This is a genomic window from Cohnella phaseoli (genome assembly GCF_003386235.1).
GTDB lineage: Bacteria > Bacillota > Bacilli > Paenibacillales > Paenibacillaceae > Cohnella > Cohnella phaseoli.
Window position 1 is genome coordinate 1 of record NZ_QRDZ01000037.1, and the last position, 94,956, is coordinate 94,956.

At 55.2% G+C, this 94,956-nt stretch carries 80 protein-coding genes; 49 read left to right on the top strand and 31 right to left on the bottom strand.

The annotated features are described in order from the left end of the window. Positions 1-523 precede the first annotated feature (523 nt). Positions 524-1,636 (top strand): VanZ family protein, encoded by a 1,113-nt coding sequence (locus tag DFP98_RS32175; protein WP_116064735.1) that lies wholly within the window; start codon positions 524-526, stop codon positions 1,634-1,636. Between the two features lie 25 nt (positions 1,637-1,661). Here DFP98_RS32175 and DFP98_RS32180 read toward each other — a convergent pair whose 3' ends face one another. The 4 genes from DFP98_RS32180 to DFP98_RS32195 all read right to left on the bottom strand — a co-directional run bounded on the left by DFP98_RS32180 (position 1,662) and on the right by DFP98_RS32195 (position 6,640). Beyond that, a complete protein-coding gene (locus tag DFP98_RS32180) occupies positions 1,662-2,537 on the bottom strand; it encodes a carbohydrate ABC transporter permease (protein WP_116064736.1) in 876 nt (291 codons plus the stop codon). An 18-nt stretch (positions 2,538-2,555) separates the two neighbouring features. Then, positions 2,556-3,452: an ABC transporter permease gene (locus DFP98_RS32185; RefSeq protein WP_116064737.1), complete on the bottom strand. Its 897-nt coding sequence runs from the start codon at positions 3,450-3,452 to the stop codon at positions 2,556-2,558. Between the two features lie 67 nt (positions 3,453-3,519). Then, complete coding sequence (locus DFP98_RS32190) at positions 3,520-5,205, bottom strand: extracellular solute-binding protein (protein ID WP_116064738.1); 1,686 nt, start codon at positions 5,203-5,205, stop codon at positions 3,520-3,522. 151 nt (positions 5,206-5,356) lie between these two features. Beyond that, complete coding sequence (locus tag DFP98_RS32195) at positions 5,357-6,640, bottom strand: ABC transporter substrate-binding protein (RefSeq protein ID WP_116064739.1); 1,284 nt, start codon at positions 6,638-6,640, stop codon at positions 5,357-5,359. A gap of 69 nt (positions 6,641-6,709) precedes the next feature. Between DFP98_RS32195 and DFP98_RS32200 the strand changes: the two genes are divergently transcribed. Both DFP98_RS32200 and DFP98_RS32205 read left to right on the top strand, forming a co-directional pair. Beyond that, a complete protein-coding gene (locus DFP98_RS32200; protein ID WP_181918073.1) occupies positions 6,710-8,551 on the top strand; it encodes a cache domain-containing sensor histidine kinase in 1,842 nt (613 codons plus the stop codon). 2 nt (positions 8,552-8,553) lie between these two features. Beyond that, a complete protein-coding gene (locus tag DFP98_RS32205; RefSeq protein WP_116064741.1) occupies positions 8,554-10,074 on the top strand; it encodes a response regulator transcription factor in 1,521 nt (506 codons plus the stop codon). A 231-nt stretch (positions 10,075-10,305) separates the two neighbouring features. On the opposite strand, the gene DFP98_RS32210 is transcribed toward DFP98_RS32205, so the two are convergent. The 5 genes from DFP98_RS32210 to DFP98_RS32230 form a co-directional block, all read right to left on the bottom strand. Beyond that, positions 10,306-11,253, bottom strand: coding sequence for a nucleoside hydrolase (locus DFP98_RS32210; RefSeq protein WP_116064742.1), 948 nt, complete (start codon positions 11,251-11,253; stop codon positions 10,306-10,308). Then, a complete protein-coding gene (rbsK, locus tag DFP98_RS32215; protein WP_116064743.1) occupies positions 11,250-12,185 on the bottom strand; it encodes a ribokinase in 936 nt (311 codons plus the stop codon). The genes DFP98_RS32210 and rbsK overlap by 4 nt, the downstream gene beginning before the upstream one ends. Positions 12,186-12,338: 153 nt before the next feature. After that, positions 12,339-13,349, bottom strand: coding sequence for a FecCD family ABC transporter permease (locus DFP98_RS32220; RefSeq protein WP_116064744.1), 1,011 nt, complete (start codon positions 13,347-13,349; stop codon positions 12,339-12,341). Beyond that, a complete protein-coding gene (locus tag DFP98_RS32225; RefSeq protein WP_116064745.1) occupies positions 13,346-14,350 on the bottom strand; it encodes a FecCD family ABC transporter permease in 1,005 nt (334 codons plus the stop codon). The genes DFP98_RS32220 and DFP98_RS32225 overlap by 4 nt, the downstream gene beginning before the upstream one ends. 18 nt (positions 14,351-14,368) lie before the next feature. Beyond that, positions 14,369-15,349: an iron-hydroxamate ABC transporter substrate-binding protein gene (locus DFP98_RS32230; RefSeq protein ID WP_116064746.1), complete on the bottom strand. Its 981-nt coding sequence runs from the start codon at positions 15,347-15,349 to the stop codon at positions 14,369-14,371. A gap of 566 nt (positions 15,350-15,915) precedes the next feature. Between DFP98_RS32230 and DFP98_RS32240 the strand changes: the two genes are divergently transcribed. The 6 genes from DFP98_RS32240 (at position 15,916) to DFP98_RS32265 (ending at position 25,045) form a co-directional block, all read left to right on the top strand. Beyond that, positions 15,916-18,246, top strand: a complete 2,331-nt coding sequence (locus DFP98_RS32240; protein WP_181918074.1) for an AraC family transcriptional regulator — start codon at positions 15,916-15,918, stop codon at positions 18,244-18,246. Between the two features lie 132 nt (positions 18,247-18,378). Beyond that, the gene (locus DFP98_RS32245; protein WP_246016944.1) at positions 18,379-19,323 is read left to right on the top strand and encodes an ABC transporter permease; all 945 of its coding nucleotides are present in this window, start codon (positions 18,379-18,381) and stop codon (positions 19,321-19,323) included. Between the two features lie 18 nt (positions 19,324-19,341). Continuing rightward, positions 19,342-20,232 carry a carbohydrate ABC transporter permease gene (locus tag DFP98_RS32250; protein ID WP_220377203.1) on the top strand — a complete coding sequence of 297 codons (891 nt, stop codon included), beginning with the start codon at positions 19,342-19,344 and terminating at the stop codon, positions 20,230-20,232. Positions 20,233-20,267: 35 nt separating this feature from the next. Beyond that, the gene (locus DFP98_RS32255) at positions 20,268-21,920 is read left to right on the top strand and encodes a type 2 periplasmic-binding domain-containing protein (RefSeq protein WP_116064749.1); all 1,653 of its coding nucleotides are present in this window, start codon (positions 20,268-20,270) and stop codon (positions 21,918-21,920) included. 25 nt (positions 21,921-21,945) lie between these two features. Continuing rightward, positions 21,946-23,277: an ADP-ribosylglycohydrolase family protein gene (locus tag DFP98_RS32260; protein ID WP_181918075.1), complete on the top strand. Its 1,332-nt coding sequence runs from the start codon at positions 21,946-21,948 to the stop codon at positions 23,275-23,277. A 19-nt stretch (positions 23,278-23,296) separates the two neighbouring features. Beyond that, positions 23,297-25,045: a DUF4434 domain-containing protein gene (locus DFP98_RS32265; RefSeq protein WP_116064751.1), complete on the top strand. Its 1,749-nt coding sequence runs from the start codon at positions 23,297-23,299 to the stop codon at positions 25,043-25,045. Positions 25,046-25,510: 465 nt separating this feature from the next. Here the strand turns inward: DFP98_RS32265 and DFP98_RS32270 are convergent, their stop codons facing one another. The 6 genes from DFP98_RS32270 to DFP98_RS32295 form a co-directional block, all read right to left on the bottom strand. Beyond that, positions 25,511-27,421 carry a ubiquitin-like protein gene (locus tag DFP98_RS32270; RefSeq protein WP_116064752.1) on the bottom strand — a complete coding sequence of 637 codons (1,911 nt, stop codon included), beginning with the start codon at positions 27,419-27,421 and terminating at the stop codon, positions 25,511-25,513. 331 nt (positions 27,422-27,752) lie between these two features. After that, positions 27,753-30,536, bottom strand: a complete 2,784-nt coding sequence (locus DFP98_RS32275) for a GH32 C-terminal domain-containing protein (protein WP_116064753.1) — start codon at positions 30,534-30,536, stop codon at positions 27,753-27,755. 23 nt (positions 30,537-30,559) lie between these two features. Next, entirely contained in the window at positions 30,560-32,926 is a 2,367-nt protein-coding gene (locus DFP98_RS32280; RefSeq protein WP_116064754.1) for a glycoside hydrolase family protein, read from the bottom strand. A 4-nt stretch (positions 32,927-32,930) separates the two neighbouring features. Then, on the bottom strand, positions 32,931-33,761 hold the full coding sequence (locus tag DFP98_RS32285; protein WP_116064755.1) for a carbohydrate ABC transporter permease: 831 nt from the start codon (positions 33,759-33,761) through the stop codon (positions 32,931-32,933). Further along, positions 33,754-34,671 (bottom strand): carbohydrate ABC transporter permease, encoded by a 918-nt coding sequence (locus DFP98_RS32290; RefSeq protein ID WP_116064756.1) that lies wholly within the window; start codon positions 34,669-34,671, stop codon positions 33,754-33,756. Before DFP98_RS32290 ends, DFP98_RS32285 begins: the two co-directional genes overlap by 8 nt. A gap of 80 nt (positions 34,672-34,751) precedes the next feature. Continuing rightward, positions 34,752-36,179, bottom strand: coding sequence for an ABC transporter substrate-binding protein (locus DFP98_RS32295; protein WP_116064757.1), 1,428 nt, complete (start codon positions 36,177-36,179; stop codon positions 34,752-34,754). A gap of 261 nt (positions 36,180-36,440) precedes the next feature. Here DFP98_RS32295 and DFP98_RS32300 point away from each other — a divergent pair, with 261 nt between their 5' ends. The 4 genes from DFP98_RS32300 (at position 36,441) to DFP98_RS32315 (ending at position 41,123) form a co-directional block, all read left to right on the top strand. Further along, positions 36,441-37,880: a family 43 glycosylhydrolase gene (locus DFP98_RS32300; RefSeq protein WP_181918076.1), complete on the top strand. Its 1,440-nt coding sequence runs from the start codon at positions 36,441-36,443 to the stop codon at positions 37,878-37,880. Between the two features lie 17 nt (positions 37,881-37,897). Further along, entirely contained in the window at positions 37,898-38,893 is a 996-nt protein-coding gene (locus tag DFP98_RS32305; protein WP_116064759.1) for a LacI family DNA-binding transcriptional regulator, read from the top strand. 154 nt (positions 38,894-39,047) lie between these two features. Next, entirely contained in the window at positions 39,048-40,118 is a 1,071-nt protein-coding gene (rlmN, locus tag DFP98_RS32310; protein WP_116064760.1) for a dual-specificity RNA methyltransferase RlmN, read from the top strand. A gap of 30 nt (positions 40,119-40,148) precedes the next feature. Continuing rightward, positions 40,149-41,123 carry an aldo/keto reductase gene (locus DFP98_RS32315; protein WP_116064761.1) on the top strand — a complete coding sequence of 325 codons (975 nt, stop codon included), beginning with the start codon at positions 40,149-40,151 and terminating at the stop codon, positions 41,121-41,123. Here DFP98_RS32315 and DFP98_RS32320 read toward each other — a convergent pair. Continuing rightward, the gene (locus DFP98_RS32320; RefSeq protein ID WP_342772527.1) at positions 41,120-41,800 is read right to left on the bottom strand and encodes a lysoplasmalogenase; all 681 of its coding nucleotides are present in this window, start codon (positions 41,798-41,800) and stop codon (positions 41,120-41,122) included. The two genes, DFP98_RS32315 and DFP98_RS32320, sit on opposite strands and share 4 nt — an antisense overlap. Before the next feature lie 95 nt (positions 41,801-41,895). Between DFP98_RS32320 and csaA the strand changes: the two genes are divergently transcribed. The 4 genes from csaA to DFP98_RS32340 all read left to right on the top strand — a co-directional run bounded on the left by csaA (position 41,896) and on the right by DFP98_RS32340 (position 45,677). Continuing rightward, entirely contained in the window at positions 41,896-42,225 is a 330-nt protein-coding gene (gene csaA, locus DFP98_RS32325) for a chaperone CsaA (RefSeq protein ID WP_116064763.1), read from the top strand. Positions 42,226-42,243: 18 nt separating this feature from the next. Next, a complete protein-coding gene (locus DFP98_RS32330) occupies positions 42,244-43,095 on the top strand; it encodes a TlpA family protein disulfide reductase (protein ID WP_116064764.1) in 852 nt (283 codons plus the stop codon). A gap of 63 nt (positions 43,096-43,158) precedes the next feature. Next, a complete protein-coding gene (locus DFP98_RS32335) occupies positions 43,159-43,644 on the top strand; it encodes a GyrI-like domain-containing protein (protein WP_116064765.1) in 486 nt (161 codons plus the stop codon). A gap of 137 nt (positions 43,645-43,781) precedes the next feature. Further along, positions 43,782-45,677 (top strand): methyl-accepting chemotaxis protein, encoded by a 1,896-nt coding sequence (locus tag DFP98_RS32340; RefSeq protein ID WP_116064766.1) that lies wholly within the window; start codon positions 43,782-43,784, stop codon positions 45,675-45,677. Positions 45,678-46,145: 468 nt separating this feature from the next. Here the strand turns inward: DFP98_RS32340 and DFP98_RS32345 are convergent, their stop codons facing one another. After that, positions 46,146-46,694, bottom strand: coding sequence for a pyridoxamine 5'-phosphate oxidase family protein (locus DFP98_RS32345; RefSeq protein WP_116064767.1), 549 nt, complete (start codon positions 46,692-46,694; stop codon positions 46,146-46,148). Between the two features lie 99 nt (positions 46,695-46,793). Between DFP98_RS32345 and DFP98_RS32350 the strand changes: the two genes are divergently transcribed. The 4 genes from DFP98_RS32350 to greA all read left to right on the top strand — a co-directional run bounded on the left by DFP98_RS32350 (position 46,794) and on the right by greA (position 49,409). Continuing rightward, positions 46,794-47,243 (top strand): GntR family transcriptional regulator, encoded by a 450-nt coding sequence (locus tag DFP98_RS32350; protein ID WP_181918077.1) that lies wholly within the window; start codon positions 46,794-46,796, stop codon positions 47,241-47,243. A gap of 18 nt (positions 47,244-47,261) precedes the next feature. After that, positions 47,262-48,257, top strand: coding sequence for a MocR-like pyridoxine biosynthesis transcription factor PdxR (gene pdxR / locus DFP98_RS32355; RefSeq protein WP_116064769.1), 996 nt, complete (start codon positions 47,262-47,264; stop codon positions 48,255-48,257). Positions 48,258-48,261: 4 nt separating this feature from the next. Continuing rightward, positions 48,262-48,825: a pyridoxamine 5'-phosphate oxidase family protein gene (locus tag DFP98_RS32360; protein ID WP_116064770.1), complete on the top strand. Its 564-nt coding sequence runs from the start codon at positions 48,262-48,264 to the stop codon at positions 48,823-48,825. 104 nt (positions 48,826-48,929) lie between these two features. Further along, positions 48,930-49,409, top strand: coding sequence for a transcription elongation factor GreA (greA, locus tag DFP98_RS32365; RefSeq protein ID WP_116064771.1), 480 nt, complete (start codon positions 48,930-48,932; stop codon positions 49,407-49,409). A 376-nt stretch (positions 49,410-49,785) separates the two neighbouring features. On the opposite strand, the gene DFP98_RS32370 is transcribed toward greA, so the two are convergent. Beyond that, entirely contained in the window at positions 49,786-50,667 is an 882-nt protein-coding gene (locus tag DFP98_RS32370; RefSeq protein WP_116064772.1) for a pirin family protein, read from the bottom strand. 286 nt (positions 50,668-50,953) lie between these two features. On the opposite strand from DFP98_RS32370, the gene hmpA reads away from it, so the two are divergent. Then, complete coding sequence (hmpA, locus tag DFP98_RS32375; protein WP_116064773.1) at positions 50,954-52,177, top strand: NO-inducible flavohemoprotein; 1,224 nt, start codon at positions 50,954-50,956, stop codon at positions 52,175-52,177. On the opposite strand, the gene DFP98_RS32380 is transcribed toward hmpA, so the two are convergent. Next, positions 52,135-52,665: a Crp/Fnr family transcriptional regulator gene (locus DFP98_RS32380; RefSeq protein ID WP_116064774.1), complete on the bottom strand. Its 531-nt coding sequence runs from the start codon at positions 52,663-52,665 to the stop codon at positions 52,135-52,137. The genes hmpA and DFP98_RS32380 overlap by 43 nt on opposite strands. Before the next feature lie 134 nt (positions 52,666-52,799). Between DFP98_RS32380 and DFP98_RS32385 the strand changes: the two genes are divergently transcribed. The 4 genes from DFP98_RS32385 to DFP98_RS32400 all read left to right on the top strand — a co-directional run bounded on the left by DFP98_RS32385 (position 52,800) and on the right by DFP98_RS32400 (position 56,096). Beyond that, positions 52,800-53,462 carry a hypothetical protein gene (locus DFP98_RS32385; protein ID WP_116064775.1) on the top strand — a complete coding sequence of 221 codons (663 nt, stop codon included), beginning with the start codon at positions 52,800-52,802 and terminating at the stop codon, positions 53,460-53,462. Between the two features lie 68 nt (positions 53,463-53,530). Further along, a complete protein-coding gene (gene rpiA / locus DFP98_RS32390) occupies positions 53,531-54,229 on the top strand; it encodes a ribose 5-phosphate isomerase A (RefSeq protein WP_116064776.1) in 699 nt (232 codons plus the stop codon). Between the two features lie 49 nt (positions 54,230-54,278). Further along, on the top strand, positions 54,279-55,310 hold the full coding sequence (locus tag DFP98_RS32395; protein WP_116064777.1) for a DUF2804 domain-containing protein: 1,032 nt from the start codon (positions 54,279-54,281) through the stop codon (positions 55,308-55,310). Positions 55,311-55,409: 99 nt separating this feature from the next. Next, positions 55,410-56,096, top strand: coding sequence for a hypothetical protein (locus tag DFP98_RS32400; protein WP_116064778.1), 687 nt, complete (start codon positions 55,410-55,412; stop codon positions 56,094-56,096). Between the two features lie 79 nt (positions 56,097-56,175). On the opposite strand, the gene DFP98_RS32405 is transcribed toward DFP98_RS32400, so the two are convergent. Further along, positions 56,176-56,526 carry a hypothetical protein gene (locus tag DFP98_RS32405; protein ID WP_220377204.1) on the bottom strand — a complete coding sequence of 117 codons (351 nt, stop codon included), beginning with the start codon at positions 56,524-56,526 and terminating at the stop codon, positions 56,176-56,178. Between the two features lie 30 nt (positions 56,527-56,556). Here DFP98_RS32405 and DFP98_RS32410 point away from each other — a divergent pair, with 30 nt between their 5' ends. From DFP98_RS32410 to DFP98_RS32420, 3 genes are read left to right on the top strand one after another with little or no spacing between them, the layout of a single operon-like run. After that, a complete protein-coding gene (locus DFP98_RS32410; RefSeq protein WP_116064780.1) occupies positions 56,557-57,309 on the top strand; it encodes an SDR family NAD(P)-dependent oxidoreductase in 753 nt (250 codons plus the stop codon). 31 nt (positions 57,310-57,340) lie between these two features. Further along, positions 57,341-58,984, top strand: a complete 1,644-nt coding sequence (locus DFP98_RS32415) for an FAD-binding protein (RefSeq protein ID WP_181918078.1) — start codon at positions 57,341-57,343, stop codon at positions 58,982-58,984. Between the two features lie 30 nt (positions 58,985-59,014). Then, the gene (locus DFP98_RS32420; protein ID WP_116064782.1) at positions 59,015-59,470 is read left to right on the top strand and encodes an SRPBCC family protein; all 456 of its coding nucleotides are present in this window, start codon (positions 59,015-59,017) and stop codon (positions 59,468-59,470) included. Positions 59,471-59,544: 74 nt separating this feature from the next. Here DFP98_RS32420 and DFP98_RS32425 read toward each other — a convergent pair whose 3' ends face one another. From DFP98_RS32425 to DFP98_RS32445, 5 genes are read right to left on the bottom strand one after another with little or no spacing between them, the layout of a single operon-like run. Then, entirely contained in the window at positions 59,545-60,258 is a 714-nt protein-coding gene (locus tag DFP98_RS32425; RefSeq protein ID WP_116064783.1) for a GntR family transcriptional regulator, read from the bottom strand. A gap of 15 nt (positions 60,259-60,273) precedes the next feature. After that, positions 60,274-61,290, bottom strand: coding sequence for a sugar kinase (locus tag DFP98_RS32430; protein ID WP_116064784.1), 1,017 nt, complete (start codon positions 61,288-61,290; stop codon positions 60,274-60,276). Continuing rightward, positions 61,283-62,041, bottom strand: a complete 759-nt coding sequence (dagF, locus tag DFP98_RS32435; protein WP_116064785.1) for a 2-dehydro-3-deoxy-phosphogluconate aldolase — start codon at positions 62,039-62,041, stop codon at positions 61,283-61,285. Before dagF ends, DFP98_RS32430 begins: the two co-directional genes overlap by 8 nt. A gap of 1 nt (position 62,042) precedes the next feature. Continuing rightward, positions 62,043-63,146 (bottom strand): DgaE family pyridoxal phosphate-dependent ammonia lyase, encoded by a 1,104-nt coding sequence (locus tag DFP98_RS32440; protein ID WP_116064786.1) that lies wholly within the window; start codon positions 63,144-63,146, stop codon positions 62,043-62,045. Further along, positions 63,112-64,239 (bottom strand): amidohydrolase/deacetylase family metallohydrolase, encoded by a 1,128-nt coding sequence (locus DFP98_RS32445; RefSeq protein WP_116064787.1) that lies wholly within the window; start codon positions 64,237-64,239, stop codon positions 63,112-63,114. The genes DFP98_RS32440 and DFP98_RS32445 overlap by 35 nt, the downstream gene beginning before the upstream one ends. A gap of 149 nt (positions 64,240-64,388) precedes the next feature. Here DFP98_RS32445 and DFP98_RS32450 point away from each other — a divergent pair, with 149 nt between their 5' ends. The 8 genes from DFP98_RS32450 (at position 64,389) to DFP98_RS32485 (ending at position 75,543) form a co-directional block, all read left to right on the top strand. Further along, on the top strand, positions 64,389-65,207 hold the full coding sequence (locus DFP98_RS32450) for a CAP domain-containing protein (RefSeq protein WP_181918079.1): 819 nt from the start codon (positions 64,389-64,391) through the stop codon (positions 65,205-65,207). A gap of 172 nt (positions 65,208-65,379) precedes the next feature. Continuing rightward, entirely contained in the window at positions 65,380-67,209 is a 1,830-nt protein-coding gene (locus DFP98_RS32455; protein WP_181918080.1) for a cache domain-containing sensor histidine kinase, read from the top strand. Beyond that, positions 67,187-68,221, top strand: coding sequence for a response regulator transcription factor (locus tag DFP98_RS32460; RefSeq protein ID WP_116064790.1), 1,035 nt, complete (start codon positions 67,187-67,189; stop codon positions 68,219-68,221). The genes DFP98_RS32455 and DFP98_RS32460 overlap by 23 nt, the downstream gene beginning before the upstream one ends. A gap of 149 nt (positions 68,222-68,370) precedes the next feature. Further along, on the top strand, positions 68,371-69,768 hold the full coding sequence (locus tag DFP98_RS32465; RefSeq protein WP_116064791.1) for an extracellular solute-binding protein: 1,398 nt from the start codon (positions 68,371-68,373) through the stop codon (positions 69,766-69,768). Between the two features lie 67 nt (positions 69,769-69,835). Continuing rightward, the gene (locus DFP98_RS32470) at positions 69,836-70,735 is read left to right on the top strand and encodes a carbohydrate ABC transporter permease (protein WP_181918081.1); all 900 of its coding nucleotides are present in this window, start codon (positions 69,836-69,838) and stop codon (positions 70,733-70,735) included. Positions 70,736-70,737: 2 nt separating this feature from the next. Continuing rightward, entirely contained in the window at positions 70,738-71,607 is an 870-nt protein-coding gene (locus tag DFP98_RS32475; RefSeq protein WP_116064793.1) for a carbohydrate ABC transporter permease, read from the top strand. Between the two features lie 13 nt (positions 71,608-71,620). Continuing rightward, on the top strand, positions 71,621-74,629 hold the full coding sequence (locus tag DFP98_RS32480) for a FlgD immunoglobulin-like domain containing protein (protein WP_116064794.1): 3,009 nt from the start codon (positions 71,621-71,623) through the stop codon (positions 74,627-74,629). 38 nt (positions 74,630-74,667) lie between these two features. Then, entirely contained in the window at positions 74,668-75,543 is an 876-nt protein-coding gene (locus tag DFP98_RS32485) for a sugar phosphate isomerase/epimerase family protein (protein WP_181918082.1), read from the top strand. 243 nt (positions 75,544-75,786) lie between these two features. On the opposite strand, the gene DFP98_RS32490 is transcribed toward DFP98_RS32485, so the two are convergent. Next, positions 75,787-76,680 (bottom strand): LysR family transcriptional regulator, encoded by an 894-nt coding sequence (locus tag DFP98_RS32490; protein WP_116064796.1) that lies wholly within the window; start codon positions 76,678-76,680, stop codon positions 75,787-75,789. Positions 76,681-76,801: 121 nt separating this feature from the next. On the opposite strand from DFP98_RS32490, the gene DFP98_RS32495 reads away from it, so the two are divergent. Then, positions 76,802-77,872 (top strand): branched-chain amino acid aminotransferase, encoded by a 1,071-nt coding sequence (locus DFP98_RS32495; RefSeq protein ID WP_116064797.1) that lies wholly within the window; start codon positions 76,802-76,804, stop codon positions 77,870-77,872. A gap of 340 nt (positions 77,873-78,212) precedes the next feature. Here the strand turns inward: DFP98_RS32495 and DFP98_RS32500 are convergent, their stop codons facing one another. Further along, positions 78,213-78,899, bottom strand: a complete 687-nt coding sequence (locus tag DFP98_RS32500; RefSeq protein ID WP_116064798.1) for a class I SAM-dependent methyltransferase — start codon at positions 78,897-78,899, stop codon at positions 78,213-78,215. Continuing rightward, entirely contained in the window at positions 78,886-79,896 is a 1,011-nt protein-coding gene (locus DFP98_RS32505) for a MerR family transcriptional regulator (protein ID WP_116064799.1), read from the bottom strand. Before DFP98_RS32505 ends, DFP98_RS32500 begins: the two co-directional genes overlap by 14 nt. A 211-nt stretch (positions 79,897-80,107) precedes the next feature. Here DFP98_RS32505 and DFP98_RS32510 point away from each other — a divergent pair, with 211 nt between their 5' ends. Then, a complete protein-coding gene (locus tag DFP98_RS32510; RefSeq protein ID WP_116064800.1) occupies positions 80,108-80,689 on the top strand; it encodes a class I SAM-dependent methyltransferase in 582 nt (193 codons plus the stop codon). 60 nt (positions 80,690-80,749) lie between these two features. Here the strand turns inward: DFP98_RS32510 and DFP98_RS32515 are convergent, their stop codons facing one another. Both DFP98_RS32515 and DFP98_RS32520 read right to left on the bottom strand, forming a co-directional pair. After that, entirely contained in the window at positions 80,750-81,679 is a 930-nt protein-coding gene (locus tag DFP98_RS32515; RefSeq protein WP_116064801.1) for a polysaccharide deacetylase family protein, read from the bottom strand. A 216-nt stretch (positions 81,680-81,895) separates the two neighbouring features. Then, positions 81,896-82,444, bottom strand: a complete 549-nt coding sequence (locus DFP98_RS32520) for a MerR family transcriptional regulator (protein ID WP_116064802.1) — start codon at positions 82,442-82,444, stop codon at positions 81,896-81,898. A gap of 186 nt (positions 82,445-82,630) precedes the next feature. Between DFP98_RS32520 and DFP98_RS32525 the strand changes: the two genes are divergently transcribed. From DFP98_RS32525 to DFP98_RS32540, 4 genes are all read left to right on the top strand, one after another. Beyond that, the gene (locus tag DFP98_RS32525; RefSeq protein WP_116064803.1) at positions 82,631-83,560 is read left to right on the top strand and encodes a nitrilase-related carbon-nitrogen hydrolase; all 930 of its coding nucleotides are present in this window, start codon (positions 82,631-82,633) and stop codon (positions 83,558-83,560) included. Between the two features lie 165 nt (positions 83,561-83,725). Continuing rightward, positions 83,726-84,106, top strand: coding sequence for a GntR family transcriptional regulator (locus DFP98_RS32530; protein ID WP_425455570.1), 381 nt, complete (start codon positions 83,726-83,728; stop codon positions 84,104-84,106). 2 nt (positions 84,107-84,108) lie between these two features. Further along, positions 84,109-84,963 (top strand): ABC transporter ATP-binding protein, encoded by an 855-nt coding sequence (locus DFP98_RS32535; protein WP_116064804.1) that lies wholly within the window; start codon positions 84,109-84,111, stop codon positions 84,961-84,963. Then, positions 84,960-85,634: an ABC-2 transporter permease gene (locus DFP98_RS32540; RefSeq protein ID WP_116064805.1), complete on the top strand. Its 675-nt coding sequence runs from the start codon at positions 84,960-84,962 to the stop codon at positions 85,632-85,634. Before DFP98_RS32535 ends, DFP98_RS32540 begins: the two co-directional genes overlap by 4 nt. Positions 85,635-85,770: 136 nt before the next feature. On the opposite strand, the gene DFP98_RS32545 is transcribed toward DFP98_RS32540, so the two are convergent. Continuing rightward, complete coding sequence (locus tag DFP98_RS32545; RefSeq protein WP_116064806.1) at positions 85,771-87,561, bottom strand: ABC transporter substrate-binding protein; 1,791 nt, start codon at positions 87,559-87,561, stop codon at positions 85,771-85,773. Positions 87,562-87,707: 146 nt separating this feature from the next. On the opposite strand from DFP98_RS32545, the gene DFP98_RS32550 reads away from it, so the two are divergent. The 6 genes from DFP98_RS32550 (at position 87,708) to DFP98_RS32575 (ending at position 94,613) form a co-directional block, all read left to right on the top strand. Beyond that, the gene (locus tag DFP98_RS32550) at positions 87,708-89,195 is read left to right on the top strand and encodes a DUF4153 domain-containing protein (protein WP_116064807.1); all 1,488 of its coding nucleotides are present in this window, start codon (positions 87,708-87,710) and stop codon (positions 89,193-89,195) included. Positions 89,196-89,225: 30 nt separating this feature from the next. Then, positions 89,226-89,696: an NUDIX hydrolase gene (locus tag DFP98_RS32555; RefSeq protein WP_116064808.1), complete on the top strand. Its 471-nt coding sequence runs from the start codon at positions 89,226-89,228 to the stop codon at positions 89,694-89,696. A gap of 5 nt (positions 89,697-89,701) precedes the next feature. Beyond that, complete coding sequence (locus DFP98_RS32560; RefSeq protein WP_342772526.1) at positions 89,702-90,058, top strand: DUF6509 family protein; 357 nt, start codon at positions 89,702-89,704, stop codon at positions 90,056-90,058. A 158-nt stretch (positions 90,059-90,216) separates the two neighbouring features. After that, positions 90,217-91,959: an ABC transporter ATP-binding protein gene (locus tag DFP98_RS32565; protein WP_116064815.1), complete on the top strand. Its 1,743-nt coding sequence runs from the start codon at positions 90,217-90,219 to the stop codon at positions 91,957-91,959. A 28-nt stretch (positions 91,960-91,987) separates the two neighbouring features. Continuing rightward, the gene (locus tag DFP98_RS32570; RefSeq protein ID WP_116064809.1) at positions 91,988-93,745 is read left to right on the top strand and encodes an ABC transporter ATP-binding protein; all 1,758 of its coding nucleotides are present in this window, start codon (positions 91,988-91,990) and stop codon (positions 93,743-93,745) included. Between the two features lie 250 nt (positions 93,746-93,995). After that, complete coding sequence (locus tag DFP98_RS32575) at positions 93,996-94,613, top strand: hypothetical protein (RefSeq protein WP_116064810.1); 618 nt, start codon at positions 93,996-93,998, stop codon at positions 94,611-94,613. Positions 94,614-94,956 lie beyond the last annotated feature (343 nt).

Sequence of the window (94,956 nt, forward strand, 5' to 3'; positions counted from 1 at the left end):
CGAGGAGAATCAGCGCGTCATACTACGTTAGGCAAAGATAAATGAATATCCAATTTTGTGGAAAATCGCGTCTCCTGTTCCTGCTCTGATTTTTTGCCTTACTGGGAAGAAAATCAAATGGAAAAATATGAAATCAAATCACAATATTGGATTAAGCCTCACCCTTCGACTATTATGTCAGGTTTGATGCATGACTAGTGACATTTTTGGCCTCCGCTCGCCGGCCCCGTGCCGGCCAAGGCACATTTTTGGTCTCCGCTCACCGGCGCCGTGCCGGCCAAGGCACATTTTTGGTCTCCACTCACCGGCCCCGTGCCCGCCGAGGCACATTTTTGGCCCCCCCACACCCCAGGAGAACATGCGCTTTTTCTTGAGCGATCATCTTATACGACCCTACTTATGAGATGGCCTCTTGTTTTTTTGCGCTCAAATCCATTTGCAATAGTTGCATAGCTTCCTCATAATTTGGTAAAGGTAGATTAGTAGAAAGATTCCCTATTCCTTATGGCAGGAGCTTGTGTCGATGCTGGATTTTTACTTGTTTCCGATTTCCTATGCGTTCTATACGTTTCCGATCGCGGCGGCGCTGTTCACGCTGCCTTTTCTGATCGTGCAATACCGGCGACACGGGTACATCCATAAATACAGAGCGTTGATTCTGTATTTGTTTTTGCTGTATCTGATGAACGCCTTTTACCTGATTATTCTGCCCCTTCCCGAATCGATCCACAACTCCCCGCCGAAGGCGGAATCGTACGCGCAGTGGATTCCGTTCCATTTTGTCACGGATATTGTCAGGGAAACCGCGGTGAGGCTGGCCAGTCCCAGCACCTATATTCATCTGCTGAAGGAGAGAGCCTTCCTACAGGTCGTATTCAACGTGCTGCTGACGGTTCCGTTCGGGATGTTCATGAGGCATTATTTTCGCACGCGCTGGGCGGTCTGTCTGCTGTGTACGTTAGGGCTGTCGCTGTTTTTCGAAATTACTCAGGTTACCGGAATTTACGGGATCTACGATTATCCGTATCGGTTGTTCGACGTGGACGACTTAATGATGAACGCGCTGGGGGGAATGATCGGCTTCGTGTTTGCCGAGTGGCTCGGCAGGTGGCTGCCTCGGATCGACAAGCTGGACGAGCATACGAACCTGTCCCAGAAACGGGTCTCCTACACACAGAGGGGGATCGCCTTCCTGTTCGATTGGGCCATTCTGCTTCCGCCCTTTGCCGTGCTGTCCGTTGTGCACGTGCCCTATTCCTACGTTCTAATTGTCGTCGCGTACTTTATTGTGCTTCCTTATATGACCAACGGGTTGACGGCGGGCAAGTGGCTGGTGAGGATTCGGCTGAAGGGTCAAGGGGAACGGATCTCCTTGCGGGAGCTGACAGCGAGGTACGGACTCCTCTACTTATTGGCGGGAGGGGCCAACGTCGCGTTTATTCGGTCGGGCGTACATGCGATATCGCCGATCCTCATGATGCTGTTCGCGCTAGTTCTGTTCATTTTCAACCTGGCGATTGCCATTCACTTCTTGCGCTGCCTCTTCAATCGGAACCGCCGATTGATATATGAGGAGAAGAGCGGCACATACCATATCATAACGGCCAAAAGCGAGCAGGCCCGGACAACCCCCTAATGAGGCGTCCGAGCCGCGGAAGGTTTTATTCCTTCACCGAGCCCATCACGATTCCATGGATAAAAAAGCGCTGGAGGAACGGGTAGACGATCAAAATCGGCAGCGATGCCAAGATGATCTGCGCCGAGATCGCGGACCGGTTCGTCAGCGAAGCCATGACCGAATTCTGGTCGGCGTTCACCAGATTGCGGGAAGCAAGCACGACGTGCAAATAAGTTTGCAGCGGATAGTTCGACGTCTGATTCATGTAGATCAGCCCGTCGAACCAGGAGTTCCAGTGGCCGACCACGCTGAACAGAGTAACGGTCGCGATGACAGGCAGCGACAGCGGCACGTAGATCCGCGTCATGATCGCCCATTGCGACGCTCCGTCGACGAGACAGGCTTCCTCAAGCTCTTTGGGCAGCTGCCGCATGAAGTTGATCATCAGAATGACGTTGAACACGGGAACGGCCCCGGGAAGAACAAGCGCCCAGATCGTATCGATAAGATGCAGCTCGTTGATTACCATGTACGCCGGAATGAGTCCGCCGCTGAACAGCATCGTGAAGACAAGCGCCCAGATGTAGATGCTGCGGCTTCGGAAGTAGCTGCTTTCCTTGGATAGCGGGTAAGCCATCATAACGGTCAGCAGAAAATTGATCAAGCCGCCCAGCAGCACCCGCGTCGTCGACACGCCGAATGCGTCCCAAAATTTATCCAACCGCAAAATGCTGACATACGAGTTGAAGTTGAATTCGATCGGGAGCAGTCCGACGATGTATTGATTGGCCGGCCCCTCCCCGCTCAAGGAGACCATGGCGATGTGCCAGATCGGAACGAGACAGAGCAGAGACACGGCGGCCAGCAAGACGTAATTCAAGAGGTCGAAAGCCTGGAAGCGGTGCAGGCGTATTCTCATATAGCGTCGCTCCGTCCTTTAGAAAATGCGGTAATTCGCATAGCGATAAGCCAGCCGATACGAGGTGACGATCAGCGCGAACCCGATTATCGATTTCATCAGTCCGATAGCCGTGGCCAGCCCGTATTGCGCCTGAATGAGGCCCATGCGATAAATATAAGTGTCGATAATGTCCGCAGTGCCGATGACCATCGGATTGTACAGGTTGAAAATCTGGTCGAAACCGGCATTGAGCACGTTGCCGAGGCTTAAGGTAGACATCAGTACGACGACGGGCAGGATGCCGGGCAGCGTAATGTAGACAACCCGCTGCCAGCGGCTCGCTCCATCGATTGAGGCCGCCTCGTACAGCGCGGGATTAATTCCCGTCAAAGCCGCCAAATAAACAATTGTCGAGAAGCCGAATTCCTTCCAGACGTCGGTAACGATCAGCATGACTCTGAACCATGTTTCATCTCCGAAGAAGAAGATCGGGTCGAGGCCAAGCGAGGCCGCGATCTGATTAAATACACCTCCGTTAATGGAGAGGACGTCGATCAGAATGCCGCCGAGAATGACCCAGGATAGAAAATGGGGCAAATAGACGAGGCTTTGCACCGTGCGTTTGAACCACACGATGCGGGCCTCGTTAAGCAGCAGCGCGAATGAGATCGGGACGACCAGTCCGGCTACGATTTTCATCAGAGAAATTTCAACCGTATTGCGTACGGTTTGCATCGTATCCGGAAGCTCGAACAGGAAGCGTACATGCTCCAGTCCGACCCATTCCGATTTGAAGAAGCCTTGCATCGGATTAAATTCCTGGAAAGCGATAACGATGCCGATCATCGGCAGATAGGCGAACAAGAGCAGAATCAGCATGCCCGGCGCCAGCAGCAGATGGAAGAATGTCCGGTCTTTCCTCGTAATTTTCATGTTTCCGTACCTCCGCCAGAGAGGCGCGGAGCTTGCCTGTCAGACGAAGCTCCGCGCTTTGACCCTGTTACTTGGATGCCGCCCAGGCGTTGACTTCCTCCGTGATGTTCTCACCGCCAAGCTGGTTCCACTGCTTGACGAACTTATCGAATTCGTCGACACCCGCATTGCCCATAATAATCTTCGTGAACGTCTCCGACTCGATCTTGTTCAGGTTGGCTAGCCGCTTGACCATCGTGTCCGTCGGCGCTCCGAGGAACGCTTGATGGACGTAATTTTCTCCGTATTGCTCCAGCACCGATTCGGATTCGGACAAGTACTTCATGAACGCCCAGCCGTTCGGCTCGTTGTTCTTATAAGCTTCCCACTTCCATTGTCCGTCCGGATGAGTAACGAGCGAGCCATCGTCCTTTTCCATGGCCGCTTTGAACTGTTTGCCGATGACCATGTTTTTGCCAGGATCGTCGAAGAAGTAAGGCTTGGCGTATTGGTGAATTTCCTTGCCTTTGTATTTCTCGCTGCCTTGAATTTCTTTGTAGAACAGATCGTTATACTTGCCGCCTTCAATCCACATTTCCGCCCATAAATTCATCGATTTAACGAGTGCTTCCGGGTGTTCCATATCCTTGCGGGCGACCATCCAGTTGTAGACGTTTGTCGCTCGCTTCGGCACGACGGTGCCGTCCGCTCCGACAGGAATCGGGTAAGCCTTCCAATCGGAATCCGGCGTATGAGTCATCGTCGTAGATAGCGGATACAGCGGCTGCCAGAAAGCTCCGAAGTAGATGCCGCCCTTGCCCGCGCCGATATCGTCGGCCGTCTTGCCCCAATCCTTGGCTCCGAATTCGGGATCGATCGCTTTCGTCTTATACAGCTCCTGCAGCTTGGCTAGAGCGTCCTTCATCTCCGGCTGAACGCTGCCATAGGCCAGCTTGCCGGAGCTATCCTTGATCCAGAGACCCTTGTATGCCTTGAAGGCGGCCGATATGCCGTCGAAGCCCATGCCCAGCGCATTATCCAGCGCAATGCCGTACGTGTCCGGTTTGCCGTTGCCATCGGGATCCTGCTGAGCGAAGGCGGTAGCGACATTCACCAGCTCGTCGATCGTCTTCGGCGCCTGAAGCTTCAGCTTATCCAGCCAGTCTTGACGAATGTACATGATCGCTACGTTCTCGTAATAGTCGACCGGGACGGGCATTCCGAAGATTTTGCCGTTCAGGCTCGCAGCCTCGAAGCCTTCACCTCCGCCGTATTCCATCGCTTTGCGCAGCAGAGGGGAAGCGTACTTCTCGTAAACCTCGGTCAGGTCGGCCAATTGATCCTGCTTGATCATGCGGTGCAGCTGGTTCAGATCGACCTTGGAGATGTCGGGAAGATTGTTGGTGTTGATGGACAGGTTCATCTTCTCGACGGTCTGGGAAGCGTCGGACACCCACTTGTTCACGAACTGAATGCCGAGGATATCTTTGTAGGTGCGAGTCATGATGTTGTCGTTGATGCTCTCGCCGTCCGCGAACAGCACGTTCGTGCCCGTCGAGCTGACGACCGACACCTCGATCGGAGGATCGTATTTGCCGAACGGATCCTCATTCGTTTGTTGCGATTGCTCCGCGCTTGGGGAAGCGCTTCCGGTTTGCGCCGCCGCGGACGGCTCTGTGGACGCACCGTTCTCCTTCTGCGAGCATGCGGTCGAGAATACGAGCAGGAATGCCAGAGATGCCGTTGCCATGCCGCGAATCTTTTGTCCTTTCATACCGTTACCTCCATTGTGTTTTGTGGAATGGTTGTGACCCCGTCTAACGGAAAGATGACCGTAAACACGTCGATGTGTTTATGGTCATCATTATAGAAGGCGGGGAGTCTATTCTTTTAAGGAGTTGAAGTATACTTTCCAAAGGTCGTTCTCAGCGTGCTCTGAGCAACGCCCGGTCCATCGCCGCAAGAATTGCGTCGGCGTCTCCCTTGCCCGCAAGCCAGTCCTGAAGTCCGGTACACAGCGCTTCCGCGACGCCCACCGGCCAAGCCTGGTTGCTGAACGGAACGGACCGTCCGTTGCGCATGAGCGACGTATATTCGGCGAACTCGGCTATGCCTAATTCTTCTCCCGCAAACATCGGAAACACGCGGTATTGCCGCTTGAACTCCTCGTACAGGGGAGTAGAAGGATCAAACTGGTAAGCCAGCGCGTCCAGCGTCTCCGGCAGATTGCGGGTATTTTTGCTGATGACCGTTCCTCCGGCGGGCCCTACGGATAGGAACAAAGGCTCTCCCGGAGCGTTGCCCGGTAAGGGCATGAAGTCTCGTTCGAATGAGGAGCGGTCCGATACGGTTAAGCTGTCGTAATCCCAATTGCCTCCAAAGACGATGGCCGCGCGCCCGTCGTTAAACCAAGCAGCCGCTTGCGCCGCCCCGGTCTCCAAGGAATCGGGAGCGATATAGCCTTGGTCGTACAGCAGCTTGTACATGTGCAGTACGTCGCGCCATTTCGATCCGGCGAATGTTGCTGTACCTTCCAGAAGACGTTTGTCGAAGTCGGGATCCTCGGGATAGACCACCGACGCCGCCAGCGGGTACAGTCCGAATTGCAGGAACCACCAGTCTTTACCCGGCATGACGATCGGCGTTACTCCTTCGCGTTTCAGTGTTTCGCACAGCTCAAGAAATCCGTTCCAGTCCTGCGGCCATTCTCGGTAGCCATGCTGTTCTAGCATGTCCTTGTTGTACCAGGCTCCCATCATGCTGAAGCCTTTGGGGAGACCGTATACCCGGCCGTTCACGGTAAACCCTTCGAGAGCTTCGGGAGAGAAGGAATCTAGAATATCCATGCCGGTAAGGTCCTGCAAGTACCCGGCTCTGACAAGCTCCTCCAGCTGCCGCATCGGCCACCATTCGAAGAAATCGGGACCTTCGCCGGCGGAAAGCTGCATGAGCATGGATTTGGTATAGGCGTCTTCGGGCAGCATTTCCGTCTTGATGCGAATGTCCGGATAGCGTTCTTCAACCAAATTTGGAAACGCTTGCATGACATAGCGGTTATGATCCCTGCCGTCGGAAGCTACACCCATATGCATATATTTCAAAGTTACGGCGTCCGGCGTCGGTTGTACCGCGGCGAGGGGCCTTGCACAGCCCGAAACGACGATCAGCGCCAGAAGCAAAGGGGGACCCATCCGTCTTATTCGCTTCATCGTGTCACCTCGGCCCAGTTGAAGTATGCTACTATTATAAATAAAAACGCGATCTCGGAGAAGATGCGAATGAAGTTTGCTTGGGGACTCAAAAATCGTTTGCTCGTCGCGCTCTTGCTGTTGTCTCTGATTCCGATCGCGATCGTCGTTGTCGTGACGAACCGGAATTACGGCGCCCTCGTAGAGAATCAGGTGCGGGAAGTGTCCATGAACCTGCTGGACCGTTCCTCTTTGAGGATGACGAACCGTTTGGAGGAGATCGGCCGCGTATCCGCTTATTTGGCATACCAGCAAATGTCCGATACCGATACGATTTTGTCGTTTCTCGGCCAACATGCGGAGAACGGGAGCGTCGACACCTACGACCGGCTGAGTCATACTCGCGAGTTCAAAAAGGCGACGGAAAGCTTGCTGTTGAATCACGACTATATTGAAGGATTGTACGTTTTCGCGGAAGACGGCACGGTGTTCGCCAATACGAAGGGCTCCGAGCTAAAGCCCGACTATGTTCCCCTTTCCTCGGCGTGGTATCGGGACACGATTCGCACTCAGGGCAAGATGATCGTCGGAGAGGTTCAACAGCAGGATTTCCTGCTGTCCGGCAATCCGTCTATCGCCTTCTCGCGGGCGCTGTACGAGCCGTCGACGAACCGGAGAATCGGCGTGCTGCTTATCAATTGCAGTCTGAGCCTGTTCGACGAATTGAGCGAGGGGATGCTGGCGGAGCAGCGGATCTACTTGCTCAACGGCATCGGCAATCGGTTGTACGGCGAAGGCGAGCTGGACGAGGAATGGGCGGCGTCGGCCGTCGGCATCGGCAGCCGGGTAGATTCCAGGACCAATATGCTTGTTCTTCATAATACATTTTCGGAATACGACTGGCACATGGTCATCGCGGTTTCGCTCGATGCGGTCACCGGAGAGATTCGCGACACCTCGCGCTTTGCCTTGTGGCTGGGGATCATCTGGGCGGTTCTAGCCGTCGGTTTGTCGCTATGGATCGCGAACGCCTTCTCCAAGCCGGTGAACCGGATGGCACAGATGATGAAGCGTTATCCGACAGGTCATCTGCCCCCGAGGCAGGAGCGGTACGAACGAAGAACGGACGAAGTCGGCATTTTGTATAATCGTTATTTTACGATGCTGCAGGAGATCGATACATTAATCCGGGAAAAATATCACAATCAATTTATCGCCATGTCCTCCAAAATGAAGGCGCTTGAGGCCCAGATCAACTCGCACTTCCTGTTCAACACGCTGGCCACGATGAACAGTATCGCCGTGCTGGAGGAAGTGCACAGCCTCTCTGTCATGTCCAAGGCGCTCGGCGACATGTTCCGCTACAGCATCAAAATCAACCGCGATCTGGTTGCGCTGAGCGAGGAGCTTGGCCACGTTCACAACTATATGACGATCCAATCGTTCCGCTACGGCGATAAAATACGTCTGGAGACGGACATCCCTAAGGAACTTGAAGAGTGTAAAGTACTGAAGCTGATTCTTCAGCCGATCGTAGAGAATGCGGTGTACCACGGGATCGAGAAGAAGAAAGGTTACGGCACGGTAAGTATCCGGGCCTGGGAGCAGGAGGACGGCATTCGCGTGGAGGTGCGGGACGACGGGGTCGGCATTCCGGCGGACAGGCTGGAGGAGGTGCGGGCCATGCTTGGCCGTACGGCCGAGTTCGAGGAGCTGAATCCTGGGACGAACGACGTTCGATCCATCGGGCTGTACAATGTTCATGCGCGAATCGCGCTGTACTACGGGCCCGACTACGGGATAGAGGTAGACAGCGAGGAGCACCGGGGAACGGCCGTGCTGATCCGGCTGCCCGGGCCGGAGTCTGACGTCGGCGGGCTCCCCGCAGAGCGAAGTGGCTCATCCGATCACTTTCCGAAAGGGGCATCATAGCTATGTACAGATATGTGGTCATCGACGATGAGATGCTTATTCGCAAAGCGATCATTAAAAAAATTTCCTCCCTCGAGCTGCCGCTGGCCTGGGTCGGAGAAGCCGAGGACGGGGAGGAGGGGCTGATGCTGGTCGAGCGGGAGAAACCCGACATCGTCCTGACCGATATGCGCATGCCGGTGATGGACGGCGTTCAGTTTCTTCAAGCCGTTACCGAGAGACGCTCGGAAGCGCAGCTTATCGTCATTAGCGGCTATTCGGATTTCGAATATACCAGAGAGGCAATCGTCTCCAGCGCGGCGGGTTACATTCTGAAGCCTTTTGACGACAGCGAGCTGCGTCAGGCGTTGACGAAGGCGATCGAACGGATCGAGCAGACCCGTCTGAGCCGAAGAAACGCGACGGGCATCGAATTGGAGCTTGATCTTGTACGCTTCGCAACCTGGCTGTGCCGGAATTCCGACGACGAGACGTCTTTGCGTATAGAAGCCTATTCGTCCGAGCCCATGCGGCGTCTGCTATCGGCAGGCTCTTTCGCAGCTGCCGTCGCGCTTGGCTCTGTCACGGCTGCCGTTCGGCTGCCGGAAGGCTGTGTTCGGTTTCTCCACCCGGACATGCCTGGCACGACTGTTCTCGTCTGCTCGGACATTTCTGTCGGAAGGCAAGCGGCCTCCTCCAAGCTGTATGCCTGCTTAGCGGGTGAAGAGGGCGTCGTTGCCGCCATTAGCAGCGAGTGCTCGTCCGTCCAAGCTCTGCCCAGAGCCTATCGCGAGGCGGTGTCACTGCTGGAAAGCTTGCCTTTTGGAAGAACGGCAGGCATCCAACGAGCGGAGGCGGGTCGGGGAGATGGCGGGAAGGAAGCGGATGGGGGAGCGGAGTGGCGCTGGTCCCGTGTCGAAGATTTCCTCTATGAACTGGAGGAGGGCAACGAAGCACAGGCGCTTCGTCTTGCAGGGGAGCTGTTCGCCGAATTCCGCAGCATGGAGGTTTTTACGATGCGGCGGGTCAGGAAGATCTGCCGGACGCTATACCATCGCATCGTCGAGCACTTGGGCGAGGTTCATCGGATCACTCCGGATTCCGGTCTGGAGACGCTGTCTCAGCTGAGCTACGAGCCGGATGCCCAGGCATTGGAGAAGCACTTCCTGCAGCTCGTGCGCGACACGGTCGCCCAAGTGCCGAGCCGAACGGCCAAAGGGGCGGAGCTGGCGCAGCAGATCAAGCACTATATCGACCGCCATTCCGCCCAACAGCTGACGCTGGAGGAGGTGGCGGACCGCTTTTTTCTTCATCCGGTCTACTTGAGCGTCATGTTCAAGGAGAAGACGGGAGAGACGTTTCAGGACTACTTGCGCCGAATTCGCATGGAGCGGGCTAAGCATCTGTTGCTTACAACCAAATATCGGGTCGACCGCATTTCGGTCATGATCGGATACGAGAATACGAAGTATTTTTATAAAGTGTTTAAGAAGGAGACGGGCTTCACTCCGGCGGATTTTCGCCAGCGTCAGGTTGAGGGGTGAAGGAGGATGGTAGATAACGAAGACAACAAGAAAAAGACGTGTCCGGTATGAGTAAGGAGAGACCGCATTCCAGCGAGCGCACGATCCAGGATCTCAAAGAGGAACTCGCCATTCTAAAAAAGGCTATCGAGTGGAGAAGATGTGTGAATTATTGGATGTAACACGGTGGGTAAGCTGATGCACGAGAGCGAGCTGCGCTCGCGCCCGGCCAAAGCCCCCCCACCGTAAGCCTCAATAGCGAACGAGAAGCTCGTCCAGAAGCTCGGTCAGCTTCTCGGGGTCCATTTTGCGCGAGAGGTAGGCGTGGCGTCCGTCCGTATCCGGGAGCCAGCAGTTGGCGCCGCTCTCGGCGTCCACCTCAATCGTGCCGCGGACGATGTCCCAGTAGTCGGAGGCTCCTTCCGCAGCGTACAGCACAGCCGTCAGATCCCAGCTCTCGCGAATGCCGCCTTCGCCGCCGTACCAGGCATTGTAGCTTCTTCTCACCGGATGGTCGGCAGGGGCATCGATGTGAAGCCGGCGTCCGGTGCGGATTTCCGCTCCGATCTCGTAGCCGGTGAACGTGATCTCGGTCGGCCAGTGCTTTGTCACGTAGGCGGCTGCTTGAGGGTGCATCTCAAAATTCCACTCTTTGCCCTCGGGGAACAACCCTCCCATAATGACCAGATGCTTGGCCTTGCGCGCGACCAGCTCTCTTCCATTCAAGTCCGAATGCCGGTCGGGCTCGGATTGCAGCAAATGCATAAAGTTGACCAGCGGTCCGATCGCCACGAACACGATCGAGCCGTCTTCCGCCGCAGCGAGAAGCTCGCGCGTCAGCTCCGTCGCATCGGGGGCCATCTCCCCATGCTCGTAGCGGTTCGGATACTGCTGCGCGACGAGCTTGTTGTACTTGCCGAACACGTCGTCATCGTCGAGAAAGCCGGGCAAGCGCCGCAAAGTGCCGACCGGAATGTCTCCGCGCCCGTAATAAACATTAAGCGCATCGAGACAGCCTGCGCCCCAACGGCTGGCCGTGCAATGCGTCATGCCGACGATGCGGGCTCGACCCGACTTTTCCAACGCATGCAGTACGGCAACGGCTCCGGCATCGTCGCAATCGGGACCGATGTCGGTGTCCAGCAGAATCGGCACGGGCGTGTCCGAAGGCTGGTAAATCAGCTTTTCACTCCTGCTCATAGCGTAATCCCCCTTTGATGAGTTTCCAGAAATCTTTCCAATTCCTCGCGCGTAGGCATGGCCGACTGGGCCCCCACCTGCCGCACCGACAGCGCCCCTACGGCGTTGCCGATGCGCACCGCATCCTCGACATCCAGCCCCGAAGCCAACGCGTAGGCGAACCCGGCGTTAAAGGAATCCCCGGCTCCCGTCGTATCGACCGCCTGCACAGGGAAAGCCTCGATATGCGTCATCTCCGCTTCGCGGATCCAATAAGCGCCTTCTTCTCCGGCTTTGGCGACGATCGTCCCGACTCCTTTGCGCAGCAGGGAACCGGCGGCTTCCTTCAACTGGTAAACGTAGCGCTCCTGTCTGCCGGCATAGTAGCGGATTTCCGTTTCGTTAGGCGTCATATAATCGATATAGCGAAAAATAGCGTCCGGCAATAACGAAGCGGGAGCCGGATCGAGCACGATCGTTTTTCCGGCCTGCTTCAAGCGTTTGACTGCATAAGCGACCGTACCGATAGGAATCTCCAACTGGAACAGAAAAATATCCGAATGGACGAGCTCCTCCCACATGGCATCGATATCGGAGGGCTGCAGGAGACCGTTGGCTCCCGCCGAGACGACGATCTGATTTTCTCCCTGCCGGTCGACCCAGATCATGGCCGTTCCCGTCGCGGCTCCTTTTTCAACGCTGATTCCGCTGACGTCGACCCCGTTCATGCGCAGATGACGGATGTAATCGTGCCCATGAATGTCGTCCCCGACTTTGCCCGCCATTTTCACCCTGGCGCCCAGCCGGCCCAGAGCGATCGCTTGATTGCCTCCTTTGCCGCCGAAGAAAACGGAATAACCGTCTGCGGTCAGCGTTTCGCCAGGCTGCGGGAACCGTTCGACGGCCGCGACTATGTCCAAGTTCAAGCTTCCGATCACGCATATGGATTTCATGAGTACTGTCACGCTCTTTCTCTGTAAAATGGGCCTCTTGGCGTTCATAGCCTCATTATAGAAGAGAGCGGGTCTACTATTTTAAGGATTTCCGGTACACTTTTTGTGTCGCGCATGAAAAAAAGGAGCCTCTCGGCTCCTTGCGATTCTTCCTCATTTTCTAAGCAGCAGATAAGCGAAGTACGGCACTCCGATCAGCGACACGATGATGCCTGCGGGCAAGCCGGCAGGATCGACAAGATTGCGTCCGATCGTATCCGCTAACAACAGCAGCCACCCGCCCAGCAGGACGGCCACGGGGATAAAAAACTGGTTGCGCGGACCGACCAGCGCCTTGGCAATGTGCGGAGCCATCAAACCAATGAACGCGATGCCGCCGGTGACCGACACGGCCGCTGCGGCGGAAGCGACGGCTGCCAGCAGAAGCACGATGCGCTCTCGCTCCAGCCGCAGCCCCACGCCGATGGCCGACGAGTCGCTTAGTCCGAGCAGGTTCAGCCGAACCGACTTGAACAAAGTGAACGGGATGAGCAGCACGAGCCACGGAAGCAGCGCCCATACGAACGGCCAGTCCGTGCCCCAGATGTTGCCGGCAAGCCACTTGGCGATGAAGTCGACCTTCTGCCGGTCCGTGGAGGAGATCAGCACGATCATCATCCCGGACAGGGCCAAGGAGAAGCCGACGCCGACAAGCACGAGCCGGATCGGATCAAGACCTCGCGAGCGACTGTAGGAGAATGCGTAAATAAGAATCGCGGTAATGACCGCGGATAAGAAGGCTACCAGCGGCAGCATATAGACGAACGAACCGACGTCGATCGGGGAGTACAGGAAGAAGAGGGCGACGCCGATGCCTGCTCCCGAGTTGATCCCGATCACTCCCGGATCGGCCAGCTCGTTGCGGGTAACGCTCTGCAGAATAGAACCGGACAGCGCCAGCGCCATTCCGGCTAGCAGGGTGATCGCGACGCGCGGCATTCGAAGAGAAAATACGACGAAATGCTCCTTAAACGTTCCTTGTCCGAACAGAGTGGGGAGCAATCGGTCGAAGGATACGGATGAACGTCCGATCCCCATGCCGATAGCGGCTGTAACGGCGATGAGCGCCGCTCCGATCAGCAGAATGCGAATCAGCCTGCGGACGGGATGCGTAGAAGCGGTCATGAGAGAGCTTTGCCTCCTTTGCGTACGACGAACAAGAAGAAGGGCAAGCCCAACATCGCAACGACGGCGACCACGGGTGTCTCGTACGGGGAATTAAGCGTGCGGCCGATCGTATCGGCAAGCAGCATGAACGAAGCTCCCGCGAATACAGAAAAGGGAAGAATGTAGCGGTAGTCCGTGCCTACGAATCTGCGAACGATATGCGGGATCATAAGCCCGACGAACGCCATATTGCCGACGAGCGCGACAGAGGCGCCGGTTAGCAGGACGATCAGGACGAACATGATCGCTTTGATCTGCACGAGCTTCTGCCCGAGGCCGGTGGCGACTTCGTCGCTTAGGCTGAGCAGCGTCACTTGGTTGGACATAAACAAGGTCACGATGAGAGCGACGAGAATAACCGGAGCAATTGCCTGAAGCTGCCCCCACGTCGTGCCGACTAAACCTCCCGCCGTCCACATGGAAACGTCCTTGGATATTTTGAATAGAAGTCCAAGACCGTCCGCAATAGCGTACAAGAAGGCAGAGACCGCCGCTCCGGCCAGCACGAGGCGAATCGGGGACAGGCTGCCCCGCCGCATAGAGCCGAGCGTGATAACGAGAGCGGCCCCGAAGGCGGCTCCGATAAAACAGGCTGTCATAATTCCGAAGTAGTTCAAGCCGGGGATGAACGCAATGCCGACCGCCAGCGCGAGATAGGCGCCTGACGACAGTCCGAGCAGACCGGGATCGGCCAACGGATTGCGAGTAACTCCCTGCATAACGGCGCCGGACACGGCGAAGGCCGAGCCGACGAGAATCGCGCCGACCTCTCGGGGAATGCGGATTTCACGCAGCATGAGCGCTTTATCTCCCATATCGCGGCCGGCGATCGCATGCCACAAATCGGGATAGGTCGTATCCGCAGCGCCGAATAGCAATGAAACCGCGAAGCACAGGACAAAAAAGACGATGCTGCCCCCAAGCTTGTAGGCGAATGCGGACGTATGCGTTTTGGTCATCGGTCTCTCATCCTTTGTTTATCCCAAGAAACTCTTGATAAAGAAATCTAGCTGGAAGTCCAGCGTCAGCGGATCGTTGAAGTAAAACTCCTCGGCGTTGACCTCGAATACTCGGTTGTTCTTAACCGCCGGAATGTTCTTGTATGTCTCCGTTTCCGTGAACGACAAGTCCGAACCTGGGAACTTGCTGAAAATGATATAGTCGCCCGCGAATTCGGGCACGACCTCGGACGAGAGCGCATAATAGCCTTCTTTCAGCGCTGTGTCTTTGACCTTCTGCGGCATGGCGAGCTTCATCTCCTGGAAGAGAATTTCGGTTCCCCGTCCCCAGTTGTCGCCGTATACGTAAATTTGCTTATCGAATGCTTCGATGACCGATACTGTCGCCTCCGCTCCGATCTTCGCCTTAATGTCCTCGCCGGCTTTGGCCGCGCGGACTTTGAAGTCGTCCACCCATGCTTTGGCTTCGGCTTCTTTGTTCAGCAGCTTTCCAATTTCGAGCTGCTGCGTCAAATAGTCGACCTTGCCGTAGGTGTAAGTGACGGTAGGGGCGATTTCCTTCAGCTTGTCGACGTTCTTGATGTCCGAGAGACCGATGATCAGATCGGGCTCCAGCTCGATGATCTTCTCCAGATCCTCGTCGGTAACGGCTTCGACGTTGTTAAGCGTGGCGTCGAAGCGGGGGTTTTTCTTGGACCATTCGTCTACGCCGACAAGCGTCACGCCAAGCGACATAACGTTGCCCGCGAACGAGGACAGCACGATGACGCGCTGCGGGTTAGCGGGAACATCGATGGGGCCGTTTTCGGATTGGTAAGTAATCGTTCCCGCTTCGACAGGAGCCGAGTCGGAAGGAGAAGCGGATGCGGACTCCGACGGGGCGACGGAGGACGGCTGAGCGGAAGGGCTGGATGAACTTCCCGACTCGGCTGCTTTGCCTCCGCATGCGCTAATAACAAGCATCAAGGCTACTGCCAACGGAACGAACATTTTTTTCATCGAATGGATCTCTCCCTTTTCTATGACAAACTTCTTCGGAACATAAGGGGTATGAGCTACAACCTATTCCTGGTATAGCTCAGTCTTAAATTGAGAATGATTCTCATAATCACAAAAGACATTGTAAGACGCAGGTTATCCGATGTCAATAGGGGGGATATGGAAAATAGGCATACGGGGCTGCAGACGACGGTCATACAAAAGGCGCAGTTGGTCTGTTTTTGCAGCTTTCGAAGCATACTTCCCGTCGTCCAAGCATTCATGTTTGCCCTGCCCTGTATCATCGTTTGCATCGATGTTTCCTCCTATGACGGATCGGGCCATAAATTTTGAAACTTCTCATTAACCCTTTCGGTCGATAAGCTTGTTGTGACGCGGGTACGCAGGATCGAGTAGTGTCGGTCAGCTTGTCGGCTTGCGCCTGCGCCGCTGGAAACATTCGGATTGGACCGAAAAAAGCAGGATAGCTACAATAGAGCATGTAACGTGAGGGCAAAGCTGTGCGGACAATTTTGCAATCGTTTCCAACCCAAGCGAAAAATAGAGAAATGGAAGGGGGGCTTCGGGTGTTCGGGAAGCTTCGTTTCTTCCGCAGCATGAGCTATCAAACCAAGCTGCTGACCGTCACTTTGTTTCTCAGTCTGTTTCCGGTCTTGCTTCTGGGCTATGCATCCTCTTATTTGTCAGTCCGGAGCGTTCAGGAGGAAGTGGACAACAACCACCGGATCATTCTCGAGCAAATCGAGTATCAGTTGAACGCTTTTCTCTCCGATCTGAAGGTGTCCACCTTGCAAATATCCGAGGATTTGATTGTGCGCGATTCTTTTCTGGCCGGCATCTCCCATAGCGCCTTCCGTCCGACGATGAGCATGATCGATACGCTGAAAAAATATCGGAGCGTGACCCGAATTCCGTTCGGCGTCACGCTTCTGTATCCGAACCATCGCCAGGCCTATTCTACGCAAACCGGATTGTCGGGAATCGATGCCCGGTACTACAGCTCGATTATGAAAGTGATCGACCCCGGCTACATGGGAATTACGATCATTTCGCCCTATACGTACGAGAATCAAAAAGACCTGCTGATCCTCAAGCCGGTATCGATCGAGAACGCGATTGACGGCGTCGTGGTCCTGCATGTGGATATTACCAAGTTTTATGAATATCTTCGCCGGATCGACATCGGCAGCACGGTCGTACTGGTCGTGGACGGACAAGGACGTATCGTACTCAGCCCGCACGCGGAAGAGATTGGAGCGCGGCTATCGAGCACTTCAAGTCTATATGCGTACTGGACCAGTCCGGAAGCGACCTCCGGAATTTCCGAGCTTCGGGGAGAAAAGTACAGCGTAACGTCGTTTAAGTCCGACCAGAACGCATGGACGTACGTGGCCATGACGCCGAGCCGGGAGTTGAACGCCAAAGCCTGGAAAATGGAGCGTTTGACCTGGACGATGGTGGCGGTAATCGTCGCCGTATGGGGATGCATCGCGTTCGTGGGCTACCTCCGGATGTATTCGCCGATACGACGAATCTCCATGAAGCTGACGCCTGTGGCGGGGACCAAGAAAGACAGCGTCCGCATTATCGATTCGTACGTCAGCGACATGCTGGAGACGAACCAGCGGCTCAGCGGCCAACTGCTGGAGCAGCTGCCGCTGATGCAGGAAAGCGTAATTCTCCAATTGCTTCACGACAATCTGTCCGAGTCCGAATTGCTGGAACGAATGAAGCAATTGGATATGGCTTTTCAAGGAGAATGGTTTTTCACAGGCATTGTCGAGATCGATTCGCTGCACGAATTCATGCAAATGTACAAGCAGAAAGACCGAACCTCAATGCTGAACGAGCTGCAGGCGATGCTTCGCGGAGTATTCGAAGCGAACTATACATGCATTACAGTCAATCCTCAGCCGGGCCGGATCGCTTTTATCGTATTGACGGGAAGGACGGATGCGGCTACGGAGGAGGAGATTGGAGCCATCGGCTCGGAAATCCGCCGAAAGACGCGCGAGCAGTTCAAGTTTACCGTCACGGCTGCGATCGCGCCGCCTGTCCGTTATTTGCACGAAATCGGCAGGAGCTACCAATTGGCGCAGGAATACTTGGGCTTTCGGCATCTGCTCGGCAGCGACGTGACGATTACCCGCAAGGATGTCGTGCAGTCGGACCGGATACAGCCGGCCGACCGGATTACGGCGAAATGGTACAAGCGGATTCTGACCAGCATGTCGGAGGGAGACATCGCGCTGGCCGAGAAGCAGTTCAACCAGATGTTCGCCGCGCTGCCCGGGCATCTGCCCGACTTCAGGATGATCAAGGGAATTCTGACTTACTTCCTGGAGGAGATCGATCAGCTGGTGTGCGATGTGCAAGGGCTGACGCTTCAGGATCTGCTCGGCTGGAACCCGTACACGGAGCTGTATCAGCAGAATTCCCTGGGCAGCGCGCATAAGTGGTTCGCCAATCGCTTCTTTCCATCGATCAAACAGCATATTGACCGGATGACGAAGGACAAAAGCCGCCGGATTGCCGACGAAACCTTGAAGTATATCCATGAGCATTACGATCAGGATTTTTCTCTGCAGCAGCTTGCGGGAGAGTTCGGAGTGTCTTCCTCGCAGCTCAGTCGTTTCTTCAAGCAGGCGATGAACGTCAATTTCGTCGACTACGTCGTCCATTACCGGATTTCGAAAGCGAAGGAATGGCTGGTGTATACGGAGATGTCGATCAAGGAAATTTCCGACAAGCTCAGATATACGACCAGCCAGAACTTCACCCGCGTGTTCAAGCAGATTACGGGCGTCCCTCCGGGCAAATACAGAAACGATTACAGACTGCATGGCGGACAGCCAGTCAAGCAAGAAGAAGAGGAAGAGGATAAGGACCTGCAATGAAGTGCAGCCTTATCCTTTTTTGTACCGATGTTTCGTGTTTTGCGCGCCGTGGTCGGCAAATTTAGAGACTTTCGCGTTGCAATTGGGGGGCGCTATAGTCGGCCTATACGAGATAGAAGGGAGGGTAACGGGTTGAAAAGAGCGGGACGGGCGCTGGCCGCCCCAGGTTCGATGAAATCGCTTGGCCGGGAAATCGCGAGGAACAAGTATATCTATTTGATATTGCTTCCCGGCCTGCTGTACTACGCGGTGTTCAACTATGCGCCGATGTACGGCATCCAGCTCGCGTTCAAGGATTTTCGGGCAAGCGCGGGCATTTGGGGAAGCCCTTTCGTGGGGCTGAAGCATTACGAGTATATTTTTCAGGATCAGGATTTTTGGCGGGCGTTCAAAAATACGATCATCATCAGCTTCAGCCGGATTTTGTTTCAATTCCCGGTGCCGATCGTACTGGCGCTGCTGCTGAACGAGTTAAGGGAAGGAAAATACAAAAAAACGCTGCAAACCATTTTTACGTTCCCGAACTTTCTTTCCTGGGTTATCGTTTCAGGCATGGTGCTGAACGTTTTCGGATCTGAAGGCGCTGTCAATCATTTTCTGTCCTTGTTCGGCGTGTCTGAGCAGATGTTTATGGCCAACCAGGATTTGTTTCGTCCGCTGATTTACATTTCGGATATCTGGAAAAGCGCGGGCTGGACGGCGATCATCTACCTGGCTACGATCGCCTCGATCAGTCCGGAGCTGTACGAGGCCTCTTATATGGACGGGGCCAACCGTTTCCAGCGGATGTTGTATATCACCTGGCCGGGCATCCGCTCCGCCGTTGTATTGATGCTGCTGCTGTCCGTCGGCAATACGATGAACGCGGGCTTCGATCAGATTTTCAATATGTACAATCCCGCCGTTTTGCCGGTAAGCGACATTCTGGACACGTATATTTACAGAATTACCTTCCAGACGTCCGGGGACTTCGGATTCAGCACCGCTGTCGGATTGTTCAAATCGCTTATTAACTTCGTGCTGCTGATTGTGTTCGATCGTCTGGCCAAGGGGGTCGGCGAACGAGGCATTTTCTGACGAAAAGGAGGTACGAAAGTGAACGATACGCCATTGTCCGGCGGGCAGGTCAGAAAAATCAACTGGTTCTACATCCTGAACATCGTGGTATTAAGCCTGTGGGCGTTGACCATTCTATATCCGTTCTACAATGCGATTCTTATTTCGCTGGTGTCGCAGAAGGAATATATGATGACGCCGTTTATGCTGTTTCCCAAAAATATAACGTTCGACGCGTATACCTATATTTTCAACAGCTCGCGCATCTATCACGGGTATCGGAATACGCTGCTCATTTTGCTGATCGGCGTTCCCTTCAATATGCTGACAACCGCCTTCACTGCTTATGCGCTGTCGCGGGACCGCTTTCCGGGAAAGAAAGCCATTACGGCGCTTGTCGTGTTCACGATGTACTTCAGCGGAGGACTGATCCCGCTGTACTTGTTGGTCAGGGATCTCGGCCTGATGAACAGCCCGGCTTCCGTAATCCTTGTATACGGAGCCAATACGTTCTATCTGCTGCTTATGCGCAGCTACTTCCTGGAAATCCCCGCAGCGCTGGAGGAATCGGCCAAAATCGACGGGGCCAACGATCTGGTCATTCTGCTGCGGATTATGTTGCCGCTGGCTTTGCCGATCGTCGCGACGGTTACCCTGTTCTTCTCGGTCGACCGCTGGAACGAATGGTTCAACGCGATGCTGTTCCTTCGAGAAGGAGAGAAATGGCCGCTGCAGCTGGTGCTTAGAAGCATCGTCATGTCCACGATCGACGATATCGGAAGCCGCAACGTTTCCATTCGCAAGACGGTGTTCGAGGACGGCGTGAAGATGGCGGCCGTGTTTATTACGATGGCACCCATCATGTTCACGTATCCTTTCTTACAGAAGTACTTCATAAAGGGAATTTTGATCGGGTCGGTCAAATCGTGAGTCCGAGAGACAAAAAACACTAGGAGGCAACATCGATGAAGAGTAACAGGAAATGGGCTATGATGTGCTGCGCGGTGATCGCATTTGCCGCGATCTTGTCAGCGTGTTCGTCCGACAAACCGAACGCGTCGTCATCCCCTTCGGCGACGGGAACGCCGACGTCTTCCGGCAGTTCGGGCAACGGGAACGCCGCGGGCAAATTCGAGAAAAGGATTACGTTCTCCGCGACGTCCGTCGATCTGAGCGACGACGGAAACTATATGAACGACGAAATTTACAAGGCTTTCGACGCCAAGTTCAATTTCGAGTACAAGCTCATTCCGCTAAGCTGGGATAATTGGGTCGAACGCGACCGGATCTGGATCAACTCCGGGGATATGCCCGACATGATGTTCTGGAACTTCGATTTTAAGGACTATGTCAATTTCTCCAAACAAGGACTGATCAAACCTCTGCCGGCCGATTACGAGCAGAAATATCCGAATCTGGCTAGTGCCATGGCCAAGACGGGTCTTTCGGATTACCTGAAGACGCTTGACCCGGAAGGCAGGGTCTATATGGTTCCGAACGTCATCTACAATACGCCGGTGACGGAGACGACCGACCTCGTGCTGGATGCCAAGGTGCTGTATTATCGCAAGGATTGGGCGCAGCAAGCGGGCATTCAGCTCGGCGACACCGTCACGGCGGAGCAAATCGCCGAGCTAGGCAATGCATTCGTCCAGCAAGATTCGGGCGGCAACGGAGCGGGACGCACGATCGGGCTCTCGTCTCAACCGTACCAGCTTTACAGCGCTTTCGTTCAGACGCACAACTCCTTTTACAACCAGTTTCACAAAGTCGACAGCGGTCAATATGTATGGGGAAGCGCGGAAGATTCCACGTTCGAAGGAATCAAGAGCTTCGCCCAATATTTCAAACAGGGATTCATCGATAAGGATTACTACACGTTCAAGAGCAAAGAGCATTACGACAAATTCGATACCGGCATCAGCGGCATGTTCATCGATGGAGCTTCTGCGGCGAATGTCAACGAAAGATACCAAGCGTTCGCGAAGGCCAATCCCGGCGCGAATCCGGAGGAAGCGATCGGACTCGCGACCATTGTCGGGCCCGACGGCAAATTCCACGGTCAGCAAAATATTCTGAACTACTGGGCGGGAGAAGTGTTTAATCCGAAAATTGACGACGAGACGTTCGACCGGATCTTGTCGATTCTCGACTACATCGCGACGGATGAAGGACAGCGCCTGATCTTTGCCGGCGTAGAAGGCAAGGACTACAAGATGGAAGGAGATAAGCTGGTCATTACCCGGGAGAAGGACGAGCAGGGCAACTTCAAGTATATGGGCGACTTGTACCCTTCCTATTACTTCTTCTACACGAAGATCGTGCTGCCCGACGACTGGTCGGCCCGCGACCCTTCCTTGGCGGACGGCGTAAGGGACACGGCGGTCAAGATGTTCCGGGTAAAAGAGAAGATTACGGACTTGATTCCACCGGATTACGACGTCATGTTCTTGTCCGCTCCGAACAAGGACAAATTTAATATTTCGATCGACGACGCGATCACGCAGATCATTCTGGAGAAAAAAGATATCGATACGCAATGGGCGGATTGGAAAAAATCCGTACAACCCAAAGTCGATGCCGTGCTTAAGGAAATCAACGGCGCGCTTGCGAAATAAACCGAGAAAGGTTGAGGATGACTCTATGCTTCCGTCTTACCCCATACTGCGAGGCCAACTACAGGGCGTTATCTCGAACAAGCAGCAGCAAGGCCACCAAGTCGAAGGACTGCTGGGCCGTCTGGAGGCATTGCCGGACAGCTACGACGCATTGGCGGAATTCGCCGCGCAGCTCGTCAAGCTCCCTCTTCGCGAGGATTGGCCCTACTCGGAGCCGAGCGATCTGGACGAGATCCGGGCCGAATCGGATCCGTCGCGCCCCATGGAAATCGGTTCATTGACGGAGACCGAGCGAGCGGCTCGCGCGGAGACGGCATTTCTATCGTCTTTGTGCGGCTGCATGCTGGGCAAGCCGATCGAAGAATATCCGTTCGCCACGCTGGACGATGTCCGCCAAGCGCTGGAGGAGATCGGCGAATGGCCGCTGAACGATTATATTTCCGAACGCATGCTGGACGTCTATGGCCGCCGCAACATCTCGTGGACGGAGACCGTCCGCGAGCGAATTGCCTTCGTCGCGCCGGACGACGACATTACGTATACGATCATGGGCATGCTATTGCTGGAAAAACACGGAACCGGTTTCTCCAAGGATGACATCCGTAAGCTGTGGCTCGACTATTTGCCGATCCAGCAAACCTGGGGACCGGAGCGGGGCATGCTGCTGAAGGCGGGGCTTGAATCCTTGCAGCCTCAGCCGGAGCTGAACATTGAAGATTGGCCCGATTTCCTGAACCCCGGCGAAGAGTTATGCGGTGCGCTTATTAGGGCCGACGCCTACGGCTATGCCTGCTTGGGCAAGCCGGAGCTGGCCGCCGAATTGGCCTGGCGGGACGCCAGCTGGACGCACCGGCGCACGGGCATCTACGGGACGATGTTCGTCGCGGCGGCGATCGCGGCAGCGCCGGTCGTATCCGATCGTCTCGGTATTTTCGAGACGGCCCTCAAGTTCGTGCCGCAGCGGAGCCGGTTCTACAAAATCGCCGCGGATTCGCTGGAGGAAATCGGCCGGGCGACCGACTGGATAGACGGTTATTACCGAGTTCATAACAAATACAAGGAATATTCGGCCTGCTGCGTTTATCAGGAAATCGGGACGCTGATTAATACGCTGCGCTTTGCAGAGAGCATCGGGGACGGCATCTGCAAGCAGGTTAGCCAGGGCAACGATACGGATAGCTTCGGCGCGACGGCCGGATCGATTCTGGGCGCTTATTTCGGGCCCGACGGGCTGGATCAACGCTGGCTGGCGCCTTTTGGCGACAAAATTATCACGAGCATGGGCACGTTCACGGAAGGATCGATCGCACGGCTAGCGAAGCGCATGGCGGCTTTACCAAAACTTATTCAAGGATAAGAGATGGGGGAGAAGGTCCGTGAAAAAAGCAATCTTGGCGATGTTGACATTGATTCTGCTTTCGCTGTCTTTTTTCGATGCTTCATACGCGAGCGCCGGAAGCAAGAAAGGCAGGCCGATCGCGCAAGGCACGTTCATTCAGAAAGAGCTGGTCAGAACGTGGGATGACGCCCGATGGCAAAGCGAGTTCAAGTATCTGAAGGAAGCGGGAATGCGCTATATCATTTTGGCGCCTACCGGCTACAGCTCAGGCGGCGGACCGACGCAGACGATCTATCCGTCCGATCGGTTCGAAATGGAGCCGGGGTATCCCGATCTGGTCGACAATATTTTGCGGAACGCGGAGAAAGCGGGCTTCAAGGTTTTCCTTGGGCTGAACTTCGACGGGGACTGGTGGAGCAAATCGGCGCGGGACCCTCAATGGCTGAACGCCAAAATGGAAGAGGGCAATCTGATTGCCGACGAGCTGTACAAAAAATATTACCGTAAATACCGGAAGGCGTTCTACGGCTGGTACTGGGTGTGGGAAGTCGACAATTTGAATTTCCCGACGAGCGCGGATCAGCGAGCGCTGGCGGATGCGATCAACCTCAATCTGCGTCATGTGAATCAGTTGAACGCTCGTCTGCCCTTTATGCTGTGCCCCTTCATGAACGCCGCTATCGGGGAACCGGAAGCCTACAAGCAGATGTGGATCAACATGTTCAAGATGACGGATTTTCGCAAGGGCGACATTTTCGCTCCGCAGGACAGCGTTGGGGCCGGCGGATTAAACATGGACAATTTTACGGAGTGGTTCAAAGCGCTGCGTCAAGCCGTTAATACGAAGAAAGGACTGAAGTTCTGGTCCGACGCGGAGACATTCGATCATCGCGACTGGTCAAGCGCGCCGATCTCCCGTTTCGTGGACCAACTGAAGGGGGTGCAGCCCTATGTCGACGGCATTATCACTTTCGCTTACAGCCATTATTACAGTCCTAATGTCGGCAAGGCTGCCTACCATCGGGCATACGTCAATTACGTTCGGACCGGCTTTGTGGAATCCGAAGCGCCTCCCGCCCCTGCAGACCTGTCGGCGGTAACGGACAACTCGGCGACCGTAAGGCTAGAATGGTCTCCGGTTCAAGATCCGGGGGTAGTCGGCTATCGAATATACCGTAACGATGTCCTGCTTAACGCATCCTTGAACCAGACGACCTTCTTTGCCGACAGATCGGCGGAGCCGCTGACCGAATACACGTATCAAGTGAGCTCCGTCGATGCGGCAGGCAACGAATCGGAACGCTCTGCCGGCTTTATCGTAACGACGCCGCAGCGTCTGGAGAATCTGGCGGCGAATCGGCCTTATACGGCAAGCGAGCCGGCTCATGCCAACTATCCGGACACGGACGCCAAGGAGTTGACTGACGGCATTCGCGCCGACAGCACTTACGCTCATGCCGCATGGCAGGGAAGATACTTGGCCGAGCCGTATTCCGTCACCGTGGATTTGGGAAGCCTCAGGAGCTTGACGGAGGTGAGCGTCGGGTTTCTGCAGGATCTTCCGGTAGGGATCATTCTACCGCAATCGGTCGCTTACTTCGTCTCGGACGATAACGCCAGCTTCACGAAAATCGGAGAGGTCGCGAAGCCGGACAACGCCTCTACGGATTCGCAGACTTACGAATACAAGCTGCAAGGTATGTCCAACACTGCCGGCCGTTACGTCAGGATAGAAGTCGACAGCGCTGGCGCCTGGAGCTTTATGGACGAAATAGAGGTCAGGTAAAGGGCTGTCTCATAGGCACTTTAAGTTGCTCTGCGAGATAATCGATAATAAACCTCCCTCTGATGCTATACGCTCCTGAAATTTGAATGGGTAAACCCGTTACAATGTGATTTCAGGAGCGTATGAGGCAGTCTGCGGGCTAATCATGATCCCTAACACTTTCAGATAATTACCGGTAGTGATCCGTATAATCATCGACGACGCTTAAGCGACATACAACCCTTGAATTTGGTCAACTTTGTACCGTTTTCCCTACAAACCTCCACAATTTGAGTCCGATTCAAGCTACTTTGTACGATTTTCCGAACAAACATTCCCGTTTTGAGTCTGATTCAAGTTACTTTGTACGATTTTCCGGCTAATTTCCCTGCGTAAACTTTTGTGTGCAAATAGATAGATCCGCAGTAAAAGTTCCCTATGAGACAGCCCCTTTTCCTTCAGAGTAAAGTTCTGAATTGTGAGTAGTTATTCGCTCGCTTTTTCCGTTAGCCGATTCAACAGATTCAACAGCATAACCACGGCTTCGGCCCGGGTTGCATTCCCGTCAGGGTCGAATGTAGTCCCGTTTCGTTCGATTCGGATGCCTTCGCGGAGGACGGCCAGTACGGCATCGCGGGCCCAATCCGGAATTCGAGTCGTCTCTGCGAATCCGGCATCGGAGGCGGAGCTTACCGGGAACCGGAAAGCTCTGGCGACTACGGCGGCGATTTCGGTCTGGGTCATCTCGCGCCGAGGCCGGAAATTACCGCTAGGATAGCCTTCGATCAGCCGGACAAGGTAGGCGCGGTCGATAGCCGTGAGCGCCCAGGTGCCGAACAGCTGCCGGTCTTTGAACGCCGCCGAGTCGCGGCTCGGCTCGGGAAGCTCTGCAGCGAGGGCGTTGATTAGCATGACAATGAATTCGGCCCGCGAGATCAGACGATCCGGGCGGAAAGAGCCGTCCGGATAGCCCCGGACAATGCCCATTGCCGCAGCGAGCTTAATTTCGACTTCTGCCCAATGTCCGGCAATATCCGAAAATGTTTTCGCGGAAGAGCCGGGATCGCCAGGTTGTTCGGACGTGCCGGGTTCACTTGGCTTCTCGGGCTTGGAAGTCGAGGGTTGTTCCGTTTCTGTCGGTTGTTCGCTTCCCGGCGACGGAGAGGTCCCGCCGTCGGAAGGAGATGACGAGGAACTGCTGCTGGTGCGGACAGTGCCTCTAAGCTCGGCGCTATCGTTGCCGTAACTATCGTAGGCGACAACGGCAAAGGCATATTCGGTACTCTCGGTAAGTCCCGTGGCATTATAGCGATATACGCTGCCGGTTACGGACGTTTCGAGCGACTCGCCCTTGTAAATCCGATAGCCGGCAATCGGAGAAGAATCGGCAGCTTCCGGCCAACTTAAAGAAACCCCGTTCTTCGATATATCGGAGAAGCTGAGCACAGAGCCGACCGGCCAGACGGGTGCATCGCAGTTTTTGCGAACCTTGATGTGATATTGGCTTGTCTTGACCCCGTTCGCGGCCGTGACGACGATAGGGATATCGACAGACTCGCTCGTCAAGGCGATAGATACTCCGTCCCCGCTGTCCGACAAACTTCCGTTGATCGTCAAGGTGGCGCCAGTATCGGCCGTTGCGGCTGTCAGTATCAAAGAGTTCGTTGCGCATGCAACTGTCGCTTCGTAATCCTCGATAGAGGGTGAAAATGCAGGAACGAGTTCGCCGGACGACAGCGTTAAGCTCTCCAGATCCGCATTGGAGCTTGGTTGAGGGGGGAGCGTACGAACGGTGAACGTCACCGGCGCTTCCTCGGCCGAACCGTCTCCGCCGAACCATTCGAAAGTCGCGGTGCCGCTTGTATCGGCAGCCGGACGATAGATCAGCCCGTCCAGCTCCGAAACGGTAATTATTTGGTTAAGTTGAACGGCTACGCTGTCTAAATACAGTGTTCCGTATACCGAGTCGGTTACCGTAGCGAACCGGACTCGATCCATAGCGGGCGTGAGTGATGAAGCGTAGTGAGCCGTAAAATCGGATGCCAGGAAGACGAAATCCGTGTTCCTCTCCGTCTCAAATTCCGTATTCGCGACGCTAGGCCGGAGTACCAGATGAAGCGTCGATTCCTTCTGGATATTATAGTCGGCCAGAGTACGGCCGTCTTCAAGCTCCTTGCCTGCGAAGATCAACCGTTGCCGTTCGGGCGGGATGCCTTCCTTGTCCTGAATCTTTTGTTTCACTTGCTGAATGGAGTCGCTCGACTCAGTATCGACGGTTATCGTTTTTCCCGTCAGCGTCTTGACGAACACTTGCATGGCAAAGGCCGAAGTCGGAAAAGCGAGCGTAAACAGTAAAATGAGCGCCATCGTCAGCGCATAAGGACTTCGTTTTCTCATTTAACGATTTTCCCCCTGTCGAGATAGAATAGACTGTATTTGCGCGTCACTGGTTTATTTTACTATAGCCAAGCTGCTCTCGGAGAAAAATTTGTCGATTTTTCTAGGGCGTGTATGCATACTCCGAGGATAGTAGATTTGGCCGAATTTTCGTTCCATGCAAGGAACTTTTGTGAAGGCGTACCGGAGGTACGTCAAGCAAAAGTGACGAAGCAGGGGAGGTGAAAGATGCCCCTGAGCGGGTTTGCATACACGCCCTAGACGAAAAAAGCTGCCTCGAAGCGAAAGCGATCGCTTCAAAGACAGCTTTTTTTATATGCGAGACTCGTGTTTACTCATTCAGCTCATAGACTTTGACATTGCCGAACGTCGCTCCCCCGCCGGAAGAGAACAGCCGGATATCGGAGCTGTCGAGCGATTTGGAGATGCGGGCCGCCAGCGCGTACTTGTCGTTCACGAACACTTCCAGAATGTCGCCTTCGGAGATCAGGCGCAGCGTATTCGTGCCGTCCAAGTCTCCGGCTGCGACCGGGATCTGGCTGAAGTTCGTCCAATTGCCCGTTCCGGTCGTATCGCGTCGTACCCTGATCAGGTTGTTGGCCCTATCCAGGGAGATTTCAAAGCCGTAAGGCGACGTCGCGCCTTTGTCGATCAGAAGGCCGGCGCGGTCGGCGCTGCCCGACATGGACACCGTCATGTCTGCGTCGAAGCGGTTGTAATCCCCCGGAAGCTTGGCGATGGAAAACCCGGCTCCGGAGGAGGAGAACGTACCGGAGCCGAACGTCCAGCTTCCCGTTTCCGCAGAAGGGCTGCTTACGCCTCCGTACAGCGCTCCTCCGCGGATCGCGGAAGAGAAGGTCGTTTCCAGCTTGACGCCCAGCATGCCTCCCGGCAGAGCGTACAGCTCCCTCGGAAAGCCGATATGTCCGCCCCAAGCGTTGCCGGTCGCCTGCTGCGGAATCCAGCCGAGCATAATCCATTTCGCGCCGTCGTAGAACACCTGCGCCGCCGCCAAGTCTTCGCCTTCTAGGGAATGGGCGGTTTTGGACGCCCAGTTGTCTGCGTCGATGGAGGTATTCAGATCGCCGATCCAGTACGTCGGGCCGCCGACCCAATGCGCGGTCTGACGGGCGATGCTGGCCATCAAGTACCAGCGGTTGTCCAGCTTGAACATCTGCGCGACCTCGGGCTCCTGAGCCGAGCCGACAGGGACGCCGGAATTCGGGAACCGGATCAGATCGGTCTGGGTTCCCCAGCTCGTGAGCGAGCTGCCGACGGAGCTGGTCAGCCCAATGGACACGTCCATGCCCGAGCCGATGCCCCAGTCCTGATTGGAGCGATACGCCGAGCTGACCATCCGGTATACGCCGGCGTCGGGGTCCCAGAACACGTAAGGATCGCGAGCCCCGGCCGTATACGGCGTCATGGAGTTGGCTATATCGTACGATGAGGAAGCATTGCTCCACTCCGTCAGATCCAAGCTTTCGCTTCCCTTCATTTCGGTACCGTTGCCGTAATAGCTGCGATAGACGCTGCCGTCCTTGAACACGCCAAGCGCATAGTAGTTCTGGTAGGGAGCCGAACCCGAACGGGTCAAGGCAACCGGCTGCCAGCTTTTATAGTCGGTCGTCGTCACCAGCGCAGGCTCGAAGGTGCCGGGCTTCAAATAATAGAGATACAGCGTTCCGTTTTCCCAGTAGGGATGAACGTCTCCGATATAGTGGGAGGGATGTTTGTAATGCAGCTTGATTCCCGGCCCTCCCGATTGATAATCGATCTGGGGGTCCCAATACGTCGAATCATTGTCGATCGTCGATTTGCGGTTCAGTACGAAGCGGATTTCGTCTCCGGGCTTCACATAGGTCAATACGCCAGGATTGACCCCGACGCTATCTTTGTAGGAGATGCTCTGCCAGCCGGAGGCCGGCCAAATCTGCGTGTCGTTCTTCAGAATCCGGGCTTGAACGCCGTCTCCTCCGCTCAGGTCGCGTTTGCGTATGACTCCCGCGATGTTTACGGTTCCTTCCATCGGGCTGACGAATGCGCGAACCGTATCGGTGGATATTCCAGGGTGAACGGTGTCCGCGCCATTCCAGCCGATCAGGGCGTAGGAACTGCGGCCGAGCCAGGCATGGAAGCTCGACGAATCATAGGTCATCGGCGCGTAGGCAGAACCGTCCCAATCGCGGTAAAACCAATGGTCGCTTCCTTGCATTGAGGACGAATATCCTTCGGAAGCGATGAATCGGCTTTTCAGCCCTGTGCCGATGCTGAAGCGGATTTTGGACGAGGACGAGAACACGTTCCCCGATACCGTTCGTTCGGCGACGATCTCCAGCACATATCTTCCGGACGCCGTAATCGAAGAGCCGCTGGTGAAGGCGGCGGGAGCGCCGCCATCCTTGGCCAACGTAGCGTACGAAGTCGTTCCGGTCGGATCGGTCCAGGAAGGGGCCGCAGAAGGATATGCGCCGCCGTCAGCCACACCGGTTACTGCGGGACGATCCGGAGCGTCGGAGGACGAATAGGCTACGTTAGGGTCCCAATAGGTGCTGTCATTATTGATGTTGCCGTTGCGATTCAGCACGAAGCGCAGCCGATCTCCGCGGGTCACCTGGACGCTAAGCGAATGGTTGACGCCGACGTCGTCGTTATAGGCGATGCTCTGCCAGCCCGAAGTCGGCCAGATCTGCGTCCCGTTCTTCAAGATTCGCGCTTGCACGCCATCCCCGCCGTTCAGGTCGCGCTTGCGCACGTTGCCTGTGACCGACACCTGGCCGTCGGCGGGCGCTTCGAAGGTCAGCGCCGTATCGGTGGCCGTGCCGGGATGCAGCGTGTCCGGGCTGTTCCACCCGATCAGGCTGTAGCCGCTTCGTCCCTGCCAGGCGCGAAAGCTGGCGTCCTCGTAAGCCATCGGCGCGTAGTTGCTGCCATTCCAATCCTCGTAGATCCATCCGTCAACGCCCTGCACTCCGGTTGTTCTGAACGCATCCGAAGCCGTAAAGCTTTGACCCGTCCATCCGCTTGCCGATACGCGCTCGGGCGCGAAGGGAACGAGGGAGAAACCAAGACCTGCAACAAGAAGAAGCTTGATCGCTTTCCGGTAACCGAACATATTCGTTCCTCCGAATCTTCGATTTATTGGGCCAACTCTTGCCGGCCGAGCAATCTGTAAAGCTTGGCGGCGCTAAAAACGGACCCGGAAGGCGAGACGGCCGCATCTCCGGAATCGAAAAGAGAGAGCGTGGCTTGGCGAACAGGCTCCATCAACCGGGCGGCCAAAGCGTAGCGTTCGTTGACGAACAGCTCCGCGATGTCGTTTTCCACGATGAGCCGCGCCCGTACTGCTTCAGTTGAACCAAGTTCAACCTGCAGCTCGCTGTGCACGACGTCGTCGCTGCGGATGCGCAGCTTTCCGTCGGCCGGGTCCAATTCGACCGTGACCGGCCGCTCGGAGCCGTCGCTCACAATACGCACGCCTCCAACGGCATCTGAGTCCGATGGCTGCCACTCAAACGTGAGGTCGAAGCGGTCGTAACGCCCCGGAATAGCGGCCTCCAGATTTCCAACGGCCGAGGGAGACGTATCTAGCGTTGCAGGAAGCGGCAAGCGTCCGCCGCGAATGGCTTGGCCGACGGAATCGGGGAGCCTGACGTCGAACAAACCGTCCGGACGTCGCACGAGCTCTCGGGGAAGGGCAATGTCGCCGCCCCAATGCTGGTAGCCGATCGTTTCGACGTCCCGCAGCGGAATCCAGCCGAACAGCAGCGGATGGCCGCCCTTCGGAAACGCGATCTGGGCGGCGGCCAAATCCTCTCCGTCCAGCAGCTGCTTGTCCGCCTCCAGCCAAGGACCGTGAGGCGAATCGGCGACAAGGCTGGTCGTCGGACCGACTCGGTGATCGTATACGCTGAAGATCAAATACCACTTTCCTTCGTGCTTGAACATCTGCGGCACTTCCGGGTCTCCGATATTTCCCGGAGCGTACAGATCGCCCATCCCGGTCCAGCTCTTCAGATCGGGAGACACCGCATAGCAGACGGAGCCTTCGGGTCCGTTCTGATCGCCGCCTTTGCGGCAGGTCATGACGGCCCAGTATTGGCCGTCGTCTTCGTTGCGGAACACGAACGGGTCGCGTTGAACCGCGTATCCCGGCTGAGGAGGAATGTCGTACTCCGAGCCGGCGGCGTACCAGGTTTGCAGATCCGTGCTGTAGGCGCTGCGCATCACATTGCCGTCCGTGCCGGAGTAGCTGCGGTAGACGCCCGCCTGCTCGTCGTAGAAGACGCCAAGCACGAACCACGGCTTGACCGGAGAGACAGCAGCGTCTCTTTTTAGCGTCAGCGAAGCCTCCTCATAACGCAGCATGTCGCGCGAGGTGAGCAGCGCCGCTTCGTAGCCGCCCCCGGGCTGGAGATAGTACATGTTTAGCGTACCGTCCTCGGCGAAGTAGGGATGGACGTCTCCGATCTCATGCTCGGAATGCCTGAAATGGAGCGGAACGGTTGGCAGCTCTCCGTAAGAAAGAGAGGGAGTCCATGAGATGCTCTTCCCTGGGGAATCGCCCTCGATCCGGAACGTGACGCGATCTCCGGCCTCGACCGGCAGTCGGAACCAGACCGCGTAAGCCTCGGGCTCCGACTGTTCGTCGCGCCATGCGGCCTCCATCCCCGCTAAAGGCCATGCGACCTGATCGTTTAACAGTACGCTGATCTTAATGAAAGAACCTGCGCTCCCCTGCGTCAGCAGGGCGGCATCTCCGGCAATGTCGAGCTCCCCGGACGAAGGAGCCGTGAAAGAACGATCGTAGAAGTCGCCGGACCGGGATACGCTCCAGAGCTTTCCGTCGGCTTCCTCTCCAGGCTGCGGAGCGGTATAGAACGGAACGATCGGCGAAACCTCGGTCGGGCCGAATTCGGCTTCGGACATCAATGTGAGCACCCCCGCTTTCCCTTGTGTAATGGCTGCGTCTCTCGTTTCGATGAGAGGTTGCTCCCCGTCGCCCGCATACACGCGAATGCGATCGCCGGACGCTTCGATGCGGAGGGGCAGCGCTGCTCTATCAGGTACGCTTAGCTCGGCAAAACCGATGGACGCTGCGATGCCTTGAACCTTGCGAAACAGCTCCAACGTGGGAGACGGATAGACGAAAGATTCGCTGCGGACGATCAAATAGTAGTAATCCTCAGGCGAAGCGTAGCGAAACAGAACCCCGGCCTGAAACTCGCCGCCGGTCAGCGCGACGGAGGAGCGAAGCTCGTAGTCCGCCCATATCTCCTCCCCGGCAACCGCGATCGCCGTCCCGGACGAGTCGGACTGAACGAACGAGCCGTCTTGCCGCTCTGTCCAGCTTCCTCCGAGCCGTTCCCACTTCCAGGAGGGAGAGCCCAAGAGGAAGGGCGTTTTGTCTCCCGCATCTCCATCCTTGCCATCGTTGCTGCAGGCCGACAGCAGGAAGACGAATAGCGCCAAGGCGACGCCGCAAGCGCCAAAACGCGCGTTCATGCCGTCACCCCTTCACCGAGCCTGACATCACGCCTTGAACGAAATATTTGGTTCCGAATACGAACAGCAGCAAGATCGGGATGGCCGAAATGACGTTTCCAGCCATCAGATAGCCGACTTTGGTTTGATACTGGGTCGTAAAATATTGCAGCCCGATCGCCACCGTGCGCAAGCCGTCCTCGCTGATCGTAATCAGCGGCCAGACGTAGTCGTTCCATACACCGACAGCGGTCAAGATTGCAACCGTCACGGCCATGGAGCGGGTGAGTGGCAGGATGATCGACCAGAACACTTGAAGCTCGGATGCTCCGTCAATGCGCGCCGATTCGAAAATCTCCCGAGGCATGCCCTCGATATAGTTGCGCATAATGAAGATGCCGATGATCTGTCCTCCGGTGATATACGGGATCAGAAGCACGAGCCAGTTGTTAAGCAGCCCGAGCGATTTGTAGAGCACGAAGGAAGGGGCCAGCGTCAAAATATCGGGAATCAGCATCAGCAGGAACAGGAGAACGAACAGAACCTCCTTGCCCCAGAAATACATTTTCGCGAAGGCGTATCCGGTCAGCGTGGACAGGATGACGACTCCGACGACCGACAGCAGCGTGATCAGAACGGAATTGACCATGTATTTGTCGATCACGTCCCAGGCATGGCTGTAATTGCTCCAGTAATATTCTCCGGGAAAAACGGACCACCAGCTGCTGAAAATTTGCACGTCGGACTTATACGAGGAAACGAACAGAAATACGAAAGGATATACGCTGAGCAGACAGATGATCCACAGCGTCAGGTGGTTGGCGCCGAGCAGCAGTCGCTTGGTCAGATTAGTCATGGAGATCCCCCCTTTTCGTCAGCCGGATCATGAGCCAGGACAGCAGAGCGGATACGAGCAGCAGCACGACGCCGATGGCGGAGGCGTAGCCGAACCGCAGGAAGACAAACGAGTTTTGGTAGATCCATACCCCGGGAGACAAAGTGGCGTAAGCGGGACCGCCGTTCGTCAGGAAGATCAGAAACCCGTAGCTCTTCAGCGAGTCGAGTACGGTCAGCACGAGCAGGATGCGCGTCTGCGTCTGGACAAGCGGCAGCTCGATCGAGAGAAAACGCCGCCAGAACCCCGCGCCGTCCAATCTGGCCGATTCAAGCAGGGACGAGTCGATACCCTGAAAGCCGGCCAGATAGATCAGGAAGGCGATTCCGCCCGCCCAGGGAAAGCCGATAAACAGCACCGAGCCGAGCGCCATCGACGGATCGCCCAGCCAGTTGTGCGCCCACGATTCCAGTCCGAGCTGGGCGAACAGCGTGTTGAATACGCCTTTCGGCGCGTACATGTTTTTCCATACGTAGCCCATCACGATCCAAGGAACCGTCATCGGCAGCAGCAGCATGATCCGGTAGGTTCGGGTCGCCCAGCCCGAAGTCAGCGCAAACATCAGTCTGGCGACGAGCAGAGGAAGTGTTACGATCTTCAGAATCGATACGACGGTGATGACGATTTGATTGCGCGCCGCTTTGCCGAGCTCGGCGTCGCCGGTAAACATGCGCTTGTAGTTGTCCAGCCCCGCGAAGCTTGTAGACTGGCCGTCCCAATGGAAGAACGACTTGTGCAGCGCCTGCAGGAACGGATAATAGGAAAAAACGAGAATCAGAGCGAACGTAGGCAGAATAAGCAAATAACCTTTGCCGCTCTTCGCCAGCTTGCGCAGCAGGCCGTCGGCCGAGAAGCCGCGAGTGCCTTGCATGGGACCACCCCTTTATCGATGCTTATGCACAGGCTCCCTGACGGACGAGGAGCCTGTGCACATTCTAAGCCGCTATTGCTTTACCATTGAGTCGTATCCCATTTGTTTTGCGTGATGAGCCGTTCCGCCGCTTCCTGATAGATGGAGGCGTATTTGTCGACGAATCCGTCCAGATCCCCGCCGGTCAGGAAGGCTTGGGAATAGCTCAGGAATTTGGAGGCCAGCTCATTGTCCAGAGAGATCGCCTGAATTTTGGAGACGTTGAACTTGGCGTCCTGCGCCCAGGCATTCATGACGGGATCGCTCAACTCGACTCCCTGAACGACGGGCAGCATGCCCTGCGCCTCGACGGCGCGCTTATGCACGTCCGGCTGGGAAAGGAAGCGCATGAAGTCGATGAAGATCGCTTTCTGCTCGGGCGTCGCCGCTTTGTTCAGCCCCCAGGCTCCGCCGAGATTGGCCATGTCGATCGGGTCCGACGGGTTGCCGGGGTTCGGAAGCGAGAAATGACCGAATTCGAAATCCTTGATGTTCTGAACGAAGCCCGGAGTGTCCCAGCTTCCGCCCAGGAAGAAGGCGGCCTTACCGGAGACGAACGCGTCGTACCAGCCCCAGTCGGAGCTGAAGTTTTCAGGCCAGCCGGCTTCGACCCACTTTTTCCATTCCGCGAACATCGCTTTGACCTTCTCGCTCTTCAAGTCGATCTCGCCCTTCTTGATGCCGCGCACGACTTCCATCTGCGAAACTCGTCCGTCCGGAACAAGCGTGTCCAGCTTCATCCAGTCGTCGAGGTTAAAGCCGTAGTTCAACTGCCAATTGTACCAATCGCCCTTAAAGTTCGCGACGAGCTGCTCGCTCCAGGCGATCTGTCCGCTGTCCTTGATCGTTTTCTGTGCGGCCATAAGCTCTTCCCATGTCGTCGGAACGGCTACTCCGGCTTCGTCGAGCATCTTTTTGTTATACCAGACGCCCGTGTTGACTGCGCCGGCTACGCCGACCATCCAGACGTCGTTCGTGCCGCTCTTGCCGATCTCGAACGCGTTGGGGACGTAATCCTGCTTCCACGGCTGCTTCGTGTACGGATTTTCTTCCTCAAAGTACGGAGTCAGAGGTTCAAGGTACTTGGCGAGCATCTGGGTCGTCTCCGGGCTGACGCCGATGCCGACGGGAGCGCCGCCGCCGATCAGCTGGGTCTGGATCGTTGTGTAATACTGGTCGAACGCGGAGAAAATGATCTCGATGTCGACCTCGGGATGAAGCTTCTTGTAGTTTTCGATCTCCGCGTTGACCGCGTCGATCGTCGGCTGGTGCCACATGACCAGATTGATCTTGCCTTTGAGCGGGGCGGCGGACGGAGCTGCGCTTCCGGTCTCGCTTGCGCTCGGAGTCGATGGGGAGGCCGAAGGCGAGGCGGAACCCGCCTCGTTGCCGTTGCTGCTGCAAGCGCTCACAACAAGCATTGCCGTAAGCAGTAGACCGGCGGACCCGCTTTTCCATACTTTGTTCATACGTGAAACCCTCCGTTTGTTTTTCTGATTGGTTTGTGACTACGTTGTCACATTTCCTGAGGCGATTATAAGCCCGCTCGCGAATCCGTGTCAACGACGAAAACGTTATATTTATCATGAAATATTTAGCTACATCTAATGCGAAAATAAAACTCGATGCCTCTTTACACTGCAACGATCACTCGGTATAATTCGGATTATAGTGACAACGTTGTCACATTGGAATCGCTCAGCCGAGAGAAACGAGGAGGTAGCCCGCACATGGCGCTGCGCTATATGCCCGAACCGGGTCGCATGGTAGCGGATTTGATTCCGTTCTACGATGAAGAATATTATCACGCTTATTACTTGAAAGGATTCCAGGAGGGTACGGGCTGGGCCCGGCATCATACGCCTTGGGCGCATTTGCGCAGCAAGGATCTTATGGCGTGGGAGGAGCTGCCGAACGCGCTGGAAACCGGAACGCAGGCCGAGCCGGACGGAGGAGCTTGCTTTACCGGCTCGGTCTATCGCGAAGGCGAGACGGTTCATATTTTTTATACCGGCTTCAGTCCCGGCCATCCGGACGGGCGCGAGCAGATCATGCACGCTACGTCCTCCGACGGGATCGCTTTCGCGAAAAATCCGGCGAATCCGATTCTGCGGGTCGGCTCGGAGCATTACGGCTACGATGAGGACTTCCGCGATCCGTTCGTGTTTCGCAACGAGGAGGAAGGACGGTATTGGATGCTGTTCACCGCGGGCTGCCGCCATCCGGTCAACGGCAATCGACGCGGGGTAATCGGTCTGGCCGTCTCGGACGATCTGCGCAATTGGCGGTTCGAAGCGCCGATCTATGCTCCGGACGCCTATCCGTCGCTTGAATGCCCGGATCTGTTCCGGATGGGCGATACATGGTATCTGTTGTTTTCCCAATTCGGACGCACGGAATACAGGATGGCGAATTCCCCTTACGGGCCGTGGACAAGACCGGCCAATCCGTACTTCGATGCGGGAGATTATTTCTTCTATGCGGCCAAATCTTGCTTTGACGGCGCCGATCGCTATTTGTTCGGCTGGTGCGGGGATTTGGCGGAGGGCAAAGACGCTCCGCGCGCGATGTGGGGAGGCACTTTCGTCACGCCGAGAAAGATCGTTCGCGCGGAGAACGGGGAGCTGAGGCTGGCTTGTCCGGACATCTATGCGTCCTCCGTTACAAAATCCCATCATTTGGATTATAATGAATGCATCGCTTTATGCGGAGAATGGAACGAAGAACCGAACGGATCGATTGCGTCGCTTAGGGCGACGGGCTTCGCCGCCCTTCTGCAGAAGGAGGCGAAGGAGCATATTTCCCTGCGTCTGACCGTGAGCAAGGAAGAGAGAACGGGGACCGCGGGCATCGTGCTCCGCGCCTCCGACCGTCTGGACAACGCGTATTTGCTCGGCCTCGATTACGGGGCGGGGACGCTCCGGCTTGAGCGGTATCGCGCAGTTCGGGCGTTTCACGGCTCCGCGCTCGACGGGGAGCGGATTTTGTGCGAGAGACCGGTTCCGGGCCTTGCTGCCGGGGACACCGACCTCCTTGTATTTTTGCAGGACGATATTCTGGAGGTATTCGTGAGCGGCGTGACGATGACCGTTCCCCTGCGGGATATACGCGGCGGCGGACTGGGCTTGTACACCTCCGACGGTTCGGCATTATTTACTCTGAAGTCATAGCAAAGGAAGATGAACTCATGGCGACAAGTCGCGAAGTAGCGGAGCTGGCCGGCGTCTCCGTATCCAGCGTGTCCAGGGCGTTCCGGGACGACGTATACATCAGCCGCGAAGTCCGGGAGCGCATTCTGGCCGCCGCGGAGAAGCTCGGCTACACGCCCAATCTCATGGCGCGCAGTCTCAAGAGCCAGAAGAGCCGGATTATCGGGCTCGTCATCTCCGATATCGACAATCCTTTCTATTCGATCATTACGAGAATCATCGAGTCGGAGTTGAAGCGGCTCGGCTACCGACTGCTGCTGTCCTACAGCAACGAGAACGCCGAGCAGGAGCTGGAGGATTTGAGCCTGCTCGCCTCGTCGCGGGTGGACGGCATTATTTTCACCCCGACGACGTCTAAGCACGCTTCGTTTATTCGCAACCTCAAGAAGCAGAATATCGCGCTCGTCCAGATGTACCGCACGGGTTACGCCGACATCGATTCCGTCGTTATGGACGACGAGATGGGCGCTTATCTGGCGACCAAGCATTTGCTGCAGAACGGACATTCGGACATCCTGCTGCTGAGCGTCGAAAGCCCGATCTCCCCGAGCCGCGCGAACGGCTATCGCCGGGCGATGGCGGAGGCGGATAAGCCGGTTAACGAAGAGTACGTGCTGCACCTGCCTTTTCAGACCGATCTCAAGAGCATCATCAAGAACAAAATCGTACAGCTCAAGCCGACCGCCGTCGTTGCGGGCACGAATACGATCGGCATGGACGTCATCAAGACGTGTAAGGAAATGAAGCTGAGCATTCCGGGCGATCTGAGCCTGGTCATGTTCGACGACGTCGCCTGGGCGTCGCTGCTGGAGATTACGACCGTATCGCAGCCGACGGAAAATCTGGGATTATGCGCTTGCCGCACAATCATGGACCGGATCGCCAAGCAGTATACGACGGAGCAGATGACGACGGTGCTGGAGCCGTTCCTTATCGCCCGGCAATCGGTGCGAAATTTGTATGCGTCGCGTTAGGCTATCAGGATCGTCCTTCGACCTCTCGGTCCGAGGACGATTTTTTTTGCGTAGATAGCTCCCCAAGGCCTCCCGGCTTGTGAATCCGAGGCTTTTCTGGGAAAATAGGAGGTAGTCGCAAGGTCCGGCTATTTATGCGAAAAGAGGTTGCGAGATGATAACAACATCCGTTCACGATATGACTTTCGAAGGGTTGACGGAATGGCTCGCCGAGCGCGGGCACAAGAAATCGAGGGCGACGCTCGTATGGGAACGGCTGTACCGCGAGCGGGCGACCGATTTTGCCGCGATGGAAGGCGTGCATCCGGAATGCGTGAAGGCGCTGGCGGAGCATTTCCATATCGAGTCGATGGGCGAGCATTCGCGGCAGGAGTCGAAGGATGGAACGGTCAAATTCCTGTTCCGGTTGAAGGACGGCAATCTGATCGAGACGGTGCTGATGCGCCACAAGTTCGGCCTGTCCGTCTGCGTCACGACGCAGGTCGGCTGCAACATCGGCTGCAGCTTCTGCGCGAGCGGCCTGCTCCGCAAGAGTCGGGATCTGTCCAGCGGCGAGATCGTCGAGCAGGTGATGAAGGCGCAGCGTTTTCTGGACGGCAGAGGCTTGGAGGAAGCGGTCAGCCACCTCGTCGTGATGGGCATCGGCGAGCCGTTCGACAACTACGACAACCTGGTGAAGTTCCTCGATGTGATCAAGCATCAGAAGGGGCTGGCTATCGCCGGACGCCATATCACCGTCTCGACGAGCGGGCTGGCCGATAAGATCTACACATTCACGGACGACGATCTGAAGGTGAATCTGGCCATCTCCCTGCATGCTCCGAACGACGAGCTCCGCACGAGAATCATGAAGATCAACAAAGCGATTCCGATCGAGAAGCTGTTTAAGGCGATGGACTACTATTTGGAGAAAACAAGGCGGAGAGTGACGCTCGAATACATTCTGCTGAAGGACGTGAACGATCAGCGGGAGCACGCGCTAGAGCTGGCGGAGCTGATCGGGGAGCGCAGGTCGCTCGTTAACGTCAACCTGATCCCTTACAATCCGGTCGACGAGCATAGCCAATATCAGCGGACGGAGCGGCATGTCGTGAGCGAGTTTTTCGATGTGCTAAAGAAGCAAGGAGTCAGCGTCAGCGTGCGGCTGGAGCATGGAACGGATATCGACGCCGCATGCGGACAACTGCGCAGCAAGCAGATTAAGAAGGAAGCGGTCGCGAATTAACGGCAGCGGTGCAAAAAGGGGGAAACGCGAATGAAATATCGTCGTTTGGGCAGCAGCGGAGTGGAAGTGTCGGCGCTTGGACTGGGCACGAATGCGTTCGGCAAGCGGGCCGACAGCGATATGTCCATCCGAATCGTACACGAGGCGCTGGATCGCGGAATCAACTTTATCGATACGGCCAACATCTATGCGGGCACGGAGTCGGAACGCATCATCGGGCAGGCGTTGACAGGAAGAAGACCGGAGGCCGTGCTGGCGACGAAAGCCGGTCTGGTCAAGGATCAGGGGCCGAACGGACGCGGCTCCTCGCGCTACCATCTGCAGCGGGAGCTGGAAGCGAGCCTGAAACGGCTAAACACCGATTACGTCGATCTGTACCAGATCCATACGTTCGACCCCAATACGCCGCTGGAGGAGACGCTTCGCACGCTGGACGACTTCGTCAGCTCCGGCAAAGTGCGCTACATTGGAGCTTCTAACTACGCGGCATGGGAGCTGATGAAAGCGCTCGGGATCAGCGGGCAGAGAGGCTACGAGCGTTTCGTATCCACGCAGCATTGCTACTCGCTGGCCGATCGCACGCCGGAGAATGAGCTGGTTCCGCTATGCCTGGATCAGGGCGTCGGGATTATTCCGTATTTTCCGCTTGCGGGAGGCATCCTGAGCGGCAAGTACAGCTTGGCCGACAAAGCGCCTGCGGGATCGCGGGCGCAGACGGACCCGAGCTTCACGCGCTTTATGGCGGACCGCAACCTGGAGCTTGCGGATCGGGTCGGTCAGCTGGCAGCGGAGTTGGGCTGCTCGCCAAGCGCGCTGTCGCTGGCCTGGCTGATGGCTCGGCCGGCAGTCGCAACCGTCATCGTCGGCGCCACGCGCGTGGATCAGCTTGAGGACAATCTGCGCAGCGTAGAGCTGCAACTGGACGCCGAGACGGTTGAGAAGCTGGACGAGATCAGCGCCTCGTTCCGATACGGCGAGCCGTTTGCGCTCTATCGATTGCCTTAAACGGGCGGCGCTGTTGCTGTAATCGAAGCCCCGGCTGCCGCCGAGGGCTTTTCCCGCAAGCTGCTTGCGATCAGAAATTGAGCCGAATAATAGGTTAGCATAATTAGCGGACCGGAGTAGGCGATATCGGAGACGAACATGTTCCAGGACAAAATCGAATCCGAGACCATGAACAGCAGGCTGCCGGCGATAGCCGTTCGACTTCCCGTCATGATCGCGGTCCAGCCCATCGTACAGATGACGGCTACATAAGCAACCACAGGGGCGATCAAGCTGGATTTGCCGTCGGCGCTCAGAGCTTGAACAAGCTCGTTGCCCATGAGGACGGCAAAAGCGGCGATCGGAAGTAGGGCTGCGAATCTGAGTTTGGAGAAGCGCCATCTCCCTATGAAGGCAGTCAAATAGAACAGATGCCCGACGAGGAAGGCGGATAGGCCGACGACAAACCAGCGCAGCGTTCCGTCGCCGATGGTACAGAAGAACAATCCCGCCATAATGAGCCAGTGATAACGCTTACGGGAATCGGCGGACAAACGGTAGGCGTACGCAATAATCAAAGCCATCGGAATGACCTTGAACAACAGCTTAACGGCTTCGGGCTCCGACGGTATGACGAAAATATACAGCAGTCCGGTCAGCGCAATCAGTGCGGGCAGTGCGGATTTGGCCAGGGGAATCTCTCCATTCGTGACAACGTTTGGGGACGGTCTTTACAATAAATTTATTATACATGCGCGCTGCGCATTCCGGATAGGCTAGGAGGCATTCAATTATGGCAACGATAGAGGATTTTACTGCATTGGATATTCGGATCGGCACGATTTTGACAGCGGAGCCTTTTCCCGAAGCTCGCAAACCGGCAATTAAACTTTCCATCGACTTAGGGGAACTAGGAATTAAGTTTTCTTCGGCGCAGATTACGCTGCGTTATTCTCCCGAGGAGCTTGTAGGCCGGCAAGTTGCGGCAATCGTCAACTTCCCTCCGAGACGGATCGCGGGCTTCAAGTCCGAGGTGCTTGTGCTGGGGGCGGTTCCCGAAGAGGGCGACGTTGTGCTGCTGCAGCCCGACCGCGAGGTGGACAACGGCACTCCGATTGCTTAAGAACGGGGAGGCGGAACGATGACATTGCCGAATTTGCAGCTGGGCTCAACCGTTCTGAATATCGAGCTGCTCGTCTATCTGCTCGCGGGAATCGTCGGCGTGTACGCCGTCCGCTACCGTCAGAGAAGGCATCCCGAACGGGAGCGCCAGACGGGCGACGCTTGGAATGCCGTGTTTCTGTGGCTGCTTGTATGGAAGGGCAGCTTATTTCTGTTCGATCCCGCAGGCGTTATTGCGCAGCCGATGTCGCTCCTGTTCTTCAGCGGGGGGACGTGGGGAATCGGACTAGCCTCGGTAGTTGCGCTGGCATATCTTTTTCTGCGCAATTACCGCCGCGTTGGGAACCGTGAAGCCGTTAAGCTTGCGGCTAGCTGGGGGGCCGTCATGCTTGTGGCGACGATGGTCGGATATACGGCGCTTAGTCCGATTCAGAGCAAGGGCGGCGTCCGCATCGATCAGGCTGCCCCCGACTTCGAGCTGACGGATTTGAACGGAGAGGCCGTTCGACTGTCGGATTTCCAGGGTCGGACGGTCGTTCTAAACTTCTGGGCGACCTGGTGCCGGGTGTGCATGGCCGAGATGCCGCATGTGGAGAAGTTTTACCAAGAGCATAAGGACAGCGACGTCGTTGTGCTGTCCGTCAACGCGACGACTCAGGAGAGCAACCCGGGACTCGTCAAAGAGTATGCGGACAAGCGGGAGCTGAGCTTCCCGATTGTGATGGACGATCGGGGCGAGGCTCTTGGCAGCTACGGCGTGACGGCATATCCGACCACCTACGTGATCAATCCTTCCGGCATCGTGAAGGGCCGCTATCTAGGAGCGTTCAGCTACGAGAATATGAAAAGAGCCGTAAAGAACGCCGATTAATCCCCTCATGAGCTTCGATTTCGTTGTATCGCTTGTAATCATTCGATATAGGAGGAATCAGAAGTGGAACAGACCAACGACACGGTTATCGTAGTGAAAGCGGGATACAGAGCCATCGGATTAAAATGGGAAGGGACGTTCGCGGAAGCCGGGGCCGGAGGAATCAGGCGCGTACACGAGCAGCTGCAAGGGCGTTTGCCAGAAATTCCGGAGCCTGCGTCGCTTACGCATTTTTACGGCTTATCGTACCACGCATATCCCGGCAGCGAACGCTTCATTCATTATGCGGTCGTCGAGAGCGGCGATAGCACCGGATACGTTCCGGAGGGCATGGCAGCCGTGGAGGTGCCGACGATGAGCTATGCGAAATGCGAGCATACCCAGGGCCAGAACATCGACAGGTCTTATCATAATGTCTACGATTGGATCGCTCGGCAGGGGTATTCGGCATTCCGAGGGGAGATGACCCATTCCGAGATCTATTCTATGGACCGCGATCCATACGACCCCGATCCCGAGTTTACGATTATGATTCCAATTGAAAAGTAACAACATTTTCTGTCGATTATCTTTTTTATTAGTGAAGTATGAGTGAAATTAACGGGTTCTTAAAGCTTATCGGATAAGGCTGCTAATATTTATTTTCTAGAATAGGACTCAAATGATTTCAGAAGGAGACTTTCTAGATGTCCAAGCCGACGCCGCCAAAGCAAAACCCGTTTAAAAGATGGAGGATTCGAAAACTTTCTACCCGGCTTTCCCTGTCGACGCTGGTGATCGCGTTAGTCATTATCGCGGCGATGTCGCTGGCACTGTTCATTCCCAACTCCGAATTATTCAAGAAACAGATCGACAAGGAGCTTGAACTCCAAACGAACGAGATTGCCTTGCGCATGGATGCGGATCTTCAGGACAAGCTGAGCCGGTTGGAGACGCTTGCGGGCATCGGCAGCCACCTGGAACAAGATCAAGCCAAACATATGGAGCTGGCGAACGACTTTTTACAGGATAACCCCGTATTCGAGGGCTTTGCTTTCTCATTCGATTTCAGCGGGAAGAACGGAATTTCCAACACGGGGAACAAAGTCGATCTGTCCAGTCGCCCTTACGTGAAAATTACCGAACAAGGGAAGTCGGCGATCTCCGATCCCGTGTACTCCGCGCTCGACCCGGAGAGTCTGGTCGTCGCTGTCGCCGTTCCGCTCATGAAGGAAGGCAAGCCGTTCGGCTTCTACGCCGCCAGCTACCCGATCAAGGAGGCCACACGCATCGTGAGCGCCGCCAAGATCGGAGACACGGGCTACGCGATCCTGCTCGATACGGCGGGGAATGTGGCCAGCCATCCGAATCCGGATCTGGTCATGAAGAAAACCGTCTATGACATGAACTTGCCCGATGTTGTGGAAGCTTTCGAAAATTCCAGGAAAGGCGTTAGCGACAGCTACTCCTACGAGTATACGGGAATTAAGAAGATCGGCTTTTCCAGCTTGATGAAATCCGGTTATGTCGTGCAGCTGTCGGTGCCGGAGAAGGAGCTGTTCGCGCCGGTTACGCAGATGATGCAGACCACGATCGGAGTCGCCGTGATCGTTACGCTGCTGACGCTCGTCGTAACTTATCTATCCGCGAGAAATGTCGTGAAGCCGATCATATACATCACCGACGTCGTTCGGCAGCTTGCCCAAGGCGATCTCAGACCGCGTCTAAAGGTGAACACCGAGGACGAGCTCGGCGTATTGGCCGATAATATGAACGGGATGCTGGATTCCTTGTCCGCCTTGATCGGACAGGTCAACGAAGCCACGGGAAGCGTGGCCTCGTCCGCGGAAGAGATTTCGGCAAGCACCGACGAAGTCGCCAAGGGCAGCGTCGATCAGGCGGATCGCGCGAGAACGATGGCGGACTTGTTCGAGAGTTTGGAAGGCTCCATTCAGACGGTGGCCGCTAACGCGAATCTGGCCAAGGAGTATTCCGAAGAGGCCGTTGACATCGCCGAGGAAGGCACCGAAATCATTACCCGTTCTATCGGCAAGATGGAGCAGGTGAACGAGCAAATGAAGCATCTGGAGCAGGATTCCCGGCAGATCGGCGACATTATCGAAGTGATCGACGGCATCGCGGAGCAGACGAACCTGCTTGCGCTGAATGCCGCGATCGAAGCGGCCCGGGCGGGCGATCAAGGGCGCGGTTTCGCGGTCGTTGCCGACGAAGTCCGCAAGCTGGCAGAACGCAGCGGAGACGCGACGAAGCAGATAACGGCCATTATTAGCGGCATGCAGAGCAGTACGACGAAATGCGTGGACGCGGTCAGCGAGGGCGTGGAGCATTTCGCTCGCACTCGCAAATCGTTCGAAGGCATCGTATCCAAGGTAAACGAAACTTCGCAGAAGGTTGGACATATCGCCGAAGCCAGCATTATTCAGACGACGAGCGCCTCCAATGTGCTGATAACGATTGAATCCGTAGCATCGATCAGCGAACAGGCTGCCGCAGCCGCGGAGGAGACGGCTGCAGCTTCGCAGGAGTTGGCAACGCTGGCCGAGAAGCTGTACGATTCGGTCGAGACTTTCAAATATAAGTAGGTCTCAGCTGTTTTTTAGAATTTTCTCGGCTAGCCCAATGCCTGAAGCGCCTCCGTGATCAGTATAGTAGGGTCTGGTCTGATAACCGCATAGCTGCAGCTCCCCTTTCGGTTTACTTCAATGTAAACGGGTAAGGGGAGTTTTTCATTAACCTAGGTTAACTTTTTTCGGATTCGGCTTAGGGCGTGTATGTAAACCCGCTCAGAGGTATCTTTCACCGCCTGCTGCGTCACTTTTGCTTGACGTACCTCCGGTACGCCTTCACAAAAGTTCCTTGCATGGAACGAAAATTCGGCCAAATCTACTATCCTCGGAGTATGCATGCACGCCCTAGAGCGACGGGAGTGATGCCTAAATAAGAGGCGATGTAATATTGAGGAATAGCCGTTTCAAGGTGTCCGTGTAAGTTGACCGCCTAGCTGTATTCGTCGCCTCGGAAGGAGATTTCTCCACAAAGTTCGCCGCTCACTAAGGTTCGTCCCGAAGCGTTTTACCGGGATAGAACATGCGGCTCCCCTCGGGAGAATCGTTCCTCTTCGCAGTGATGCGGTCGGGTGTAAGCTTGAACACGGCCGTGCGGCTGCCGAGCGAGGAGACGTATTTCTCGACATGAGCACGGGACAGCGGTTGATCATAATAGCCGGGTACATATTTGTCGAGCAAGGCTTGCATGGCGGCGGTCGCTTCCTCAAGGTCCGGGATGGGAGAAACGAGGCCGAAAAGCATGACGCTCATGTACGCGGTGTCCGTATGAGCCGGCACCGGAGCCGTAATCGTGCCCAGATCTTCGCAGACGGTGAAGCAGGCCTGGGCGTTGCGGCGCAGCATGTCGATCTTGCGTCCTTCGGCGGCTCCGTGGAAGTAGACGGAGCCGTTCGCCCAAACGTAGTTCAGGGGAACGACATAGGGCTCGTTGTCGGCGGACAAGCCGAGAAATCCGGTTCTCGCCAGGGACAGAAAGCGGTCGATCCTGTCGGTATCGGTGCATTCCAGCTTAAACATTCGCATCGGAATCATAGACTGTCGCTCCTCTCGTTCGTTGTGATAAACTCATTGTACGGATTCGCTGACTAGACTGAAAGTGACAGAATTCAATAGTTTATAGGGGACAGATGGGTGAAGAGTATAGTCGGATTATCGCCTTTGCTGGATAGGGAAAGCGAGGTTCCTATCTACAAGCAGCTTTATCAGTACATACGCCGACAGATCGAATCGGGCCGGTTAAAGGAGAACGACAGGCTCCCGCCGATCCGTCAACTGTCCGCTCACTTGTTGATCGGCAAAAATACGGTAGAAACCGCGTACCAGCAGTTGCTCGCTGAAGGCTACGTGCAGAGCAAGCCGAGAAGCGGGCTGCTCGTGCTTCCGGTTCCGGTCCGACCGATGGCGGGAAGAGAGGAAGCGGCAGGCATTCCGCTTCGGTCGGGGGAAATTGCTGAAGGGGGTGCAGAAGCAAGCTCGACGGCGATCGTCGATTTTCAGTATGGAGATATCGCCTTGGAGAGATTTCCGCTCGCCGCCTGGAAGAGATGCCTGACGGAAGCGCTGACCGGAGATCGCCGCTAAACGCTCGGATACGGGGAACTGCAGGGAGACGGGGAGCTTCGTCGAGAGATTGCCCGTTACCTGTACGGCGCCCGCGGAATCGTATGTTCATCGGAGCAGATTTTTCTGGCCGGAGGGACTCAGCATGCGATCAGTCTTCTGTGCCAGCTTTTGTTGTCCGCCGAGGAGCCGTTTGGCATGGAAGACCCGGGGTATGACGGAGTAAGAACGGTACTGTCCAATCATCGGATACCGCTCGTTCCGATTCCGTACGACGGAGAGGGTCTTGACTTGGCGGCCTTGAAGCGAAGCGGAGCGAAAGCGGTCTATGTCACTCCTGCGCACCAATTCCCGCTGGGAAGCGTCATGCCTGTCGGCCAGAGGAGCCGGCTGCTGAAGTGGGCGGACGAGACGGACGGGATCGTCCTTGAGGATGATTACAACAGCGAGTTCCGTTATCAGGGCCAGCCTATTCCTCCGTTAAAGGCGATGGACGCCGAGGATAGAGTCGTCTATCTGGGGACGTTCTCCAAGTCCTTTATGCCGGCGCTGAGATTAAGCTATATGGTATTGCCGTTGCGGTTGGTCGATAACTTCCGCGATCGTCTGGAAGCTTACAGCCAAGCCGTATCCCCGCTGCTCCAGCAGGCTATGCTGCTGTTTATGAAGGAAGGGCATTACGCCCGGCACGTTCGTAAAACGAGGAAGCTGTACCAGGCCAGAAGCAGGACGCTGCTGCAAACCGTACAGAGGGAGATGGGGGAGCGCGCCGAGATTATCGGTCAGAAGGCGGGGCTGCATGTTCTGCTGGACGTTAAAGGCCGGGAATTCAAGGAATTGACGGAGCTTGCGGCCGGGTGCGGAATTCGGATATATTCCCCGAGCCGTCATTGGATGAATCGGGAAAGCTGTCCCCGGTCATACGTTATGCTCGGTTTCGGGGGAATCGAAGAGGACCGAATTCACGAGGCTGTTCGTCGGCTGAAACGGATCTGGTTCGAGGATGGGGCGAGTAAGCCGAAAGAGGAGGAATAGGGAGATGGGAAAGCAATTCGATGCTCTCTTGCCGGAGCATGAGGCTTTTATTGCGAAGCAGCACATTTTTTTCGTGGGTTCGGCGCCGTTGTCCCCGGAAGGGCATGTCAATCTGTCGCCTAAAGGCTACGATTCGCTGCGCGTACTGACTCCGAATCGCGTCATTTACCTGGATTTGACGGGAAGCGGCAACGAGACGAGCTCACACATCCGGGAGAACGGAAGAGTTACGGTTATGTTTTGCGCCTTCGAAGGTCCACCGAATATTTTGAGGCTGTACGGTCAGGGAACGGTTATCTTGCCCGGGTCGGCCGAATGGGAGCGGCTGTATCCGTTATTTCCGCCGATTCCGGGCGCGCGGCAGATCATTGCGGTGGATTTCGATAAAGTCCAGACGTCGTGCGGATTTGCGGTTCCCTTCATGTCCTTCGAGCGGGAGCGGGACACCCTGAAGAAATGGGCTTCGCACCAAGGGGAAGACGGACTGATCGAATACCGAAGGCTGAAAAATGCCCGAAGCATCGACGGTCTTCCGACTCCCCTTGGAGAAGCAGACGCGGGGGAGTAGCCTCGCCATCGCCGGGATTACGGGATCGGAACGAGGGGCTAAAGTGCAACAAGGCCGGAGATACGATAGAATGGACATAAGAATGCAGAATGGAGCTGTGAGCGATGCCGGACGATGAAGTGATACTGACCAGAGAAGGATTGGATAAATTACAGGCCGAGCTTGACGACCTGAAATACGTGAAGCGCAAGGAATTGGCCGCTCGCATCAAGCTGGCGATCAGCTATGGCGATCTCAAGGAAAATAGCGAGTATCACTCGGCCAAGGACGATCAGGCTTTCATGGAGACGAGAATTCTCGTGCTGGAGAAAATGCTGCGCAACGTGCGGGTCGTCAACGAGAACGATTTGGATCAATCCCGCGTAAATGTCGGCTCGACTGTTGTGCTGAACGACATCGAATTCGCGGAAACCATCGAGTATCGGATCGTGGGCCCCGCCGAGGCGGACGTTACGGACAACAAAATCTCTTACGAGAGCCCGTTGGGCAAAGAACTGATCGGCAAGCGGGTAGGCGACGTCGTCAGCGTGGAGGCCCCGGTCGGTATCGTCAAGTACGAGCTGTTGGAGATCAAAGCGGGATAATACGCGGCAGGAAAATTTAGGCGAGAAATCCGCGTTAATTTCGAGGAAACGGAGAAAAACGCCGATTTAAAGCGGAAAATCTTCTTTGTTTTCTCGAAACGGGCCAATTTTCCGAATTAAAGCGGAAAGTCAGCTCTATTCGGACCGAAAAAGGGGTGGCCGCACATTTAAGGCGGGTATTCCGCTTTAGGCTAAACAAGTCGTCTACTCCTCTGATCATGACCGAGCTGAGGTTTCGATACGGATCCAATCGGCCGACGTCCGGCCCCACCACATGTAGAGTTTGCGCTCGCTTGTGTTGAGGCCGAACGCTCGGCTATTTTCGTTCGTACGTTCTTCGTTCGTACGTCCCGGGTGGTTTCTCCCGTTCGATCGGTTAGAAGTTAGCGCGGCCCATTTTACCGGCCTGGAAGTCCTTGAAGGCTTCGATCAATTCCTCGCGGCTGTTCATGACGAACGGTCCGTGCATAAACACGGGTTCGTCGATCGGCTCGCCGCTCAGGAAAATAACCAACGCATCTTCGCTTATCCCTTCGACGGAGATGTCGCCAGCCTCGTTCCGGAACAGAACGAAGTCGCCTTCCCCCGCCGTCGTCTCATCGTTTACTTTTACCGTCCCGCGCAGTATCAATGCACCCGTATTAAAGGCTGGAGGAAGCTCGAAGCTCGCTTTGCCGCCTTTTTTCAGAGACATATCAAACAGATGGATCGGCGTGAACGTGCTTGCCGGACCCTGCGTTCCGTTATATTCGCCTGCAATGATGCGCACGGTTCCTCCGTTGTCGGGAAGGTCGACGTAGCCCATTTTATCTTTGGTCAGCTCTTGATATTTCGGCGGGTGCATTTTGTGCTCGCGCGGCAGGTTGACCCACAGCTGGATCATGTGGAACAGACCTCCGCGTTTGGAGAATTCCTTCTCGTGATACTCTTTGTGCAGCAGGCCCGAGCCCGCGGTCATCCATTGCACGTCGCCCGGGCCGATAACGCCGTGGCTGCCGTGATTGTCATGATGCTCGATATAGCCTTCATATGCGATCGTCACCGTTTCAAAACCGCGGTGCGGATGAGCGCCGACGCCTTTGACCGAATCCGAGGACGGAAATTCATAAGGAGCGTTATAGTCCATCAAGAGAAAAGGGCTGAACCTCGCTCCGAAATCCTCGCCGGATGGGAAATAATTGGACACCCGGAAGCCGTCTCCGACCATATGAAACGGAGCCCCCCGATGTGTGCCTTGGATGCTGCGGTAGGCTGTCATGATGAATCTCTCCTCTCTCTGTGCTTAATCTTAATTTTATAAATCTTAATTTTAAGATAAATGATCGGCGCGATTTCGTCAACCCCCTGGCCCCATAACCCCGCCAAATAGAACCTTCCCGCGAGCGAATTCGGCGCCATTGCCCGACGAGCGAATTCGCCGCTTCTGTCCCGTCTCCATCCGTTGTCAACGTTTGTTGCTTTTTGGTGTGATCGAAGTCACACGACGCCGGAGAAGCGGTGCCTATACTGGAATCATTCGCATTTACAGAAGGTGAGGAGATAACATGTTAAGTCAACAAAGCATTGCCATCATAAAATCCACGGTTCCGGTGCTGGAGGTACACGGTACGGCGATTACGAAACGTTTTTACCAAATGATGTTCGCCGAGAACCCGGAGCTGCTTAATATTTTCAACCATGCCAACCAGAAACAGGGCAGGCAGCAGACCGCGCTTGCCAACGCCGTTTACGCGGCTGCGCTGCATATCGACAAGCTGGAAACGATCCTTCCCGTCGTTCGCCAGATCGCTCACAAGCATCGCAGCTTGGGCGTGAAGGCGGAACACTATCCGATCGTCGGGAGGAACCTGCTGGCCGCGATCAAGGACGTGCTTGGGGACGCGGCTACCGAAGAAATCCTGAACGCCTGGGCAGAAGCGTACGGTGTCATAGCCGACGTATTCATTAGCGTGGAAGCGGAGATGTACGAGCAGTCGAAGAAGCAGCAAGGGGGATGGGCCGGTTTTCGGGCGTTCAAGGTAGCCAAGAAAGTCCGGGAGAGCGACGTCATAACGTCCTTCTACCTTGTCCCCCAAGACGGCGAAGGAATCGCCGCTTACGAACCGGGTCAATATATCAGCATCAAGCTGGAAATGCCGGGAGAGACCAACACCCATATTCGCCAGTACAGTCTTTCGGACGCTCCAGGCAAGCCGTATTATCGCATATCCGTAAAGCGCGAAGACGAGCTCGGCGACCGTCCGGCAGGCAAGGTTTCGTGCTACCTGCACGAGCAGGTGACTGAGGGAAGCTTGCTGCTGTTGTCGGCTCCGGCAGGAGACTTCATTCTCGATCAGGAGGATAGCCGTCCAGTCGTTCTCATCAGCGGGGGCGTAGGGCTGACTCCGATGGTCAGCATGCTGAACGCGTTGGCCGAGAGCGGCTCGTCCCGACAGGTTACCTTTATCCATGCCGCCCGGAACGGAGACGCGCACGCCATGCGCAAGCAAGTGGAGGAGTTGGCGGCCCGCCATTCCAATATTAGCGTTCATTGGTGCTACGAGCAGCCGTCGGAGCGTGACCGGGAAGACCGCAAATACGGCAAGGAGGGCTATATCGACCTGACATGGCTGCAATCGCTAGTCCCGACAGCCGACGCATGCTTTTATTTCTGCGGACCCGTGCCGTTTATGAAGGTTATCTATCGGATGCTGAAGGAATGGGGCGTGGCCGACGAAGATGCGCGCTATGAATTTTTCGGTCCCGCCGGCAGCTTGGCTTCCGCCTGAGATCGAAGCGCCCGATTGACGGTTTCCCGTCTCAAGCCGACGAACTGAGCGATTTCGTCCTGGGTAAGCAGCTCTGTAAGCGGGACGTCCTTGAAATAGGAGGCAAACCATTCCTGAAGCTTGCGCAGCTTGTCCGCAGGCGAGACTTCCGTCAACTGGTCTATCCGCTTCTGCATCATTCTTAGTTTTTCCTGGAGCAGCAGGGCGATCTCGCGACATTTGCCGGGGTTGATCTCCAGGTTCCGGTACCACTCCGCGGCGGGAAGTACCTCGATTTCGCATGTAACGAGCGCGATGGCCGTGCCGTAATTCGGGCTCGGGCTAATTAACGAATGATGCGGGATGGTTTCGTTCGGTACGATGATATTGACGAGAGTAGGCGTTCCGTCCTCGTGAAGCCTGACGATTTTCAACAGTCCGCTGACAAGACGATACAGAGCTCCCGATTCCCCTTGACGGAACAGGATCTCTCCTTTATGCAGAATCATGGTCTTATAATCTCCTTCGCGCCATCCGGGAGCGGAAGCCTTTTCAGGGCTTCCGTTCTTTTTTGTCCATTATATCAGGTGCGGAGCGATGTGATACAATCGGAGCAAACCTAAGAGACGGGGACGATAAACGAATGGGAAAAACAATCGGTTGTCTGCACGCCCACCACTCCAATATCGGGCACATAGACCGGACGTTGGCGGGACTTGGGGCGGAGCTGCTGCATTATGTCGATCCCGGTCTGGTGCGCCGGGTCTCCCGGGAAACGTCTTTCCGTCAGGAGGACGCCCGAAGGCGGGTCCAAGATCAGGTCGACTGGATTGGACAGAGCGGCGCGGACGCGATCCTCATTACCTGCACCCAATACATGGCGGAGCTGCGGGACAATCCGGCTTCGCTATCCGTACCGGTCGTGGGCATCGACGAGCCTTTCTTCGAATCGGTATGCGGCTTCGAGGGGCCGCAATTGCTGCTGTTCACGAATCGGGCGACGGTGGGAGGGACGATGGAGCGGCTGCAAGCGCACGCGTTCGCAATTGGCCGACAGCCGAATGTGGAGGTTCGGGTGCTGGACGGCCTGTTCGAGCTCGTGATGAGGGGGGAACAGGAGCGGCATGATCTCGAATTGTTCCAGCGTATTCGGGAGCAAGCGACGTCCGATCCGGGCAGGCGGTTAGCGGTCGCCCAATTGTCTATGACCGCGTCGGCGGATAGAGCGGGCTCGGAGCTGGGCATCCCGATCGGCCATGCGTTGGAGAGTCTGACTAGCCGGATGAAAGAAACGCTCCGAAGGTAAATCATGCTATAATAATGAACAGGCAATTGAGGCGCTCAATTCACACTAATCGAAGCGGGGTTTGAACATTGATTTGGGAAAATAAAATCGCGACTACGCTGCAATGGACGAAGGAAATTTCCAACAGAGAGCAGAAGGAAGCGGTCGCGGCCAAAATCGCTGAACGCGTGCGGGACGGGGACGTGATCGGCGTCGGCTCGGGCTCGACGTCTTATTTGGCGCTGCTGGCGATCAGCAAGAAGGTGAAGGAGCAGAAGCTGAGCGTGCTGGCGATCCCGACTTCTCACGAGGTTTCGCTGACCTGTTCGATCATGGGGCTTCCAACTTCGACTCTGCTGAACGCGAGACCGGATTGGTATTTCGACGGCGCGGATGAGGTCGATCCGAAGAAAAACCTGATCAAAGGCCGGGGAGGCGCGATGTTTGCGGAGAAGCTGGTCATGAAGAGCGCTCCCGAAAACTACATTCTCGTCGATTCCTCCAAGTTCGTCTCCCAGTTGGGAGAGAAATTTGCGGCTCCGATCGAGGTCGATCCTCGCGCGGTTAACCTGGTCGAGACGGAGCTGTCCAAGCTGGGCGTCAAGGAAGTGCAGATGCGGATGGCGCTGGCTAAAGACGGACCGGTCATTACCGAAGCGGGCAACCTCATTCTGGACGTGCGCTTCAACAAAATCGAGGACGGCTACGAGAAAGAGGTCAAATCGATTCCCGGCGTGATCGAGTCCGGCTTGTTCATGGGCTTTAACCTGGAAATTTTGACGACATAGAAGTTTTCGCGCGCAGGGCCAACACGACCTCATAAAGCGAGGGACGGCAATGAGTGCCAAGGAAATAACGGTTCCGACCGATCTGTGCGATGCTGCGGGCCATCTGTCGCCGGATAGCATTGGGTGGGCCAGACACCCGCTAATTCGCTGCAATGTAACCGGGAGTCCGCTTCGCAAAAAGAAATGGAATTACTGGTGCGTAACGAGTCCCGAGCTGCTGTTTTCCGTCACGATTTCCCATTTGGATTATGCGGCGGTTATGTTCGTGTATGCGTTGGATTTGCGCACGCTGCGTTTTCGAGAGCAGACGGTGCTAGCTCCGCTTGGGGGAGGCTGCCGGCTGCCCGACGAAGTGGACGCATCGGCTGGCTACAGCGGCAAGGAACTGACGATCTCTTTCGAGGAACTGGACGACGGCACAAGCGGCACAAGGCTACGGGTAGAGGCTCCGAACTTCGGCGGTCGGGGTCAAGCTTTGTCTGCCGACATCTTCGTTCGCAGGCCGGACGGCCATGAAACCTTAAACGTAGTCGTGCCGTGGAGCAAGACGCGGTATCAATTCACTTCCAAACAGGAAGCGCTTCCTGCGCAAGGGCAGGTTCGTTGGGAAGGTCAGACTTATGCCTTGTCTGAAGGGGAGGCGTTCGGCTGCCTGGATTTCGGCAGAGGCAAGTGGCCTTATCGCGCCAATTGGAATTGGGCGGCGGCATCCGGGAAGTCGACCGCAGGTCACACGATCGGTCTGAATCTCGGAGGCCAGTGGACGGACGGAACTGGACAGACGGAGAATGGAATCGTCGTGAACGGACGTTTGACGAAAATTCATGAGGATGTCGTCTGGACATACAATCGTAAACGCTATATGGAGCCATGGACGATGCGGACATCAGGCTCGGATCGGGTGTCTCTCGTCTTCGAGCCGCTGTTCGAGAGAACGGCGAAGACGAACGCGCTGCTTATTCGCTCCGAGGTTCATCAGATGATCGGCAGGTTCCGGGGACGTATCGTTTCCGAAGATGGCGAGGCGATCGTATTGGATGGATTGCTAGGTTGGGCCGAGGATCATTCGGCTCATTGGTAGATGGGAGCGCGCAACTTACTTCGAGTCAGTCGGAGCGGTTGCGTGCTTTTTTTAGTGCGACTGTAGAACAAACTCGGGGAACCTGCGGGAGGTATTCGTATGCGGAAGAAGATTTTAGTCGGTTTGTTGATATTGTTTATGGCAGCTTCGGCAACGGCAGTCGCCAGCGACGCACTCAAGTATAAGGGGATGCCTGTAAGGCAACTGGTGTGGAACGGGAAGTCTGTGAAAAGCAAGGATGTTCCTGTTGTCGTGATGGACGGTCGCACGATGATTCCAGTCAATATGCTCAAATCGGTCGGATACACCATCACTACTTCCGGCAACAAAGTGATAGTCGTACCTGCCAGCAATAAGAATTATTTGAACAACATCGGAATATTGACTTCGTTTAGCAGACTGTTCGTTGGTCTGAGGGAGTTGGAGGGGATGCTCTTGCTAAGTACGGTTGAGTCGGGCGGAGGCGAAAAAATCAGTCAGGAGACAATAGCGGCTGTAAAGGATTCAATGGCTTATTGGGAGCAGGAATATGCGCCAAGGGTGAAATTGTTGGATGATGTCTCGCCGATCGATGATTATCCGCGAGACATCTATAGAGGAGCTGAGGAGGCAATGAAACGATATAGACAAACAGTGGAAAGCTGGACGAAGTATGCAAAGTCCGGCTCCAAAGAAGATTTGAATGTCTTTCTGCCACGCGTTAAGGACGCGCAGAAGCAGCTTAAAGCTGTCCAACAATCCGTTGACGACTATTTAAACAAGAACTTTGTGAGATTAGAACAGTGAAATTTCACCATCGCCTGGCACGTTCGCGTATAGCAAAACCCGGCCCCGTTCCCTCAAGAACGCAGGCCGGGTTTTCCCGTTAAGGCCGATTCCGCAAATAATCCAATATCATCCGCTTTAGAATCTCAAGCTGCCGTCCCGCATCAAGATCGGATACGAACGAGAGAATATTATGCTGGAGCGACAGCTTCCGCGAAAAAATGCCGAAAACGTTAATGACCGTGGTCAACGTTTCGGAGACGGAAAGATCGGAGCGGATCGAGCCGTCCAACTGCCCTTCCCGAATAATCTTGCTGTATTCGCGGGAAGTTGCCCTGTAGAGCTCGTTAAAGCTCTCGAAGTCCTCCAGAGGTTCCGGAGAATGCGCGGCATAGCTCGCTTCCAACCGAACGAGGCGGTTTGCAAGATGATTAGCCCTACTGAAATACATTCGAATGACAAGCAAAGGAGATGCGTAAACATGGGAGTGCTGGACAATAAAGTAGCGATTGTAACGGGTGCGGGAAGCGGCATGGGGCGCGAGGAAGCGCTGCTGTTCGCCAGAGAGGGAGCGACGGTCGTCGCCACCGACATCAACGAAGCCGCCGTGCACAACGTTGTTAAGGAAATTGAAGCGGAAGGAGGAAAGGGAATCGCCTTCGCGCATAACGTAGCCTCCGAGGAAGAGTGGAAGCGCGTCGTGGACGCCGCCGTCGCCAATTCCGGCAAAGTGGATGTTCTTGTCAACAATGCGGGCATTTCGCTGGCAACCGGACTTCTGGAAACGACGATCGAGCAGTGGAACAAAGTGATGAACATTAATCTGACTAGCGTGTTCCTTGGAATGAAGTACGTTATTCCGCACATGCAGGCCAACAAAGGCGGATCCATCGTCAATATATCCTCCATTGCCGGGCTCACCGGCAGCAGCGGCGCAGGAGCCTATACGGCCTCCAAAGGCGCGGTTCGCATGCTAACCAAAGCTGCGGCGGTCGATTTCGGCAAGGATCACATTCGCGTCAACTCCGTGCATCCGGGTTTCATCGAAACTCCAATGAGCGCCGAGTTTGTCAACAACGAGCAGATGCTCCAATGGTTCCTGTCCCAGACTGCGCTGCCGAGAGTCGGTCAAGCGTCCGAGGTTGCGCAAGCGGTGCTGTTTCTGGCATCCGACGCCGCTTCCTATTTGACCGGAATCGAGCTGCCCGTAGACGGCGGCGTTACCGCGAAATAACGGCCCTTAACCGCGAGAGGAGACGATGCACATGCCAGCGAAAAAACCGCAGCAATGGGACCGCGAAGTCGATGTAATCGTAATGGGGACGGGAGGAGCGGCTCTTGTGTCCGCGATTCTGGCTCATGACCAAGGCGCGAAGGTGCTGATTATCGAGAAGGCGGAACAGATCGGCGGAACGACTGCTTTTTCAGGGGGCGTGCCATGGGTTCCGATGAATCGTTACATGAAGGAAGCGGGTATCGAGGATTCAAGGGAAGAGTCGTTGAGGTATGCCAAAAGACTGACTGGGGGCAAGGAGCCGGACCCCGAGCTAATCGAGACGTTTATCGACAACGGTCACAAAATGATCGACTATTTGTACGAGCATACGCCTGTGCGTTTTTCGATACCGAAAGGGTATCCGGAGTACTACGCAACTTTGCCGGGAGGCAAGCCGACCGGAGGGCGCTCGCTTGACCCGATGCCGTTCGACATGAACCAGATCGGAGAATGGGCGTACAAGGTACGCAACAATCCGGCCTTCCCGCCTCTGACGCTGGAGGAGGGAGGAGCGATTGGCGGCATCGATTTCGCGAAGATCGCGGAACGGATGGAAAACAACATCGTCACAATGGGCCGCTCTCTCATCGCCTCGCTGTTCAAGGCTGTGCTCGACCGGGGTATTGAGACGTTGACCGGTACGCCGGGCAAGGAGCTCATTCTGAACGATACGGGCGAAGTGATCGGCTTGGTCGCCGAGCAGGGGGACTCTATGCTGAACATCGGCGCACGTAAAGGAGTTATTCTCGCTTCCGGCGGGTTTGAATGGAACAGGGAGCTGGTGAAGGCCTTCTTGAAAGCCGAAGTGACGCATCCGCTCTCGCCGGCAGGCAACGACGGAGACGGCCTCGTCATGGCGATGGAGGCGGGAGCCGCACTGGCTAACATGAGCGAAGCATGGTGGTATCCGGCGATGCAGGATCCGACGTTCGAATACGAGGATCGCGTCTTGAATCAGCTTGGAGGCGGCCGCATGGGACCCAACAGCATTATCGTCAACCGCCATGGCAGAAGGTTCGTGCACGAAGGCGTGACGTACAACGATATGCCCAAAGCGTTTTACGAGTACGATCCTGTCGCTTTGGAGTGGCCGAACGAGCCTCCGGTATGGATGATTTTCGACCAGCAGCTGAAGGACCGTACGATGATCGTCACGATGATGCCGGGCGAAGACGCGCCGGATTGGGTAGACAGATCGGATAATTTACGCGATCTGGCCGCAAAAATCGGCGTCGATCCTGACGGGTTGGAGCGTACCGTGGCCAGATGGAACGACAATGTGCGGCAAGGAGCGGACCCGGATTTCGGCAGGGGCACGACCTTCTTCGAGAACCTCGGCGGGGGCGGAGGCAGTGCGGAGGCGAATCTCGGCACGATTGAGCAGGCTCCGTTTTACGCTCTTCCGGTATACGCCGGTACGTTAGGAACGAACGGCGGGCCACGCATCAACGCCGATGGCCAGGTAATCAGCCTGCGCGGCAAGCCGATTCCCGGATTATACGCGGCGGGCAATGCTTCGATGGGTATTATGGGTCAAGCGTACGCCAGCGCCGGCGGAACGCTCGGCCCCGGAATGACGATGGGCTACTTGGCGGGAATTGCGGCAGGACAAACGGCGCCCAGAGACATCTGACCACAAGACGAAAAAAGGAGCTGAACCGTTATGCCAAACGGAATTCATACGATAGAGCTTCCGGTTGCGATCGATAAAATATGGAATTTCGTCAGCGATATGAATAAGTGGGCGCCGCTCGTCCCCGGGTATATCGAGCACGAAATTCTGAGCGATCGTCAATCCACCTGGGCCTTCAAAGGCGATCTCGGCTTTATGAAAAAAACGGTCAAGCTAAAGATCGACATCAAGGAATGGATCGAGCCTACGAAGGTAACTTTCGATCTTACGGGGCTGTCCGACAACTTCGGAGGCAACGGATACTTCGAGGCGGAGACCGTGGATGACAATACGACGAAAATGACCGGATGCCTGGACATTACAGCCAAAGGCGCAATGGGCCCGATGGTCAACACGATTCTGAAAACGTTCGTTCCGAAAACCGCCCAAGAGCTATCCGAGGCGATTGCCAATCGGATTGAGGAGATCGAGAACGTTAAAGCATAATAGAAGAGGGGCAGCTCCGCCGTTCGGAGCCGCCCCTCTTTCGTAGAATTTGTTCATCGGCAACCCGCAGCAACTCAAGCCTCGTAGTTAACCAAATATTGCTGAAGCGCGGTATTGTAATAGCCGACGCTGTATTCGGCCACGTCGCCGGACGGGACGCGGGAGTAACGCGAGCGCCGCAGCAGATGGGTGTTCGGCTCCAGCTTTAGCAGTTCGGAGACGCGGACGGGCGCAACGGCGACTTCGAAATGATCGCGGAAACTCGCCAGCCCGATTTCTTGCTCCTCCAGCCAACCGTACAACGATTGTTCTCCGAGATCGGCTGCTTCGACATTGCCCGTGCGGGACGTCAAATAGTGCGTGTAGTGAACATACGGCACATCGTCAAGGAAGTACAGACGCTCTATACAAACGCAGCTTTCCCCAAACAGACGATAAGGCTCGGAGCCTTCCGCGTTGCGGATCGTCTCTGTGCTAAGCAGTCGCTTGCGGATGCGATGCCCTCCCTCGACGAGAATTTCGGTGAAGCTCATCTGCTTCGACAGTCGGGAGGTGGACGTGTTGCGCAGCACCTTCGTGCCTTTGCCGCTGCCTTTTTCCAGATAGCCTTCCTGCACAAGCTCCTGGATCGCGTTGCGGACGGTAATTTTACTGACCGAGAACTCTTGCTCGAGCTGCGGCTCCGACGGAATCAAATCCCCGAGCGGATAGACGCCGTGCAGAATGCGGTCTTTAATAATATTTTTAATTTGTCGGTACAAAGGTTTGTGGTCCCGGGACAAGGTCATTGCGATTGCTCCTATCTACCTCTCTACGTCGCCTGCCGCTTGCGTCATAGCCCGCACGATTTCCCGTTCCGCAGCCATCGGGGTGTCCCCGACGGTCGTATGGGCCAACATGGCCGCCGCAGCTGCGTAACGAACTGTCCGTTCCGGTTCGAAGCCGGACAGCTCACCGTGCAGAATTCCGCTCGTGTAGGCGTCTCCAGCACCAATTCTATCATAAACGGCGAAGGTCAGCGTGTCGGAATAGTGAAAGCGTCCGTCCTTATACAAATACCCGCGCAAAGAATGCGTATTGTCTCCGTTTACGGAGCGGTGCGTTCCAGCCGCCACGGCAATGCCGTATATGCGAGCGACTTCGGGAACCAGCTCCTCCAGCTGCTCCTCGCGCGTCGTTCCCTTTGTCGGCATTCCGAGCAGGTACATCGCATCTTTCTCGTTCATCATCACGATGTCCGCCAATCCCAGCATTTGTTCATAAAAAGGCTTCGCCTTCTCGTACCCGTCCTCGCCCCACAAAGACGGACGATAATTACAATCGAACGCGACGAGGCTGCCGCGGGCTTTCGCCGCTTTCGCGAAACGCAGCATATGGCTTCTTACTGCATCGTTCATAGCCAGCGTAATGCCGCAGAAATGAGCGACATCCAGTTGGCCGGCGATATCGGCGAAATCGTAGGCGTCTGCCGGGGCCGTGTTGAAGCTGCTCTCCAAGCGGTTCGAGTAGGTGACGCGGCTCGGCCGTGCGCCAAAGCCGTTTTCAAGAAAATACATCCCGATATAGCTGCCGCCGCGAGCAACGAATTTCTGGGCGATGCCGAGCTTGCGCAGGTTGGCTGTCGCGGCGTCGCCGAGCGGATTGTCCGGCAGCCGGGTAACCAGATAGCCGTCGTGACCGAAGCGAGCAAGTGCGGAGATTACGTTCACGCCCGTCCCGGAGAACGAGTAGCTTAGCGTATTAGCCTGCGACAGCAGGTCATACCCCGGCGCCTGCAGGCGCATCATCACCTCTCCGAAAGCGGCGATCCGTTTACCCATTGGCTCCGTCCACCAATCTTTTCGTGATGGATAGTAGCTCCTTCACGTCGGCAACGTTCGTTTTGCCCGTCTCTTGGTCGATAATCGAGGAATAGACGTGAGGGATGACTTGCGGAATACCGGCGTCCAGACAAATTTGCAAAATTTCTTCATAATTATCCATATCGATGCCGCCGGTCGGCTCCAAGGCAAACCCTTCTTCCCCGCAAGCAATGGCGACGGCTTTCAGCTCCTCGATCCGGCTCAACCCGTTCATCGGAAAATATTTAAGCGCATTGCCGCCCATATCCCGCACGAGCGCGATTGCCGATTTGACCGGAACGATTGCCTGATCCGCCTGGGCTGCGCTGATTGGACCGGTGGAGATGCAGACATAGCCTGGACGCCCCGTCGGCGAGACGAGCGCATTGATCCAGCTGTCGCGGCCGTCCAGATTGGCGCGCGTCGCGCCTACGGCCGGGAACACTTGGTTGATGTGGCTCCCCGGATAGCTTTTGGCAATTTCCACGACGACAGCGGCTTGACGATTGTCTCCTGCGCCCAAACCGATCGATACGGCTTCGTCGATCGCTTCTCCGTACTGCTTCATGGCGGCGACGGCTTCTTCCGCGTTCGAATACGCCTTGGACAGCACGCCTACGAGAACGTGGCCTTCGGCCGCCTCGAACACTTCCTTGGCGTTCTCGATATCCCGGGCCAGTACGTTAAGAGCGACGCGGTTTTTGTATAAGCGTTTGGATAAGTTCGACATTTTAGAGTCCTCCCGTAAGTTCGCGAATTCTGACTGCAATCACATCGATATCGTCGCCTTGAAGGGGACGTGGGTCGATATCGAAATATCCTTGCTTCACGCCGTAGTCTCTAGTGTAAACAGCAATTTCTCCGCATTGCAGGCCCGCGACGACGTGTCCCGCATTCGTGCCCGAAGCGACAGGGTCAATCTTCACTCTCGCGCGGTAAATCGCTCGACCGGCCTCGTCCTGAACAATCGATACCTGCACGCCGGCAATATCGTTAAGCGGCATGAGCGTCTGAAGCGACGCTTTCTCCTGCTCGCTGTTGTCCTTTTTCCCGACATATTCGTCCAGCGCTTGCAGCAATCCGAATGTCGACTCCTTGCCGACTTTCATGCTCCGACCGATGCCGTGCAGCTGCGTTTTGAGCCACTCCACATATTGTCGCTTGCCTCCGACGATACCGGAGGTCGGTCCCTCAATCGCCTTGGAGCCGCTGTAGATCGCAAGATCCGAGTAACGGACGTATTTCCTCAAATCCTCCTCGGCAGCCGCGTCCACAATCATCGGAACGCCGTTGCGCTGCGCGACTTCCCAGGCCTCTTCGACTGAAATCATATTCTTCTGCACGCAATGATGCGATTTCACATACAGAATGGCTGCGGTATTTGGACCAATTGCATCCTCGATGTGAGTAGCCTTGCCCTCGTTAGCGTATCCAACCTCGATCAGCTTGCCTCCGCCCAGGTAGACCATGGTCTCGACCGGCGCGCCGTACTGCACGTTATGGCCTTTCAGAATGATGATCTCGTTCGCGGCAATCGGCTCTTGATGCAGGCGTTCGCTCAGACGTTGATTGCCTTTGGTCACAATAGCGGCGACCGACAGCGCAATGCCGCTGGAAGCCGAGTTAACGACAACGGCCGCTTCGGAGCCTAGAATGTCCGCGATATAATCTCCCGCCTTGTCGACGAGATCGGCGATCTCTACGTATTGCTGGCCTCCGCGCTTCATAGCGTCCATGACCGTATCGGTAGGGGCGGATACGCCAAGAATGCTCATCCGTCCGCTGGCATTGATGACTCTTTTAAGTCCGTATTTCGCATTTAATGAATTTGTCACCTGTCACCACTCCTCTTGGCTCGATTATGCGATTCGCGATGCGTTCTTCTCCTTCGGAATCCATCAACGCGGTCCGTCTGTCTTCGATTGAAAACAAAGTCAGATTAGCCGGATCGCCGACACGGATTCGCCCCAACTCTGGCCTGCCGAGCCAGCTTGCGGGGCGATGCGTGACGGATGCGATGATTTCCTCCAAAGAGTAGCCTAGATACAGAAACTTGGAAAGAACGTTAGCCAGACTGTACACCGGCCCTTTTGTCCGGTTGCCCCGGTAGATGTCGGTGCTAATCGTGTGCGGACGGATTCCGGCCCTCTGGGCGGCTTCGGCAATGCGGAAAGAGAAGCTGGCCGTGCCGTGTCCGATGTCCAATTTTACGCCTCTATGGAGTGCTTCCTTAAGGGCGGTCAGCGGTTGCCCTTTTTCATCGAATAACCCGTTTTTCTTCCCGTGGAAACAATGCGTTATGACGTCCCCGTCCGACAGAAGCGGAACGATCTCTCGAATATCCGGCGGTCCCGAGCCAATGTGGACCATGAGCGGGAGCTTGGTTTCATCGGACAGCTTGCGGGCCATTCTGAGCGGCTCCAGTCCGCTGGTCCCGACGACGCTGCGGCTGATTCTCGCCTTGAAGCCGACGATGGAATCGGGATGATTGGCTGCGACGCTGGCAGCCAGTGCGGCATCGATCCACTCTAACTGCGACAGCTCGTCGATTCTGGCCAGTCCGATGCGAGAGATGTTCAGGAACGCGAATAGCCGAGTCGCCGCGCGTTCTCCAGCGGAGATCAACTCGTCGATCCGGTCCGCTCCGCAGCTTCCGGCATCGACGATTACGGCAACGCCCTGTTTGACGCCGATTTCGTCGATCTCGTCGCCGTAAGGCTCAAATTCCGGGAAGGCATGGACGTGCAGATCGATCCAGCCGCTGGATACGTAGCATCTGCCTTCGTAGTCCGCCGTATAGTCCGCTTCCGAGCCCGAACCGCGGTCGGTTCCGGCAGGAGAAACGTCTGCGATGATTCCATTGTTCACAATAATATCGACAAGAGCTTCGTCGGGCAGCCTGAGATTGTGTAACGCTAGCTTCTGCAAAGTGGTTCACCCGGTTTCTTTTCAAAAATAATTTCTTTAAACATTATAACGTTATAATGTTCTGGCGGTCAATTATCTTCGAACGGATGGTTTGGGCGAAGTCGGGGAAATTAAAAGGGACAAGCGATTATAGAGGAGGCTTAAAGCACATGAAGAGATTGGCAATTATCGCATGTATCGTCCTGCTCGGCGCGTGCGCCAACCAAAACTCCGGGATGAGAATGAAGGAGCACGCGGCGCCGGCCAAAAAACAGCCGCAGCTTCAAGTGAGCGCCACCGATACCGGGGTTCCGGTCAATAAATACGTCGTCAAAAGCAACGAAACCGCGCAAGATATCGCCAACCAGTATCATGTAAGTCTCGAGGACTTCCTTCGGGCGAATCCCGATTTAAGCAGGCTCGTCGGAGGCGGCAACGGCTATGCCAACCCGAACCAAGGCGGTCAAGGTCAGGGCCAAGGTCAAGTACAGAATCCAGGTCAGGTACAAAATCCCGTTCAGGGTCAAACGGGCGTTCCGAATGGCAATATAAACGAGCCGATTCCGAAGGATACCGAGGTTACGATTCCTTCCAATGAAACGATGACCGGTTACGAGCTCGAGGTGCTGAACCTGACGAATCAGGAGCGGCAGAAGGCCGGTTTGAAGCCGTTCTCCGGGGATTACACGAATTTGAATCGTTCGGCGCGGGCCAAGTCCCAGGATATGGCGGCCAACAATTACTTCTCGCACACTTCCCCGACTTACGGCGATCCTTTTGCGATGATGCGGAATTTCGGCGTGCAGTACCAATCCGCGGGGGAAAATATCGCCAAAGGGCAGCCGTCTCCACAGGAGGTCGTGCAAGCCTGGATGAATTCGCCCGGCCATCGGGCCAATATTATGAACGCTTCGTACACGCATATGGGCGTCGGCTATGTCGCGAACAATGGACAGCCTTGCTGGACGCAGCAATTCGTCTCCAAATAAACGATTCCAAAGAGGATGTCCGACAGGCCCGCCGGCCGCGGACATCTCTTTTTTGTTGACTTCTGCATCGGGATTAGCTATATAATATATGCCTTATTGTGCATTGCTCGATGGTTGCGCATCCGATAACGACAGCCTTGATTTTACAGCAAGAAGGGGGGCTAATTCCCAGATGAAAACCGGCTGGTTTCCTTTTTTTTCTAACCTGAACTTACGGCCGAAGCTCATCATTCTGTTCATGATTTCCGTGGTCGTTCCGCTTATCGTTTTCGGAAGTATCCTGTATCGGGTCAGCGCGCAGGAAGTGGAAGTGGAAATGAGGCAGACGTCTCTGCAAACGGTCCAGCAGATGAGCTTGACGTTGGACGAATACGTCCGCCAAATCGATACGCTCTCCAAAATGCCCTACACGAGTCCGGAAGCGGAGCGGTACTTGCTCGGCTCCAGCAATGTGAAGCTGTATACGGACAAGTATTCGGCTGCCGACGTCGAAGCGGTGGAAACGTTTTTGGAAAATTTGCTGAAGGTCAGGCAGGACATCGAATTCGTATCGCTCGTCTCCTTAAACGGCAATATCGTCTCGCGAAGCCGCGCCGGCGCCGTCAAAGCCCAATACGATTTCTACAAGGAGCCGATCTACGAAAATTTAAGAAAATCGACAGGCGAAAAAACGATGGTGCCTTTGCATGAAGCGGATTATTTGTTTGGCGGCAAAAAGCGGGTTTTCTCGATCGGCAGGAAAGTTTTAAGCTTTCATGAAGGCTTCTATATCGGTTACATACTCATCGACTACAATGAAAACGCCATCATAAAAATAGGCGGCGGCGCGAGCATCGGAAAAACCGGCAGCGTGCTGCTGCTCGACAAATACGGGAACGTCATGCATTCGTCCGGACAGCTGGCCCGGTCGAGCGGGACGGAAGACATTCTCCGCATCGCGGCCGACAAAGAAAATATGAACGAGGTCTTGGACGTTGGCGGGGACAAACGGATTCTCGTCAGCAGCGTGTCGGAGTACACGGGATGGAAAGTGGTCGGCGTTCTGCCTTACGAGGACATTCTGCAGCGGGTGAAAGGCATCAAGACCGTGTTCTATGCAATGGGCATCATTTGCGTCACCTTGGTGTTCGCGTTTTCGATGCTGGTATCGAAGGGAGTCGTCAAGCCGATTCGTCTGCTGCAAAGCACGATGAGACAGGTGGAAAAAGGCGATACGGAGGCGAAAGTGACGGTTCGCTCGCGCAACGAGCTCGGCCAGCTTTCCCTCAGCTTTAATCGGCTGATCGAGAAACTTAATGTGCTGCTTCGGACGATCAAAAGCGTCGAGACGAAGAAGCGGGAAGCCGAACTGATCGCTTTGAAGAGCCAGATCAACCCGCATTTTCTCTACAACACGCTGGATTCAATCCGCATGATGGCGATTATCGACGACAAGAGGGAGATCGCCGGAGCGATCGAGGCGCTGGCCAACATTTTCCGATACAGCATCAAAGGCAGGGAAGATATCGTGGACATTAAAGAGGAAATCGAACAAGCGATGAACTACGTTCATCTCCAGAAGATCCGTTACGAAGATAAATTCGAAGTGATCGCCGATGTCGACGAGCAAGCGCTTGGCTATAAGGCTATCAAATTTTCGCTTCAGCCGATCGTCGAGAACGCGATTTTTCACGGCATCGAGAACAAAAAGGGGAAAGGCGCGCTATGGATCAGCGTTAAAAAAAGCAGTCAGAATATCGTGTTTGAGGTCAGGGACGATGGGGTCGGGATGGATGAGACGAAGCTGGCGGAGCTGGTCGGGAGACTGTCGGCCAAAGAAGAAGCCGCCGCAGATCATCTCGGGCTGAATAACGTGCACGACCGGATCAGGCTATACTTCGGCGAAGGATATGGCTTATCGATCGACAGCAAGGCGGGAGAGGGAACAAGCGTCACGCTGACCATTCCCGCGATAACGAGCGAAGAGAAGGTGATGAGGAATGTTATCGGTCATGTTGGTTGACGACGAGCCGCTCATCCGTAGAGGGCTGAAAAAGCTGATCGACTGGCAGCTGCACGGCTTCCGGATCGTCGGAGAAGCCGATAACGGCGAAGAGGCGCTGGAGCTTGTCGCGCGCGAAGAGACGGATATCGTCGTGACCGATCTGAAAATGCCGGCGATGAACGGCTTGGAGCTCTCGGAAGCGCTGAAGGCGAGGTTTCCGACGCTCAAGGTAATCGTTCTGACCGGCTACGACGATTTTCCTTATGTTCAGCAGAGCATAAGGAACGGGGTGGCCGACTATTTGCTTAAGCCGGTAAATGCGGATGCGCTTGTTCGCTCCCTGCTGCAACTCCGAAAACAGCTTGAAGAGGAGCGCTACCGCTATCCTTTCGATATCGAGGCAAGCTTGCTGGACGCGGTGAAAGCCGCGGATGCGGAGGCGGCCGCGGCAGCCGTCCATGCCTTGTTCGACGAGTTGCACAAGTACAAGGTTCCGCAGGAAATCGTCCTGCGGATTTGCGACACGGTGCGCCTCTCGCTTGACCGCTTGCTGGATCAAGAGAGCAGCAGCTTGAAGGATATTTTGCGCAAGAACAATCTGGAGAAGGACGAAGGGCGTCTTCCCAATGCCAGAGAAGAACTGAGGGCAGACCTGCTTCACATCGTTTCTTGCCTATGCGACCACAGGCAGGGCTACGCCAACAAGCGAACGATCCAGGCCGTCATCGACGATATCGAGCGCAATTTCCAGCAAGATATTACGCTCGGCGATTTGGCCGCCAAGTTCTATCTGAACGCCTCCTATTTGAGCCAATTGTTCAAGAGCGAAACCGGGGAGACATTTTCAAATTACGTCATTAAGCTGAGAATCGAGAAGGCGAAGAGACTGCTCGGCGATCCCAATATGAAGATCCAGGACATCAGCGAGCTCGTCGGCTACGGCGATCCCAAATATTTCGGCCAGTTGTTCAAACGAATGACCGGCATGCTGCCTTCGGAATACCGGGCCGGTCTGACCCGGAGCAAATAAGTGATTGCAGGGGAAACCGCATCGCGGTTTCTTTGCTTTATTCCTGTATTCCTAAAAGAAACAAACCTGCAACATAACCGTTGTCTATCCTGCGTTAAGAAGGGAAGCGGCTATAATCGGACTATCACATTCAAAGGGGGACATAAACATTGAGCAAGACAGGGTTAAGAAAAATAAGCGGATTGGTCGCTTTAATACTGGTGGCGTCGCTGGTTTTCTCGGCATGCGGTAAAAGCGCTTCCAACAACGGAGGAGGGGCTTCTCTGTCTGGAAGTTCGGCGCAACCGTCCGCAAGCGCAGCGCAGCCGTCCGCGAGTTCGGCATCTGCGGACGTGGATGTCAAAGGGGATTTCGAATTGCAGATTTTCGTAGGGGGCTACGGCGACGCCTGGTGGAAAGAAGCGATCGAAGGCTTCAAGAAAAAATATCCGGAAGTCAACGTCATCGCCAACATGGGACCGAAAATCAACGAGCAAATGAAAACGAGATGGATCGACGACAATCCGCCCGATTTCCTGTACTTCGACGGTCCGGATATCCCGATGGAGCAGCTCAAGACGGACGGCAAAATCATGGACCTGAGCGGGTGGTTCGATGAAGCGCTCGCCGAAGATGGGCAAAGCCTGATCCAGGACCATTTCGTCAAAGGCATGCTGACTCCCGACAAGAACGGCAAAATCTACGTCGCGCCTTACATTTTCAGCACGATGGGCATGTTCTACGACGATAAGCTGCTAGGGGACAACCAAATTTCGCCGCCGCAAAATTTCGACGAACTGCTCGCCATCGGCGAGAAGCTGAAATCTCAAAACGTGGCGCTGCTGGACTATCCGGGCATCTACCCGGTGTACCTGTTCAACGGCTTGATCACGCCGGCGCTCGCCGCGGAAGGCGGCCAGGAGCTGTGGACCAAAGTGATGAACGCCGAGCCGGGCGTATTCAAGAGCGAGCCGTTCATCAAAGTCATGAAGAAGCTGGAGGTTCTTCGGGACCAAGGGCTGATCCTGAAAGGCACGACCGCTCTCAACCATACGCAGTCCCAGATGGAATGGCTGAACCGCAAAGCGGCGTTCATTCCGAACGGTCTATGGCTCGAGGGAGAAATGAAAAAAGATATTCCTACCGATTTCCAAATGAAATTCATTCCGTCCGTGCTGCAGGATGCGGGCCAGAAAATGGCGACAGCGCCGTCGGCGGTCGGTTTCGCGATTCCCGCCAAGGCGAAAAACCCGAAGGCGGCAATGGCGTGGCTGTCGTACCTGTATCAAGAAGACGTCGTCAAAAGGTTCATCGAACTGACGAACGTGCCTACGATTTATAACGTGGACGTCAACGACATGAACGTAAGCGAGATGACCAAGAGCGTCATGAAATGGATCGCCGATCCGAACATCGTCATCGTGTCCACGAATTTCGATTGGGAGCCGGCAGGCCAGCAGGCCGTCTACGATAGCTTGAACTCGCTGGTGCTCGGAAAAATCAACGCGGAGCAGTACGGAGAGCGCGTAGAACAGGCGTTTGAGAAAGCGCGGTCGGAAAAGCAATAGATTATTGCCGAATGCCAGGCGGAGCTGACGTTCTTTCCTGGCATTCGGCCAACGAAAGGTGATTCGCTTGTCCATTCATCGCGCTTCGACTCGAAGATTTATCGCGATATTCGTATTGCCCGCGTTGCTCCTTTATTCGATCTTTTACATTTATCCGTTGATCCAAAGCATCTATTACAGTTTTCAGAAGTGGTCCGGTTATACGAACGTCATGAAATTCGTCGGACTCGACAATTACCGGAAGCTGTCGCAGGACAGCCTTATTCCCCATGCGATCTGGAACGATTTCGTCATTCTGTTCTGGAAAGAAGTCCTTATTATCGTCTTCGCCATGTTTTTCGCCATCGCGGTGACGAGACTGGGGTTCGGCAAGCGCGAAAGCGGGTTTTACCGGATCGTATTCTTCTTTCCGAACATGATCTCAATCGTCATCATCGGTTTGCTATGGTCGTTCGTCTATCATCCGAGCATCGGTTTGCTGAATGCCGGGCTTCAAGCGATCGGACTGGAGAATCTGACGCATGCCTGGCTGGGAGAGATGGAGACGGCCGTTCCGGCGCTCATACCCGTGGCCAGCTGGGCGGGAATCGGATTTTTCATGATCGTGTTTATCGCGGGCATCAACAGCATTCCCGAGGAGATTTACGAGGCGAGTCGCATTGACGGAGCAGGCGAGTGGAAGCAGCTGTTTCGCATTACGATTCCGCTGGTTTGGCAGCACGTCAAATTCGCGATGCTGACAATTCTATTTACGACGTTAAGCGGCAACTACGTGTTCGTGCTCGTCATGACGAACGGGGGGCCGGATAACGCTTCGCAGGTGCTCGGCTCCTATATCTATCAATTGGCTTTTCAGCAGAGCAACGTCGGTTACGCCATGGCGGTTGCCGTATTGCTGCTGGCGATTACGCTGCTGATCACCGGAATCGCCAATAAACTTCTGAACAGGGAAACTTACGAGATTTAGAAATGGTGGAGATTGCACTGAGAAGAACGGGCGGAAGACTTGCGATAGGGAGGCTGCCCTCCAATGCCGTTAGATTGCTGCTGCTCATCTGGTCGGTCATGGTCATATTCCCTTTGTTTTGGGCGCTGTATTCCTCTTTGAAGGATAACAAGGCATTCTATGCGGATCCTTGGGCTTGGCCGGATCAGTATCACTTCGAGAACTTCCATAACGCGTGGGTAAGCTCCCACATCGCCAACTACTTTTTGAACAGCACGATTGTCGTCGTAGCTGCGCTCTTCTTGTCGCTCTTGATGGGGGCGATGACGGCTTACGCGCTGGCCCGATTCCGTTTTCGCGGGAATCAGCTGGTCCTTGCCGTCTACTTGTCCAGCATGATGATCCCTGCGATTCTGACGCTGATCCCGCTGTATTTCGTCGCGAAATCCTTGCATCTGACGAATAATCTGGGCGGTTTAATCGTCGTTTATGCGGTTGGCGCCGTTCCGTTTACTGTATTTCTGCTTATTGGCTTTTTCAAATCGATTCCCGCCGCTTTGGTGGAAGCTGCGACGATAGACGGCTGCTCGAATTACGCTGCCTTCTATAAAATCATGCTGCCGCTGGCCAAGCCAGGATTGATTACCGTAAGCATCGTGAATGTGATTTCATTCTGGAACGAATACATCGTAGCGCTAACCTTTATCGGCGACGAGCGGTTCTATACCGTTCCGATCGGGATTTCGTTCCTATCGGCCAGCATGCAGTATCGAACCGACTTCGGCGCGCTCTTCGCCGGGCTCATTATCTCGATGGTTCCGGTGGTTCTGGCGTACATTCTGTTCCAAAGGCAACTGCAAGACGGAATGGCAGGCTCGGCAGTGAAAGGATAAGGAGGCCAATCGGATGAATAGAAATCGAAAAGGGTTATGGGTGTTCACGCTGATGATCGTCGGCGGTCTGTTAGCGGCTGCCAAGACGAGTTATGCGGCGGATTTGACAATTCAGGATGGCCGGTTCACGCTGCACAACGGTGCGATGCAGGTAGCTGACCCGTCCGCTACGGACGGGTATAGCGCAAGGATGGCCAACAATTCGACCGGCTGGAACATTCAATATGAAAATTGGGATTTCAGCGAGTTGGAGCCGGGACAATTATACGATGTGTCGGTTATGGTGAAGGTGAAACATGCGGCGGCGAACCCAACGGGCAACGCTTTTAAGCTCGGTTTGTATGACTCTACGTCCGCCAGTTACGTTATCCCGGAGAAGACTGTGGCGGCCGCCGCTACTTCCGATTCGACTTGGAAGGAGTACCGGATCGGGACGTTTAAGCCGAATGCCAGCGTAAACGATATCGGCATCTATATCGCAGGAGCGGCAAACTCGTCGCAAGTCAGCGACATCTATGTGGACTGCATAGTTTATCGCAAGCATCAGGATTATCTGATTGAGGACGCCAGCTTTGTCAAGTATAACGACGCATCGACCGTTACAGACGGAATGGCTGCCGATTTGAGCGCCGGGAGGGTGGTCAACGGACCGGGGAGCAACTGGAATTTGCAGGTTCCCATCGACGGAACTCGGATCGAGGCGGGCAAATCGTACCGGATATTGATGCTGGTGAAGCCGGAGATGACGAATTGGACGACGGCGACAGGCGACGTATTCGGCTATACCGTGTACGACTTTACGTCGAATACGTATCTGATCAACCCGACAATCGTCCACTCCTCGGCATTTCCGAAGCTACTTTTCTATCAGAACATCGTCACCGCTCCCATCGCGCCGAATCCGTCTCATGACGTGAAAATCTGTTTTTATAAAGTGGACAATGCGGCGAACTATCCGGCGTTCCAGGTGGACAGCGTAACGCTCGCCCAGGACCCTAGCGACGAACTCCCGCATTCGTCGATGCAAGCCTATCCTTACAAAATTTCACCGGCGGACGCCAACGGCTTGAACGATGTCGCGAAATTGACTTATACGTTGTCTTCCTCGCAGACGGTATCGGTTAACATTTATCGGGCTTCCGACCACTCTCTAATCCGGACGCTGGTTAGCGGTGTCTTGCAATCCGGGATGAATACGGTCGTCTGGGACGGTAAGAACAATAGCGGGCAGACGGTTCCAAACGGTTTATATACCGCTGCGGTTTCCGCAGGTTCTGCCGATCTCTTCCGAACCAATGTGCAGGTCATTACGGGCGTATCTTTAACGCCTGCGGCGAATACGGCCAAAGACGCGATCCCGAAGGGCATCTTCTACGAAGGTCTGGCCATTCCGAACGACAGCGCTGGCGCTAACGCCTACTTGAACGCTACGTTTGGGGACATCCGGCAACTGGGCGCGGATACCGTCTTCATGGCCAACTGGGATTCCAAGCCGGCCCATGTGTACGCGTCCACGTTGGCCCAGGCAAGCGCTAACGGGCTCAAGATCGTCGGGCTTCCCGACTATACGAGCCTGTTCAACGAAGCTCTCTATAATGACGAAACGGCCATGTACGATCAAATAGGTCGGTTGATTAACCCGTATACCAACAGCAACGCGTTGTACGGCTATTATTTAAGGGACGAGCCGGAGAACGACGCCAAGCTGGCCGACAACCTAAAGGATATGAAACGGATGCTGGAAACGCTCGATCCGAGCAGACCGGTGCTCATGACCTACGTAGGCGTAGATCGAGTGGAAATGCACTACAACGAACAGAAGCCTCAGGCGATGAATATCGATCCCTACGGTGTAACGGAAGGAAGCGGACTCGGCGACTTCAGGAACATTTACCATCTCCCCGGCTTTTCGTATGAGAGCTACATGGACTTCGCTTCTCTACAGCCGAGGAAAGACATTGCCGACCCGGCTCCTCTATGGACGATTCTTCAGACGCATAACAATGCCGGGTGGCTGAGAGATCCGACAGCCGCGGAAATCCGGGCGATGACCTATGAGGCGATCGGACACGGCTCGAAAGGCTTTACCTATTTCATGTATCAAACGGAAGTCGATTGGGAAGGGTTGGTGGACGCCAATTATCAGCGCAGAGCCGATTACTATACGGTGCAGGCGCTATTCAGCGAGATCGAGACGTTGAAGCCAACGATCCGGAACATGAGAAGAACCGCGAACGTCGCCGCCGCGTCCGGCGGGGGAAATGCCGCCTATGCGAGCGCGGACGTGACGACCCATGTGGATTCGCAGACGGGCGACAAGTATCTCGTCGTTGTCAACCACGACGTGACGCAGCCGGCGACCATGACCTTGACGATCGATAGATCGCAATTGGGGATGGATATAACAGCCGTTCAGAACGTTCTTGATAACGCTAATGTCGCCTTCGCGACAAGCGGTTCGAGCTACACGATCAGCGGATTGCCGCTGGAGGCAGGCAACGGCGTTATTCTCCGGTTGGTCAAAGATCCGTCGCTAACGATCGTCGAGGGGCAGAGCGCGTCGTTTACGTTGTACAACAACGCGACGAATAACCATACGGATGTCTCCGCGTCCGACGGTTTCACGGCCAAACAAACGATCACGACGACAAGAGGCTGGAATATCCAGTGGACTTGGAATCCGGCGCAATTGGCGCCGGGAGCGACGTACGACCTGTACGCGGTCGTGAAGGTGAAATACGCCGCGGACACTTATGTTGACGGGAACGGACAGACGCGGTTCTTCGCCCCGTCCGGCATGGCCTTCTCATATGGCGTATACGATGCGACAACCTCGACCTATCCAGTGCCGGAGACGACTATGCCGGCTTCGCAGCTGGATAATATGTTTTGGCATACGGTCAAGATCGGAAGCTTCGTTCCCTCTTTGACCCACGACCAGACGGTGTTTATCATGCCGTGGGACAACCCGAGTCAATTAAAAGAGCTGTATGTCGATAAGTTCTACATGATCAAGCGCTAGGCAGGTATGCGACAAATGAAAAGGGAGGCCATATCGGAATGAAGCTCCAAAATAAGATAGGTGCTATCGTCGACAGCTTTCGCGTCGGCGTACGCGAAGGGATAATCAAAGCGCGGGAGGTCGGAGCGGACGGCGTGCAAATCTACGCTGTATCCGGCGAGATGGATCCGGAGGCGCTGAATGCTCAGGACAGACGAGAGCTGAAGGGGTATATCGAATCGCTCGGTCTGGAAATTTCCGCGCTGTGCGGAGATTTGGGCGGACACGGCTTTCAGGACCGGCTGCACAATGCCGAGAAGGTGGAGAAATCAAAGCGAATCTTGGACCTTGCAGTAGAGCTAGGCACGAATATCGTGACGACGCACATCGGCGTTCTGCCGGACGACGAGAGCGGCGAAATTTATTCGTCCATGCAGGAAGCCTGTGAAGAGTTGAGTGCCTATGCCTCCAGTATGAACGCGTTTTTCGCGATCGAGACCGGTCCGGAGACGGCGGCGCAGCTGAAGCGATTCCTCGATTCGTTAAGCTCCAAAGGGGTGTCCGTCAATTTCGACCCGGCGAATATGGTGATGGTGACCGGGGACGATCCGGTGAAGGGCGTCCGCCTGCTTAAGGATTACATCGTCCACACGCACGTGAAGGACGGCATCCGTTACCGGGAATCCGACCCCCGAGACGTATACGGGTCACTGGGCCATCAGCCGATGGATCACGAGAAGATCGCGCGGATGGTGGCAGGCGGGGAGTTTTTCCGCGAGGTCGCCCTGGGTGAAGGGAAAGTGGATTTCAACGCATATTTCCAAGCGCTCCAAGACATCGGCTATTCCGGCTATTTGACGATTGAGCGGGAAGTCGGCGGCCAGCCGGAGGCGGACATCCGCAAAGCGGTGGAGTTCATTCGCAAGTATAAATAATAGGAAGACCTGTGTGGGGGCTGTCCCATAAGCAGAGTTGCTTAAAATGATCGATAGACAAAGTAAGGGGTATGTGCCTCCTGTAGATTGCCTCATACGCTCCTGAAATTACCCTGTAACGGGTTTACCCATTCAGATTTCAGGAGCGTATAGCATCGGAAGGAGGTACATACCCCTTTCACCTTTATCATCGATTATCTTTCAGAGCAACTTGGTTGGCTTATGGGACAGCCCCATTCCGATTTAGCTGAACTCGACCAGCATATCCATCAGATGCCTGGCGCTTTTCGACAGATGCCGGTCCCTTAGCCAGACAACCCCGATATTGCTTTGCAGATCGACGTCTTGGATCGAGATTTTGGCGACGTTCGGAGGCGCGAACGAGTTCATGATCGACTCGGGCAGAATCGCCGCGCCAATGCCCGCCGAGACGAGCGAGATCGCGATCGCTACGCTTGAGCATTCGCTAACGATTTTCGGTTCGAGGCCGAGCCGCTTGAATTGGTCGAACACCTGGGTATGCATCCCTGTCGTACGATCCGTCTTAAGGGTGAGAAAAGGGAAGCGCGCCAGTTGCTCCAGCGTCATCGCCCGAGCGTTCTGCGGACACCATTCGGTCGGAAGCAGGGCGACGAACGGATCGGACGGCAAGGGGAGAACGGAGTAATGCTGCGACTGAAAATCGGATTGGAACGGAAGTCGCGTGACGATAAATTCGAGATCGCGATTTTCCAGCAGCTCGCCGAGCAGGAAGTGGTCGCCTTCCTGAATCTTAAAGGTCACCTGCGGGTACTTCTCCGTGAATTGGCGCAGGACTGGAGGGAGCAGCGATACGCAGGAGACGACCGCGCCGATCGACAGAACGCCTTGCACGCCCTCCCCCAGCTCTTGAACGTACGTGATCGTTTCCTCGAATTGCTTCATCAAGGCAATTGCCCTGTTCCGCAGCATTTCGCCCGCCTGGGTGAGCTGGAGCCGTTTGCCGTTGCGGTCGAACAGAACGACGCCGAGCTCCTGCTCGATCAGCTTGAGCTGGCGACTGAGCGGAGGCTGCTCCATATTAAGCTGCTTGGCCGCGCGTGTAATTTGACCTTCGTGCGCGATCGCGAGAAAGTAACGAAGCTGTCGCATATCCATATTGACCCAACTCCATACTTTTAAGGTATGCATCACAGACAAAACAGATATTATCAATATACATCCGACTCTGGTATCATTCAATTATAAAGCGCGTTCAATCAAGGAGGACTTTTCGGACATGGCTCACGCAATCTCAGTAGAACGGACGACCGCAAACAAGGCAAAGCCGGATGCTTCGACGCTCGTCTTCGGCAAGCATTTTACGGACCACATGTTTATTATGGAATACGACGCGGGCAAGGGCTGGCACGATCCTCGTATCGTTCCTTACCAGCCGATCCCCCTCGACCCCGCCGCCAAAGTGTTCCACTACGGCCAGACTGTCTTCGAGGGTATGAAAGCTTACAAAACCCCGGGCGGACCGGTGCTGCTGTTCCGTCCGTTCAAAAATTTGCAAAGACTCAACCGTTCCAACGCCCGTCTCAGCATCCCGCCAATCGACGAAGATTTGGCGATGGATGCGCTGAAGCAGCTGCTTAAGGTGGACGAGGATTGGATTCCGACTACTGAAGGCACATCGCTCTACATTCGTCCGTTCGTCATCTCGACTCAGCCGACGCTGGGCGTAAATCCTTCGGAAAGCTATTATTTCATGATCATTTTGTCCCCGGTAGGCTCGTACTACGCGGAAGGCATCAATCCGGTCACGATCTATGTGGAGCCGGATTACGTGCGCGCGGTTACGGGCGGAGTAGGCAACGCCAAAACCGGCGGCAACTATGCGGCAGGGCTTAGGGCTCAAGAGGAAGCTTCGGGCAAAGGCTACTCCCAGGTGCTGTGGCTGGACGGCGTGCACCGTAAATACATCGAGGAAGTCGGCAGCATGAACGTCTTCTTCAAAATTGCCGGCAAAGTCGTCACGCCTGCGCTGAACGGAAGCATACTCGACGGGGTGACGCGGGATTCGGTCATTCAACTGCTGAAGCACTGGGATATCGATGTGGAGGAGAGAACGATTTCCATCGACGAGCTCGTCGAGGCATACCGCAAGGGAACGCTGGAGGAAGCGTTCGGAACCGGAACGGCCGCCGTCATTTCCCCGATCGGAGAGCTGAACTGGCAGGGCGACAAGCTGACGCTGAACGACGGACGCACGGGTCCTCTGTCATCCAGAGTGTACGACTTTATGACCGGTCTGCAGCGCGGCGCTGTGGAAGATCCGTTCGGCTGGGTGACTAAGCTGGAGTAGATCGTGAGTAGATATGGAAGAGGACACCGTCCCGTTTTAAGGCGGTGTCCTTGTTTTGATGCTTCAGAAAAGCCATAAAATTGGCTATCCTTTCCTGAATGCCATATAAGTTTAAAGAATGATTTTATTTGTATGATAAATCGTACAGATGCCGCTATTTTGTTAGGCGATGCGCTTACTTTATATGATTGATCATACAAAATATAGCCATAGAAAGGTCGTAATGGTCAACTTGTACGATATATCGTACAAGTTGACCTCAAATAGACAAAGAGGGATGAATTTTATACGAAATTTCGAAATTTCATTTAAAGTTGGCGTGTGACACGACTGTCATTCATTAAAGTTTCAGCCACCAGACGCCCGCGCATTCGGGCAAACGGGTAAGCTTGTCGGCGGCAACTCGGTCTCCCAGCTCGTCTCCGAAGAAGAAGCGGGCCAGCCGTTCCGCCTGCTCGGCGTCGGCGAATTCGTAGTCGGTGCGAATCCAGCGGTGGGAGAAACCGTAAACCTCCGTTAGCTTGCGGTAGTACGGAAGCAGAAATTCCGGCGGGGAGGGGGTCTCGCTGCCGGTGCCCATCGTCTCGAACAGGATAACCGTACCTCCCGGTCGAAGGATTCGTTTGATCTCGCCGATAACAAGCTCCAGGTTCCGCTCCCACTCCGGAACGTTGCTGCTCGCGAGGTAGCAGACGCTCCAGCCCGAGACGATCAGATCCGCGCTGTTGTCGGGCAGCGGAAGCTCGCGATGATCGGCGACTTGAACGGACCAATTGTCGAGACCGCCTTCCTGCAGCCGCTCGGCTGTAATGCTCAGCATCGCTTCCGCAGCGTCCAAGGCGACCAGTGATTTGGCTGCCGGAGCGAGAACGGCCGACAGTCGTCCGGTGCCGGCGCCCATGTCGACGATGTCCAACCCTTCGATCGGAACGATTTCTTCAATCACAGGCAGCAGATTGGGTTGTCTAGCAATCATTTCGTGGTATTGTGCGGCCTCTTCGCGGTAGATGTCGTCATGATCCGGCATACGGATGCTCCTTTTTGTCGGCATATAAAATGTGCAGACGCTCGTTAAGGCGACAGAGCTGCACGAAGTAGTTGCGATTCTCGAACCAATGACTTAGCGTGCGAGCTTCAGGATAGCTGGAGGTCGGACGATCCCCCTCCTCTGCCGATGCCATCAGATCGGCGATAGCGATCCGACCTCCCGGCTTTAACACCCGATCCATCTCCTCCAACGCAAGCTGCTGCTGATTGCCGGTCAGGTGGTGGAATGCGAAGCTGGTGACGACGAAGTCGAATTGCTCTCGCAAAAAAGGCAGCGCAAGGAAGTTGCCTAATCTTGTCTCTATCTCCGGATGCTTCTCCCGGCAGAGCCGAAGCATTTCGCGGGATTGGTCGACGGCGGACATGTGGCAGCTCGCGGTGAGAAATTTGCCTGCCAGATTGCCGGTTCCGGTCCCGATGTCTAGTCCGCGTTCGTTCTGTTGCGGACGGATTAGCCGAACAACTCTCTCCAAGGCATCCTCGTAATCTGCGTAATCTCCCTCATTGGCTGCCACGCGTTCGTCGTGGGTTGGCGCCAGACGATTAAAGTCCCAGCGATCCTTCCAGCCGGCGCGTTGTTCTCGTAGCTGCTTCGAAGCGTTCGCCAATCCAAAAAGATGCTCCAGAGGCAGCGTTCGTTCGCGCTGCACCAGCTCGATCATGCGGTCGGTGGTCTCCACCGCCTGCTTGAGCTGAAGCCACTCGGACATCAGCGCCGAGCGCTGCATCTCCAAGTAATAGCGGAGCTCCTCCACTCCGTTGCGCTCCAACTTCTCCAGCGCCTGCTTAATATCGGATAGCGACAGATGGGCTTCGCGCAGCGCCACGATCGTCTGCAGCCGCCAGAGGTCCTGCTCGGAGAAGGAGCGATAAAGGTTGTTTTGTTGCTTGGCGGGCGAGAGCAGTCCCTTCTTCTCGTAGAAACGGATCGTACGCGGCGTGATCCCCAGTTTGTCGGCAGCTTCTTTAATGTTCACGGCCCTTCCCCCTCGGCTCTATTGTAAACGTTGACCTAAGGTCAAGGTAAAGAGGGGATTTGGGATTGGGGGAGGAAAGGAGCGGAAGGACGCTGCGAGCGCAAAATGCAATAACGCCGCTCCCCTCTTGCAGGAAGCGGCGCCGGCATGTATGGTAGCAGTATTCGCGAACGATGGTTTGAGATCAGGCAGCAGTCGCATGGGGGAAGGTATGAACTTGGGGATAGTCGAAACAATCACGCTGGCCATCGCAGCGCTGGCCCTTCTGGTCGTTTGCTCGATCGTCTGGACAAGCTGGAGAAACGGCATAACGCCGACACCCACTTCGCCGCGCGTTATGCGAGCTGTGGCTGAGGAAGTCAATCGGTTGAACAGCGAGGGGGTGCTCGTAGAGGCCGGATCGGGTTGGGGAACGCTTGGCCTGTATCTGGGACGGCATTGCAAGAATTGGAGGGTGGAAGGCGTGGAAAATTCGCCGGTTCCGCTAATCCTATCCAAGCTTGCTGCCTGGATCGCGGCGGGAAGCTGGCGCTTATCGCGCCGAGAGGGTCCTGGCCGCTCCGTTAGTTTTCGCAGGGGCAATCTCTACGATGTCTCGTACCGGGAAGCCGATGCAGTCGTCGCGTATTTGTATTCGGGGGCGATGCGGCGTTTCGGTCCGCTGCTGGCAGAGCAGCTGAGGCCCGGCGCGCACGTCGTCAGCGTCTGCTTCGCCTTGCCGGATTGGCAGCCGGAACGGGTCGTGACTTGCTCGGACCTGTACAGGACAAGGATATACGTATACCGCAAATAATAATAGCGCAAGAAGCCGCCCCGAGACCGGTTCAGATCGGCAGGACGGCTTCTTGCGTTATTATTTAATCGCTGAGGTTTTGTAATCGCCAGAATCGATCATCTCATCTACTGTTACGAGATCGTAACCATCTTTTTGCAAGTCTTTGATAATTTTCGGCAACAGCTTAACTGTATGGTCGAGTGCGTCCTTGCGTCCTCCGAAGGAATGCATCAGAATAATTCCGTCTTTACGGGTATTGCTCATAACGTTCTTGTACATATCCGAGACGGAGGTGCCCGCCCAGTCCTTAGTGTCGACCGTCCAAGCAACGTGTTTCATGTCGGCTTTGTGAATCGTCTCCAACACGCTCTTCGACAGAGCGCCGTAAGGAGCGCGCATCAGCCGCGGAGAAACGCCGGTCGCTTGCTTGATGATTTGCTGAGTTTTGTCGATCTGTTGGGCGACGTCCTTGGCCGACAGCTTCGTCAAGTCGGCGTGAGACCAGGAATGGTTGCCCAGGGCGTGACCTTCGTCAACGATTCGCTTGGCGATTTCCGGGTATTTCTTGACTTGGGTACCGACGAGAAAGAAGGTCGCTTTGACGTCGTATTCCTTAAGGATATCCAGAATTTGCTCCGTATACTTGTGGTCCGGGCCGTCATCGAACGTTAAGGCGACATGGGGCCGAGACTTCGTGTCTTTCTTTTCATTCGTGTCATTCTTGGGCTTGCTCGGGGGCGGCAGAAGCTTGCCGCCGCCTTGCTCGGAAGGATGGACGGCCGTACCGGCTTCCTGTTTCGCCTCTGAAGGGTCAGCGTCTGCGAATACCGCAGTTTCCTGACCGGATTCTATGTTGGAGGAGCTTGTCGCCGTGTCGGCGGAGCCGCCTCCCGTCATTCCGACAAACTGCGCCTCCCGAATAAGAGAGCATCCGACAAGAGCCATCGATAGCATCACAATACAGAACGCGCCAAGCAAGCCGCGCCCGAAAAATTTTGTTCCCCTCATAGCTGTATCCTCCACGTTTCCTCTTCCCAACCAGAAAAGAGAGGCGCTCGGGGATGATCGGCGCAGTCGGGATCCCCATCCCCGACTGCAGCGATCGACTTCGCTGTCCGTTCTCTTTGGTTATCCTATTAGACGTAACAGCGGCCAAAAAGTTGGAGGATTTCTTGCGGTTTTTTAAACTTTTTGTCGGAAGGTTGTCCATAGAAGACAGTTCTGTCAGAAGAAGGTTCGGAACAGCTTCTTTTTCCGCTCCGGCAAAGAAATCTGCTGGACGGACGGCTGAGCGGGCGGCAGGCGCGGTTCATCGGTTTTCGCCGGAGAGCCGAGCTTCGTTGTCCGGCTCTCCAGCGTTTCGATGGCGGCCGCGAGCTGTACGACGGTTCGGCGCAGTTCCTCCAGCTCGGCGCGATGCTGGCGCACCTGCGCGGAGACGACCTCGTCCGCCTTCTGGTCCAGTGAGCGCTCAACCTCGAAGATACGCAGCAAGAGCTCTCTCTGATCTGCGCCGATTGTTGGAGATGAAGGGGGGTCGGCAGGCTTGTCCGCTGAAGCGGAAGCGCCCGGAAGGGTAATTTGCTCAAGCGTATGCCCGCGTTCGATCTCGCTCTGGATATGCTGAAGCAGGGCGAACTCGCGCTGAGAGAACACGTAGTGTCCCAGCGGGTCCTTGCGGAAGGAAGCGGGGTAGTGGGCCGCCCAGCGCTTAATGGTAGTTTGGCTTACACCGAGCCGCTCCGCCGCCTCTCTCGTTTTCAAATTGTTCATCGACGTTCACTCCAATCGCAGCATTCTTTTTTAACCCTATTCGATATTCGTTTCCTTCCCCCTGCGGGGGCGACAAAGGTAGTGGCGATTCGGCAAACAAAGTGCAAAATCGCGGAGGGGCGGGGCCATGCAGCGAGCGAAGTCGTGGTACAATGAAGGACATCAGGGTTTATTAAAGGAGAGTCTATGACAAAGCTGACCATCGCCACGACCCAATACGGGTTGACGGATATTGCTTCCGAAGAACAGTTCTGGACCGGAATCGCGGATAAAGTTCGGAGCGCGACCGCGCAGGGAGCGGAGATGATTGTGTTCCCCGAATATACGACCGCGCATTTGCTGAGTCTGCTGCCGCCGTTGTCTTATGACGATGCATGCGCTTATTTGGACGGAAAGACGGACGAGTACTTGCGATTTTTCGGCGAGCTGAGCAGGGAGAACGGTATTGCGATCTTGGCGGGGACCCACGTATGCAGGAGGGATCGTGCGGAGGGAAGCGGAGCCTTGGAGAATGCCGTGCGAGACCCTAAAGGGTTCGTGAACCGGGCGTTTCTGCTTTTTCCCGACGGCCGGGTCGAAGCTCAGAGCAAAATTCATCTGACGCCGGAGGAACAGAGACACTGGCCTCTGTCTCCGGGGGACGCTCTCAATGTATTCGATACGCAGTGGGGACGGATGGCCATCTTGACGTGCTACGACATCGAATTCCCGGAGCTGGCTAGAGCCGCGGCGCTTAGAGGAGCGGAGACGATTCTATGTCCTTCGTACACCGAAAGCGCGCACGGATACCATCGGGTACGTTTCTGCGCGCAGGCGCGAGCGGTCGAAAATCAACTGTTCGTCGTGCTTAGCGGGCTTGTCGGCACGCTGGCCGAGGAGCGGCCTCAGGTGGATACGGCCTATAGCCAGGCGGGGGCGTTCGCGCCGTGCGACTTTCCTTTTGCGCCGGATGGCATTCTGGCCGTAGGGGAGACGAATGCCGATGCTATGGTGCTCGCCGACCTGAACTTCGAATCTCTGCAGGACAACCGTTCAAGCGGAGGGGTTGTTCCGTTCTACGATCGCAAGCCGGAGCTGTATCGGCAGCTTGCAGAGGAGCTTGAGTCCGGTCGTTAAGGCAATCCGTGAGTGCGTTGGGCAAAAAGAGGGGTGCGACAGGCGGCGGCCTGTTGCACCCCTCTTGGAATTTTCGGTTAAGGCGCCAATGCTTACTTCATTCATGTTAGATTTGACAGTTGACACTGATATACACTGTTGTATACTGTTTATTGTAAGGGAGAGGTGATTAACCTGAATATCATCATTCAGCATTCATCGATGATTCCGATTTATGAACAAATCATTGAGCAGTTTAAAGGACAAATCGTAAAAAGAAGCTTAAGAGAGAACGATCCTTTACCTTCCGTAAGAAGCTTAGCCAAAGAACTAAACGTTAGCGCCCTGACGGTGAAGAAGGCTTACGACGCTCTTGAAGAATCGGGATTGATTGTTACCGTTCACGGCAAAGGCAGCTTTGTCGCTCCATTTAATCTGGAGCTTGAGAAGGAAGCGCGACAAAAAGAAATCGAGTCGGAGCTGGAGTCTGCAATCAAAAAAGCGAAGCACTACGGAATTTCCAATGGTGATCTACAGGAATTATTTAATTTGCTTCTGGAGGGATAACCATGTTAGAAGTAAAAGACTTAAAGAAAAAGTACAATAATTTCCAATTGGACTGTTCTTTTCGAATTGAAGAGGACCAGGTCGTGGGCTTGGTCGGTCGCAATGGAGTAGGGAAGACGACCCTGTTTCGTTCGATTTTGGGGTTGCTCCGCCCGGACGAAGGTGAAATCAACTTATTCGGACGATCCGTTGCCCATCTTACGGAGGCCGACAAAGCGCGTATTGGCGTTACTTTCCCCCATAGCTTCTTTTCTGAACAGCTGACGATTGCTGAAATTAAACAGGTTATGATCGCTACCTATTCCGCTCAATTTAATGCGGCCGAATTTGATCAGAAATGCAATCGACTGCAGCTGCCCCTCGATAAAAAGGTGAAGAACTTCTCGACAGGCATGCAAACGAAACTGAAGTTGCTGCTAGCAATGTCTCACGAAGCCGACTTTTTGCTATTGGATGAGCCGACATCGGGTTTAGACGTTATTGTGCGGAATGAAATATTAGGAATGCTGCAGGATTACCTGGATCAGAAAAACAATCGAAGCGTATTAATCAGCTCGCATATCTCGAGCGATCTGGAGCAATTATGCGATTTTATTATTTTGATCGATGACGGGAAAATTATTTTACAGGAGGAAACCGACAACCTGCTAAACCATTACGGGATTTTGAAGGTTTCCGAGCAAGAATATTCTTCGTTGGAGCAAGAGTTTATTTTAGCCGCTAAAAAGAGAAGTTACGGGTACGCCTGTCTAACGAACGAGAGAAGATACTATCAGGAAAATTACCCCAAGATTGCGATCGAAAAAGGTTCCATTGACGAAGTGTTGATGCTGCTGGCGAAGGGGGAGGAACAATGAAGGGTTTGTGGGTAAAGGATTTGTTGGTCTTGAAAAAGCAAAAGCTGGCTGTCGTATTAATGTTTATTTTGGCAATATGCAGTTTGGCTATATTTGGTCGAATAGGTATCATGGTTGGAATGTCTGTGTTTTTAATGGTCGTTTCCATGGTTGTTTTGAGCGCTTTGACGGTTGACCAGCAGAATCACGGCTTAATGTATTTGCTTACGCTGCCGATCAAGAAGAGGCAATATGTCGTTCAGAAGTATGTGCTGCTGCTGTTGGCTACGATCTGCTCTACGGTGGTTATGACGATCATCGCCGGGGTTTTCGCGGCAGTTGCGGATTGGGACATCGGCTTTTCCGATATTTTCACGAGAGTGTACAGCGTTGGTGTCGCGATGTTGTCCATCCTCATCCTGACGATGCAATATCAAATTAAACACGGTCCGGAAAAAGCCCAAGTCGCGATGTCCATCATTGGAGCGATTGTGGCTATTGCCATCGGCGGGGTAGTTGCGTTGGTCAAGTACACCTCGTTCGGCGAAGATATTTTTAATCGCATCTACACGTACTATATCGAGCATGGAAGCCTGCTCATCCTAGTTTTCTTTACGGTAGCGGGCGCTGCGGTAGTTAGCCTGTCTTGCGCCAAGAGCATCAAGACGATTGAGAGTATGGAGATTCAGTAGAAAACAAATAGACCGCCCCCAACGCAATAGGAATGCGGTCTATTTCCATATCCGTTTTTCCTGAAGCCGACCGCCTTTGAAGCGGCTACTGTGCCAGGAGGAGTCGTGTTAGCAGCACGGCTCCTTCCATAGGCGCCTATTCCCCCGCCGTAGCCGGAGGAAACCACAGCGTGCGCAGGTTAACCCAGCCCTGGGAGTTGAAGGTGACGCCGCGCACAGTGGGAACGTATGCGGTCGGTAACGGCTTTTCCGACAGGATGTGCAAATTCCGTTCTCGGATAAGCAGCGACTCGATTTTGTTCAGACTTTGGAGCCGATCCTCGGAATTCGGCTCTCTAAGCACGAGGGATAGCAACCGTTCGATGTCGATGCGAGTATGGGCGTCGACATGTTCGGCCATTGTCCGGTACGAGTCGTATAGCCGTAGTTCTTCGTCCTGGTCGCGCAGCAGCGAGAACAGAATGAGGTCGGATTCCAGACGAATCTCTCCCTTGAACTCCTCAGGTGAGACGGCCGACACCTCGCAATCGTAGCCATATCGCCCGAGGGCGTCGGCCAACGCTTCGGCATCGGCTTTGTACGGCAGAATCGTCGCGATCCGTAAAAGCACCGGGGCCTGTTCGGAGGGGGACGGCGGAAGCTCGGCGTTTTCTGAAGAGGTTCTCGTACCGCTCGCCGCTGCCTCCGCAGAATCGCCCTCGCTTTCTTCAACTTTCTCCAAGCAGCCGAACAAATGCTCTCGCAACGCCGGATCGGTCAACGGTCCGGCTTTTTGCGTGTTGCATGTGACAAATTTGCGCACGGTCGTCTCCGAGTGGATTCGGCTCCATCCAGAGTTTCCGGCAGAGGCGTTCGGAATGACGTGGAAGGGGGAGGACTGATCCGGGGCAGAGCCAGAGCCACCCTCCGCTGCCCCCGTCCTGTGGCCGTCGCCCGTCATCGCTTCGGCCGCCCAAGGAACATGCACGATCTCCACCCGGTCCAGATGAGCCCGCCCTTGAAAACACGGTCCGAACGCTTCCATCATACACACCGTTTCATTCATCTGCGTCACCTTGAACGGTCCCGTGCCGACCGGCTCCGTGCCGAAGCGATAACTTCCGAGTTGGTTCAGATCCTTCGGGACGATGGCCGCGCGACTCGTGCACAGAAACGGGAGGAACAGCTCGTTCGGCTCCTCCAGCTCGAAGCGGACGACGGTCGGATTAAGCGCCCGCACGGTCTTGATCTGCTTGTAGATAAAACTATACAGCGTTCTTCGCGGGGATCGCACCAGACGCTCGAAAGTATAAACGACATCGTCTGCGCTAAGCACCTTCCCGTGATGGAACAGCACCTCCTTGCGCAAGTAGAACGTCCACCTCCTGCGGCTGTCGTCCGTGTCCCAAGCGTGGGCGATGCCCGGCTTTATGTCGTCTCCGGTATCCGAGCGCCGCACCAGTCCGTCAAACACGTGGCTAGCGACGAAGGATTCGGCCAACAAGTTCATATATAAGGGGTCTACCGTGTGGAGGGGTTGGCGGATTGGGATGCGCAGCGTATCGATCTGCCGGTCGTTGCTTGTCTCGACGTGGTGGCCGAAATAGGAGAGCAGTCGTCCCTGCAGATGCTCCTGCAGCGTGGAGGAGTTGCGATGAATCTTAATCTGGCCTATCGCGCGAGCAACGTCCTTGCGATTAATCGCCTGCAGCATTGCCTGGGCCGCGATGTCTTCCGCCTGCGCAAGGAAACTTAGCGTCGAGCGACGACCTCTGCCGCGAGTCGATTCCCACGCAATCCACCCGTTCCGGCTCATCGACCGGACGATGTTGGCGGCATTGCGCGGAGTGCAGTCGAGCAGCTTGGCAAGCTCGTCCAGCGTCGTCAGCGCCGATTCCGCGCCTCCGAATCGAGAGTGCAGCAGCAGAAATTGTTGATGCAGCTTCATCGTCCGCCACTCCTTTCCGTTCCCCGTATTCTAATCCTTTAACCCGGCCAATAAAATAGGAAATTTTCCAACGATTAGTTTCTATTTATCTTCCTATTTTAACATCTACAATAGGCATTAGAAACCGAGGAAACGGAGGGACGGATTTGCTCTCATCCCGCAAACCCTTAATCGGAAGCTCTTTGCTTGCGTTGATCGGCGCTTTTGCGCTTGCCGCAGTTCATCAATATTTGTTTTTTGATCACAATCCGGGAATCTCCTTCTTCCTCTTCATTGTATTTCTGTACGTGTACCTGTTCCACGATTGGAAGGGGCGGCTGAAGGAGGCGACGGGCTTCGCCTGGTTTCTGCTCGCAGTGATCCTGCTTCTATCGCTAACCTACGGACTGTTCTACAACCCGATCTTTCGGGTGCTTAACCTGCTGGCGATTCCCGGCTTGGTTTTTGTTCATCTCGCCGTGCTGCGCGGCTCGAACCGAATTGCGTGGTGGGACATTCGGATCATCGGCGAAGCGCTCGCCCATCTCATTCCGCGCAGTCTGCTGCAGATTCCTCGAGTGTTCCGGACGCTGCGCGCTGCACTGTTCAGAAGGCTGGACGGCGAACGTCAGAAAACCGCGACCAAAATCGTGATCGGTCTCGTCTTCGCGACCCCGCTGCTATTCGTCGTCATTCCTTTGCTGGCTTCGGCGGACGGCGCTTTTAACAAGCTTCTGAACGGCATTCCGGGGTGGATGAGCCGCTTCTCTCTGGGCGAGTTGTTCGGAAGAACGCTGTGGATCGTCGTATTCGGCATTCTGTTCGCGATCTATTATTGGAGCTTCGCCAAACCGCCGCGGCCCCGCAAAGCCGCTACAGACAAAGAGGACATTTCGTCATCTCCGAAGCCGAACATCGACTCGGTCGTGCTGACGACGCTGTTGCTGGCGGTCAACGCGGTCTACGTGCTGTTCGTGGTTATCCAATTTTCCTACTTGTTCGGAGCCTGGGACGGTATGCTTCCGGACGGAACGACTTATGCGGAGTATGCCCGGAGAGGCTTCGGCGAGCTGGTAGCCGTATCGGCGATCAATTTCGCGCTGCTGATCGTTTCGCTGACGTTCTCGGGAACGAGGAAGGGCGTCCTCAACTTCCTGCTGTACGTCTTGGTCGGCTGTTCGGGCGTTATGCTGTATTCGGCTTATATTCGATTGGCCATGTACGAGGAGGTATATGGGTACACGTACATCCGGTTTCTCGTTCATGCATTTATGATTTATCTGGCATTCCTGCTGCTGATCGCGGCGCTTCGTATCCGCACCACCCTTGTGCCGATGGCGAAATGTTTTATCATTCTCAGCTTGGCCGCCTACACCCTGCTTAACTATGTCGGCATGGATCGGCTCATCGCGGAAAACAACATTGCGCGCTTCGAGGAGACGGGGAAGATCGATCGGTATTATCTGAACAATCTGTCGGCGGACGCGATTCCGACTCTCGTCGATTTCGCCGTGGAGCGTCAGGACGCGGAACTGAAGGAGTTGCTGGTCAACCGTCGGGCGAGACTGATCGACGAAAGCCGGGATTGGCAGTCCTTTAACCTGTCCGTCTATTCGGCCAAGAAAGCCGTGCACACCATATCCAACCCTAACTAATCCCCTGCGGGAAAAAAGGAGACGAGGAAATTGGGCTACATAGCGGAATTGCGTGAGGTTGTCGGGACGCGCCCTTTAATAATGGCCGGCGCTTGCGTGCTGGTGTTCGACGAGAGAGGACGGCTGCTGCTGCAAAGACGCTCGGACAGCGGAGATTGGGGAACGATCGGAGGGGCGCTGGAGCCCGGCGAATCGCTGGAGGAAGCGGCAGCCCGGGAGCTATGGGAAGAGACGGGGCTGACGGCCAGGAGGTTTCGGCTGATCGATTTGTTTTCCGGCAGAGACATGTACTACTGCTATCCTCATGGCGACGAGGTCTACAACGTTATGGCCGTGTACGAGGCTATCGGAGCCGAAGGGACGCCGCAGGTAAATGATCAAGAAGGTTTGGAGCTGGGCTATTTTGATCCGGAAGCGCCGATCGAGGAGTTGAACCCGTTTACGGGACGGGTGCTTGCTAAGTTGGGCTATTTGGTTCATGCCAAGCGGAAGGAGGCATAGTCTTCATGGTCATGTACGTAGAAATGTGTATAATGAGGACATCGAGCGCAAGGAAGGATGAGAAAATGCTGGCGGTAACCGAGTACAGCGTGGAATTGATAAAGGACCCTTTTCGGATTTTGTCGGGAAAGCGTTACGAGTTCGTCATCGAGCTGGATCTCGACGAGGAAGACGATCTGTATTCCGCGAACGGAATCGAAATCAAGGCCGTCTACAAGGTGGACGGAGAGCAGGGAAGCGTCGTAAGCTACGGACTGTATGAGAAAGCTGCGGGACGTTACATCGATGCCGAACTGGAGGACGAAGAAGAGGCGGCGCTGGCCGATTTCTGCAAGGCGCATTATTCGGAGGGCGACGAATAATCGAGACAGCTCAGAGCAGCAAATTTCCCACATTTCAACCGGGGTTTGCTGCCTTTTTTTGTTTCAAATTTAAGGTTGTGTTCGCGTAGACGCGAACTGACGGAACGGTTAATATCGAAGCATGCGCACAGAAATTGGAAAATGGGAGGGCGGAGACACTGTCGTTCGTAATTCGACTGAAGTGGTTTTTCAAGGAAAGATGGGGCAGCTACACTCTGGCTATCGGTTTAATGACGCTGGTCAGCTTGCTCTCGATGATTCCTCCCCGGTTGATCGGGAACGAGATCGACGTGATGGAGAAGGGGGCGCTCACCGCCGCGGAGCTGAGCCGGACGGTTTTGATTCTTGCGGGCCTTTCGTTGCTCACGTATGTCTTCGTCTATATATGGATAACTAACTTATTTGGCAATTCCGTGCTGATCGAGAAGCTGCTTCGTTCAAGGCTGCTCAAGCATCTGACCCGAATGCGCCCTTCGTTCTTCCAGCGCCGCAGTACGGGACAACTGATGGCATTGGCGACCAACGACGTGTCCGCGATCGGACAGACGGCCGGGTACGGCGTTATGACGCTTGTGAACACCCTGGTCGGTATATCGGTCGTCGTCATAATGATGCTTAGCTTTATCAGCGCCAAGCTGATGCTTGCCGCACTGATTCCGCTGCCGCTGCTTGTCGTAGTCATCAGCAAGCTTGGGGGCGTCGTTCGAGGAAGATTCATGGCGGCTCAGGAATCGTTCGGCCGTATGAACGACCACGTTTTGGAAGCGATTTCCGGCATTCGCGTTATCCGTTCCTATGTTCAGGAGAAGGACGACTTGCAGGCCTTCGATCGGTTGACGAGCGACGTCATGGACAAAAACCGCAGAGTAGCGATATTGAACGCGCTATTCCATCCCTTAATCTCTTTCATCGTGGGCGCAAGCTTTGCGATCGGGATCGGCTATGGTTCTTATCTCGTGTTCCAAAGCGAAATCTCGTTTGGCCAGCTTGTGACCTTTAATATTTATCTGGGAATGCTGATCTGGCCGATGATCTCTTTCGGCGAGTTCATTAATGTGCTGCAGAGAGGCAGCGCTTCGGCGGGGCGGCTGGACGAAGTGCTGGCCGAGAAAGCCGACGTGCAGGATGCGGAGGCGCCGGTAGAGCCGGCGATTCCGGAATCGATCGAAATGAAGGCGCTGTCGTTTACGTATCCGTCCGCAAATGTACCTAGTCTGGTCGACGTCACGGTGCGACTGAATCGCGGGCAGACGCTGGGGATCGTCGGCAAAACCGGCAGCGGCAAGAGCACCCTGCTGAAGCAGCTTCTGCGGCAGTACCCCTTATCCGCCGGCATGCTGTTCGTGTCGGACGTCCCGGCGGAAAACATCGCGATAGAGCGAATGAAGATGTGGATGGCGTACGTGCCGCAAGAGCACCTGCTGCTCTCCAAGACGATTCGCGACAATATCGCGCTTGGCAAGCCGGACGCTACGGCGGAGGAGATCGATCGGGCGGTCGAGATGGCGTCCTTCACCGGCGATGTCGCCCAACTGCCGCAAGGGCTGGAGACGCTGATCGGCGAGAACGGCGTCATGCTGTCCGGGGGCCAGAAGCAGCGGCTCTCGATCGCCCGAGCGCTGCTCGTCGACGCGGAGGTGCTGCTGCTGGACGACTCCTTGTCGGCAGTGGACGCAAGGACGGAGAGCCGCATTGTGGCTAACATCCGTCGCGAGCGCGCCGGCAAGACGACGTTGATCACGACGCATCGCCTGTCCGCCGTCAGCCATGCCGATTGGATCGTTGTGCTGGACGAAGGGCGCGTCAAGGAAGAGGGCACTCACGAGCAATTAATGCTGTTGGGCGGATGGTACAGACAGCAGTGGGACCGCCAACAGATGGAAGCCGGCTTGGAAGAATAAATCGAATCCATCAGGATCGGAGGCTTGTATGAATTCCCAACGATCAACGGGGAGCAGGCTGCTCTCTTATGCGCTCGTCTACAAATATCGAATTATCGGCGCATTGGCGATTCTGCTTTGCTCTGTAGGAGCGGAGCTTGCCGGGCCGTTCATTGTCAAGACGATCATAGACGGGCATTTGTCTCCGCCGACGGGAGATATCGGTCCCGTACTGGTTTTACTCGCCTTTTACATCGGCTTGGTGTCGCTGTCAGGCGTATTGAACTTCTCGCAGTCTTACTTGCTGCAGGCTACGGCGCTTCGAATTATCAAAAATATGAGAATGGACGTTATGCGTCACATCCAGCGTATCCCTCTTGGCTATTTCGATAATACGCCGGCGGGACAGATCGTCTCGCGAGTAGCCAACGACACGGAGGCGATCCGGGAGCTGTTCATGAGCTTTATGGCGACTTTCGTCGTCAGCTTTGCTCATCTGCTTGGGATATACATCGCTCTCTTCATTTTGGATGTGGAGCTTGCTCTATACACGTTGGCACTTCCGCCAATATTTGCGGTCATTATGTACTTTCATTTGAAGTATTCCAAGAAATACGTCGCGATCATGCGCGCTAGACTCAGCGATATGAACGCAATGATCAACGAGTCGATCCTCGTCATGCCGATCCTTCAGGCTTTCCGTCGGGAGAAGGCGACGCTGGAGGAGTTTGAGCGACTGAACGAGGACCGTTACGTCGCGCAGGTGAAGCAGTTCCGGATCTTCTCCCTCTCTTCGCGGAATATCGTCGGAACGATCGGCAGCTTGGTTACCGCGTTCGTCATCTGGCATTTCGGCAATCTGTCGATCGCCGGCGCCGCGTTGTCTTTTGGCGTGCTGTACGCATTTATTGACTACCTGGGGCGTATCTTCAATCCGATTATCGGGATATTCGATCAGCTTATGAACGCGCAACGGGCATTCGTCTCCGCGGACAAAGTGTTTGCCATCCTCGATATGGAAGGCAGAGAGGTCGAGGAGACTTCGGGGGCCGTTAAGCCTAAAGGAGAGGTGAAGTTCGAGAACGTCACTTTCGCCTATAACGACGACGATCACGTGCTGAAGAACATTTCTTTCACTGCCCGCCAGGGGGAGACGGTTGCGCTCGTCGGCCATACGGGATCGGGCAAAAGCTCGATCATCAATCTGCTGCTGGGCTTCTATGAGCCGGGTTTGGGACGAATTACAATCGACGACGTCGACATTACGACGCTGTCCAAGCAGCAGCTTCGCAAGCATATGGGCATCGTGCTGCAGGATCCGTACCTGTTTGCAGGGGATATCAAGTTCAACGTGAGCCTTTATAATAAGGAGATCTCGCTGGAGCAGGTCAAGCGGGCGCTGGCCGACGTCGGCGCGGCCTCGTTCGTCGAGCAGCTTCCGCGCGGATACGACGAACCGGTCGTCGAGCGGGGAAGCACGCTGTCGTCGGGTCAGCGGCAATTAATCTCTTTTGCTCGAGCGCTGGCGTTCGACCCGTCTATCTTGATCCTCGACGAAGCGACGGCCAGCATCGATAGCGAGACGGAAGGCCTGATCCAACGGGCGCTCAAAGTCGTTAGCGAAGGCCGGACGACGCTCGTTATCGCTCATCGACTGTCCACCATCCGCGAAGCTAGCCAAATTCTCGTGCTGCACCGCGGCGAGATCGTCGAGCGCGGCAACCACGACGAGCTGATGGCGCTCCGCGGCCGCTACTTCAAAATGTACCAGCTTCAGACGGGGGAGAAAGCTTCGTTGGCTATCTAGTTGGCGGGGGTAGCTGCATTCGCGCAAAGGAACATATTGAAGTGGAATAATCGTCTGTGGGCCTTTTGAAAAATAGTGTGATTATTGACTGATGTGATAGAATTTGATTCTATAAGGACATAAGCGTGTGAAGCACACCGCTCTAGTACCCGATTGGGGGCTGGGGCGGTTATTTTTTTATAAGGGAGTGAATGAGGGATGGAGAAGCTCTTCGAAACGGAATACCTATCGTGGATAGAGCGACATATTCATGAAAGTCGTGGAGAGCGTCAACGGAGAATCAAGGAGCGTCACGGATTTGGGGGAGAAACTATTTCTAGAGCAAGCGTGGTGGCCTGTCGTAGGAAGCCTGGATGGTCTATATCCCGAATATGAGTTTGTTGATACGCATGGGAAATATATCTATATGGATTATGGATATATCCGCGATCCTAGACTAACCTGCATTGAATGTGATGGATTTGGTTCGCATGCTCGCGATATCGACAGAAATACTTTTACAAGGGGACTGGACAGGCAGAACGAGATCTCCTTGGCTAGCTGGAATATCTTGCGATTCTCGGTTGATAAGTTAAAAGAAGACCCGGCAGACTGCCAAAGATATATCCGAAGAATGATGGAGGAGTGGTACAGGCAAGAGCGAGCAGGTTTACTTGAACTTCCGTTGTATCAGCGGGAAATCGTCCGCCTTGCTGCCCGCTCGGTAAATCCGATTACTGTGGAGATGGCATGCGACAGTCTAGGGAAAAAGGAGAAGATTGTGAGAAAAGAGGTGAAGGAGTTGACCGAGAAACAGATTCTAGAGGGAGTTTCGGGAACAAGGCGTATTAGTGCTTACCGTCTAACTCCGAAAGGCCGGTTGCTTTAGATAAAGGGATACCCATTAAGGGGAGCTCCGTCTAACGGTCTGACAGACCGTAACGAGGAGGAAAAGGTGATTGGCGGGTCGTCTTATGGTCTGACAGACCGTAACGGGAGGGAAAAGGCGGTTGGCGGGTCGTCTTACGGTCTGACAGACCGTAACGGGAGGGAAAAGGCGGTTGGCGGGTTGTCTAACGGTCTGACAGACCGTAACGAGGGGGAAAAGGCGGTTGGCGGGTCGTCTAACGGTCTGACTGGACCTCTGTCAAGAAAGTGGACACTCTTTAAGCGCAATTTCATTTCTATTTTTGTAGTACATTTCCTCGAATCGGTCTGGAGATTCATAACCT

Coding starts and splice junctions, on each gene's coding strand:
- DFP98_RS32300 (WP_181918076.1), top strand. CDS start 36,441: ATGGCGCTGCGCTATATGCCCGAACCGGGTCGCATGGTAGCGGATTTG.
- DFP98_RS32275 (WP_116064753.1), bottom strand. CDS start 30,536: ATGTTCGGTTACCGGAAAGCGATCAAGCTTCTTCTTGTTGCAGGTCTT.
- DFP98_RS32525 (WP_116064803.1), top strand. CDS start 82,631: ATGACAAAGCTGACCATCGCCACGACCCAATACGGGTTGACGGATATT.
- DFP98_RS32430 (WP_116064784.1), bottom strand. CDS start 61,290: ATGGGTAAACGGATCGCCGCTTTCGGAGAGGTGATGATGCGCCTGCAG.
- DFP98_RS32405 (WP_220377204.1), bottom strand. CDS start 56,526: ATGTATTTCAGTAGGGCTAATCATCTTGCAAACCGCCTCGTTCGGTTG.
- DFP98_RS32540 (WP_116064805.1), top strand. CDS start 84,960: ATGAAGGGTTTGTGGGTAAAGGATTTGTTGGTCTTGAAAAAGCAAAAG.
- rbsK (WP_116064743.1), bottom strand. CDS start 12,185: ATGAAATCCATATGCGTGATCGGAAGCTTGAACTTGGACATAGTCGCG.
- DFP98_RS32420 (WP_116064782.1), top strand. CDS start 59,015: ATGCCAAACGGAATTCATACGATAGAGCTTCCGGTTGCGATCGATAAA.
- DFP98_RS32330 (WP_116064764.1), top strand. CDS start 42,244: ATGACATTGCCGAATTTGCAGCTGGGCTCAACCGTTCTGAATATCGAG.
- DFP98_RS32315 (WP_116064761.1), top strand. CDS start 40,149: ATGAAATATCGTCGTTTGGGCAGCAGCGGAGTGGAAGTGTCGGCGCTT.
- DFP98_RS32485 (WP_181918082.1), top strand. CDS start 74,668: ATGAAGCTCCAAAATAAGATAGGTGCTATCGTCGACAGCTTTCGCGTC.
- DFP98_RS32200 (WP_181918073.1), top strand. CDS start 6,710: ATGAAGTTTGCTTGGGGACTCAAAAATCGTTTGCTCGTCGCGCTCTTG.
- DFP98_RS32490 (WP_116064796.1), bottom strand. CDS start 76,680: ATGGATATGCGACAGCTTCGTTACTTTCTCGCGATCGCGCACGAAGGT.
- DFP98_RS32415 (WP_181918078.1), top strand. CDS start 57,341: ATGCCAGCGAAAAAACCGCAGCAATGGGACCGCGAAGTCGATGTAATC.
- dagF (WP_116064785.1), bottom strand. CDS start 62,041: ATGTCGAACTTATCCAAACGCTTATACAAAAACCGCGTCGCTCTTAAC.
- DFP98_RS32535 (WP_116064804.1), top strand. CDS start 84,109: ATGTTAGAAGTAAAAGACTTAAAGAAAAAGTACAATAATTTCCAATTG.
- DFP98_RS32380 (WP_116064774.1), bottom strand. CDS start 52,665: ATGATTCTGCATAAAGGAGAGATCCTGTTCCGTCAAGGGGAATCGGGA.
- DFP98_RS32205 (WP_116064741.1), top strand. CDS start 8,554: ATGTACAGATATGTGGTCATCGACGATGAGATGCTTATTCGCAAAGCG.
- DFP98_RS32220 (WP_116064744.1), bottom strand. CDS start 13,349: ATGACCGCTTCTACGCATCCCGTCCGCAGGCTGATTCGCATTCTGCTG.
- rlmN (WP_116064760.1), top strand. CDS start 39,048: ATGATAACAACATCCGTTCACGATATGACTTTCGAAGGGTTGACGGAA.
- DFP98_RS32515 (WP_116064801.1), bottom strand. CDS start 81,679: ATGAGGGGAACAAAATTTTTCGGGCGCGGCTTGCTTGGCGCGTTCTGT.
- DFP98_RS32195 (WP_116064739.1), bottom strand. CDS start 6,640: ATGAAGCGAATAAGACGGATGGGTCCCCCTTTGCTTCTGGCGCTGATC.
- DFP98_RS32180 (WP_116064736.1), bottom strand. CDS start 2,537: ATGAGAATACGCCTGCACCGCTTCCAGGCTTTCGACCTCTTGAATTAC.
- DFP98_RS32190 (WP_116064738.1), bottom strand. CDS start 5,205: ATGAAAGGACAAAAGATTCGCGGCATGGCAACGGCATCTCTGGCATTC.
- DFP98_RS32270 (WP_116064752.1), bottom strand. CDS start 27,421: ATGAGAAAACGAAGTCCTTATGCGCTGACGATGGCGCTCATTTTACTG.
- DFP98_RS32255 (WP_116064749.1), top strand. CDS start 20,268: ATGAAGAGTAACAGGAAATGGGCTATGATGTGCTGCGCGGTGATCGCA.
- DFP98_RS32395 (WP_116064777.1), top strand. CDS start 54,279: ATGAGTGCCAAGGAAATAACGGTTCCGACCGATCTGTGCGATGCTGCG.
- DFP98_RS32370 (WP_116064772.1), bottom strand. CDS start 50,667: ATGACAGCCTACCGCAGCATCCAAGGCACACATCGGGGGGCTCCGTTT.
- greA (WP_116064771.1), top strand. CDS start 48,930: ATGCCGGACGATGAAGTGATACTGACCAGAGAAGGATTGGATAAATTA.
- DFP98_RS32360 (WP_116064770.1), top strand. CDS start 48,262: ATGGGAAAGCAATTCGATGCTCTCTTGCCGGAGCATGAGGCTTTTATT.
- DFP98_RS32545 (WP_116064806.1), bottom strand. CDS start 87,561: ATGAAGCTGCATCAACAATTTCTGCTGCTGCACTCTCGATTCGGAGGC.
- DFP98_RS32185 (WP_116064737.1), bottom strand. CDS start 3,452: ATGAAAATTACGAGGAAAGACCGGACATTCTTCCATCTGCTGCTGGCG.
- DFP98_RS32400 (WP_116064778.1), top strand. CDS start 55,410: ATGCGGAAGAAGATTTTAGTCGGTTTGTTGATATTGTTTATGGCAGCT.
- DFP98_RS32385 (WP_116064775.1), top strand. CDS start 52,800: ATGGGAAAAACAATCGGTTGTCTGCACGCCCACCACTCCAATATCGGG.
- DFP98_RS32225 (WP_116064745.1), bottom strand. CDS start 14,350: ATGACCAAAACGCATACGTCCGCATTCGCCTACAAGCTTGGGGGCAGC.
- DFP98_RS32290 (WP_116064756.1), bottom strand. CDS start 34,671: ATGCAAGGCACTCGCGGCTTCTCGGCCGACGGCCTGCTGCGCAAGCTG.
- DFP98_RS32570 (WP_116064809.1), top strand. CDS start 91,988: ATGAATTCCCAACGATCAACGGGGAGCAGGCTGCTCTCTTATGCGCTC.
- DFP98_RS32425 (WP_116064783.1), bottom strand. CDS start 60,258: ATGACCTTGTCCCGGGACCACAAACCTTTGTACCGACAAATTAAAAAT.
- DFP98_RS32345 (WP_116064767.1), bottom strand. CDS start 46,694: ATGATTCCGATGCGAATGTTTAAGCTGGAATGCACCGATACCGACAGG.
- DFP98_RS32480 (WP_116064794.1), top strand. CDS start 71,621: ATGAATAGAAATCGAAAAGGGTTATGGGTGTTCACGCTGATGATCGTC.
- hmpA (WP_116064773.1), top strand. CDS start 50,954: ATGTTAAGTCAACAAAGCATTGCCATCATAAAATCCACGGTTCCGGTG.
- DFP98_RS32460 (WP_116064790.1), top strand. CDS start 67,187: ATGTTATCGGTCATGTTGGTTGACGACGAGCCGCTCATCCGTAGAGGG.
- DFP98_RS32175 (WP_116064735.1), top strand. CDS start 524: ATGCTGGATTTTTACTTGTTTCCGATTTCCTATGCGTTCTATACGTTT.
- DFP98_RS32510 (WP_116064800.1), top strand. CDS start 80,108: ATGAACTTGGGGATAGTCGAAACAATCACGCTGGCCATCGCAGCGCTG.
- csaA (WP_116064763.1), top strand. CDS start 41,896: ATGGCAACGATAGAGGATTTTACTGCATTGGATATTCGGATCGGCACG.
- DFP98_RS32475 (WP_116064793.1), top strand. CDS start 70,738: ATGGTGGAGATTGCACTGAGAAGAACGGGCGGAAGACTTGCGATAGGG.
- DFP98_RS32560 (WP_342772526.1), top strand. CDS start 89,702: ATGGTCATGTACGTAGAAATGTGTATAATGAGGACATCGAGCGCAAGG.
- DFP98_RS32295 (WP_116064757.1), bottom strand. CDS start 36,179: ATGAACAAAGTATGGAAAAGCGGGTCCGCCGGTCTACTGCTTACGGCA.
- DFP98_RS32280 (WP_116064754.1), bottom strand. CDS start 32,926: ATGAACGCGCGTTTTGGCGCTTGCGGCGTCGCCTTGGCGCTATTCGTC.
- DFP98_RS32500 (WP_116064798.1), bottom strand. CDS start 78,899: ATGCCGGATCATGACGACATCTACCGCGAAGAGGCCGCACAATACCAC.
- DFP98_RS32575 (WP_116064810.1), top strand. CDS start 93,996: ATGAAAGTCGTGGAGAGCGTCAACGGAGAATCAAGGAGCGTCACGGAT.
- DFP98_RS32285 (WP_116064755.1), bottom strand. CDS start 33,761: ATGACTAATCTGACCAAGCGACTGCTGCTCGGCGCCAACCACCTGACG.
- DFP98_RS32305 (WP_116064759.1), top strand. CDS start 37,898: ATGGCGACAAGTCGCGAAGTAGCGGAGCTGGCCGGCGTCTCCGTATCC.
- DFP98_RS32450 (WP_181918079.1), top strand. CDS start 64,389: ATGAAGAGATTGGCAATTATCGCATGTATCGTCCTGCTCGGCGCGTGC.
- DFP98_RS32410 (WP_116064780.1), top strand. CDS start 56,557: ATGGGAGTGCTGGACAATAAAGTAGCGATTGTAACGGGTGCGGGAAGC.
- DFP98_RS32340 (WP_116064766.1), top strand. CDS start 43,782: ATGTCCAAGCCGACGCCGCCAAAGCAAAACCCGTTTAAAAGATGGAGG.
- DFP98_RS32230 (WP_116064746.1), bottom strand. CDS start 15,349: ATGAAAAAAATGTTCGTTCCGTTGGCAGTAGCCTTGATGCTTGTTATT.
- DFP98_RS32260 (WP_181918075.1), top strand. CDS start 21,946: ATGCTTCCGTCTTACCCCATACTGCGAGGCCAACTACAGGGCGTTATC.
- DFP98_RS32495 (WP_116064797.1), top strand. CDS start 76,802: ATGGCTCACGCAATCTCAGTAGAACGGACGACCGCAAACAAGGCAAAG.
- DFP98_RS32520 (WP_116064802.1), bottom strand. CDS start 82,444: ATGAACAATTTGAAAACGAGAGAGGCGGCGGAGCGGCTCGGTGTAAGC.
- DFP98_RS32210 (WP_116064742.1), bottom strand. CDS start 11,253: ATGAGCAGGAGTGAAAAGCTGATTTACCAGCCTTCGGACACGCCCGTG.
- DFP98_RS32455 (WP_181918080.1), top strand. CDS start 65,380: ATGAAAACCGGCTGGTTTCCTTTTTTTTCTAACCTGAACTTACGGCCG.